At 61.9% G+C, this 115,343-nt stretch carries 99 protein-coding genes (2 of these 99 running past the window's edge); 65 read left to right on the forward strand and 34 right to left on the reverse strand.

The window, feature by feature from the left end:
- The 4 genes from KJB29_RS08495 to cobD all read left to right on the forward strand — a co-directional run.
- Positions 1–733, forward strand: the 3' portion of a protein-coding gene (locus tag KJB29_RS08495) for a cobalt-precorrin 5A hydrolase (RefSeq protein WP_215734236.1). It extends 323 nt beyond the left edge of the window; only the last 733 of its 1,056 coding nucleotides appear in the window; its start codon lies off the left edge, out of view; its stop codon occupies positions 731–733.
- 109 nt (positions 734–842) lie between these two features.
- Positions 843–3,197: a cobyric acid synthase gene (locus KJB29_RS08500; protein ID WP_215734237.1), complete on the forward strand. Its 2,355-nt coding sequence runs from the start codon at positions 843–845 to the stop codon at positions 3,195–3,197.
- Entirely contained in the window at positions 3,194–4,150 is a 957-nt protein-coding gene (gene cbiB / locus KJB29_RS08505; protein WP_215734238.1) for an adenosylcobinamide-phosphate synthase CbiB, read from the forward strand. The genes KJB29_RS08500 and cbiB overlap by 4 nt, the downstream gene beginning before the upstream one ends.
- Positions 4,147–5,283, forward strand: coding sequence for a threonine-phosphate decarboxylase CobD (cobD, locus tag KJB29_RS08510; RefSeq protein ID WP_215734239.1), 1,137 nt, complete (start codon positions 4,147–4,149; stop codon positions 5,281–5,283). Before cbiB ends, cobD begins: the two co-directional genes overlap by 4 nt.
- Before the next feature lie 90 nt (positions 5,284–5,373).
- Here the strand turns inward: cobD and KJB29_RS08515 are convergent, their stop codons facing one another.
- Complete coding sequence (locus tag KJB29_RS08515; protein ID WP_215734240.1) at positions 5,374–6,732, reverse strand: J domain-containing protein; 1,359 nt, start codon at positions 6,730–6,732, stop codon at positions 5,374–5,376.
- Positions 6,733–6,766: 34 nt separating this feature from the next.
- Complete coding sequence (locus KJB29_RS08520) at positions 6,767–7,231, reverse strand: PPC domain-containing DNA-binding protein (RefSeq protein WP_215734241.1); 465 nt, start codon at positions 7,229–7,231, stop codon at positions 6,767–6,769.
- A 183-nt stretch (positions 7,232–7,414) separates the two neighbouring features.
- Here KJB29_RS08520 and KJB29_RS08525 point away from each other — a divergent pair, with 183 nt between their 5' ends.
- From KJB29_RS08525 to fsa, 7 genes are all read left to right on the forward strand, one after another.
- Positions 7,415–8,371, forward strand: coding sequence for a metal ABC transporter substrate-binding protein (locus KJB29_RS08525; RefSeq protein WP_215734242.1), 957 nt, complete (start codon positions 7,415–7,417; stop codon positions 8,369–8,371).
- Positions 8,362–9,132: a metal ABC transporter ATP-binding protein gene (locus KJB29_RS08530; RefSeq protein ID WP_215734243.1), complete on the forward strand. Its 771-nt coding sequence runs from the start codon at positions 8,362–8,364 to the stop codon at positions 9,130–9,132. The genes KJB29_RS08525 and KJB29_RS08530 overlap by 10 nt, the downstream gene beginning before the upstream one ends.
- A complete protein-coding gene (locus KJB29_RS08535) occupies positions 9,129–9,947 on the forward strand; it encodes a metal ABC transporter permease (protein ID WP_215734244.1) in 819 nt (272 codons plus the stop codon). The genes KJB29_RS08530 and KJB29_RS08535 overlap by 4 nt, the downstream gene beginning before the upstream one ends.
- Positions 9,948–10,026: 79 nt before the next feature.
- Positions 10,027–10,446, forward strand: a complete 420-nt coding sequence (gene nikR / locus KJB29_RS08540) for a nickel-responsive transcriptional regulator NikR (protein ID WP_004512190.1) — start codon at positions 10,027–10,029, stop codon at positions 10,444–10,446.
- A 74-nt stretch (positions 10,447–10,520) separates the two neighbouring features.
- Positions 10,521–11,009: a 2-amino-4-hydroxy-6-hydroxymethyldihydropteridine diphosphokinase gene (gene folK / locus KJB29_RS08545; protein WP_215734245.1), complete on the forward strand. Its 489-nt coding sequence runs from the start codon at positions 10,521–10,523 to the stop codon at positions 11,007–11,009.
- A 10-nt stretch (positions 11,010–11,019) separates the two neighbouring features.
- On the forward strand, positions 11,020–11,307 hold the full coding sequence (locus KJB29_RS08550; protein ID WP_215734246.1) for a YHS domain-containing protein: 288 nt from the start codon (positions 11,020–11,022) through the stop codon (positions 11,305–11,307).
- The gene (gene fsa / locus KJB29_RS08555; RefSeq protein ID WP_215734247.1) at positions 11,304–11,948 is read left to right on the forward strand and encodes a fructose-6-phosphate aldolase; all 645 of its coding nucleotides are present in this window, start codon (positions 11,304–11,306) and stop codon (positions 11,946–11,948) included. The genes KJB29_RS08550 and fsa overlap by 4 nt, the downstream gene beginning before the upstream one ends.
- Before the next feature lie 192 nt (positions 11,949–12,140).
- Here fsa and KJB29_RS08560 read toward each other — a convergent pair whose 3' ends face one another.
- From KJB29_RS08560 to KJB29_RS08585, 6 genes are all read right to left on the reverse strand, one after another.
- Positions 12,141–13,070, reverse strand: a complete 930-nt coding sequence (locus KJB29_RS08560) for a hypothetical protein (RefSeq protein WP_215734248.1) — start codon at positions 13,068–13,070, stop codon at positions 12,141–12,143.
- Positions 13,071–13,143: 73 nt separating this feature from the next.
- Positions 13,144–13,767, reverse strand: a complete 624-nt coding sequence (locus KJB29_RS08565; protein ID WP_215734249.1) for a GNAT family N-acetyltransferase — start codon at positions 13,765–13,767, stop codon at positions 13,144–13,146.
- 3 nt (positions 13,768–13,770) lie between these two features.
- Positions 13,771–14,310: a porin family protein gene (locus KJB29_RS08570; RefSeq protein WP_215734250.1), complete on the reverse strand. Its 540-nt coding sequence runs from the start codon at positions 14,308–14,310 to the stop codon at positions 13,771–13,773.
- Positions 14,311–14,328: 18 nt separating this feature from the next.
- Complete coding sequence (locus KJB29_RS08575) at positions 14,329–15,429, reverse strand: sensor histidine kinase (RefSeq protein ID WP_215734251.1); 1,101 nt, start codon at positions 15,427–15,429, stop codon at positions 14,329–14,331.
- Between the two features lie 3 nt (positions 15,430–15,432).
- Entirely contained in the window at positions 15,433–15,858 is a 426-nt protein-coding gene (locus tag KJB29_RS08580; RefSeq protein WP_215734252.1) for a response regulator, read from the reverse strand.
- A gap of 5 nt (positions 15,859–15,863) precedes the next feature.
- On the reverse strand, positions 15,864–16,487 hold the full coding sequence (locus tag KJB29_RS08585) for a DedA family protein (RefSeq protein WP_215734253.1): 624 nt from the start codon (positions 16,485–16,487) through the stop codon (positions 15,864–15,866).
- An 86-nt stretch (positions 16,488–16,573) separates the two neighbouring features.
- Here KJB29_RS08585 and KJB29_RS08590 point away from each other — a divergent pair, with 86 nt between their 5' ends.
- From KJB29_RS08590 to KJB29_RS08605, 4 genes are all read left to right on the forward strand, one after another.
- Positions 16,574–18,220 (forward strand): putative manganese-dependent inorganic diphosphatase, encoded by a 1,647-nt coding sequence (locus KJB29_RS08590; protein WP_215734254.1) that lies wholly within the window; start codon positions 16,574–16,576, stop codon positions 18,218–18,220.
- A gap of 4 nt (positions 18,221–18,224) precedes the next feature.
- Positions 18,225–20,042, forward strand: coding sequence for a bifunctional homocysteine S-methyltransferase/methylenetetrahydrofolate reductase (locus KJB29_RS08595; RefSeq protein WP_215734255.1), 1,818 nt, complete (start codon positions 18,225–18,227; stop codon positions 20,040–20,042).
- 33 nt (positions 20,043–20,075) lie between these two features.
- On the forward strand, positions 20,076–20,486 hold the full coding sequence (locus KJB29_RS08600; RefSeq protein WP_215734256.1) for a hypothetical protein: 411 nt from the start codon (positions 20,076–20,078) through the stop codon (positions 20,484–20,486).
- Between the two features lie 92 nt (positions 20,487–20,578).
- The gene (locus KJB29_RS08605; RefSeq protein ID WP_215734257.1) at positions 20,579–20,821 is read left to right on the forward strand and encodes a YtxH domain-containing protein; all 243 of its coding nucleotides are present in this window, start codon (positions 20,579–20,581) and stop codon (positions 20,819–20,821) included.
- 67 nt (positions 20,822–20,888) lie between these two features.
- Here the strand turns inward: KJB29_RS08605 and KJB29_RS08610 are convergent, their stop codons facing one another.
- Entirely contained in the window at positions 20,889–21,182 is a 294-nt protein-coding gene (locus KJB29_RS08610) for a Dabb family protein (protein ID WP_004512203.1), read from the reverse strand.
- Positions 21,183–21,351: 169 nt separating this feature from the next.
- On the opposite strand from KJB29_RS08610, the gene KJB29_RS08615 reads away from it, so the two are divergent.
- Positions 21,352–21,531, forward strand: a complete 180-nt coding sequence (locus KJB29_RS08615; protein ID WP_215734258.1) for a DUF2007 domain-containing protein — start codon at positions 21,352–21,354, stop codon at positions 21,529–21,531.
- A 53-nt stretch (positions 21,532–21,584) separates the two neighbouring features.
- Here KJB29_RS08615 and KJB29_RS08620 read toward each other — a convergent pair whose 3' ends face one another.
- Complete coding sequence (locus KJB29_RS08620; RefSeq protein ID WP_004512205.1) at positions 21,585–22,241, reverse strand: YiaD family glycine zipper/OmpA-like lipoprotein; 657 nt, start codon at positions 22,239–22,241, stop codon at positions 21,585–21,587.
- Positions 22,242–22,435: 194 nt separating this feature from the next.
- Entirely contained in the window at positions 22,436–22,696 is a 261-nt protein-coding gene (locus KJB29_RS08625; RefSeq protein ID WP_215734259.1) for a hypothetical protein, read from the reverse strand.
- Between the two features lie 265 nt (positions 22,697–22,961).
- Between KJB29_RS08625 and KJB29_RS08630 the strand changes: the two genes are divergently transcribed.
- The 4 genes from KJB29_RS08630 to modC all read left to right on the forward strand — a co-directional run bounded on the left by KJB29_RS08630 (position 22,962) and on the right by modC (position 26,141).
- Positions 22,962–23,387: a TOBE domain-containing protein gene (locus KJB29_RS08630; protein ID WP_215734260.1), complete on the forward strand. Its 426-nt coding sequence runs from the start codon at positions 22,962–22,964 to the stop codon at positions 23,385–23,387.
- A gap of 250 nt (positions 23,388–23,637) precedes the next feature.
- Positions 23,638–24,393 (forward strand): molybdate ABC transporter substrate-binding protein, encoded by a 756-nt coding sequence (gene modA, locus KJB29_RS08635; protein WP_215734261.1) that lies wholly within the window; start codon positions 23,638–23,640, stop codon positions 24,391–24,393.
- 7 nt (positions 24,394–24,400) lie between these two features.
- Positions 24,401–25,084, forward strand: coding sequence for a molybdate ABC transporter permease subunit (modB, locus tag KJB29_RS08640; RefSeq protein WP_215734262.1), 684 nt, complete (start codon positions 24,401–24,403; stop codon positions 25,082–25,084).
- 1 nt (position 25,085) lies between these two features.
- Positions 25,086–26,141 (forward strand): molybdenum ABC transporter ATP-binding protein, encoded by a 1,056-nt coding sequence (gene modC / locus KJB29_RS08645; RefSeq protein ID WP_215734263.1) that lies wholly within the window; start codon positions 25,086–25,088, stop codon positions 26,139–26,141.
- A gap of 9 nt (positions 26,142–26,150) precedes the next feature.
- Here modC and KJB29_RS08650 read toward each other — a convergent pair whose 3' ends face one another.
- From KJB29_RS08650 to KJB29_RS08730, 17 genes are all read right to left on the reverse strand, one after another.
- Entirely contained in the window at positions 26,151–26,819 is a 669-nt protein-coding gene (locus tag KJB29_RS08650; RefSeq protein ID WP_215734264.1) for a cation efflux transmembrane domain-containing protein, read from the reverse strand.
- Positions 26,820–26,849: 30 nt separating this feature from the next.
- Entirely contained in the window at positions 26,850–27,536 is a 687-nt protein-coding gene (locus KJB29_RS08655) for a cytochrome c biogenesis CcdA family protein (protein ID WP_215734265.1), read from the reverse strand.
- Positions 27,533–27,910 (reverse strand): thioredoxin family protein, encoded by a 378-nt coding sequence (locus KJB29_RS08660; protein WP_215734266.1) that lies wholly within the window; start codon positions 27,908–27,910, stop codon positions 27,533–27,535. The genes KJB29_RS08655 and KJB29_RS08660 overlap by 4 nt, the downstream gene beginning before the upstream one ends.
- A complete protein-coding gene (locus tag KJB29_RS08665; protein WP_215734267.1) occupies positions 27,910–28,137 on the reverse strand; it encodes a thioredoxin family protein in 228 nt (75 codons plus the stop codon). Before KJB29_RS08665 ends, KJB29_RS08660 begins: the two co-directional genes overlap by 1 nt.
- A gap of 24 nt (positions 28,138–28,161) precedes the next feature.
- Entirely contained in the window at positions 28,162–29,109 is a 948-nt protein-coding gene (locus tag KJB29_RS08670; protein WP_215734268.1) for a permease, read from the reverse strand.
- Positions 29,110–29,166: 57 nt separating this feature from the next.
- Entirely contained in the window at positions 29,167–29,550 is a 384-nt protein-coding gene (locus KJB29_RS08675) for a DUF2703 domain-containing protein (RefSeq protein ID WP_215734269.1), read from the reverse strand.
- A gap of 305 nt (positions 29,551–29,855) precedes the next feature.
- A complete protein-coding gene (gene arsB / locus KJB29_RS08680) occupies positions 29,856–30,908 on the reverse strand; it encodes an ACR3 family arsenite efflux transporter (RefSeq protein WP_215734270.1) in 1,053 nt (350 codons plus the stop codon).
- Positions 30,901–31,323: an arsenate reductase ArsC gene (locus KJB29_RS08685; RefSeq protein ID WP_215734271.1), complete on the reverse strand. Its 423-nt coding sequence runs from the start codon at positions 31,321–31,323 to the stop codon at positions 30,901–30,903. The genes arsB and KJB29_RS08685 overlap by 8 nt, the downstream gene beginning before the upstream one ends.
- Before the next feature lie 54 nt (positions 31,324–31,377).
- Positions 31,378–31,719, reverse strand: a complete 342-nt coding sequence (locus tag KJB29_RS08690; protein ID WP_215734272.1) for an ArsR/SmtB family transcription factor — start codon at positions 31,717–31,719, stop codon at positions 31,378–31,380.
- A 51-nt stretch (positions 31,720–31,770) separates the two neighbouring features.
- A complete protein-coding gene (locus KJB29_RS08695; protein WP_215734273.1) occupies positions 31,771–33,078 on the reverse strand; it encodes an ABC transporter ATP-binding protein in 1,308 nt (435 codons plus the stop codon).
- Positions 33,079–33,087: 9 nt separating this feature from the next.
- Positions 33,088–34,827, reverse strand: a complete 1,740-nt coding sequence (locus KJB29_RS08700; RefSeq protein ID WP_215734274.1) for an ABC transporter permease — start codon at positions 34,825–34,827, stop codon at positions 33,088–33,090.
- 75 nt (positions 34,828–34,902) lie between these two features.
- Complete coding sequence (locus KJB29_RS08705; RefSeq protein WP_004512221.1) at positions 34,903–35,673, reverse strand: phosphatase PAP2 family protein; 771 nt, start codon at positions 35,671–35,673, stop codon at positions 34,903–34,905.
- A gap of 2 nt (positions 35,674–35,675) precedes the next feature.
- Positions 35,676–37,577, reverse strand: coding sequence for an LTA synthase family protein (locus tag KJB29_RS08710; protein WP_215734275.1), 1,902 nt, complete (start codon positions 37,575–37,577; stop codon positions 35,676–35,678).
- 102 nt (positions 37,578–37,679) lie between these two features.
- A complete protein-coding gene (locus KJB29_RS08715) occupies positions 37,680–39,113 on the reverse strand; it encodes a heavy metal sensor histidine kinase (RefSeq protein WP_011365675.1) in 1,434 nt (477 codons plus the stop codon).
- On the reverse strand, positions 39,094–39,765 hold the full coding sequence (locus tag KJB29_RS08720; RefSeq protein WP_004512224.1) for a heavy metal response regulator transcription factor: 672 nt from the start codon (positions 39,763–39,765) through the stop codon (positions 39,094–39,096). The genes KJB29_RS08715 and KJB29_RS08720 overlap by 20 nt, the downstream gene beginning before the upstream one ends.
- Before the next feature lie 133 nt (positions 39,766–39,898).
- Entirely contained in the window at positions 39,899–41,533 is a 1,635-nt protein-coding gene (locus KJB29_RS08725) for a methyl-accepting chemotaxis protein (protein WP_004512225.1), read from the reverse strand.
- A 140-nt stretch (positions 41,534–41,673) separates the two neighbouring features.
- The gene (locus tag KJB29_RS08730) at positions 41,674–42,630 is read right to left on the reverse strand and encodes a LysR family transcriptional regulator (RefSeq protein WP_004512226.1); all 957 of its coding nucleotides are present in this window, start codon (positions 42,628–42,630) and stop codon (positions 41,674–41,676) included.
- 259 nt (positions 42,631–42,889) lie between these two features.
- On the opposite strand from KJB29_RS08730, the gene extH reads away from it, so the two are divergent.
- The 10 genes from extH to extS all read left to right on the forward strand — a co-directional run bounded on the left by extH (position 42,890) and on the right by extS (position 52,675).
- Positions 42,890–44,200, forward strand: coding sequence for a selenite/tellurite reduction operon rhodanese-like protein ExtH (extH, locus tag KJB29_RS08735; protein ID WP_215734276.1), 1,311 nt, complete (start codon positions 42,890–42,892; stop codon positions 44,198–44,200).
- A gap of 63 nt (positions 44,201–44,263) precedes the next feature.
- Entirely contained in the window at positions 44,264–45,472 is a 1,209-nt protein-coding gene (gene extI / locus KJB29_RS08740) for a selenite/tellurite reduction operon porin ExtI (RefSeq protein ID WP_215734322.1), read from the forward strand.
- 38 nt (positions 45,473–45,510) lie between these two features.
- Positions 45,511–45,825: a selenite/tellurite reduction operon protein ExtJ gene (gene extJ, locus KJB29_RS08745; RefSeq protein WP_215734277.1), complete on the forward strand. Its 315-nt coding sequence runs from the start codon at positions 45,511–45,513 to the stop codon at positions 45,823–45,825.
- Positions 45,826–45,938: 113 nt separating this feature from the next.
- Complete coding sequence (extKL, locus tag KJB29_RS08750) at positions 45,939–47,291, forward strand: multiheme c-type cytochrome (seleno)protein ExtKL (protein ID WP_248595823.1); 1,353 nt, start codon at positions 45,939–45,941, stop codon at positions 47,289–47,291.
- A 93-nt stretch (positions 47,292–47,384) separates the two neighbouring features.
- On the forward strand, positions 47,385–49,280 hold the full coding sequence (gene extM / locus KJB29_RS08760; RefSeq protein WP_246560980.1) for a selenite/tellurite reduction operon c-type cytochrome ExtM: 1,896 nt from the start codon (positions 47,385–47,387) through the stop codon (positions 49,278–49,280).
- Positions 49,216–50,472, forward strand: coding sequence for a selenite/tellurite reduction operon b-type cytochrome iron-sulfur cluster-binding subunit ExtO (gene extO, locus KJB29_RS08765; RefSeq protein WP_215734279.1), 1,257 nt, complete (start codon positions 49,216–49,218; stop codon positions 50,470–50,472). The genes extM and extO overlap by 65 nt, the downstream gene beginning before the upstream one ends.
- The gene (locus tag KJB29_RS08770) at positions 50,427–50,822 is read left to right on the forward strand and encodes a QcrA and Rieske domain-containing protein (protein WP_215734280.1); all 396 of its coding nucleotides are present in this window, start codon (positions 50,427–50,429) and stop codon (positions 50,820–50,822) included. The genes extO and KJB29_RS08770 overlap by 46 nt, the downstream gene beginning before the upstream one ends.
- Positions 50,819–51,439, forward strand: coding sequence for a cytochrome b N-terminal domain-containing protein (locus KJB29_RS08775; RefSeq protein ID WP_215734281.1), 621 nt, complete (start codon positions 50,819–50,821; stop codon positions 51,437–51,439). Before KJB29_RS08770 ends, KJB29_RS08775 begins: the two co-directional genes overlap by 4 nt.
- A 7-nt stretch (positions 51,440–51,446) precedes the next feature.
- Positions 51,447–51,908: a selenite/tellurite reduction operon b-type cytochrome membrane protein ExtQ gene (extQ, locus tag KJB29_RS08780; protein ID WP_215734282.1), complete on the forward strand. Its 462-nt coding sequence runs from the start codon at positions 51,447–51,449 to the stop codon at positions 51,906–51,908.
- Positions 51,884–52,675, forward strand: coding sequence for a selenite/tellurite reduction operon c-type cytochrome lipoprotein ExtS (extS, locus tag KJB29_RS08785; protein ID WP_215734283.1), 792 nt, complete (start codon positions 51,884–51,886; stop codon positions 52,673–52,675). The genes extQ and extS overlap by 25 nt, the downstream gene beginning before the upstream one ends.
- Here extS and KJB29_RS08790 read toward each other — a convergent pair.
- From KJB29_RS08790 to KJB29_RS08810, 5 genes are all read right to left on the reverse strand, one after another.
- Positions 52,672–53,262 (reverse strand): putative metallopeptidase, encoded by a 591-nt coding sequence (locus KJB29_RS08790; protein WP_215734284.1) that lies wholly within the window; start codon positions 53,260–53,262, stop codon positions 52,672–52,674. The genes extS and KJB29_RS08790 overlap by 4 nt on opposite strands.
- Positions 53,263–53,274: 12 nt before the next feature.
- Positions 53,275–53,565, reverse strand: a complete 291-nt coding sequence (locus KJB29_RS08795) for a cytochrome C (protein WP_215734285.1) — start codon at positions 53,563–53,565, stop codon at positions 53,275–53,277.
- A 147-nt stretch (positions 53,566–53,712) separates the two neighbouring features.
- Positions 53,713–54,507, reverse strand: coding sequence for an acyl-CoA dehydratase activase (locus tag KJB29_RS08800; protein WP_215734286.1), 795 nt, complete (start codon positions 54,505–54,507; stop codon positions 53,713–53,715).
- 6 nt (positions 54,508–54,513) lie between these two features.
- On the reverse strand, positions 54,514–55,491 hold the full coding sequence (locus KJB29_RS08805; protein WP_215734287.1) for a 2-hydroxyacyl-CoA dehydratase: 978 nt from the start codon (positions 55,489–55,491) through the stop codon (positions 54,514–54,516).
- 4 nt (positions 55,492–55,495) lie between these two features.
- Positions 55,496–55,837, reverse strand: coding sequence for a hypothetical protein (locus KJB29_RS08810; RefSeq protein WP_215734288.1), 342 nt, complete (start codon positions 55,835–55,837; stop codon positions 55,496–55,498).
- 208 nt (positions 55,838–56,045) lie between these two features.
- Between KJB29_RS08810 and murI the strand changes: the two genes are divergently transcribed.
- From murI to KJB29_RS08975, 33 genes are all read left to right on the forward strand, one after another.
- Positions 56,046–56,858, forward strand: coding sequence for a glutamate racemase (gene murI / locus KJB29_RS08815; RefSeq protein WP_215734289.1), 813 nt, complete (start codon positions 56,046–56,048; stop codon positions 56,856–56,858).
- 5 nt (positions 56,859–56,863) lie between these two features.
- Positions 56,864–57,451 (forward strand): GerMN domain-containing protein, encoded by a 588-nt coding sequence (locus KJB29_RS08820; protein ID WP_215734290.1) that lies wholly within the window; start codon positions 56,864–56,866, stop codon positions 57,449–57,451.
- Positions 57,448–59,868, forward strand: a complete 2,421-nt coding sequence (locus KJB29_RS08825; protein ID WP_215734291.1) for a homocysteine S-methyltransferase family protein — start codon at positions 57,448–57,450, stop codon at positions 59,866–59,868. The genes KJB29_RS08820 and KJB29_RS08825 overlap by 4 nt, the downstream gene beginning before the upstream one ends.
- Positions 59,869–59,962: 94 nt before the next feature.
- Complete coding sequence (locus KJB29_RS08830) at positions 59,963–60,379, forward strand: RomY N-terminal domain-containing regulatory protein (protein ID WP_215734292.1); 417 nt, start codon at positions 59,963–59,965, stop codon at positions 60,377–60,379.
- Between the two features lie 10 nt (positions 60,380–60,389).
- Positions 60,390–61,238 carry a transketolase gene (locus tag KJB29_RS08835; RefSeq protein ID WP_215734293.1) on the forward strand — a complete coding sequence of 283 codons (849 nt, stop codon included), beginning with the start codon at positions 60,390–60,392 and terminating at the stop codon, positions 61,236–61,238.
- A 202-nt stretch (positions 61,239–61,440) separates the two neighbouring features.
- On the forward strand, positions 61,441–62,385 hold the full coding sequence (locus KJB29_RS08840) for a transketolase family protein (protein WP_215734294.1): 945 nt from the start codon (positions 61,441–61,443) through the stop codon (positions 62,383–62,385).
- 7 nt (positions 62,386–62,392) lie between these two features.
- Positions 62,393–62,968, forward strand: a complete 576-nt coding sequence (locus KJB29_RS08845; protein ID WP_215734324.1) for a type II secretion system protein — start codon at positions 62,393–62,395, stop codon at positions 62,966–62,968.
- Between the two features lie 107 nt (positions 62,969–63,075).
- Positions 63,076–64,575, forward strand: coding sequence for a two-component system sensor histidine kinase NtrB (locus KJB29_RS08850; protein WP_215734295.1), 1,500 nt, complete (start codon positions 63,076–63,078; stop codon positions 64,573–64,575).
- 108 nt (positions 64,576–64,683) lie between these two features.
- A complete protein-coding gene (locus tag KJB29_RS08855; protein WP_215734296.1) occupies positions 64,684–66,057 on the forward strand; it encodes a sigma-54-dependent transcriptional regulator in 1,374 nt (457 codons plus the stop codon).
- A gap of 360 nt (positions 66,058–66,417) precedes the next feature.
- Complete coding sequence (locus KJB29_RS08860) at positions 66,418–69,117, forward strand: Ig-like domain-containing protein (protein ID WP_215734297.1); 2,700 nt, start codon at positions 66,418–66,420, stop codon at positions 69,115–69,117.
- A 65-nt stretch (positions 69,118–69,182) separates the two neighbouring features.
- Positions 69,183–70,025 (forward strand): cytochrome C, encoded by an 843-nt coding sequence (locus KJB29_RS08865; protein WP_215734298.1) that lies wholly within the window; start codon positions 69,183–69,185, stop codon positions 70,023–70,025.
- Between the two features lie 29 nt (positions 70,026–70,054).
- On the forward strand, positions 70,055–73,165 hold the full coding sequence (locus tag KJB29_RS08870; RefSeq protein ID WP_215734299.1) for a CxxxxCH/CxxCH domain c-type cytochrome: 3,111 nt from the start codon (positions 70,055–70,057) through the stop codon (positions 73,163–73,165).
- A gap of 247 nt (positions 73,166–73,412) precedes the next feature.
- Positions 73,413–75,911, forward strand: coding sequence for a right-handed parallel beta-helix repeat-containing protein (locus KJB29_RS08875; protein ID WP_215734300.1), 2,499 nt, complete (start codon positions 73,413–73,415; stop codon positions 75,909–75,911).
- Positions 75,908–76,597, forward strand: coding sequence for a collagen binding domain-containing protein (locus tag KJB29_RS08880; protein WP_215734301.1), 690 nt, complete (start codon positions 75,908–75,910; stop codon positions 76,595–76,597). The genes KJB29_RS08875 and KJB29_RS08880 overlap by 4 nt, the downstream gene beginning before the upstream one ends.
- A 59-nt stretch (positions 76,598–76,656) precedes the next feature.
- Positions 76,657–77,217 carry a type 2 periplasmic-binding domain-containing protein gene (locus KJB29_RS08885; RefSeq protein ID WP_215734302.1) on the forward strand — a complete coding sequence of 187 codons (561 nt, stop codon included), beginning with the start codon at positions 76,657–76,659 and terminating at the stop codon, positions 77,215–77,217.
- A 13-nt stretch (positions 77,218–77,230) separates the two neighbouring features.
- Entirely contained in the window at positions 77,231–78,169 is a 939-nt protein-coding gene (locus KJB29_RS08890) for a cytochrome c biogenesis protein ResB (RefSeq protein WP_215734303.1), read from the forward strand.
- Positions 78,170–78,188: 19 nt separating this feature from the next.
- Positions 78,189–80,090, forward strand: coding sequence for a permease (locus KJB29_RS08895; RefSeq protein WP_215734304.1), 1,902 nt, complete (start codon positions 78,189–78,191; stop codon positions 80,088–80,090).
- A gap of 63 nt (positions 80,091–80,153) precedes the next feature.
- Complete coding sequence (locus KJB29_RS08900; RefSeq protein WP_214186315.1) at positions 80,154–80,474, forward strand: cupin domain-containing protein; 321 nt, start codon at positions 80,154–80,156, stop codon at positions 80,472–80,474.
- A 123-nt stretch (positions 80,475–80,597) separates the two neighbouring features.
- The gene (locus tag KJB29_RS08905; protein WP_215734305.1) at positions 80,598–80,912 is read left to right on the forward strand and encodes a GeoRSP system PqqD family peptide chaperone; all 315 of its coding nucleotides are present in this window, start codon (positions 80,598–80,600) and stop codon (positions 80,910–80,912) included.
- On the forward strand, positions 80,902–81,900 hold the full coding sequence (locus KJB29_RS08910) for a GeoRSP system radical SAM/SPASM protein (protein ID WP_215734306.1): 999 nt from the start codon (positions 80,902–80,904) through the stop codon (positions 81,898–81,900). Before KJB29_RS08905 ends, KJB29_RS08910 begins: the two co-directional genes overlap by 11 nt.
- 33 nt (positions 81,901–81,933) lie before the next feature.
- Positions 81,934–82,803 (forward strand): GeoRSP system SPASM domain protein, encoded by an 870-nt coding sequence (locus KJB29_RS08915; RefSeq protein WP_215734307.1) that lies wholly within the window; start codon positions 81,934–81,936, stop codon positions 82,801–82,803.
- Positions 82,804–82,840: 37 nt separating this feature from the next.
- A complete protein-coding gene (locus KJB29_RS08920; RefSeq protein WP_215734308.1) occupies positions 82,841–83,746 on the forward strand; it encodes a phosphate/phosphite/phosphonate ABC transporter substrate-binding protein in 906 nt (301 codons plus the stop codon).
- 166 nt (positions 83,747–83,912) lie between these two features.
- Positions 83,913–84,452, forward strand: a complete 540-nt coding sequence (locus tag KJB29_RS08925) for a hypothetical protein (protein WP_215734309.1) — start codon at positions 83,913–83,915, stop codon at positions 84,450–84,452.
- Positions 84,452–85,513: a YedE family putative selenium transporter gene (gene yedE, locus KJB29_RS08930; protein WP_215734325.1), complete on the forward strand. Its 1,062-nt coding sequence runs from the start codon at positions 84,452–84,454 to the stop codon at positions 85,511–85,513. The genes KJB29_RS08925 and yedE overlap by 1 nt, the downstream gene beginning before the upstream one ends.
- Positions 85,514–85,772: 259 nt before the next feature.
- Positions 85,773–91,319, forward strand: a complete 5,547-nt coding sequence (locus KJB29_RS08935) for a CxxxxCH/CxxCH domain c-type cytochrome (RefSeq protein WP_215734310.1) — start codon at positions 85,773–85,775, stop codon at positions 91,317–91,319.
- Positions 91,320–91,349: 30 nt separating this feature from the next.
- The gene (locus KJB29_RS08940; protein WP_215734311.1) at positions 91,350–92,672 is read left to right on the forward strand and encodes a cytochrome c biogenesis ResB family protein; all 1,323 of its coding nucleotides are present in this window, start codon (positions 91,350–91,352) and stop codon (positions 92,670–92,672) included.
- Positions 92,673–92,704: 32 nt separating this feature from the next.
- Positions 92,705–93,541, forward strand: a complete 837-nt coding sequence (locus tag KJB29_RS08945; RefSeq protein WP_215734312.1) for a cytochrome c biogenesis protein — start codon at positions 92,705–92,707, stop codon at positions 93,539–93,541.
- Complete coding sequence (locus KJB29_RS08950) at positions 93,538–94,053, forward strand: hypothetical protein (RefSeq protein ID WP_215734313.1); 516 nt, start codon at positions 93,538–93,540, stop codon at positions 94,051–94,053. The genes KJB29_RS08945 and KJB29_RS08950 overlap by 4 nt, the downstream gene beginning before the upstream one ends.
- Before the next feature lie 529 nt (positions 94,054–94,582).
- Positions 94,583–97,972: a CxxxxCH/CxxCH domain c-type cytochrome gene (locus tag KJB29_RS08955; protein WP_215734314.1), complete on the forward strand. Its 3,390-nt coding sequence runs from the start codon at positions 94,583–94,585 to the stop codon at positions 97,970–97,972.
- Between the two features lie 67 nt (positions 97,973–98,039).
- Complete coding sequence (locus KJB29_RS08960) at positions 98,040–101,903, forward strand: autotransporter outer membrane beta-barrel domain-containing protein (RefSeq protein ID WP_246560983.1); 3,864 nt, start codon at positions 98,040–98,042, stop codon at positions 101,901–101,903.
- Between the two features lie 34 nt (positions 101,904–101,937).
- Positions 101,938–102,726 (forward strand): NosD domain-containing protein, encoded by a 789-nt coding sequence (locus KJB29_RS08965; protein WP_215734315.1) that lies wholly within the window; start codon positions 101,938–101,940, stop codon positions 102,724–102,726.
- An 81-nt stretch (positions 102,727–102,807) separates the two neighbouring features.
- Positions 102,808–104,142, forward strand: a complete 1,335-nt coding sequence (locus tag KJB29_RS08970; protein WP_215734316.1) for a cytochrome c biogenesis ResB family protein — start codon at positions 102,808–102,810, stop codon at positions 104,140–104,142.
- Positions 104,142–104,951, forward strand: coding sequence for a cytochrome c biogenesis protein (locus KJB29_RS08975; RefSeq protein WP_215734317.1), 810 nt, complete (start codon positions 104,142–104,144; stop codon positions 104,949–104,951). The genes KJB29_RS08970 and KJB29_RS08975 overlap by 1 nt, the downstream gene beginning before the upstream one ends.
- Positions 104,952–104,983: 32 nt before the next feature.
- On the opposite strand, the gene KJB29_RS08980 is transcribed toward KJB29_RS08975, so the two are convergent.
- Positions 104,984–105,205 carry a hypothetical protein gene (locus KJB29_RS08980; protein WP_215734318.1) on the reverse strand — a complete coding sequence of 74 codons (222 nt, stop codon included), beginning with the start codon at positions 105,203–105,205 and terminating at the stop codon, positions 104,984–104,986.
- A 232-nt stretch (positions 105,206–105,437) separates the two neighbouring features.
- On the opposite strand from KJB29_RS08980, the gene KJB29_RS08985 reads away from it, so the two are divergent.
- Positions 105,438–108,047 (forward strand): CxxxxCH/CxxCH domain c-type cytochrome, encoded by a 2,610-nt coding sequence (locus KJB29_RS08985; protein ID WP_215734319.1) that lies wholly within the window; start codon positions 105,438–105,440, stop codon positions 108,045–108,047.
- 97 nt (positions 108,048–108,144) lie between these two features.
- Positions 108,145–115,343: the 5' portion of a CxxxxCH/CxxCH domain c-type cytochrome gene (locus tag KJB29_RS08990; RefSeq protein ID WP_004512279.1), read on the forward strand. Its footprint extends 1,453 nt past the window's final position; only the first 7,199 of its 8,652 coding nucleotides appear in the window; the start codon lies at positions 108,145–108,147; the stop codon falls past the right edge of the window.

Genomic DNA, 115,343 nt, shown 5'->3' on the forward strand with positions numbered 1-115,343 from the left:
GGGGGCCAACGAGCTCGCCTGCCGCTGTGCTTTCGTGACCGGCGCCCGGGAGGTGATTACCACCGCCACCGACGCCAACAATCTCCCTTCCTTTGATATGCTGGCCAAGGAGGAGGGGTGGGCCATCGACGACCTCTGCCGGGTAAAGACCCTGAACGCGCTCATTCTTGAGGGGGAGGAGATCGCCGTGGTGGACCCCACCGACCGGGTGCGGACCGCCTTCCACGGCACGGCGCGACTCACCTTCCACGATACCTTTGTGGAGGCCCTCCAGAGCGGCGCCAAGGGTTTTGTCTTCGTCACCAACCGACGGCTCCCCCCCCAGGCCCAGGCGGACAGCCTCCTCATCCTGCGCCCCCGCAACCTGGCCCTCGGCATCGGCTGCAACAGCGGCACCGGGGCCGAGGAAATAGCAGCGGTGGTGGACGCCCAGATGAAGCGCCTCTTCCTCTCCCTGAAGAGCGTCGCTTGCATCGGGAGCGCCGTGGCCAAACAGGAGGAGGCAGGGCTTCTGGCCTTTGCCCGGGAGCACGGCCTCCCCCTTCGTTTTTTCGAGAGCGGGGAGCTGAACGGTGTTGCCGTGCCGTCACCCCCTTCGGCCCATGCCCTGGAGGCCATTGGCGCCACCGGCGTTGCCGAACCGGCCGCAGTGCTGGCATCCAGCGGCGGGCGGCTCCTGCTGAAAAAGATCAAGAGCGGCAACGTGACGCTCGCCATCGCTGAAATACCGTAAGCTATCAAGAATCCAGAATTCAGAAGCCAGAATTCAGAAGAAAAGCACGGTCTTTTCATGATGGCTACTTCTGTATTCTGACTCCTGACTCCTTCATTTGAGGTTAACCATGTCCAAGCTCTACGTCGTCGGCATCGGTCCCGGCGACCTCGACCATATGACCTTCCAGGCCAACGAGGCCCTTGACGCCGCCGATGCGGTGGTGGGGTACAAGACCTACCTGGACCTGATCGCCCCTCTCATCGCCGGCAAGGAGATTGTCTCCTCCGGCATGATGAAGGAGGTGGAGCGCTGCCGCGAAGCCTTGGACCTGGCCGCCTCGGGGAAGACGGTGGCCCTGGTCTCCAGCGGCGACGCCGGCATCTACGGCATGGCGGGGCTCGCCCTGGAGCTGGCGGCGGAGTTGGTCGCCCCCCCCGAGATCGTGGTGGTTCCCGGCGTTTCGGCCGTGCAGGCGGCTGCAGCGGTCCTCGGCGCTCCCCTTATGCATGATTTCACCGTCATCTCCCTCTCGGATCTCCTGACCCCGTGGGACCTCATCGAACGGCGGCTTGTGGCCGCCGCTACGGCCGATTTCGTCGTAGCCCTCTACAACCCCCGGAGCAAGGGGCGGGTGCAGCAGATCGAGGAGGCCCGGCAGATCCTCCTGTCTGCCCGGCCGGCCGATACCCCGGTGGGGATCGTCCGCAACGCCTTGCGGGAGGGGGAGGAGCGGATCGTCACCACCCTCGGAAGGATGCTCGACCACCCCATCGATATGTTCTCCCTGGTCATCGTGGGGAACTCTGCCACTTTCGTCGACCCGGCGGGGCGGATGGTGACGCCGCGCGGCTATAAGGCAGGGACCAGGGACCAGGGACCGGGGACCGGGGAAAAACAAAAAAACTCAGCAGATGAGCATATTGCGGATTCCCCGTCTCGGGTTTTGAATTCCCGGTCCCCGGTCCCCGGTCCCCGGTCCCTGATGGTGGTCGGTACGGCCTCCGATGTGGGCAAATCGGTCCTCACGGCCGGCATCTGCCGCATCCTCAAGAACCGGGGCCTTCGGGTGGCCCCTTTCAAGTCCCAGAACATGGCCCTCAACTCGGCGGTCACCCCCGAGGGAGGGGAGATCGGCCGGGCCCAGGCGGTACAGGCGGCGGCCTGCGGTATCCCTCCCCATACCGACATGAACCCGATCCTTCTGAAACCTTCCTCCGATACGGGAAGTCAGGTCATCGTCGCGGGTGAGGTGGTGGGGAACATGTCGGTGCGGGAGTACCACGCCTATAAACCCATGGCTTTCGAGCGGGTACGGGAAAGTTTTGACCGCCTCTCCTCGGCCCACGATGTCGTGGTCATCGAGGGGGCCGGAAGCATCGCCGAGATCAACCTGAAAGCCCACGACATCGCCAACCTGAAGGTGGCCGAGATGGCCGGATGCCGGGCTATCCTCGTGGCCGACATCGACCGGGGCGGGGTCTTCGCCCAGATTATTGGGACCCTGGAGCTTCTGGAGCCGGCCGAGCGGGAGCGGATAGCCGGCATCGTCATCAACAAGTTCCGGGGAGATGCCTCGCTTCTCACGCCGGGAATCAAGTTCGTGGAGAAGCGGACCGGCGTGCCGGTTCTGGGGGTGGTCCCCTGCTTCAGCGGTTTCCGCATCCCCGAGGAGGACAGCGTCGCCCTGGAAAAACGGGGATCGGGGACCGGGGACCGGGGGCCGGGGGAAAAGATCAAAATCGGGGTGGTGAAGCTGCCGCGGATCTCCAACTACACCGACTTCGACGCCTTGGAAGCGGAACCCGACGTGCGTCTTACCTACGTGGAAGGGGCGGACCAGCTCCGGGGGCTCGATCTCCTCATTATCCCCGGGAGCAAGGCGACCACCACCGACCTCTACTTCCTCATGGAGCGGGGGCTCTTCGAGGCGATCCGGGCCTTCCAGGGGCCCATCGTGGGCATCTGCGGCGGCTACCAGATGCTGGGAAAGCGGGTCTCCGACCCCCACGCCGTGGAGTCGAGGATCCGGGAGGCCGAAGGGCTGGGTCTTCTGGACGTGGTGACGGTGATGCTGGAAAAGAAGACCACCCACCAGGCCCGGGCGGAGCTGCTGCCGGCAGGGTACCAGGTGGCTCCCCGCTGCCGGGGGGAACTGGAGGGGTACGAAATTCACATGGGGGAAACGATCCTCGGCCCCAGCGTCCGCCCCTTTGCCCGGGCCACGGAGCGGTCGGGGCGCATGGTGGAGGTGCTGGACGGCGCAGTCTCCTGCGACGGCCGGGTCTTCGGCACCTACCTCCACGGCATTTTCGACAACGCCGGCTTCCGGTCCGCCTTCCTCAATAAACTCCGGCGGGCCAAGGGGCTTGTTGAGCGCCCCGCGGCGGAAGCGCAGGACGACCCCTTTGATCTCCTGGCGGCCCACCTGGAGAAGCACCTGGACATGGAGCGGCTCCTGGCCGTCTGCGGGCTTGCCCGGTGACCGAGGCCGGCGCGGTCGTTTTGGCTGCGGTCCTGCTCGATCTTCTGTTTGGTGACCCCCGCTGGTTCCCCCATCCGGTGGTGGCCATCGGTAAGCTGATCGCGGCCCTGGAAAAGTTCCTGCGGCGGTTCGTGACCAACGAGCGTGCCGGCGGGGTGCTTCTCCTCCTGCTGACCGTTGGCATCTCCGCCGGCGTCGCCTGGGGGGCGGTGCGGGGAGCTTCTCTCGTCCACCCGCTCGCTGGAGTCGTTGTGTCGGCTCTCCTCGGGTGGACCTGTCTGGCGGCCCGGTCCCTCCACGGGGAATCGAAGCGGGTGGCCGACGCCCTGGTACGGGGCGACCTGCCGGAGGCCCGGCGGTATCTCTCCTTTATCGTGGGACGGGACACTGCTGGACTTTCCGAGCCGGAGGTCTGGCGCGGCGCCGTGGAGACCGTGGCTGAGAACACTTCCGACGGAGTCATCGCCCCGCTCCTCTTCCTCATGGTTGGCGGGACGCCCCTGGCCCTGGCCTACAAGGCGGTCAACACCCTCGATTCCATGGTGGGGTACAAAAACGAGCGATACCTTCTCTTCGGCTGGGCCTCGGCCCGGTGCGACGATCTGGCCAACCTGATCCCGGCCAGGCTCACGGGGCTCCTCATGTCCCTCGTTGCCCCCCTCGTGGGGCTGTTGGGCATCAATGCCTGGCGGATGATGCTTCGGGACGGCCGCAACCACTCATCCCCCAATAGCGGCATCCCCGAGGCGGCCGCCGCCGGCGCCCTCGGCGTGCAACTGGGGGGGACCAACATCTATTTCGGCAAGCCGGTGGCGAAGCCCACCATCGGCGATCCCCTCAACCCCCTCGACGCCACGGCCTGGCAGGGTGCCGTGCGGCTCATGTACGGCGCCGAGGGGCTCCTTCTGCTGGCCTGGGGAGCCTTTGCGCTGCGAGGTATCATTACTCCATGAAAGAAACCTTCGACCACGGCGGCACGATCTTCTCTGTTGCCCGTCAATTGGGCGTTTCCCCCGATGAGATCCTCGACTTCTCGGCGAGCATCAACCCCCTCGGCCCCCCGGAGGAGGCACGCGGAGCGGTGACGGCCGCCTTTGACCGGCTCGTCCACTACCCCGACAGCGGGGCCACGGAACTGCGGGATGCCCTGGCCCGCCGCCACCATCTTCTTCCCGATAATATCTGCGTTGCCAATGGCTCCACGGAACTGATTTATCTGGTTCCCCGGCTCGTCGGCGGCAGACGCGGCCTCATCGTCGCCCCCCCCTTCTCCGAGTATGCCAAGGGGCTCTCCCGGGCCGGCTGGGAGATCGACTATCTGGACCTCTCCCCCGCCGATTGCTTTACCCTTCACCTGGAGGCTCTCGACCAGCGTCTGGCGAAGGGGTGCGATCTCCTCTTTCTCGCCAATCCCGGCAATCCGACAGGGGTGCTTATCCCCCGCGAGGTCATCGTTGAGGTCGTCAGCCTCTGCCGCCGCCACGGTACCTTCCTCGTTCTCGATGAGGCGTTCATCGACTTTTGCGAGGAGGAGTCGTCCACGGACCTGGTGGTCGCAGGGGAAGGGGCTGTGGTACTCCGCTCCATGACCAAGTTCTACGCCATTCCGGGGCTCCGACTCGGCTACGCCATGGGGAGCGAGGAGGTAATCGCCCGGCTCTCCGCTCTGCGGGAGCCCTGGAGCGTCAACACCCTGGCCCAGGCCGCCGGCCTCGCCTGTCTGGCTGACGGGGAGTACCCGGCCCGGACCCGCGCCCTCGTGGAGACGGAGCGGGAGTGGCTTTCCGCCGGCATCGCCAGACTGCCGGGGCTTGCGGTCTATCCTTCCGCCGCCAACTACCTCCTGGTGCGGATTGACGCCGGACCCACGGCCCCGGAGCTGGCCACGCGGCTTCTCGCCGAGCGGGTTCTCATCCGGGACTGCTCCTCCTTCCGGGGGCTTTCGGAGCGGTTCTTCCGGGTTGCCGTGCGGGGGACAGAGGAGAATAGAAGGCTTCTGGAATTGTTGGGGAGGGTTTTTGCTGTGGATATCACTCGAAAACACAGAGCAACTGAGCAACTGAGAAAAATCTTTGAGAATGAATAACCTGGAGCAATAGTTACAGTACCCTGTGGGCTTGACGAGTTGCTTTCTCTGTTGCTCTGTTGCTCTGTGTTATTAAGCGAGAGGGGAGTCTTAGCCCCGCTTGCCGCTCTGGAGGATCACCACCCGGCAGCCGGGGAGCGCCAGCCGCAGGCGGTCGAGCCCCCCGTCGGTGACCGGGGCGTTGCTGATCGTGAGGGAGCGGAGCCGCGGCAGGTATCTGAGGGAGGTGAGCCCGGCGTCGGTGACCAGGGTGTCGTAGAGGTAGATTCGTTCGAGGTTTTTCAACTCCAGGAGATGGACTATCCCCTCGCTGGTTATTCCTTCGCCCGACAGGTAGAGTTCTCTTATACCCGTGAGCCGCAGGATGTGGGTCAGGTCTTCGTCGGCGATGCCGTAGAGGAAGCAGGCCTGGAGGTCGTCGGCCTGGAGGGTGCCGAGGAGGTCCAGGTCGGCCACGGCCCCTTCCCGCACATCGAGCCGCAGTCCCTTTCCCGCCGGCACGGCCACGGCGCCGAGTGCTTCGCCGAGGCGCTTCCAGTCGAGGAAGCTCCCCGAATTCCGTTCGCGAACGAAGAGGGCTCCGAGGGGACGGTCGGCGGGAAACCGGACGGTGCGGAAGGTGCCCGCCGGCGGTGACGGTGGTGTTTGAGCGGCCTGGGGGGCATCATCGGCATGGCGTCCGCGGCCCAACTCGTTGAGGGTTCTGCAGGAGGCGAGAATCTCGGCGTCAAGCCTCGACGCCATCTCGGCGATGATGTCGTGCCCCCGCCACCGGGCGTCCTGTACACGCTGGATCAGGCGGTAGAGATCGGTGTTCCGGAGCCGGGCCATCTCCAGCTCCACTCCCCTGATCCGCTCCACCACCCGGCCGATGCGCCGGATGACCAGGGCAAGCTCGCCGGCGGTGCCGACGGCCACGGCCGCTTCGGGGGAGAGTTGCCACTCTTCCAGGATTGCCTGGAGGGTGACCCGGTCCTCTTCGGCGTAGGCCCGGTTTGCCTCGGCCATGAGCTTCTGGCGGCGCCTGCGGTCCTCGTCGGACTCGGCGAAGTCGGGGTGGATCGCTTTGGCCACCCGGCGGTAGACGTTGCGGATTCCCTCGTTTTTCACCGTTGGCGCGATGCCCGGTTTTACCCGGGGGATATCCTCAAGTTCCGGTTCGTCATCCTGAAAACCGTAGTGCCGCCGCTCGTCTCCATCCCCCGTTCGGCTTCTGGCGGCGGCCCCAGAGCGGACCCTAGCAAGCTCCTGCCGCAGCTGGTCCAGTTCCCGGATCCGGTCTGCCATCTGCACGGAGTAGAGCTTCTCGAACTCCCGGATCTCCTCCCGAAGATCCTCCAGGTCGTGTTCGAGCCGTGCCAGACGCCGCTCCAGGGCGTGAAACTCCCGCCGCTTGCGTTCAAGCTCCTGCTCATCCGCAGTTGGTGTCCGTTTGTATCCTGATTTCATGAAAACCTGGAACGTTGAGAATGATGGTGCGGTGTTACGGGTTGAGAAGCGCCCGCTCAAGCTCGGGGGAGAGCCCCTTCTGTCCCGAGGCCGGGTACTGCTCCCGCTCCCAGAGGAAGAGGCCGGTGGTCTCGTCGAAGACGCGGACGGGCGCACTCCCCGGCAGCGGCATGATGGCGTACTCGGCGGCGAAGATGGTGCATCCCTCCAGGGCATGGCCGCCGAAAACCTTCCCCTCTTCGTCGGAAAGGGAGAGATGGAGGTGGACGAAGGGCCTGCCGTCCCGCAGCGATATGTTCCCCAGGCCGGAAATGATCTCCAGGGGTTTGGCGAAGGGGAGCTCCCGGTAGCTCTTGCTCCACTGGTCGTAAAAGCCGAGTTTTGCCCCCTGGAGGGCGCCGATCACCTGGATGGCGCCGGCCCGGATACCGTTGGCGCCGGCCGCCTCGATGAGGGCGCCGATCAGGTCCGCCTGGTGGGGGAGCTTGCCCATGAACATCGCCGTACCTCCGTCGTGTTCCGCCGGGGTGGCGGATTTCGGCCACTGTAGCCCATCTGCCCATGGGAGTCAACGGAGGGATTCCCCCTTGACAAGCACCGGACGGGGGGTATTTTAGAGCGGCAACCACCGCTTGTTATTCCTGCTTCGGCTGCCCCGTTTGCGGGCGAAAAAAGAGGGTTCATGAGACGCATTGCATTCATGGTTTTGGTGCTGGTCCTGGCGGCGCTCGCTTCCGGGTGCCGGAAAACGGAGGAAAAGGGTGCCGGCGGGATCGGCAAGCCGCGGATCGTCGCCACCATCTTCCCGGTCTACGAATTTGCCCGCGCCGTGGCAGGGGACAAGGCCGAGGTGACACTCCTCCTCCCTCCCGGCATGGAGCCCCACAGTTTCGAGCCCCAGCCGGGCGACATCGTGCGGGTAAGCAAGGCCGATCTCTTTATCTACACGAACCGGTACATGGAGCCGTGGGCCGGCGAGATCGTCAAGGGGGCCGGCGGCAGGAAGCTCACCGTGGTCGATGCGAGCCGGGGGGCAAAATTCCTCAAGGCAGGCGAGGGGAATAATCACGACGACCATGGCCACGGAGGGCACAGCCATGGCGGCGAGCGGATGGACCCCCACCTCTGGCTCGATTTCACCAACGCCCAGCTCATGGTGGACAACATCGCCGCAGCCCTTGCCGCAGCGGATCCGGCGAACCGGTCCGTCTACCTTGCCAATGCCGCCGCCTACCGCGCCAGGCTGGCCGACCTGGACGAACGGTACCGCAAGGGGCTCGCTTCGTGCGCCACGCGAACCATCCTCCATGGCGGGCACTACGCCTTCGGCTACCTGGCCAACCGCTACGGCCTCCGCTACCTGTCGGCCTATGCCGTTTCCGCCGACGCCGAGCCGACCCCGGCGAAGCTGGCGCAACTCGTGAATCAGGTGCGGGCCGAGGGACTGAAGTACATCTTCACCGAGGAGCTTCTCGATCCCCGCACCGCAGAGACCATCGCCCGGGAGACCGGCGCCTCCATCCTCATGCTCCACGGCGCCCATACCGTCTCGAAGGCCGATCTGGACAGGGGAGTCACCTTTATGGAGCTCATGGAGAAGAATCTGAAGAATCTGCGGGAGGGGCTCCAATGCCGGTAGGGGTGGTCACGGTCCAGGGGCTCTCCCATGCCTACCAGGGGGTCGACGCCCTGCTCGACGTATCGTTTGCCGTGGAAAAGGGGAGCTACGTGGGGATTGTCGGTCCCAACGGCTCGGGGAAGAGCACCCTTGTCCGCTGCATTCTGGGGCTTGCCCGCCCCGACCGGGGGCGCGTCGACCTCTTCGGAACCCCCCTCGCTTCCTTCGATCAGTGGCAGCGGGTCGGCTACCTCCCCCAGGGGCTCCAGCATTTCAATCCCCATTTTCCGGCCACCGTCGCCGAGGTGGTGGCGCTGGGACTCCTGGCCAACCGGAGCTTCCCCCGCCGCGTTCACCGGGAGGACGCCGGGGCCGTTGATCGGGCACTGGAGCTCATGGGTATCGGCGGCATCCGCAACCGGCTCATCGGCGAACTTTCCGGCGGCCTGCGGCAGCGGGTGCTCCTGGCCCGGGCCATGGTGAACGGGCCGGAACTCCTTGTCCTGGACGAACCCACCACGGCCCTGGATCCGGAGACCCGGGAAGTTTTCTACCGCACCATTCAGGAGCTGAACCGGGAGCGGAAAACCACCGTCATCCTCGTGACCCACGACAGCGGCACCATCGGCCGCTACGCGTCGAGTCTCCTCTACCTGGACAAGCGGCTCGTCTTCTACGGGGGTTTCGACGACTTCTGCGGTTCGCCGGAAATGGGCGACTTTTTCGGCTCCCACTCCCAGCACCTGATCTGCCATCGGCATCAAGACGGAGCACCCCGGTGACGTTCCTCGACATCTTTCAGTACGGCTTTCTCCTTCGGGCCCTTGCAGCCGGTTCCCTCATCGCGGCCCTCTGCGCAGTACTCGGGGTATTCCTCGTCCTGCGGCGCCTCTCACTCATCGGCGACGGCCTGGCCCATGTCACCTTCGGGAGCGTGGCGCTGGCCCTGTTCCTCCGTTTCCAGTCGGTCTATGCCACCGTCGCCGCCATCCCGGCCGTGCTCCTGGCGGCCCTGGGGATCCTGAGGCTGGCCGAGCGGGCGCGGATCTACGGCGACGCCGCCATCGGCATCGTCTCGTCCCTGGGGGTCGCCACCGGCATCCTGCTGGCGAGCATGGCCGGTGGCTTCAATGTGGACCTCTTCAGCTACCTCTTCGGCAACATCCTCTCCATCAGCCCCTTCGAACTGGGGCAGACGGCGGTCCTTTTCGTCATCGTCTGCCTCACGGTGCTCCTCTGCTATCACGACCTCTTCGCCATCGCCTTTGACGAGGAACTGGCCCGCACCTCGGGAATCCGGGTCGATCGGATCAACGCGGTGCTTGTTCTCCTTACGGCGCTCACTGTGGTCCTGGCCATGAAGGTGGTGGGGATCATGCTCATCTCGGCGCTTCTCATCCTCCCGGCGGTCACGTCGCTGCAGGTGGCCCGGGGGTTCCGGACCGCCATTGTCCTCGCCGTGGTTCTCGGGGTCCTGTCGGTGGTGGCCGGGATCGTCATCTCGTTCCTGGCGAACCTCCCTGCCGGCGCCACTATCATCCTGGTGAACTTCACCCTGTTCCTCATCTCCTTCGGGCTACGAAAGCTGCGGAAGTAGCGCGCAAAAAAAGATTCCTCTCCCTGGCAAAGTAGTCTATCATCCAGCCGTTTCGAGATCAGCCGCAGGAGAAGAGACCATGGGCGAAACCGTCAGATTCGGCATCTCCATCGACGACAAACTGTTGGAGAGTTTCGACCGCCTCATCGAGCAGAAGGGGTACATGAACCGCTCCGAGGCGGTCCGCGACCTGATCCGCGCGGCGCTGGTGGAGCTCAAGTGGGAGGGGGGCGAGGAGGAGACCGTCGGCACCGTGACCCTCGTCTACAACCACCACGTCCGGGACCTCTCCGACAAGCTCACCGAGCAGCAGCATTCCCACCACAACGAGATCGTCTCGGCCCTCCACGTCCATCTGGATGCCCACAACTGTCTTGAGGTCCTCGTGGTGCGAGGCAAGGCCCGGGAGGTGAAGAAGATCGCCGACGAGCTGATTGGCGTGAAGGGGGTCAAACACGGCAAGCTCGTCATGACCACCACGGGGGAGGAACTGCACTGAAAGGCCGGGACCGGGGTCCGGGAAAAGCGGTCAGGGGCGTTGAAAAATAGGGCGCGTTGTGCTCTAATCTACCGGTGAAATCGAACGTTTTCATAGCCCTCGGCTCGAACCAGGGGGATCGGGAGTTGAACCTTCTCCGGGCCGTGGCCGAGATCGGCAGGCTGGAGCAGACCCGCATCACGGCCCTTTCCGGCTTTTACGACACCGACCCCGTCGGGCCAGTGGACCAGCCCAACTTCCTCAACGCTGTCCTGAGGCTCGAAACGGCCCTCTCGCCCCGCCGGTTGCTCGCGGAACTCCAGCGGATCGAAACCGACGTGTTCCGGAGGGTGCGGGACGTCCCGTGGGGACCGCGCTCCATGGACCTGGACATCCTCCTCTACGGCGATCTCATCCTTGACGAAGAGGGGCTCGTCATCCCCCATCCCCGGCTCCACGAGCGGCGCTTCGTGCTGGTTCCCCTGGCGGAGATCGCCCCCCACCAGCTTCATCCCCGGCTCGGAAAAAGGGTGGACGAGCTGCTTCGTTTGCTCCCTCCCGGAGAGCGGGTGACCAGGATTTAGGAGTTTGCCGATGCGGCTGATTATCATGCTCATCCTGTTTTATGTGGGCTTCAGGATCGTGCAGGGTTTTTTGAACAAGAAGCAGGAAGAGAAGCCGACGATACCTGACCCGGAGAAGGAGGAGACCTTCCAGGACCCGGTCTGCGGCGTCTACGTCACCGAGGACGACGCCGTCATCGGCCGCCACGAGGGGAAAAGAATCCATTTCTGCTCCATGGCCTGCCTGGAGAAGTACCAGGCCGGCCTTGAGCATGCAGGCACCACCCATAACCAATCAAACCCGGAGGAACGAAAATGAAGTTTTTCATCGACACCGCAGACGTGAACGAAATCCGCGAGGCCCACGAGCTGGGGCTCGTGGACGGCGTCACCACCAACCCTTCGCTCATCGCCAAATCGGGACGCAAGTTCGAGGAGGTCATCAAGGAGATCACCGGCATCGTTGACGGCCCCATCTCCGCCGAGGTGGTCTCCCTGGACCATGACGGCATGATTCGCGAGGCCGAGGAGCTGGCCGCGATCCACAAGAACATCGTCATCAAGCTCCCCATGACCCCGGAAGGGCTCAAGGCCTGCACCACCCTCACGAAGAAAGGGATCAAGACCAACGTCACCCTCATCTTTACCGCCATGCAGGCCCTTCTGGCCGCCAAGGCCGGCGCCACCTACGTCTCCCCCTTTGTGGGGCGCCTCGACGACATCTCCCAGGACGGCATGGGGATCATCGACGACATCAAGACCATCTTCGACAACTACGGCTACACGGCAGAAATCATCGTGGCCAGCGTCCGGAACCCGATCCACGTCCTGAACGCCGCCCTCATCGGCGCTGACATCGCCACCATCCCCTTCTCGGTTATGCTTCAACTGGCCAAGCACCCCCTCACCGACGCCGGCATCGAGCGGTTCCTGAAGGACTGGGAGAAGGTGCCGAAGTAGCTTGCTCTTTGTTTCATAATTGTATGTTCAAAAGCCCCGTGTATCGAATGATATCCGGGGCTTTTGGCTTGAAAAATGGCTGTGTCTGCAAAGGAAAGCGGTTCGACTCTGATCCGAGGAATAATTTTGCCAACTCTGCGATGATTCTAGCGCTGACAGAGGTTCATAACTCTCGATATCGCGTTTGTGAAATCATTTACCCGACGAAAACCGCTTTACAAAATCAGCGGTTATATTTCGGAGTAGGCTGAAATATATCGCGTCCTGTTCGCTGGCAGGCCGACCGCTGATCATATACGTTTCTACTTCCTTGCTTCGTTTCTCGGACGATTTTTCTTTGTCATCGTCATCGCGGCTTTCCACTTCTTCTTGGTTGCAATCCTGCCCGTGGCATTTCATCAAGAAACTGGCAAAAACGCTTTTTGATGCGTCTTCCTGGTTGCTCCACCGATAAAACCATATGGTTTGACCCGTTTCGCTATCAATGGCGCTGATGTCTAGCATTGCGCCAAGTTTAGTCGCCGATAAAAGTTGCTTGAGTTCCTTTGAGCCAATTTCCTCTTTGATCTCTTTGATTTGACCTTCTTCCAGCTTCAGCGGCTTGAGCATGTCACCATATTCGTTTGACTCGTAGAAATTTCGCTCGAGTCGTGCATCGCGGTCAGGAGATAACTTCACACGCTCCAGGGAGTTGACTTGGAAGAGAAGCTGCGCTCCAAGCTTTTTCGCAACTTCCGTTGCAGTTGCATTAGTGTTTACAGCGATGGCCTGGTTCAACATGTTCCATGAGTACACAGTGAAGCCCTGACGAACGAGCGCTCTTTCAATTTCCGCCATTTCGACGCCGCAACGTGTCTTGACAACCTCTCCTTTTCCCTCCGCGGAACCAGTTGTGGCCGCTGCCGACTTGTCCGCACAAGACGAAGGCGCATTCAGGGCAACAGACTGTATTTGGGAAATCATCTTGTAATAACGGGGCGTAGCTGTGACATCTGGTGCATTCTCCTTCATTGTCTCAACTGCGCTGCTCTGAACAAGAACATACTGGGCGGGGCTGCATCCGGCAAGTACCAAACCAACGGTTGCAAGTGTTGCAAACAATGCCGATAAACTTCTGTTCATCTGTAAGCCCCCCCTTGTAATATTTTAAAGGTAATATTATTAAATGTCTCTATAAAATATTGTTTGATCTGCGTCAAGGGGTAAATGCGGAGGGTGGGACAAAAAGCTCCTTCATCCAGAACACCATCGTATTGTCGGTGACCTCCCCCTCAAGGTCGGGCCAGGGGAGGGTAACCCGGAGTTCCGGATATCGGGTGAACCCGGCCCTGGTCAGGTAGCCGTCGATGGGATGGTAGTCGTCCGGTCGCGGGGGGTGGTCTTCGGGCCGCTCGATGGTGGCACAGGCCAGGTGACGATACCTCCCCAATGAGTGGATATGTTCCTCGAACTCCTTCAGAAGCCGTGAGCCAAGCCCCTGCCCTCGGTAGCCCGGCAGGAAAAGCACTTCGCCAAGGTAGTAGATGGTGTCCAGGGAGAAGGGGCTGTCGGCGAATGGTGCCGTGAAGGTCGCCGGTTCCCCGCGTAATGGCACGCCGGTGCCGGCGCCGATGATGGCGTCACCGTCCCGGGCCACGAACACACAGGCATCCGGCGTGTCGGCGTAGGCCCGCAGATACTTCGTTTCGATTTCCCGGGAGCCCTTGTAGAGGTAGGGATACTCCCCGAATATCGTGATCCGGAGCCGGGCGATTTCCGAAAGGTGCGGTATGACAGCCGGTCCGGTGCATAGTTCCAGTTTGTATTTCCCCCAGTCCATTCGCTATCCCTCCCCGCCATTCCTGAACTGCTGCCTCGTCACCGTCCCCCAGTAGGGGTCGCTGTAGACGTCTTCCCGGTACGCGCCCCCCGTGTAGCTGCCGATGGCCCGGCGCCAGAACGCCTTGGCATTGTCGGCGCCGGCGATCTGGTTCACTTCCCAGGTCCCCCGGAACTGGTACTCGGCCTCCACCCTCTGCGTTCCGATGCGACCCTCGTTCTTGTAGGCATCTAGGCTGTTGACGAAATCGTAGTAGTAGTTGATGGGGTGATTCATGCGGATATCGAAGAGGTTGACCGTCGCATGGCTGCGGGCGTCGAACCGGTGGCTTGCCTCCAGTTCCAGCACGTCGGCCGTTGCGGTCTTAAGTTTGTTGCCGGTCTTCAGGACTGCCGACGTCTGCTCGATGGTCGGTGCCCGGAAGGCTCGGTTGTAGATGGCCTTGAGCTTTTCCTCGGTATGGGCGCTGGGACCCGCGGCCAGGGACAGGGCGCAGAGGAGGAGACACGAGCAGGGTATGCGGAAAAAGTGAGGGAAAACCATGGATGCCGGTGAATTGCCTCAGACCACGAGGGTCTTGGGGAATGCCACGTGAAAGGTTGTCCCTGTTCCTTCCAGGGATTCGAACCAGATGCGGCCCCGGTAGCGCTTGAGGAGCGCCCTCGCCAGGGGCATGCCGACGCCGTCGCCGGGGATGTCCAGGTCGGTGGCGCGCCTGAAGAACATGAACACCTTGTGCCTGTTGTATTCGGCAATGCCGATGCCGTTGTCGCGTATCGAGAAGATCACTTCCCGGTCATTTTCACCGGCTTTGATCGTTATGGCCCCGGGACGGGAGGGGTCGAGATACTTGACGGCATTGTCGAGGATGTTGCTGAATATCCGCTCGGTCACGGTGGGATCGATCATCAGGGAGGGAAACACCGCTTCCATGGAGATCTGGCAGTTCTTCTGCCCGATCCGGTGGCGCATGGCGGTGAGGACGCTCCAGATGAGGCTGGCCATGTCCACGCGCTGGTCGCTCAACGGTATCCCTTCCAGCTTGGAGAAGACAACCAGCAGATTGACCAGGCGTTCGACCCGCTTCGCGCTTGATTCCACAAAGCCGATGGCTTCGAGCATTTCCTCGCGATACTGGGTGAACAGCGCCTCGGATTCCGGGGAGAGATCCGGCGCCTTGCCGATCTGCCTCATGAAATTTTCGGTAAGGCCTCGCAGTTCGCCGGTGAAACCCTTGATGCTCACCACGGGCGAGCGGAGATCGTGGGAGACGCTGGAGACGAACGTCTGCAGTTCTCGTTCGGAGACCTCCAGGCGGGATTCTGCGGCGGCAAGGGTCTGCGCCACCTCCGGTATCTCCCTGCATTCGATAAGTTTCACGATGTAGCGGTAGGTGGCGAGGTTCTGGCTGAACACGGGGGAAACGACAGCAAGCAGGGACAGTCGGGCCCCGGAAGCCTTTCTCAGCTCCACCCCGCTGAAGGTCTCCATGCCGGCAATGCCGGGGGCTCCGCCTGCGCAAAGGACGACTTCATGGAACAAGCGGCCGGTGACCGCTTCCGCTCGGTAGCCGGAAAGGAGGGTGAACGCATCGTTTGCCTCGATGATCTTTCCGTCGGCCGCCACCACAAGGGTGGGGTGTGTGCTCCCGCTGCCGGACATCCCCTAGGGAAGCCTCATCATCGTGAGGGTCGCGGCGAGGAAGTCGATCGTCACTTGAAAGGCCGTGTAGTCCATGGGCTTGACCAGATAGAGGTTGGCCCCCTCTTGGTAACATCTGCGTATCTCGTCGGGGTGGTCCGTCGTGGTGAAGACGATGACCGGGACCGCGGCAGTGGCCTCATTTCCTTTGAGGCGCCGCAAGACCTCAAAACCGTCAATGCCGGGCATGTTGATGTCGAGGACAACGAGATGCCGGCGAAGATCTTCCGGGTGGGTCCCCTCGAAGTATTCCAGGGCCTTGCGCCCCGTATCGAAGGGGAGAATCTCCACATCGGAGCTCTTCATGAGGTTCTTGGTGATGAGCCTCGTATGCCCCGGTTCATCCTCGATCAGGATGAGCTTCGTCTTGATGGCGCCCTGCTGTGTCATGGCAGTTATCTCTCCCCTGTTGCGTCAGCGCTCAGGCTTTTCCGCCGGTGCCGCCGCACGTAGACCACCACCAGCACGACGCTGAAGATGATGACCCCGATCAGCGCCTGGTGGGAGTACTTTATGATGAGTTCCCGATTTTCGCCGATGACGTAGCCGATCCAGGTGAGGATCGTCACCCAGAAGAATGCCCCTGCGGCGGTGTAGAAGGCGAATTTCCCGTGATGCATTCCGGCAAGCCCTGCCGGGAGCGAGATCAGGTGCCGGATCACCGGGAGGAGCCGACCGATGAAGGTTGAAATCTCGCCGTGCTTGTGGAAGAATGTTTCAACTTTCGCGAACTTCTCTTCGGTGATCCAGACATACTTTCCGTATTTCAGAAGCAGGGGACGCCCCAGCCAGTGGGCGGCAAAGTAGTTGACGTAGGCACCCACGAGGCTCCCCACTGTCCCCAGGAGGATGGCTGCCCAGATGTTCATCTCCCCCTGCTGGGCCAGGTATCCGGCAGGCGGCATCACCAGCTCGCTCGGTATGGGGATGACGGAGCTTTCCATGGCCATGAGGATGAAGATTCCGGGGTAGCCCATGGCGCCGATGGTGGCCAGGAGCCAGTCGATGATCTGTTGCATGGGAAAATGTCCTTCCGTGGGGTTAGGTAAAGCACATTTTTATAGCACAGTTCGGGTCATTGAGGCCAGAAAAAGCAGGAGAATCAATGGATAAGCAGATTTACGTGGTTGGGCACCGGAACCCCGACACCGACTCCGTCGCTTCGGCTCTGGCCTACGCGGCGCTCAAGAACCACCAGGGGCAGATGAACGTGACCGCCGCCATGGCCGGCGAGCCGAACCCCCAGACCCGCTACATTCTGGAACGGCTCGGGATCGAGGCGCCGATCTACCTGGCCGACGTCCATCCCAAGGTCTGCCACGTCATCAACCGCCAGCCGGTGACGGCCGTCAGCAGTACCCCCCTGCGGGATGCTCTGGGGATCTTTCACAAGCACGGCATCAGGGTATTGCCGGTGGTTGACGAGGGTGGCGCACCCCTGGGGCTCGCGTCGCTCCTCAAACTCTCCGAGAAGTACCTGGTGGCCGGCACCGACCGAAAGCGGGGGGTCGACGCCTCGCTCCGCACCCTGGCCTCCTGCCTGGACGGCACCTTCCTGACCGGCACCCCGACCGACGAGGTGGAGCACCTCCATCTCTTCATCGGCGCCATGCTGGAGGAGTCGTTTTCGAGCCACATCGAAGGGTATGACCCTGCATCGCTCCTCATCATGACCGGCGACCGCCGCAGCATCCAGCAGGCGGCCATCGAGCGGGGGGGGCGGCTCCTGGTGGTAACCGGCGGCTTTCCGTTGGCCGATGGCCTCTTGGAGCAGGCGCGGGAGCAGGGGGTGACGGTCGTCTCCACCCCCCACGATACCGCCACCGCCGCCGGTCTGGCCCGCCTCTCAACGCCTCTCTCCCACTTTGTGGAGGCGAAGTTCGAGCAGATCGGGGTGGCCGAGCCCCTGGAGCACCTGCGCCTCAAGCTTCTCCACTCGGGGGAGCCGGCGGTGATCGCCGTGGAGGAGGATGGCACCATCGCCGGCGTCGCCACCAAGTCGTCGCTCCTGGCGCAGATTCCCTACTCCCTCATCCTCGTGGATCACAACGAGCTGGCCCAGTCGGTCCCCGGGGCCGAAGTGGTGGAGATTCTGGAGGTGATCGACCATCACAAGCTGGGGAACCCCCCCACGAATCAGCCGATTACCTTCATGGCGGCACCGGTGGGGAGCACCTGCACCGTGGTGGCCTCCCTCTACCGGGAGCGGGGGATTGAGCCCGACCAGAAGGTGGCGGCGCTCCTTCTGGCCGGGGTCCTCTCCGACACGGTCATCCTCAAGTCCCCCACAACCACCAGCCGGGACCGGGAAATCGTCCGGTGGCTCGAAGAGCGGGCCGGCCTCGATCACGTGGCATTCGGCAAGGACATCTTCTCCGCCTGCGGCGGCTTCTCGGCCCATGGCACCCCGGAGAAGGCGATCCGAGCCGATTTCAAGCATTTCACCGCCGGCGACACCCTCTTTGGCGTGGGGCAGGTGGAGGTGGTGGGGTTCGACGAGTTCTTCGACCTGAAGGAGACCCTCCGGGAGACCCTGAGGAAGGTGAAGGAGGCGGACCGGCTCCACCTGGCAGGCTTCATGGTGACTGACATCTACAGCGAGACGACGCTTTTCCTGGCCGAAGGGAAGAATGAATTGGCCCACATCATGGGGTACCCCCAGGTGGAGCCCCACCTCTACGAGCTGAAGGGGGTCATGTCCCGCAAGAAGCAGATGGTGCCGCATCTCTTGAAAGTACTGGGGAAGCTCTAGAACGATGAATTTTCTCGAACGTCTGAACAGCGAAGTCCTCGTGGGGGACGGTGCCATCGGCACCATGCTCTATGCCAAGGGGGTCTCCCTCGACGCCAACGTGGAGCACCTGAACCTGGTGCGGCCCGAGTTGGTCCTGGAGCTCCACCGGGAGTACCTGGCCGCCGGGGCGAAGGTTATTGAAACCAACACTTTTGGCGCCAACTGGACGAAACTCTCGGCCATCGGCCTCGACAAGCGGGAGCGGGAGATCATCCTGCGGGGTGCCCGGCTGGCCCGGGAGGCCGCCGAGGGGAGCGATGCCTTCGTGGCCGGCTCCATGGGACCCCTGGTGAGGGTGAAGGGGGACGAGCGGGAGCTTTCCCCGGCCGAGACCACGGAGATCTTCCGCCGCCAGGCCCTGGCCCTGGCCGAGGGTGGGGTCGATCTCCTCATCCTGGAGACCTTCACCGACCTGGGACAGATTCTCTGTGCCTTGACGGCGGCCCGGGAGACGGGGCTTCCGGTCGTGGCGAACATGGCGTTTCTGGAGAACGGCCGCCTTGCCGGTGGGGCCGACGTGGAACGGGCGGCGCGGGAGCTGACCGACGCGGGCGCGGACGTGGTTGGGGCCAACTGCGGCGCCGGCCCCCTGGAGGTTCTCGGCACCATCCGGCGCATGGCCCGGGCAACCCGGCTTCCCATCGCGGCGTACCCCAACAGTGGCTTCCCCGAATACGTGAATGGGCGTCACGTCTACCGCACCACACCCGACTACTTTGCCGAGCGGGCCGCCGAGATGGTGGGAGCCGGGGCGGGGCTCGTGGGGGGATGCTGCGGCACCACGCCGGAGCATATCCGGCGCCTTGCCGAGAGGCTGGCAGGGCTGCGCCCCGCGGTCCGGAGCGTGGCTGCCCCTGTTGTGCCGGCAGAGGAACAGCGGGAGGCGGTTGCCGAAGTTGGAGGGTTCCTGGCCCGCTGGGGGAAGGAGCCGGTGGTCACCGTAGAGCTGGACCCCCCCAAGGGATTCGACTGCGGGAAGATTATCGAGGGGAGCCGGGCCCTGAAGGCCGCCGGGGCCGATGCCATCAATATCGCCGAAAACCCCCTGGCCCGCATCCGGATGGGGAACATCGCCCTGGGGCATCTCATCCAGCAAGAGGTGGGGATCGAGGTCATCGTCCACGTTACCTGCCGGGACCGCAACCTCCTGGGGCTCCAGTCGGACCTCATGGGGGCAAGCCTCCTCGGTATCCGGAGCATCCTCGCCGTCACCGGGGACCCGGCCCGGATCGGGGAGCAGGCCGGGGCCTCCTCGGTCTTCGACCTGAACTCCTTCACCCTCATCAAGCTCCTGGCCGACCTGAACACGGGGGTGAACGCCCTCGGCAACCCCCTTGGCCGGGGGGCCGGGTTTGCCATCGGCTGTGCCTTCAACCCCAACAGCCAGCGGATGGAGGTCCAGGCGGAACGCCTCGCCAAGAAGGTTGCCAACGGGGCCCGCTTCGTCCAGACCCAGCCTCTCTACGATCTGGTACGCCTCGACGAGATGCTGGAACGGACGGCCCATCTGGGGGTACCGGTGCTGCCGGGAATCCTTCCGCTGGTCAGTGAGCGCAACTGCGAGTTCCTCCACAACGAGGTGCCGGGGATCGTGATTCCCGAGGATATCCGGGCCCGGATGCGGGGGAAAGAGAAGGACGAGGGAGTCCGGGAAGGGCTCGCCATCGCCCGGGAGTTTATCGACGCCGTCCGGGGCCGGGTCGGCGGCTTCTATCTCATGCCCCCTTTCGGTCGTTACGAGATCGCCGTTGAACTGGTGCGGCACATCAAGGGGAAATAACGGTTTCCCTTGTTGTCATCACAGGAGGTGCCCATGCGTATCCAGCGAGTTGCATCGTTTTTCCTACTGCTTTTTTTTCTTGCCGGCTGTCGCAACACCTATCTGGTGGCGCAGCGGTTCGAAGACAGCTCCCGGGAATACGACCGGCTGGTGCGCTGGCAGGAGCATGAAAATGCCTGCATGAGTTTCGCGGTTTCCACTGTCGCCGATGAATGCCTCGCCCGGGCCAAGGCGGCCAAGGGGGTCTCCATGGCCGATTACCGGGTGAAGAGGGTGGATATGGATCCGGAGAAGGGGACGGCGACGGTGAGGGTGGAGATCGACTACTACATTCTTCCGTCCACCCGGCTCAAGACCCTGGAGGACGTCCAGCAGTGGCGCTACGAGGAGGTCGGCGGAAAGGAGCGCTGGCGCATCGTGACGCCGCTTCCCGAGTTCAAGTGATTCGTATCATCGCGGTGTTTCAATGTGGGCAATAATGTGGTAAACAGTAGGGACTACCAGGCGTAATGCCAGACACCAAAGGAGCGCACCGTATGTCAGACAAAAACACCGAAACCGCTGCTATCTTGGCCTTCTTCGCCGGCGCGGCCCTTGCGGCCGGTGCCGCTCTCCTCCTTACTCCCAAGACCGGCCGTGAAGTCAGGGAAAAGCTCGGCGATGTCACCGAGGATGCGGTTGGGAAAATCCGCTCGGCAGTCCGCGAGGCGAAGTATAAGGTCGCCCCCAAGGCCAAGGACGAGCCCGGAGGTATCGAAGGCGGCAGCTGCTGGATCTAGGAAACAACAACGCCCCGCTCCACCAAAGGAGACGGGGCGTTTTCGTATGCGGTTCCGAGGTGGACTTTCAGGCAGACTCGTAGTCGACTGCTACCACCGATGACGATACCGCTTTCATGTGGGGGATCACCTCGCCGGCATGGTAGGGGTGGACCTGGTAGGCCTGGAGGTCTTCCATCGAGTCGAACTTGGTCACGAGGGCCAGATCATAGGATCGCTCGGACCTGATCACGTCAACCCCCACTTCCAGGTGGCGAAGAAGGGGGATTTCCCCCCTCATGCTCTCCAGCTTTTCCCTCGTTGCGGTCACGTTGGCCGGCGTGGGATCGTGGAGCTTGAAAAAGACTATGTGGGTTACCATCGATTCATCCCTCCCTTGAGTAGTAGTTCCTGACGCTGTCCTGTCGTGTATTTCCTCTCTGCTGCCGGCCGCAACCATATCACATGAGTGCTCCCATTGCCACCGCGGGCGTGTGGTTACGATTTTTCATGGTAGAGTTGTAGCTAACTCAGGCAAAGGAGGTGCCGTCATGGTGAAGTTCTACGATCCGAAGGATCGGGCCGATCAGGCCCGTGTCGAGGCTATCCTTAGAGGAAAGGGGATCGAGTACTTTCTGCTGCCCGAGCCTCAGGAGGGAATCGGGCCCCAGCAGATTCACGTGGCCGAGGAGGATCTCCCCTTCGCGGAGGCCCTGCTGCGGAAGGGATGAAAAAACGGCCCGTCGTTGCCGGCGGGCCGCAGGTATCCCGTGTGTGCAGCCGATTACTGCTGCTGGGGGACGATGGTGATCTCTACCCGGCGGTTCATGCTGCGCCCTGCCTCGGTGCTGTTGTCGGCAATGGGCTTGCTCTTGCCGAAACCGATGGCGTTCATGCGGGCCGGGGCCACGCCGCGGGCTGCCAGGGCGTTCTTGACGGCAGTGGCCCGGCGCTCCGAGAGCGTCTGGTTGAGGGCGTCGCTTCCCGTGCTGTCGGTGTGGCCGGCGATGGTGATGGTCGTTGCGGGATACTGGGTGAGGACCTGGGCCACCCGGGTGATTTCATCGTTTGCTCCCGGCTGGAGGACGGCCGAATTGATGGGGAAGAGGATGTCCGATTTGAAGGTGACGGCAAGGACGTTCTGGTCACGCTGGATGCTTGCTCCCTCTACATTGGCAACGGCCTGCCGCATGGCTTGTTCCTGCTTGTCCATGTAGTTGCCGATGGCTCCGCCGGTGAGGCCGCCGGCCAACGCGCCCGCCGCCGCGCCGATGAGGGTTGATTCCGTGTTGCGTCCGATTGCCTGGCCGAGCCCCGCGCCGACCGCCGCGCCGACACCAGTCCCTAAGGCGGCTCCCGTCTGGGTCCGGGTCATGGGTTGAGCGCAACCGGTTAGGGCTGCCATGGCGATGGTGAGAGCGCAGAGTGCTGTCCGTTTCATAATTCCTCCCTGGTGGATAAAGATACTGTTGCTCATTAACGAGGCAGTATAGCATATCAGCCGGGGGAGACAACCACGAAGGGGACGGGTCTGTATGGACTTGCGGAATGTGCGGGGCCGAATAAGGCGTCCGGGTGGATAGGGCGCGCCCCCTTCCCGGCAGGAGACGAGGGGGCGCTGCGCCCTGGTTCTCGCTATGCTGCGCTCTTTCCGGGAGCGACGGCTGTCTCTTCGGGCCGTCGCACCTCTTCCTCCTCGATGATGGAGGCAAAACGGATGATCCCCGGGACCAGCTTGAGCGTGATGATGAGCGAGGCGAATCCGAGGAGGCCGCCGGCGAGAAGGCCGTACTCCCCGGTTTCGGGCGCGGCAACCGGCAGGGCGTAGGATGCCACACTCAGGATGACGAGAAGGACGATCAGCAGAACGGCAAAACCAAATCCAAGAGTTTTCATGACTGCCTCCTTTTCGCTGCCGGGTTTTTGTTGGTCAGGGCTAATCATAGCACCGCGAATAGCGTATACAATATGCCTATTTTTTCCATACGCCACTTTTTCCGGGGAGGTAACTGACTGTATATTGGGCAGCTGTTTTGCGAGCGAACGAGGCGGCCCGGCCAAGGGGGAGCTTGCTTTACATGCCGGGTTTCGGCGCTATTCTTGGTAGGTGGGAGGTGGTTCCCGGTGGTAGCCGCCTCAACTAAATACAGGGAGGTTAGTCATGAAACTGAGTGCACGAAACGTACTTCTCGGAACGGTCAGCGGCATTACCAAGGGGGCGGTGAACGCCGAGGTTTCTCTGACCCTCAAGGCGGGGACCCCGGTTACCGCGGTCGTCACCAACACCAGCGTCGATAACCTGGGGCTCGCCGTCGGCAAGGAGGCCCATGTCATCGTCAAGGCCAGCTCGATCATTGTCGGCACTGATCTCCACGACGCCAAGGTAAGCGCCCGCAACATCATGTGCGGCACGGTGGTGAAAGTGATCGAAGGGCCGGTCAGCACCGAGGTGGACGTGGAGATTGGCGGAGGGAGCACCCTCAGCGCGGTCATCACCCATGAAAGCGCCAGAAACCTCGGCATCAAGGAGGGGGGGCATGCATGCGCCCTCTTCAAGGCTTCGAGCGTTATCCTTGGGGTCAGCTGACACCCCGCGGGGGAAACGCGCCCGGCCCGTGCCTGAAAAGTGGGCGTTTCCCCCTTGTTTGCCCGTCGTTGTGTCACTGGTGCGATGACGATTCGGCCCCTTGAGGATCAATTTTGCAGTACCTGTCCGGAATGACTTTTGGTATGCTGCGCAATGCCGGTCGGCATCACTCTTGCGAGGGGAGGGTGCGCAGCCGGACTCCGGAGTCGGTTTCCCTGTTCCGGGAAAAAAGGTCCCCGAGGAGAATGCTATGAAGAACATGATCATGAATGCCATCACCCTTGCTTTCTGTTGTATCCTGTTTGCGGCACCGGCTGCGTTAGCCGGCGAGTTGAACCTCTCGGCGGCGGCAAGTCTTAAGGATGCCATCAACGAGCTTTCCGCTGTGTTCGTGCAAAAGCATCCCGAGGTGAAGATCGCGAGGAATTACGGCGGATCCGGCGTCCTGGCCAAGCAGATCGAGCAGGGTGCACCGGCCGACCTCTTCATCTCCGCCAACCCGGAGTGGCTGGACTACCTCAGGGAGCGGAAACTTGTGGAGCCCACCACCATCGGCACTTTCGCCTACAACACACTGGTCTTTGCCGGTGCGGCGAAGCAGCAGACGGCGGGGATGAACGATCTGCCGAAGCTGCGGAAGATCGCCGTCGGGAGCCCCCGGAGCGTGCCGGCGGGCGAGTACGCCCTGGAGGCCATGCGGAAGGCGGGTATTGAGAAGGAGCTGGCCGGAAAGCTCGTCATGGCCAAGGATGTGCGGGAGGCCATGAAGTACGCCGAACTGGGAGAGGTTGACGGCGCCTTCGTCTATCGGACCGATGCGCTGCTGCTCGGGAAGCAGGCGAAGATACTCTTTGTTGTTCCCGAGGGGCTCCACGGCCGGGTCACCTACCCCCTGGCCCTCACCGTGGCCGGAGCGAAGAAGAAGGAAGCCCGTGGGTTTCTCCGCTTCCTCCAGTCGGTGGAGGCGAAAAGAGTTCTTATCAGGTATGGCTTTGCGGTGAAATAATCCGCCCATGGTCTCCTTAACTCCCGCAGACATCGATGCCATCCGGCTCTCGGCCAAAGTCGCCCTTGCGGCGACAATCATGTCGCTCCCCTTCGGCATTGCCGTTGCCTACGCGATGAGCTACTGCTCCTTCCGGGGGAAGACCTTCGTGGAGGTGCTTCTCAATCTCCCCCTGACGCTCCCGCCGGTGGTGATCGGCTATCTGCTCCTCCTCCTGCTCGGAAAGAAGGGGTGGGTGGGAGGGATGCTCGACGCCGCGGGAATACGGATCATCTTCACCTGGTACGCCGCGGTCATCGCCTCGGCGGTGGTGGGGTTTCCGCTCCTGGTCCGCTCCATCCGGATCGCCATGGACTCCATCGACGGGCGCCTCATCCAGGCGTCGCGCACCCTGGGCGCCCGCTGGAGCGACACCCTTGCCACCGTCATTCTCCCCCTTTCGCTGCGGGGGATCGTGGCCGGCTCGTCCCTCATGTTCGGCCGCAGCCTCGGCGAGTTCGGCGCCACCATCATTGTTGCCGGCAACATCCCCGGCATTACCCAGACCATCCCCCTGGCGGTTTACGACTATGTGAGCGCCCCTGGCGGCGAGGGGGCTGCCCTGGCCCTCTGTCTCGTTTCGGCGGGGCTCTCCCTGCTGGTCCTCTTTTTCCATGAATACCTGGCGCGCCGCATGGCGAGGAGGGACTGAGATGGAATTGCGGGTGAGGGGCACCAAGACCTTCGGGGCGTTCCATCTGGCGGCTGATTTCACTGTCGAGGGGAACCGCATCGGCATCTTCGGCGAGTCAGGGAGCGGCAAGTCGACCCTGGTGAACATGCTTGCGGGGCTCGAACGCCCCGACAGCGGCGAGATCCTCCTGGACGGGGAGCCCCTCTTCGCCGCCGACCGCCGCATCAACGTGCCGCCGGAGCGGCGACGGGTGGCCCTCGTCTTTCAACATCCCCACCTCTTCCCTCACCTCTCGGTCAGGGGAAACCTCCTCTATGGCTGGAAGCGGTGCGCCATGGCGAACCGCCAGGTGGGGCTCGACGACATCGTCGACGTGCTGAAGATCGGCCGCCTCCTGGACCGGGGAGTGACCAACCTTTCCGGCGGGGAGAAACAGCGGGTAGCCCTTGGCCGGGCGCTCCTCTCCAACCCCCGGCTCCTCCTCATGGACGAGCCCCTGTCGGCCCTGGACGACACCCTCCGCTTCCAGATCATCCCGTACCTGCGGGGGGCCTGCGAAGCCCTCGCCATCCCGTACCTCTTCATCTCCCATTCCCTGGTGGAGATGCGGCTCATGGCCGAGCGGGTCATCGTCTTCAGCCAGGGATGCCAGGTGGCCGACACCACGCCGGACGCCCTGGCCCGCAACCGCATGGGGGACAGCCCCGTGGGGTACATCAATCTCCTGCGGCTCACCGACCCCTGCGACAATGACGGCCTCATCTCCTACGCCTGGGGAGGGACCCGGCTCTTTCTCACCGCCCCACCGGGGGAGGGAGAACTTCTCTTCGAGCTCTCCTCAAAGGACATGATCCTTTGCAAGAAGCACCCCGAGGCCATCAGCGCCCGGAATCTCTTCCACTGCACGGTAATCGGGATTTTCGAGGCGGGGCGGAAAGCGGGGGTGGAGCTCCAGTGCGGCACCGGGCGGCTGGTGGCCGAGGTGGCCGCCGAGGCGGCCCGGGAGTTGGAACTTACCGTGGGGAGCGAGGTCTTCGCCGCCGTGAAGGCGTCGGCCTTCCGGCGGTTGGGGTAGGGGCGACGGTTACGATTTCTCCGCCGCGCCGCAGGCGCAGGAACAGGAGCACGCCATGCCGTCGGCCTTGCCGAAGGCCTCACGCCCCTCCCGGAAGGCGAGCCAGGCAATGGCCAGGGAGCCGAGGGAATCGAGATACCCGATGCCGGTCAGCTCATAGCCGGCGCTGGCCGCCAGAAGAACCACCGACAGCAGCAGACAGGCCCGGGAGCAGGCGGCGTCGGCCAGGATGGCCGGCGAGTTGAGGGCCTTCCCCACCTTCATCTTGTGGCGGATGAGGAGCCACATGAACGAGATGGATACCAGCGACACCACGATCCCCCAGACGGTGGTCTCCGGGCGGTGGCCGCTGTAGATGCTGAGACCCGCCGTGACCACGAGCCCCGCCGCAAGCAGGTAAAAGGCTCCCCCCGTGATCCGCAGTGCCCGCCGTTCGAAGGAGTCCCGCTTCTCCTCCTCCCCCCGCCGGAGCCGCCGCACCATGTGCCAGATACCCACCCCCGAGATCACCTCCACGAAGGAGTCGAGCCCGAACCCGAAGAGGGAGAGGGTTTCGTCCGCCGCGCCGAACCAGACCGACACAATCCCTTCAATGATATTGTAGCTGATGGTAATGAGGGCCAGGATGGCCGCCTTTCGATAGAGCTCCTGAAGCCGAAGAAATTTGTCACAGAGCATACTAGATAGGTCTCCTTTGAGTATTAAGGCTCAGAACGCCCGCCAGATGAACCAGGCCCCGGCCAGTGCGATGATGAAACCGCTCACCCGTTTTCCCCAGAGGGAGATGTCGGCTACCCCCCGTGAGGCGGCGAAGGCCTCCACGAAGCCGGTGAAGGTGCCGGCGGCAAGCATGAGGAGGCAATGGCCGAGGGCGTAGGTGAAGAGGAGGAACGTCCCGTACAGGACATTCCCCTTCAGGGCTGCGAAGGAAAGGATGGCGACGAGGACCGGCGTGGCGCAGGGGGATGAGGCGACCCCGAAGAAGAGACCGAGGAGGAGCGCACCCACGAGCCCGCCCCGCTTCGGCCTGAATTGGGGCAATGCCGGCAGCCGCAGCTCGTAGAGCCCCAGCATCTGGAGCCCCATGGCCACCGCCACGGCGCCCACGGCCACGTACCACCATCCCCCCACGGTGCCGAACATGGTCCCCAGGAGCGCCGCGGCAGCGCCGAAGATAGTGAAGGTAAGCGACAGACCGATGATGAAGGAGAGGGAGTAGAGAAAGGCCTTCTTCCGGCTTTCTCCCGCATGCCCCCCCACGAATCCCACCACCAGCGGAATGGTGGCCAGGACGCAGGGGGAGGCAGACGAGAGGACTCCTCCCATAAAGACCGCGCCGAAGGCCAGAAGCGGCTGCGTCGCGACAATCTGCTCGATATTGTCGAGGAGGCTCATCGCACGCCCAGGGCATTCAGTTCCTTGACGATATCAGTCTTGTCCATGAAGCCCATGTGGCGCTTCACTTCCTTCCCCTGGGCGTCGAAGAATATCTGGGTCGGGATCATCTGCACCCGGAACCGCTTCGGTGCGGCCTGGTTTTCATTGACGTCGATGAACAGAATAGATGCTTTGCCCCGATATTCCGTTGCCAGTGATTCGAGGATCGGCGCCATCTTCTTGCAGGGTATGCAGTATCTCGCTCCCAGGTCGATGACCGCCGGTTTGCCCGAGGCAAGAACCTGGTTGATGACGGTATCGCTGGCCGAGGGAAGCTCCGCCCGCGCGACGGTTGCGGTGAGGAGCAGGAAAAGGACAGCAAGAAAGCGCATCACAGCATCCCCCTGATCTCGTCCGGCGAGGCCACCTTGCCGGAAAACTTCACTACCCCGTCGACCACCAGCGCGGGAGTGCTCATCACCCCGTACTTCATGATCTTCTGGATTTCTTCGACTTTGATGACCTCAGCCTCCTTGCCGCTCATCTCCACGGCCTTCTTCGCGTTCTCGTAGAGGGTTTTGCATTTGGCGCAGCCAGTGCCGAGCACTTCGATCTTCATTAGCGTTTCTCCTTTCGTTGTGGATTAAAGAATCGCGTTGAACAGATATCCCACAATGACGATGGCCACGGCAACGGTGCCGAAAAAAACCGCCAGGAGCCGGTTCTTGAGGACGTTTTTCAGAATGATGGCCTCGGGGAGCGACAGGGCCGTCACCGCCATCATGAAGGCGAGCACCGTCCCCATGGCCATCCCCTTGGCGGTCAGGGCCTGAACGATGGGGATCACCCCGGCGGCGTTGCTGTAGAGCGGTACCCCGAGGGCCACGGCCACCGGCACCGCAAAGGGATTGTCCCTGCCGGCCCAGCGGGCCAGAAAATCCTGAGGGACGTAGCCGTGGATGAAACCGCCGATGCCGATGCCGACGACCACGTAAAGCCAGATTTTCTTTAGGAGTCCGATGGTGTATTCACGGGCATAGTCAAACCGTTCGGACCAGCTCTGTTCGGTAATCTCGGCATTTCCCACCTGCATCTCCCACACGTAATCCTGGACGTGCTTCTCCATCTTCAGCCGCCCGATGACGATACCGGCCACGATCGCCACCAGGAGTCCCGTGCCGATGTAAAGCAGCGCGATTTTCCACCCGAACATCCCCCAGAGCATGATGAGGGCCACCTCGTTTACCATGGGCGAGGAGATAAGAAACGAGAAAGTGACCCCAAGGGGAACCCCTGACTCCACGAAGCCGATGAAGAGCGGCACCGCCGAACAGGAGCAGAAGGGGGTCACGATCCCCAGGAGCGCCGCCATAATGTTCCCCACGTATTCCCGCTCATGGGAGAGGATGCGCTTGGTCCGCTCCGGGGGGAACCAGGAGCGGATGATGGCGACGACGAAGATGATGACCGTGAGGAGGAAAAAGATCTTGAGGGTGTCGTAGATGAAGAAGTTGAGGGCTTCCCCCAGACGGCTTCCGGGGGAGAGGCCGAAGAGATAGAAGACAAGGTAGTCGGCGAACGGTTTGAACATTACGGGCTCCATGAATGCAAGACGAGACGGTCATGCATTCAGGTGAGAAGTTTATCCTTATCGCAATCCGAGGGCTTTGTAAGCGGCCGCGCGGATCAGGTCGGCCGGGATTTCCTCATGGGTTTTCCCCTCGAATTCAATGGTCCTGCAGGATGTTTCGGCGCCGGTGAGGCAGGAGCAGGACTGACAGGTATTCTCCGAGGCCTGTGCTTCGGCGAGAAGTTCCTCCAGGGGAATCCCGTTGAGAAGGATCAGGTTCGATTCGGAAATCCGTTCCTCGGTCAGTCTCGTCTCGGTGAAGACAATCCTCACTCCTTGGGGTGAAAGTTCATCGCGGAGCCCCGCAATGACTCCTTCAAGGCTCTGCCCGGTTGCCGAGCAGCGAATGCAGGTTGCCCCTTCCTTGTCATAATGCCGCCATTCAATGGTTAGATCCTTCATGGCCTGGCTCCTGTCGGGTTCTCTCATTCTTTGAACCCATCAAGTATTTCACCGATCTTCCGGGAAAATTTTTCACCCTTGTGAATCTGAACCTGCCGCACCTTCTCTGCAATCTTGATGGCGTTGCAGATCTCGCCGGGGGTTGCGCCGGCCTCACGGGCCGCCTTGAGATGGTACTCCAGTCAATCGTCGCAGCCCGAGCCTATGGATGCGCCGATGGCGACGAGTTCCAGGGTTTTGCGGTCGATGATTGGCTTACGCTTTTTTTCCGTTTCGATGCGGCATTCGTTCATGTTTTCCCTCCTTTATGCTTGAGCTGGAAACCAGCGGCGCTGGAACCAGAACGCTACGTTCACCAGTCCGATCATCACCGGCACTTCCACCAGCGGCCCGATGACCGCCGCGAAGGCCGCGCCCGAATTGAGGCCGAAGACCGCCACCGCCACGGCGATGGCCAGTTCGAAGTTGTTGCTGGCCGCCGTGAAGGCCAGGGTCGTGGTCTTCGTGTAGTCGGCCCCGAGCCGCTTACCCATCCAGAAGGAGATGAGGAACATGACGATGAAGTAGATGAAGAGCGGGATGGCGATCCGTACCACGTCCAGGGGGAGTTGGACGATCAAATTCCCCTTGAGGCTAAACATCACCACGATGGTGAACAGCAGCGCCACAAGGGTGATGGGGCCGATGCGGGGCACCACCTCCCGGTGGTAGCGCTCCTTCCCCATGATCTTCACGCCCACGAGCCGCGTCAGCGCCCCGGCGATGCACGGGATACCCAGGTAGATGAAAACGCTCTCGGCGATCTGACGGATGCTCACCTCCACAAGGCTCCCCGAAAGGCCAAAGAGGGGCGGCAGCACCGTGATGAAGAACCAGGCGTAGACGCTGTAGAAAAGGACCTGGAAGATGCTGTTGAAAGCCACAAGCCCGGCGGCGTACTCGGTGTTCCCCTTGGCCAACTCGTTCCAGACGATGACCATGGCGATGCAGCGGGCCAGGCCGATCATGATGAGCCCCACCATGTACTCCGGCTTGTCGGGGAGGAAGGCAATGGCGAGGACGAACATGAGCGCCGGCCCGATGAGCCAGTTCTGGGCGAGGGAGAGGCCGAGGATTTTCTTGTTCCTGAAGACTTCGGGCATCTCCTCGTACTTCACCTTGGCAAAGGGGGGATACATCATGAGGATGAGGCCGGCGGCGATGGGGATGTTCGTTGTCCCCACCTGGAAACGGTTGATGAACTGCTCCACGCCGGGGACGAAATATCCAATGCCGACGCCGAGGGCCATGGCGGCGAAGATCCAGAGGGTGAGCCAGCGGTCGAGGAAGGATAGGTTGCGGGATACATGCTCACTCATGGGTTCCTCCGCTCAGGTGGGCAGTCAGCTCCTGTCGCATCTCATCCCGGACCCGACGAAATTCGGCCATGATTTCCTCTTCGGTGCCAGTGGCCCGTGAAGGGTCGTCGAACCCCACGTGCTCACGCTGGACTCCGCCGACAAAATAGGGGCATTTCTCGGTGGCATCGCCGCAGAGGGTGATGACCCGGTCAAAGGTCTGCCCGTCGAATTCAGCGAGATTCTTGGAACGCTGATTGGAGATATCGATCCCCAGTTCAGCCATGACCCTGATTGCCCGCGGATTGACGGCGGTTGCCTCCGTGCCGGCGGAGAAGGCCTCCCATTGTCCGCCGAGAAAATGGTTTGCCAGCCCCTCGGCCATCTGGGAGCGGTTGGCGTTGTGGGTGCAGAGGAAGAGGACGCGATGTTTCATAGAAACTCCTGTGAGGTGTGTATCCGGATACGCGGATGAGGCGAAACAAAAAAATCAGGCGCAGCGATTCCCCTGGCCAAAGCCGGCGAGGCGTTCGCGGTCGGCAATGGCAACCGGTTCCGTGGCAAGGTACCGTGCCAGGAAAGCCTGGAGTTCGCCGCGCGAGGGTATGTCTGAGGGGGCAAGGGAGTAGTAGACCCAAACCCCTTCCCTGCGGTCATCCACCCAGCCGGCGTTCTTGAGTTGGGCTAAGTGCCGCGACACCGTGGACTGGGGGAGCTCCAGGGCCGCCATGAGATCGCAGACGCAGAGCTTCTCCTCCGCCAGGAGGAGCGCCAGGATCCGGAGGCGGGTTTCGTCGGCAAGGGATTTGAAAAGACGGGCTGCCTGCTTCATGGGAAAAATATATCCGGATAAACGGATGGAGTCAAGGGATGAATTCAGGGATTATCCTTCCGACTCGACGGGGTTCTCTAGGCTCAGGACGCCGGCGCTCTCGTCGTAGGCGAAGATCTCGGCGTTGCGCCCCCATTCGATGACGACCCTCAGGACCCGCTGGGCCTCGTCCTCGCTCAGGTAGTCCTCCAGTTCCCGGAGAAAGCGCTCTTCCGGGGCGCGGTTGCCGGGGCGCTCGTCGAGGACCCGGCGGATGTGGGCCGCCAGCGACACCCGGCGCACCAGGTGCTCGGCAAAGATCTCCTTCTGCCGGAGGATGTCGGCCTCGGCAAAGCTCCTTCCCGAGGGGGTGAGTTCCACGTCGCCCGCCTCCACCCGGGCGAAGCCGAGGATCTCCAGTGCCTCCAGGAGCGGGAAGAGGTGGTCGACGCTGAGCCCCTGGTCGTCGGCGATTTCGGGGAGGTCGGCTCTGCCCCGGTAGGGCTCCCGGGCCAGGGCATCGATAAGGCCCGTGAGGCGGGAGACGGAAGCATCGGGGAGACGGTGGCCGATGGGGACCCCTTCGGGGCGCACGCCCCCGCGGGGCTTTTCGGTCATGAGGGCGTAGACGTCGTCCACGAGCTTGCGGAAAGCAGGGGCTTCCCGGTCGCGGGGGTGGGGAAGGGGGACCGGCACTTCGGCGACAATCCGGCCGGGGGAGCTGCCGAGGATGACGATCCGGTTGGCCAGGAGGACCGATTCCTCGATGTTGTGGGAGACGAGGATGATCCCCCGGGTCGGTATCCGCCGCTCGATCCAGAGCTCGATCAGGTCGGTGCGCAGGGTCTCGGCGGTGAGGACGTCCAGGGCCGAGAAGGGCTCGTCCATGAGGAGGAGGTCCGGCTCCACCACCAGGGCCCGGGCAAAGCCGACCCGCTGGCGCATCCCGCCGGAGAGTTCCTTGGGAAAGGCGGACTCGAAGCCGTCGAGGCCGATCAGGTCGATGGCCTCCAGGGCGCGGCGGCGCCTTTCCGCAGCCGGCACCCGCCGGGCGAGGAGGCCCAGTTCCACGTTTTCGAGGACCGTGAGCCACGGCATGAGGGCGAAGGTCTGGAAGACCATGGCCACCCCCTCCACCGGGCCGGTGACCGGATTTCCCCCGTAGCTGACAGTGCCGCCGCCCGGGGGGACGAGCCCGGAGATGATGCGGAGAAGGGTCGATTTCCCTGAACCCGAACGGCCCAGAAGCGCAACGATTTCACCCTCACCCACGGTGAGGGCCACGCCATCGAGGACGAGGTGCTCATCCCCCTCGGTCTTGCGGTACGATTTCCTGATGTTGTCGAGCCGGAGCAGTTCGGCAGACGCTGACGTTGTCATGGGCGATTCCTAGTCAAGGCGATACCTGGTCTGGGCCAGAAGATAGAGCCTGCGCCAGAAGAGGCGGTTCAGGCAGACGACGAAGATGCTCATTACCCCGATGCCGAGAACGATGTGGGGGTAGTCCCCCCGCTCGGTCCAGCGGGCAATGGCCGAACCGAGGCCGGTGGCAGTGAGGGTGGTGGGGCCCCAGCTCACCATCTCGGCAACGATGCTCGCGTTCCAGGTTCCCCCCGATGCGGTCACAAGCCCCGTCACGAGGGAGGGAAAGATGCCGGGGAGGAGGAGCCGCCGCCAGAGCTCCCACCCCGACAGCCCCAGGTTTGTCGCCGCTTCCCGCAGGTCGTTGGGGATGGCGGAGGCCCCGGCAATGACGTTGAAGAGGATGTACCACTGGGTGCCGAGGATCATGAGGGGGGCGGTCCAGATTTCGGGATTGAGCCGGAAGCGGACGATGAGGACCACCACTACCGGGAAGAAGAGGTTTGCTGGGAACGCGGCCAGGAACTGGGCAACCGGCTGGATGCGTGTCGCCCACCGGGGATTGAGGCCTATCCTGACCCCCACGGGGACCCAGAGAAGCGACGCCAGGGCGAGGAGGACCGTCACCCGTGCCAGGGTAGCCAGACCCAGCCCGAAGACGGAGAGCACCTCGCGGAGGGGGATGACGCTCACGAAGGTTGCCAGCTTCCAGAGGCCGTAGAGCGCCGCCAGGGCGAAGATCGCGTTCCAGGCGAGATCGATGGTCCTCTGTATTTCCGGCCGGATGGAGCGTCCCGACTGGCGCCGGATGCGGCGGGGCCGGGGAAAATGCTCTGCAAGCTGTGCTGGCAGCGTGCCAACCAGACGAAGAAGCCGACCCATGAGCCGCGTCCGGGTGAAGATGGTGAGAAGCCACGATTCCGGGGGAGCGCCCGATTCGGTGAGCTCCACCCGGAATTTTTCGGCCCATGCCACGAGGGGGCGGAAGAAGAGCTGGTCGTAAAGGAAGATGACCAGGGCCATGGTCGCCAGGGCCCATCCTATGGCGCCCAGGTCCTGCCGGTGGATGGCGAGCGCCATGTAGGAGCCGATGCCGGGGAGGGTCACGGAGGTCTTCCCCACGGTGATCGCCTCGGAGGCCACCACGAAAAACCACCCCCCCGAGACCGACATCATAATGTTCCAGATGAGGGGGGGGACGCCGAAGGGAGCCTCAACCCGCCAGAACCGCTTCCAGGGGGAGAGACCGAAGATGGTGGCCGCTTCGCCCAGGTCCTTGGGGACGGTTTTCAGCGACTGGTAAAAGCTGAAGGCCATGTTCCATGCCTGGGAGGTGAAAATGGCAAAGATGGAAGCGGCCTCGACCCCCAGGAGGCTCCCCGGGAACAGGGAGATGAAGCCGGTTACGGTCACGGAGAGGAAGCCGAGGATCGGCACCGACTGGAGGATGTCGAGGGCCGGCACGAGGATCGGGCCGAGTCGGCGGCTTTTGGCCGCCAGGGTTGCGTAGGTGAGGGTGAAGGCGAGGGAGAGACCGAGGGCCGCCCCCATCCTGATTACGGTCCGCAGCGCGTAGTAGGGGAGGTGCCACGGATCGGGGGAGAGGGAGGGGACCGTCTTCCCCGGCACATAGGGGAGGGCCATTTCCCGGCTTCCCCAGGCGAGGAGCGCGATGATGCCCATGACAAGAAAGAATGCCGCCAGATCCCAGGCATTGGGCGTCGTGAGCTTTCCGCGGAAGTTGTCGTCGGTGGTGTGGGGCTGCACGGGTTACCTTTCCTTGTCACGGGGAGGATTTCCTTATCAGGTGTTGGATGCTGCAGAGTGGTGAATGTCGTGTCGTTATGCCGTCTCTCCCGTGTGAGTGGCGGGAGCAAACCGTGATCCATCGGCGGCCCCACCGCTTTCCGATGGGGCGAGGTGGGGCCTGAAAATCCAGTAGAGCCCCAGGGCCGAGAACCAGCAGATGGCCGCGGACCAGACCATGTGCGAGAAAAAGTGGGCTCCCCGTGCCATCTGGGCGTAGCCGTAAATGGTGCCGAGTGCGAATCCCGTTGCGAGGCCTGCCCGGGCGATCTTGGCGCGGCGATCCCGCAGGGCGAAGTATATGGCCATGAGGGAAAAACCTCCGGCGGCGTGTACCGCCGGAAAGCAATGCCCGTTGTTGGCGCCGGGGGGATTTCCCTCGAAGAGCCGGGTGTAGGGGACCGGCCCGCCGTAGCGTTCCACGGACCAGGGACAGTGGCGGCCGGATAAACCCCTGCCGACGGCAACGAGGCAAATGCCGATGCCTATGGCCATGGCCAGGTAGAGGGCGGCCCACCGGAAGGGGCGCAACCGGACAACCTGGAACGACAGGACCCAGGCGATGAAGGAAAGCGATGTGACCGCGGCGATCAGGTCACGCCCCCGCTCGTGGATGAGCCATTGGGCCCACCACGAGTACCGGGCCGGCCAGGTGCCGGCAGTGAAATCGTAGAAGCGGTCAGCCAGGACCAGGTCCACGTGGGTAATCTCGCAGGCCGTGGCCGCGAAAACGAAGAGGAGAAGCGGCACGATCCCGTGACTGAGCCAGAAGGGAGCATCAAGGGGCGCGGTCGTACGTGTCTTCATGGTCAGGGGAGCCTGTTGAGCCGATTCTTGTAAATATAGTTCGCCCCCTGGTACCAGGCAAGGGCTTTTTGGAGGGACTGTTCATCCATGGGGAGCGGCTGGGTGTCGCCGCTGCGGCGGTCGAACCGGGCCAGGGTTGCCCCTTTCTGGGGGCTGAGGATCAGGAGCCGGTCACCCTCGATGTAGCCCAGCTTCTGGTAGGTGGAGATGAAGGCCCGTTCGGGCTGCGTGTCGGCCTTGAGGATGTCGCGCCCCAGGAAGTCGGTGGTGTAGCTCATGTTGAGGAGTCCGAGCACCGTGGGGGCCACGTCGATCTGGCCCATCATCCGATCCACCTTTCCCGGCGTCACGTTGTGGGGGGAGTAGACAAGGAGCGGGATCTCGTACTTCTTCACCGGCAGTTCGGTCTTGCCGGCGCTGCCGGCGCAGTGGTCGGCAATGAAGACGAAGACGGTATCCTTGAACCAAGGCTCCTTCCGGGCTTCTTCGATGAACTTCCCGATGGCGTAGTCGGCGTATTTCACCCCTCCGTCACGGCCGGTCTTGGAGGGAATGTCGATTTTCCCGTCCGGATAGGTGAAGGGACGGTGGTTGGAGGTGGTCATAAGCATGTTGAAGAAAGGGCGCCCCGCCTCAAATGACTTCCGCGACTCCTTGATGGTCTTGCGGTAGAGGTCTTCGTCGCAGACTCCCCAGACGTTGGCGAAGGTTATCTCGTCCTTGGCAAAGCTGTTGCGGTCGACAATGTCGAAGCCGTTGCCGGAGAAAAAGGCGTTCATGTTGTCAAAGTAGCCATATCCCGCGTAGATGTAGCGGGTGTCGTACCCCTTCTCCTTCATGATTTCACCCCAGGACCGAAAGCCGCCGTTATTGGGGCGCTTCACGATGGAGGTGCCCGGAAGCGGCGGTATCGAGAGGTTGAGGGCCTCCAGCCCCCGGACCGTCCTGGTGCCGCTGGCGTAGAGGTGGGTGAAGAGCAGGGAATCCCTGGAGAGACGGTCGATGTTCGGCGAGAGTCCCTTGGTGTTGCCGAATATTCCGAGGTACTCGGCACTCAGGCTCTCCTCCACCACCACGATGACGTTGAGCCGCTTTTCCTCTCCTTCGCCGGTGATCTGCCGGGTCATGCGGGGCGCCGGGGTGGTGAAGTGGTTGTTGCGCTCCTCCACCAAGCCGCGGAGCCGGGCCAGTACCTGCCGGTCGTCCCGGGTCACGTAGAACTGTCTGAAGTCGAGCTCGTTGTTGCGGAAGGCCGCGAAGAGGCCATAGAGGCCGTTGCCGGCCAGTTCGTTGGCGTAGCTGTTGGGGGAAATCTCCGTGCCGGAAATGTTCACGAGGAGAAGGGCTGCCAGGGGGGCGGCAAGGAGCGTGGCGCCCAGACGACGGTGGCGGCCGGCAAAGGTCGTGGCGGCGGCCCGGTCGATGGCGGAGCGGAGCAGGAATACCGCAACCAGGGAAATAGCAAAGATTCCGCCGAGAATCGGCGCCAGGGGGTACGACTCGCGGATGTTGCCGATGACCTCATGGGTGTAGATCAGGTAATCCACGGCAATGAAGTTGAAGCGGGTCGAGAACTCCTCGAAGAAGAAGTACTCGGCCACGGCGCCGAAGATGAGGGCGTAGAGGATGATGAAGATGGCGGTGCGGACCACCCAGCGGTGCCCGCTGCTTCCCGCGAGCCGCCGGGGGGCGAGGATCAGGTAGAGGGCCGCCGGGATGAGGAGATAGGCGAGGGCCGCCGCGTCGAAAATGAACCCTGTTCCGTAGGCCTTTGCCACCAGGGGGAGGGTGAGCCCGGACCCCTTGGGGACCATGGTGAGGAGAACGGTACGGGTTATGATGGAGATGGCGAGAAAGATGAGTGAGAAGAGGGTGATGATGCCAAAGGTACGGCGCTTGGTCATGGGGGCTCCGCTGACAGGAGATAGCACTTCAGCGGAAAATTTTACCAGAGACAACCTGACCGGACCATGACGGGAAGATGACAATTTCGTCATCTTCAAAAGTTACAATGGTGACGGAGCTGCGGGAAAGTGGAGCGTCACGGCGGTTCCCCGCCCCGGTTCGCTGGAGACCGAAACGCTTCCCCCGTGGAGGTCCATGATGGAGCGGACGATGGCGAGGCCGAGGCCGGTCCCCTGGGCATTGAGGGCGCGGGCCTCGCTGCTGCGGTAGAAGCGGTCGAAGACCCGGAGGAGATCGTCCGGCGCGATGCCGATGCCGGTGTCGGTAACGGTGAGATGGGCGGCGCCGTCGTTGTCCCGGGTGAAGGAGACGGTGATCGCCCCTCCCGTGGGGGTGTAGCGGATGGCGTTGGAGAGCAGGTTGCCGACGGCCCGCTGGAAGAGGAGCGGGTCAGCATGTATCTCACCCCGGCCGGAGCAGGAAATGGTTATCTCCTTCTCTTCCGCCAGGGTGCCGTAGAAGTCCAGGAGCAGTTCCAGTTCGCCGCGCATGTCCAGGGGGATCGGCTCGATCCGTTGCTCGGCCCTGGCCAGGAAGAGGATGTTGTCGATCAGGCGCGAGAGGCGCTCGTACTCCTCAAGGCTCGACTCGATGACCCGCCGGTACTCTTCGGCGGAGCGGGCCCGGGAGATAGCCACCTCGGCCTCGCCCCGAAGGATGTTGATGGGGGTGCGGATTTCGTGGGCCAGGTTGGCGGAGGATGCTTCGAGCCGGTCGAAAGACGTTTCAAGGCGGTCGAGCATGCCGTCGAAGGCGGCGGCGAAACGGGCCAGTTCCCGGGGCCATACCCGGGCACCGAGGCGTTCATCAAGGGTCGTCACATCGATGCGTCCGGCCGCACCGGTAATCTCTGCCAGGGGGCGGAGGCCCCGGCGCACCACCACGGCACTGAGAGCGGCCGAAAGGCAAATGCCGGCCAGAAACACAAAAGCCATCTTCTGCTTGTATCCCTGAAGGATATCCTCGTCGTCGGTCACGTCGAGGGCCACCTGGATAAAGCGGGATGAAAGCCCCTTCTCCGACATTCCCCAGGCGGAGTTCAGCAGATAGATCCGCCCGTCTTGCACGTGGAGCTTTTTGCCTTGGCCGATGGCGCGGGAATCCCGGGCTGGCGGGGGGAACTGGCGGGCAGGAACAATGCGGTCCATTCCCCGTGTCTCCATGACCACATTTCCCTGCCGCCCCATGATTCGAACCAGGTAACGGGTGTCCTGCCGCAGGGCCCCTTCCCAGTTGACTTCCTGATCAAGGTGGGCGGAGTCGTCGGGGTAGCGGGCAATGATCGCCTCGATCACCCGTATTTTCTCGATGATGAAGTTGTTGTCCTCGAACTCCAGGTCGCTTGCCAGGGCGAGAAACTGGAAGACGATGACAAAGAGGAGAACACACGTGGTGGCCAGGGTGGAGAGGATGGTGAGCCGTGCGGTGAGGGAGAGAGCCCCCGGGTGGGTCACTTCACGCTCCGTCGAGGACATAGCCTGCTCCGCGGACGGTACTTATCAGCTTTCGCTCGAAGGGGTCGTCGACCTTGCGCCGCAGGCGGCGGATTGCCACGTCGACGATATTGGTGTCGCTGTCGAAGTTTATGCCCCAGACCTGGTCGGCGATGAGGGCTCGGGAGAGGACCTCCCCCTTGCGGCGGAGCAGGAGCGACAGGAGGAGAAACTCCTTGGTGGTGAGGTCGAGGGGGGTCCCTCCCCGCCAGGCCTTGTGGCCCACCAGGTCCATTTCCAGATCGTCGACCCGCAGGCGTTCCGGCTGCCGTGCCGGTCCCCGGCGGAGGATGTTGCGGGCCCGGGCCAGCAGTTCCGAAAAGGCGAAGGGTTTCACCAGGTAGTCGTCGGCCCCCAGCTCCAGCCCTCGCACCCGGTCCTGGACCGCGTCCCGGGCCGACAGGTAGATGACCGGCACCTCGCTCCCCCCGCGCCGCAGCTCTTCCAGCACCGACCAGCCATCCCGGCCGGGGAGCATGATGTCGAGGATGACGAGGTCGTAGGCCTCGGTACGGGCCAGGTGGAGACCATCCTCGCCGTTTTGGGCCGTGTCCGCCGAAAAGCCGTTCTCAGTGAATCCTTTCTGAAGATACGCGGCGGCCTTTTTCTCGTCTTCTATGATCAGGATGCGCATGGAAACTCCGGAGCCCAAGGGTAACGCTGAGAATTGTAGCGCGGCCCCCCTCGGGACTGCAACCCTTTCCCTTGGGGAGAAAATGAAAAAGGCCGCCCGAAGGCGGCCTCCCATAATCGGTAGCCGGCGATTTTCACGATGCCAGGTGGAACTGGCCGATGAGATGCTGAAGCTCGGAGGAGAGATCGGAAAGCTGTCTGGCAGCGGCTGCGGTTTCCTGGGCTCCCCGGGCCGTACCCTGAACCACATCGGTAATCTGTTGGATGTTGCCGCTGATTTCGGTTGTGGTGGCGGTCTGCTGCTCGGCGGCCGTGGCAATCTGGTTGACCTGCATAGTGACGGCCTCTACCGTATCGAGGATTTCTACAAGCGCCTTGCCGGACTGCGCCGCTTCGGCAGTGCCGAGCTCAACCTCCTTCACCCCTTGCTCCATGAATGAGACGGCATCCCTTGTCTCCTGTTGAATGGCTTTTATCATCGCGCCGATTTCCTTGGTCGCCTTGGTGGTCCGCTCTGCCAGTGCCCGGACCTCGTCGGCCACTACGGCGAAACCGCGGCCCTGCTCGCCGGCTCGGGCGGCCTCGATGGCGGCGTTCAGCGCCAGGAGATTCGTCTGGTCTGCGATATCCTCGATGGTGCCGATAATCTCACCAATCTGGTCGCTTCGGGTGCCGAGGTTTTCCACCGTCTTTGCCGTTTCCTTTACCCGTTCGGCAATGTGGTGCATCTCCCCGACAGTCTGCTTGATCACTTCAGATCCTTTGCCCGCCGTTTCGCTTGCCCGGCGTGCTTCGTCGGCTGCGGCCGAACAACTGGCGGCAATTTCCGTCGATGTGGCCGCCATCTCCTCGCTGGCTGTGGCCACAGTGCCGGTCTGGGCGGCAACTTCCTCCGCCCCCGTTGCCATTTGCTCGGCATTGGCAGTTAACTGACCGGCTGCTGCCGCCACCTGTGCCGCGTTATCGGCAACGCCGGTAATGAGGCTGTTGAGACGGTCGGACATGGTGTTGACTGCTTCGGCTAGCTGACCGGTTTCGTCTTTCTGTTTCATCTCAAGATGGTGGGCTAGATCCCCCTGGGCGATGGCCTGGGCGAATTCGACCACTTTCCGAAGGGGGACGGTGAACTGGCGCGCCATGAACAGGCCGAAAACGACAGCAGCGACCATGCCGGCAACGGCGAGTATTCCCATCTGTATGGTGGCACTGTGGGCCGTGGCACTATTCAGTCCGTTGCGGCGTTCCGCCAGTGCGATTTTCATGTCGAATATCTTTTTTATTGCATCGTCGATCTTGCGCTCATAGGCAAGCCCCTCGCTCCGCATGACATCCAGGGCAGTTTCGCGATCGCCGGCAAGGGCTGCCGCGATGATTTCATCGCGCACCGGGCCGTACTCTTTGATGAGGGTGCGGAGCGTGGCGAACTGTTTTTTCCCCTCTTCGGTTTCAAGTGTCGCATCCACCTCCGTCAACTGTTTGTCGATATCCTGGTAAAGCTTCGCGATGGCATTGGCGTTGGCCTGGGCACGCTGGGTACTGTCGTCGAGTATCATTCCGCGCACGTTCACCCGTGCTTTCTGAAAAGCGATGCCCACCTGTCCGAACACCCCGAGGGGTTTAGTGTTGTAGGTGAACATCTCATCGGCTTCATTCGCCAGCGTATTGACTTTCGAGGTCCCGATGAAGCCGACAATGCCGGCGATGAAGGCAACCAGAACAAAACTCGATACCAGTTTAACGCTGAGACGGGCATCCTTTAACAGATTCATGACGAACGCTCCTTGCCGTGAAGTTGTTGAGAATGGCGGTCCGCCCGTAAGGCCGGCCGCGGTACAGAACTCTCTTCATCCTGTTTATCGGCAGAAGCAGAAGATGACTTTAGAATTTTCCTGAAAAAAATTTTATCTAGCTAGAGGGATTCGGGAAACCCTTCAGGCGGGAATGGAGCTTCTGTGTGAAAGATTGATGGGCACGGCATGCCAAAGGCAATGTAAATGGTGTTGATGAACGACAGGAGAAGGGGGGATGGGGCCCGCCGACCGAGGATGATGGTTCTGGGGTAGAAATGGTCGAAATCGGCAATCCTGTGGGCCATGAGGGTATGGCGACAGAGTTCGTCTACCACTAGACCGATGGGGACAAAGCTGATTCCCTTGCCGGCAAGCACTTCGCGCATGATGAACTGCAAGTCGTCGAAATAGATGATGTTGGCGAACTCGGTGATCGAATGGCCGGTCAATGCCAGGTTTTTGTCCAGGAAGCGCCTGGCGCAACCCTGCTCGTTCTTCAGGTAGAGGCGCTTGTCGAACAGTTGCTCGATGGATGGGGCAGGTGAGTCGATCCCGAGGGACGGAGCGCTTAAAAAAATCATCTCGTCGTCGGGGAGCGGGTAGCCTCTGTGGCCGGCCATGTTCAGGTCATCGCAGTGTTCGATAATGGCCAAGTCGAAGCGCCCGTTTTCGATTCCTTCGAGAGCCTGCTCAGGCATGTTAAAGACGAAATTCAGGTCAGCGGATTCGGCGTTGTCGGCCATGAACGCGGAAACGATGGAAGGGAGTCGTCCGATGCCGAATGCAGGGGTACAGCAGAGGGAAATGCGCTGCTTCGGCTCATTGACATTGAGTTTGTCAACGATTTGGCTTTCCAGATCGACGATCTGCTGGGCCTTGGCGAGCACAAACTGACCGGCCTCGGTGGGCCTGACGGCGTTGCCCGAGCGTATCAGCAGTGGCTTGCCGATGTGATCCTCCAACTGCTTGAGCCGGCGCGAAACCGCGGACTGGGTGACGCAGAGCACTGCGGCGGCCTTGGAAATATTGCCGATGGCCGCAACCTTGAGCAGTGTCTTGAAGAGCGTTATGTCCATTGCCCCCCCCGGTGCTTGTTATGCCTGAAACGCATGGCTGTCATGAAAATTAATCAGAGAAACTATAGCAGTAAAATTGGGTCGAAACAATAAGTTAGAAAATCATGAATTAAATCAGGCGTTTTTAGTTGTGGCTATTTCCGCATGGTTTTGGTGGCATTAGGATTGCTTATGTTAAAGCATCTTATACGAAGATGCATTATTGCTGGCCGGGAATTGGAAGCCCGGTGAACCATCATTACTGAGTGAAGGAGGTAGTATGGCGAAACAGGCATGGAGGAAGGGACGCATCATTCTGAGCGGCATGCTCGGCGTGGTTGCGCTGGCTATGCTGACGTTGTGGGGCTGCGGCGGGGGGGGGAGCAGTTATGACACTCCCAGTACTAACGTCGTCAAGACTAAAACCGATAATGCTCTCATTAATGCCGCAAAGCTTAAGGAGTGGGCTGATGCTGGTTTGGTCAACAAGGCAGGCGCCTACGAGAGGGTTGTCATTATTGAGGTTACCTCTGATGCCTCTCAATATGCCCAGGGGCATATACCCGGCGCGGTGAGCGTGAATCTTGCCGACTTGACGGCAACTCGCCTTGAAGGCCCCGGCTATTTCGGAGCCATGGTTGCAACCGGTGAACAAGTGGATGCACTGATTCAGAAGGCCGGCATTGACCAGTACACAACTATCGTCTTTACAACTTCCGACAAAGAGATGAATGCCAATACCCTCTGGAACCTGACCAGAGGCTATACCACCTTCCGCTATTGGGGCTTCCCCAAGGAGCGGCTCAAAGTGCTGGATGGTGGTAACAAGGCATGGATGGCGGCTGGTTATGACTGGACACCGGCAGCGCCGAGCATTCCAAAGACTACGTATAGTGTCACTCCGAACGGGGTAAACAGGGTACAGGCAGACCTGAGGGCATCCTTGTCAGAGATGATAGCTGCCGTCACTGCCGGTGAAAAAGACTTTATAGATGGCCGTGGATCCCTTGCCGCCGGTACAACCGACCTGCTGGATACGTCGAAGTACGTGGTGTTTGAGGGCCGAATCAAGGGGACTAACTCACGATTCTTTCCCTATACCAACTTGGTTGACGCAAACAAACTATTCAAATCCATCACTGATGTACAAACTCTTTTAAATATTAAATCCGATACAGCCTATACCCTTTGCCGTGCCGGTAACATTGCTTCAGTGCTTTTCTTTGCCATCGACGGTTATGCCTACTATGACGGGTCGAAGAAGGCAGTGTGGTACGACGGTTCTTGGGGACAGTGGGGCCTGATGTCTTCGAATGCTGCCATAGGCGGTATGCTGAGAAGTACTACTAGTGTGTGGGATACCACAGCATTGACATCCCCGTACACTCAAAACTTTAACAATACGGTTACTATTACGGGAGGAACTAAAACACTTGCGCTTACCGATATAATCTCCTATTCCGGGCGGCTTTTGCCTGATGAACCACCGATTACCGCCAATCAGCTCGAAGATGCCGACAAAGCGTACCGCAGTCCGAGTATAACTGCCGGTTCACAGGGGCCTACGGCAAATGCTGGGGGCGGTTGCTAGTGTGAATTCCATGACACCCCCGCCCATCGGGCGGGGGGAGCTACCATGAAAAGGAGCGAATGCATGATGAATATGCGCAAAATATCCACCATTTCTGGCGTCGCCCTCGGGACGGCCCTCCTTGCCGGCACGGCGTTTGCCGGCCCTCGCATCACCTTCGGCCCCGAGGACCAGGGCGCCCTCCAAATCGACTACAAGGGCCAGTTCCAGATGTCGGTCCGCAATAATGGCTCCGGTTCCGATGGCGACAGCACCACCACCAACTTCAACTTCCGCCGCAACCGTCTCGCCTTCATGGGGAAGTACGGCGACATGGTGAGCCTCTATGTCCAGACCGAGTTCACCGAGGACCCCAACGTTGACACCCTGGGAGTTCATGACAACAGCAGCAAGACCGAGTTCCAGATGCTCGACGCGGTGATGCGGTTCAAGTTCAACGATGCACTCCGGGTTAACGTGGGTAAGTTCAAATACGGCTTCTCCCGTGAGAACCTGGAGGCATGCGAGATGCCTCTGACCCTTGACCGCTCCCTCTTTATCCGTGCCCCTTTCGTATCCACCCGCGACATGGGGGTGGGCGTCTGGGGGAACTTCCTGGATGACAAAATCCAGTACCGGGCCGACGTGATGGAAGGGCGCAAGGCCGGCGACACCAACAACCCCGATTCCAGTTTCCGTTACACGGTCCGCGCCCATGTGTCGTTGCTGGATCCTGAGTCTGACTACGGCTACAAGGGGACCTACATGGGTAAAAAACAGGTTCTCACCTTTGGTGCCGCCTACCAGTACGAACCGGACGTGGTGTACGGCGATACCGTGACCAAGACAGGCAAGAAGGACTACAATGCCTGGACCGTCGATGGTTTCTTCGAGTATCCGGTGGAAGGGGTCGGCACTATGACCCTGTCGGCCGCCTATGCCGACTATAGCCTGGACGATGCCTACAAGGTGTCGAGGAACGTTGATAGCAACGCCATTGGCCTCAACGGCGAGAAGAACGGCTGGTACGTAAAGGCCGGCTACATGCTTCCCAACCTGCCGCTCCAGTTTTTCGGCCGCTACGAGAAGTGGACCTTTGCCAAACTTAATGGAATGTTCGATCAGGATGTCGACTGGTATGGTGGCGGGGTCAACTACTACATCTGGGGCCAGAACCTGAAGCTTACGGCTGAGCTCAGCCGGACCGCCTTTGATAAGGAAGGTCTCGGAGATGACGGCACCAAGAGTGAAAATTTCACCACCTTCGTAACACAGCTCCAGCTTCTCTTCTAGGACGGAGCGCAACCAAATTCACGCAGGAGGAAAAGAGAATGAAAAAGATCATGATGTCCATCGCAGCAGCCCTTGTGGCGGTTTCAATGGCGACCGTTGCCTTCGCCTCCGGTTCCTTTTCCGGCAAGGTCACCAAGGTTGACGGCGCCAAGGTAACCGTCAAGGCCGACAAGATTCCCGCCTGGGTCAAGAAGGGTGGGAGCGTTTCCGCCATGGGCGGCTCTCCCAAGGTTCTCGATGTGAAGGGGCATGAAGTAACTCTTCGCTTCGGCAAGGCCAAGGCCGACAAGGTCAAAGTGGACTCTTCCCTGACCGTCACCGAAGCTTCCGGAGACGAGCTCCAGGGGTGCTAGGCTTCTGATACCGTGCCTCCCCGCTCCGGGCGGGGAGGTTTTTTGATTATGAATAAATCAAATTATTCAAATTGTTAATGCCTAATGATTGGTCCCGGGTAAAGGAGAGGTGAATGATGCTCAAACCTGTATGGCTGAAGCTATCGGTGGCCGCGGTTGCCTTCTGTGCCGCTACGCCGGTCTTTGCCGAAAAGGCCGGTATCGGCTGGCAGGGGACGATCTCCGCCAAGGCCGGCAAGGCAAAGACCATGGCAGAACTGGCCAAGATGTACGATTCAAGTTCCTGTATTGAATGTCACCAGGAGACCCACAACGATTGGAACAAATCGATCCATGCCCGCTCCATCTTCGGCACGAGCCGGACCGCGGCAACCCTCAAGACGGCGGTGGTCAACGGCCTGATGGAGTGGCCCTATTCGGGGGTTAAGAAACCGGAGGATGTGAAGGTTGAGCACCTGATGGGGTGCGCAAAGTGTCACCTCCCCCAGTTGGCTGATGCCGAGGATTCGGTGGCCAAGGAAATCATCGCCACTGTCGACAACTGGCAGGATGCCCTCAAGAAAAAGGATACGGTGAAAGCGGCCGCCGAAGCCGACAAGCTCAAAAGCCTGAACATCAGCTGTCTCGTTTGCCACAACCGCAACGCCATCACCCACAAATGGACCGACGGCTATCCCCAGGCGGGGGTCGTGTACGGCTCCAAGGATGGCGATCACCCGTCGGACGCCTTCCCGAAAATGAAGGCCAGCCCGATCATGAGCGAGTCGATTCAGTGCGGGCAGTGCCACGGCCTCGGTCCCAACATGGAACTGGACAACCCGACCCAGTGCTGCACCAGTTACGGCAGCTACCTCTGGGCATACACGGCCGAGGGGGGGAGCGAGACCTGCCAGGACTGCCACATGAAGAAGAGCAAGCTTGGCCACAACATGCAGAGCTACCGCGATCCGGGCATGGCCAAGGCAGCGGTGGAGTTCAAGGCCGAGGCGCGGGCGTTCCACTGGCGTGACGGCGCCACGATCAAGCCCAAGGCGGTGGTGAAGGTGGAGATGGTGAACCGTGCCGGCCACTCCATCCCCGATGGCTGACCGACCCCCAACCGACTGGTTCTGTCGGTAATAGCAAAAACAAAAGATGGCCAGGAAGTGTTCAACCAGGAGAAGATCTACATGCCGGTTCCCCAGCAGCTTGGCCGAGGTGACCGGATGGGGCGCGGCCCCTATGAGAAGAGTGGAATCATTGAAGATACCGGCCTCCCGCCGGGCAAGGCGGTCCACGAGCGATTCGACATTTTCTTCCCGGTTGATGAAGTGGAAGAGAACGGCAAGTGGGTGACGAAGCCCACTGCCAGCGAGTTGGACCTCGAAGTGAAGCTCTGGTATCTCCCCTTCGGCACCATGAATGCCGATCCCTTCCTGTGGCATGAGTTCACCAAAAAGGTGAGCATCAGCACCACCGGGAAATAGCAGCACCACGCTTGACCTCCTTCTCTGTTATGGGCCGGCAGGGCCACCTGCCGGCTTTTTTTTCACGGGTCATTGCGCTATGATAGGCGCCAGATGACGTTTCTTTCCTTTCTGATAAATTCTCTGCCCCTGCTTCGGCGTTTGGCGACGTTCGCGCTGCTTCCGCTCGCCCTGCTGCTTTCAGGCTGCAATGGGAGTGGGGGAGAAAACGGTTCGTGCCTCATGTGCCACCGGGGGATCGAGCATGCTTCGCCGGCCCATCCCCGCTGCGTCTCTTGCCACGGGGGGGATGAGCGGGGCCGGGACAAGGAGTCGGCCCACCGGGGGATGTTCGCCCCCCGTAACCCCTCGGACCCCCGTTCCTGGGAGCATAGCTGCGGGGCCTGCCACCCCTGGCAGCTTGCCCGGGTCAAGGGAAGCCTCATGCAGACCAATACCGGGATGATCAAGAATATCCAGCTCACCTGGGAGGGGGAGGACGGCAGGCTCTACGGGAGCCGCCGGGAGCAGGTTTATGCCCCCGACGGGAAGGATCGGCAGCTGGCTGGGGTGGCCGAGCTGGACAATATCTCCGGGGAGCTCTACCGCAAGTTCTGCTCCCTCTGCCATGTCGGCATTGAAAACAGCTACGCCTACGATGTGGGGCATTCGGCGGGGTGCGCCGCCTGCCACTTTCCCTGGAACGATACCGGTACCTACGCCGGCGGCGACCCGACCATGAAGGGGCGGGGGCCGGCCTCGGCTTCCCATCGGATGACCGGGCTTCCGGGCAACGATGTCTGCTTTCGGTGCCACAACCGGAGCGGCCGTATCGCCCTGTCGTACATGGGGCTCAATGACGGCAACACCGCCCAGGTGCCGACGCGAAACGGGTTTCCCGGCCCGCTTCTCACCAGCGGGAGCCGGAGCATCACCCGCATCACGCCGGACATCCACTATGCCATGGGGATGGACTGCATCGACTGCCATACATCCCGCGACATCATGGGTGACGGCTACGCCTACGAGAACCTCTACCACCAGGTGGAGATCCGCTGCGAGGATTGCCACGGCAGCGGCACCGAGCTTCCCAGATGGCGGGAAATCGTCCGGGAGAACGAAGCCCCGGTGCGCGAGTCGCGGCAGTACCGGCGGCAGATGCGCCCCGGCATGCGGATGATCGTCACCGGCAAGGGCCGCCCCTACTCGAACGTTTTTTACGAAAACGGGCGGGTACGGCTTGTGGGCAAGCGGAGCGGCCGCCTCTATACCAGCAAGGTGATTACCGGCACCCCGGCCCATACCGTTGCCGGCCACGGCAGGCTGGAGTGCTACAGCTGCCATTCCCGCGCGGTGGTCCAGTGTTACGGCTGCCATACCAACTACGACAAGTCCAGGACCGGCCGCGATTTTGTAAAGGATATGGATACCCTGGGGCTCTTTACCGAGTCCGAGGACTACCGGATGCTCTACCCCTTCCCCCTGGCCCTCAACCAGCGGGGTAAAATATCGCCGGTCACCCCCGGCTGCCAGACCTTCGTGACCGTAACCGAGATGGACGGGCGCGTGTCCAAAGAGGGGTATGTCACCACCTTCAAGGGTAAGCAGCAGCTTCGCTTTGCCCCCTTTTACTCCCACAACACCGGCGTGAAGGCCATCGGCTGCGGCGAGTGCCACGCAAACCCCGCCTTCCTTGGTTTCGGCCAGCATGTGGCCGCGGGGAGGAGTATCGCCGCCACCATGCTCTGCCCAAAAAACGAGGAGAAGCCCCTGGATGGCTTCCAGACCATGGAGGAGGGGAGGGTGCGGGCCTTCTCCGCCGTTACCCGGGAAAATTCCCGCCCCCTTAACGAGGCGGAGGTGATGAAAGTGTGGCGGGCGAACCTCTGCATCGTCTGCCACACCCGCCCCGACGACCCCATTTACCGCAAGGAGCTCGAATATCGTGCCCTGGATGATGCACTTCATCGCCGTATTCTGGCTGGCGGCGGCACTCGCGTCGCCCGCTGAGGGCGCCGAGAACTGCCGGGCCTGCCATCGGGATGCTATCTCCGGCCCCCATGCGGCCATCGGATGCACCCCCTGCCATGGGGACGACCGTTCCACGGTGGGGAATCCGGCCACCGCGGTTGACCGGGCCGCCCGTTGCGTCGCCTGCCACCGGGGGTTCGACCGGCTGTTCGATCACGCCATGATAACCCGGGCGGCGGAGCGGCAGTTTGTGGCCAGAACCGTGGGGCGGTTCGACGGAGGTTTCTGGGGCGGCAATTGCACCGGCTGTCATGTGCGTGGGTGTCTCGACTGCCACGGCGGCAAGGGTCACGCCATGTCCCGCCCCCGCGACGGTGCCTGCCTTGAATGCCACCGGGGATACTTCGTGGGGAGCGACTACCACGGCCGTGCCCCCCGTGAGGACGCCTTCCGCTTCCAGCGGGGCCCCTTTGCAGGAGGGGAGCAGTTTCTTCCCATGCTCCCCGATGTCCATGCCGAGGCCGGCATCGGCTGCGGCGATTGCCACGACATGGCGAGCCTGGCCGCAGGCCGGCGGAGCGGCAAGGGATGCCGCGACTGCCACGAACCCGACCAGCGGATAGTGGAGCACCGCATCCCTGCCCACCGGGAGCGGCTCGAATGTTACGCCTGCCACTCGGCCTGGGCGCCCCAGGAATACGGCACCTTCTGGCTCCGCTTCATCGACAGCCCACGCCGTAAGGCGCGGTTCACGGCCATCCCCCATCAGGATGAGTGGGTGAAGAGCGCCTATCTCAAGCGGCAGGATGCCCCTCCCCTGGGGCTGAACCGTGCGGGTAAGGTGAGCCCCATCCGGCCGCAGTTCATCCTCTATTTCTCCGATATCCGCAGCGAACGTGCGGTGGGGGAGGAGAACCGGCTCCTGGCCGCGGAATGGAAGGCGTTCTTCCCCCACACGGTCCGGCGGGGCACCGTCATGTGCGACGGCTGCCACGACAATCCGCGCCGCTTCCTCTTGGAGGGGGAAAAGGAGCGGATATACCGGCTGAAGGATGACGGCTTGTCCCTGGAATCTTTCTGGCGCCGGGAGGGACAGCGGGCGGTGAACGGGAGTTTCATGGACCCTGAACGGGTCAGGAAGATGGCCGTGAGGACACCGGCGTACACGAAGGGATATATCGAGAAATGGCAGCGGTTGACCGGGGACGCCGGCACTTCATCGCGGCGCTGATTGCGTTCATCGCTTCTTTGGCGGCGGCATGGCGGTTTCTTGTCCCCAAGAGGAGGGAATCCGGGGAGCGCTTCGTCATTGACATGGCGGCCATTCCGCCACGGGGCGCCCTCGTCTATCGCGAGCGCCGACTGGCGGTGATGCGGGATGGAGGTGAGATTTACGCCCTGAATCTGACCTGTACCCATCTCGGCTGTACCGTGACCGTAACCCCGGGGGAGATTGTCTGCCCCTGCCACGGCAGCCGCTTCGACCTCAAGGGCAACGTTCTGAAAGGGCCGGCCGACCGGCCCCTGGCCCGCCACCGGCTTGAAATCCGTGGTGGACGGGTGGAGATTTATCCGGGATGATCAAGGAATTTGCCAAACATCTCTTTCCGCGGGTGGTGCTGCGGGAGAACCTGCGGTTCACCTACACCTTCTGCCTGGGGGGGCTCGCCTTCACGGCGCTCATCGCCCTGGCCGTGTCCGGGGTGCTGCTCCTGTTCTATTACCAGCCGACACCCGCCTGGGCCTTTGACTCCATCCTCTTCCTGGAATCGACGGTTGTTGGCGGGAAGTACCTGCGGGGGCTCCACCGGCTTGCCTCCCATGGGCTTTTGGTCCTGCTGTTCCTCCATGTCCTTCGGGTGGTGCTTTCCGGCGCCTACCGGCCGCCGCGGGAGCTAACCTGGGTGGTGGGTGTGGGGCTTCTGGCGCTGTCGGTGTTCGAGGCGTACACCGGCTATCTCCTCCCCATGGACCAGTTGGCCTTCTGGGCGACCCGGACCGGCATGGAGCTTCTGGCCACCCTGCCGGGAGGTCCATGGCTGAAGGCCGTCCTCGTCCCAGACGGAGTGGGGGAACCCCTGTCGTTGCTGCGCTTTTACGCGCTCCATGTGGTAGTCGTCCCCGTGGCGGTGCTGGCCCTGTCGTTTCTCCACTTCTACCGAGTGCGCAAGACAAAGGGGATACTGCCGTATCTGTGAGGGCTCAATGGCTGAAAGGATGGAAGTGAAAAACGACTTGCGGCGGGGACCGCGCGGCAGTGGCGAATACGTCAGGAGTTCCCCCCACTTTTTTCGCCTCGTCAAGCGGGCTTTCTGGGGGGGGCTGGTGGCCCTGGCGTTGCTGTCCCTGGTTGTCCCGGCGCCGCTTCTGGACCCCGCGAATCCGGGCGCGCCGCCGAATCCCGCCAAATCGGCCTGGTTTCTCCTCTGGACCCAGGAGGTGGTAAGCCACGGCAACGGCTTTGCCTGGATCATCGTGGGGCTCTCCCTCTGGTTCCTGGCCCTGCCGTGGCTCGGTATGCACCGCCCCGAGCGCGCCGTCTGGTTTGGTGAGGGGAACCGCGCCGCTGCCTGGACCACCATCGCCGTCTTTGCGGCCATCTTGTCAATGACGGTCCTGGCCATGTTCTTCAGGGGGGAAAATTGGTCGCTCGTCTCCCCCTTCTGATCCTGCTCTGCCTGGTGCTTGCCGCCTGCGTGGGGAAAGCGCCGGGCGAGGGGTGCCTCTCCTGCCACCCGTCCCATTACGCCGAGCGGGGGAGTTGTGTCTCCTGCCACCGGGGGAACGGGAAGAGTGTCCGCAAGGCCATTGCCCACCATCGGCTCATTCCGGCGGAACTTGCCTATTTTACGGTTCCGGGAAGCCGCCGGGTGGAGGAGGGGAAGCGTTTGGCCGAGCGGTTCGGCTGCCGCCGCTGCCACAATTTGGGCGGCAAGGGAACGCGGCTTGCCGCCGATCTGGACCGTCTGGCCGGTGACGACCCGGTGCGGCTCTTCGGTGCCATCAAACGGCCGGTCCTCTTCATGCCCGACTTTCATTTCGACGATCGGCAAACGGCCGGCCTGGTCAATGCCGTCATGGCTTTGGCCGCGAAAGCTCCGCGGCCCGTAAGTGGCGGGCTTCCGGTTGTAGTTCACTTCGCCTCCCCCCAGCAGGGGGAGGGAAACATCTTCGAGAAAAAATGCGGTGGCTGCCATCGGCTGCTGACGGCCCGCGAGGGAGCGCTGGGTAACGGCGACGTCGCTCCCAACCTCTCTGGTCTATTTACCCCCTTCTACCCGACTCCCTTTAAACCAGGCGAGCCCTGGACCGCCGAACGGCTCGGACTCTGGCTCGACAATCCCAGGGCCGTGCGGCCGGACACCCCGATGCCGCCGGTGCGCCTTTCTCCCCCTGAAAAAAAACAACTGGCAGAGATGCTGAAAATCGATTAGCACCGTTCCGTTTTTATCAACGGGATGCGGAACCTTCTCCCCACGATGGTGTGGTGGCGGTTGCGGAGTTCCGTCATGGTGCCGTCGAGAAAGGCCGGGAGAGCCTGCTCCCCGTGCTCTGCCAAGTAGGCATCCACGAGGGTTCCCATGAATGCGTTGAATTTTCGCGTGGAACTGCCGTGGGCGAAGTTGCGGCCCGGAAAGCGGCGGATGTCGCCGTCGAAGACGGGGGAGATGTGGAAGAGTTCGTGGAAGATGGTGATGAGTTTTTCCCTGGGGGATAGGTCGAAAAAGCGGGGAACCAGGAAGTAGATTACATAGAGGATTTCATTGCCCCGGTGGGTCACTGACGGCATGGTGCTCCGGTAGGTGTGGCGGCCCCGCTGCCGTTCGATGCTCTTCGCCCCTCCGTGGAACCGGAGGGGGTGGATCTTGGCGTATGTTCCCCGGATGCCTCCGCCCCGTGTTGAAGTGATGCAGATCAGGAGCCGGGACGGATCGATGTGGCACATCTCCGGAACGTGACCCGCGATGTGGACCACGAGCCGCTCCAGTTCACAGGTGAGATTAAGGACGGTCCCCCCCATGGCGCAGACAGATTACTTCGACTTGAATTTGTGGCAGAACAGGCAGCGCATGGGGCCGTCGGCCGGTTTCACCGGGTGTTCCTTGGGGAAGTGGATGCCGCCGGGGCCCTCAAAGTGGCACGACGGGCACTGCGCGTCCAGATCGATCTTGGTGGCGCCGCTGTTGAATGCATCATAGAACCGCTTGTGGGCATCATCATAGGGGACTTTCTTGGTCTTTACCTCGCCGGATATGGCCCAGAACCCGCCAAACACGGCGATGATCAGAATGATGAAAAACCAGTCTTTCTTTGCCAGCTTCATAAAACCTCCGAAAGGCCGGGACCAGGGGCCGGGGACCGGGGACCAGGAAAACCATGCTGGTCCTGTTGCCGTCTCGGTCACGTTGCCGTGGTTCCGTGATTGTCTTTTCTTTTGCTTTTACCGGTCCCTGGTCCCCGGTCCCGGCTTTTATTGCCGGTCCCTGGTCCCTGGCCCCGGATCCCCGATTCTTGCGCAGCCGATGGCTCCGTTGTGTTGAGGATGTTCCGGTACGATCACCGTGAGCCCCGTTTTTTCTTCCAGCAGTCTGACAACCCCTCTGTTTTGGGCTACCCCTCCGGTCAGGACGATGGTCTCCGATGCGAAACGCTTGAGCATCGGCATGACCCGCGTGACGAGGGTCTGGTTCACCCCGGCGCAGAGCCGTTCCACCGGGTGTCCCCTGAGGATCTGGCCGATGAGCTCCGACTCCCCGAAGATGCCGCAGGTGGCGTCTAGTTTTACCGGGTCTTCCCAGTGGGAGGAGAGCTCATCGAGGGAAAGCTCAAGGATTGCCGCCATGTTTTCCAGGTAGCGGCCGCTGGAGGCGGCGCACTTGTCGTTCATGACAAAGTCGGCCAGCTTCCCCCCTCGCACGAGTGCCACCTTGGTGTCCTGCCCCCCCATGTCCAGGAGGGTGAAGTCCCGAAGCCCCGTCTGGAGCAGTGCCCCGGCCACGTGGGCCCTTATTTCCGAGATAACCTTCGCTCCCTTGAGGGAGAGCGTGTTGCGGCCGTAGCCGGTGACCACCACCGCGGCCCCGGCCAGTTCATCGGCGGTGAAAATGCCGCTTGCCGCCAGGTCCAGTTCCAGCTCATCCCCGGCGAGGCGGCCGTAGCGCTTGTAGAAGGTGACGGTGTCGTGGTCCGCCAGTCGCACGATCCGCTCCCCGTCCAGGAGGGCGAACTTGGCTTTTCTGCTTCCCAAATCTATGCCGATCTGCATGGTGCTTTACCCTGCCAGCATTTCGAGGAATCCCTCGATCCGGATTTTGGTGCGGGCGTCCAGGGGGGTCGGCTTGTCCCCCTCCAGGGTCAGGATGGGGAGAGGCACCTTCTGGCGCACGATCATGTCCTCGATCTGCCGGAAGCAGAAGGACTGGACGTAGTGGATGACCGCATCCACCTTGCGCCGCTCCAGTTCCAGAAGGATATCGGAGAGGCGGTGGAAGATGTCATAGGGATAGGTGTAAGCATGGTACTGTTCAACCATGTCCTGCGTGTCGTAGGGCATGGCGAACTGGCGCTGGGTTTCGTTGAACACCACCCGTGCCCCCAGGCTCTCCGTGAACTGGTAAAGGTCGTCGAAGATGGGGGGGACGCCGATATAGGCAAGCCGCAGCTTGTCGTTGAAGGGGTTGCGTGTCCGCGCCTCGACAATAAATGCGTCCACATCGGCCTCGAAGCGGTCCGGGTCGCTGTTCATATCCGACGTGCAGACTTGATAGTAGTGGTTTTCCGCGCCGGTCACCCGGTTCTCCTCCCAGGTGAGACGGTCGATTTCCCTGACTTTTCGCCGGATGCGCCCCAGCCGCTCCCGGGAGAGGTTGACCGCGTCCCATCCCACGCCGAAATGGCGCATGAGCTTCTCGATTTCGAACCGGATGCTCTCGGGCTGCCGGTCATGGGGATAGGCAAAGGGGACCGTCTCCACTCCCTTGAGCGAGAGCACTTCCATGAGCGCCCTGGTGTTGCTGCAATCCCCCTCGGTTACCGCTATCAGTTCTTTTATCCCATTCTCGAGGATCGCCGCGTACATCCCCTTAATCCAGCTGCAGGTGCTGCGTGGGAAGCCGTCCACCTCCGCATTCTCGATGAGCTGATGGCTCCGTGGGCTGGTGATGAAGACGTTGTTCAGGTCCACGGGGACCTTTTCCGCCGCAAGGATCACTTCCAGCGGGATAGTGGTGGTAAAGCCGACACGGTGCACGGGGCTACTCCGACTTGATGAAGAGGAAATAGATGAGGAAGCCGCCGATTACGAGGCCGCCAAAGGCAAAGGGGAGGGTGGAGCTGAGGGATAGTTCATCCCCTCCGCCGGTGGGGAGGGTGAAGCGGATCAGGAGTGCAATGGAGACTACGGCGAAGAGGAACGCCAGGACAGCCTTGGAGCGCTTGATGACGGCATAGAAGACCAGAATCGCGAAGATGCCGATAATCCATGGGTTCTCCATGGCCCCCTTGAGGGTGAGGTTCTTCACGAAGGTGATGATGTTCTGGGTCTCGAAGGGGGTGAGGGCTTCCTGCCCCTTGTTGAGCATTTCCTGTTTGTCCATGGGGGCTCCCGATGGTGTGGGGTTGCTGCGGCGTTCCTGTCTATATAGCAGATTTTGCTTGGAAAATGAAGCGTTCAGCTGTTGGTTCCCCGGGGGGCAAATACCTTGACATTTTGTCGACGGCTCACCTACTATATATATTTTTTATTATTCCAACAACCGAAAGCACCGGCCGTTCGGGTCGGACCGGATGCGCGGAGAAGAAACCTTGCCCTGGAAAGCCATCGGCATCTTTGACTCGGGGGTCGGCGGCCTCACCGTCCTCAAGGAGATCATAAAGGCCCTCCCCCAGGAGGACACCATCTATTTCGGTGACACGGCCCGGGTTCCCTACGGGACCAAGTCCCCGGAAACCGTCACCCGCTACAGCCTCGAAATCGCTTCGTTCCTCGTGCACCGCGACATCAAACTCCTGGTGGTGGCCTGCAACACCGCCTCGGCCTGCGCCCTGGAAGCCCTGCAGCAGACCCTTTCAATCCCCGTGGTCGGCGTAATCGAGCCTGGGGCCCGCCGGGCCGCCGCCGTCACCCGCAGCGGCAAAGTGGGGGTGATCGGCACCGAGGGGACCATCCGGAGCAGCGCCTATGCCAAGGCCATCAAGCGGATTAACTCCGAGGTGGAGGTGGTGACCCGGGCCTGCCCCCTCTTCGTTCCCCTGGCCGAGGAGGGGTGGACCGACAACGAGGTGGCGCACCTGACCGCTCTCACCTACCTGTCGGGGCTGCGGGAGGCGGGGGTCGACACCCTGGTCCTCGGCTGCACCCACTATCCCCTTCTCAAGCGGGTCATCGGCGAGACCATCGGCGAGGAGGTGAAGTTGGTGGACTCTGCCGAGGAAACGGCCCGCACCGTGGCGGAAATCCTCCGGGGGGGGGAACTTCTGCGTCCCACCTCCGAGCAGGGAAACCACCACTACTTCGTGTCCGATGTGCCGGCGGGGTTCATCCGGGTCGGTAACCGGTTCCTCGGGGGGAAACTGGGCGACGTCTATCAGGTGAGCCTCGAGGCGGAAAAGGAATAGGAGCCATGAAGAGAACCAAGCCCCACAGCCGGGAGCAACTCGTGCTCGCCGCCTTCCTCATCGCCGCCATTGTGTTCGGCCTCTTGTTTTTCGGCAAGTACCAGGCGAGCCGCGAGCTTCCCACGACCAAGCCGGAGCCGAAACCGGTGGGCACCGTCCAGGTGACCCTCTTCTTTGCCACTCCCGACGCTGAGGGGCTCGGTCGCGAGGGGCGCCAGATGGCGGCCTGCGAATCCCTTCCCGAGTGTGTCGAGTCTCTCGTGGACGAGGTGGCCAATGGCCCCGTGGGGGACCTCCATCCGACCCTCCCCCCCAATGCCGTGGTGCATGATGTGCGGATCGAGGGGGAGACGGCCGTGGTGGATTTCGGCGACGATCTCCTGAAAGGGCTTCCCGGCGGGAGTTCCGCCGAGATGGCCGCAGTCTACTCGGTTGTCAATACCATCTGCCTCAACTACCCCCAGATCAAGGGGGTTAAGTTTCTCGTCGAGGGCGCAGAGGTTGAGACCCTTACGGGACACCTGGACCTGCGCCTTCCCATCCCCCCCGATTTCTCCCTGGAAAAAAATAACAAAAAGGTGGCGACGCCATGAAAACACCCTTTCTGCAGGCGATCAAAGAACGGGTCCTGGTCCTTGACGGGGCCATGGGGACCATGCTCCAGGAGCGGGGGCTGCGCCCCGGCCAGTCCCCCGAAGAGCTGAACCTCTCCATGCCCGACGTGGTGGCCGGCGTCCACCGGGAATACCTGGAGGCCGGGGCCGACATCATCGTCACCAACACCTTCGGCGGCACCCGCCCCAAGCTGGAGCACTACGGCCTGGAGGAGAAGGTCCGCGAGATCAACGCCCGCGCCGTGGAGATCGCCAGGGAGGTCTGCGGCGACCGGGCCTACGTGGCCGCCTCCATGGGACCCACGGGGCTCTTCGTGGAGCCGGTGGGGGAGACGACCTTCGACACCATGGCCGCCTTCTTCCGGGAACAGGCCGCGGCCCTCATCGAAGCCGGCGCCGACCTCATCACCCTGGAGACCTTCCTGGACATCAAGGAGATCCGGGCCGCGGTCATCGCCATCCGGGAAATCTCTTCCACGATCCCCATCATCGCCCAGCTCACCTTTGATAATGAGGGGCGCACCGTCCTCGGCACCCCCCCCGAGGCGGCGGCCGTGACCCTGGCGGCGGCCGGGGCCGACATCGTCGGCTCCAACTGCGGTCTCGGTCCCGATGGCATCTGCGCCGTCCTGGGAGCCATGCGTGGGGTGACCCGGCTTCCCCTCATTTCCCAGGCCAACGCGGGGCTGCCGAAGCTGGTGGACGGCAAGACCGTCTTCCCCGGCACCCCCGACGACATGACCGCCTTCCACGACCGGATGCTGGAGCTGAACGTCCGGGTCATCGGCGGTTGCTGCGGCACAACCCCGGCCCACATCCGGGCCATCAAGGAGGCCCTGGGGGGGCGCGACCTGTCGTGGCGCGACTGCGGCCCCCCGGCCGGGGTCACGTTCCTGGCGAGCCGCACCTCGGTCGTCGCCCTCGGCGGGGGCCTTCCCGCGGTCATCATCGGCGAGCGGATCAACCCCACCGGCAAGAAGGCCTTTGCCCAGGAGTTGCGGGAGGGGAAGATTACCACCATCCGCCGCGAGGCCATGGAACAGACGGCTGCCGGCGCCCACCTTCTCGACGTGAACGTGGGGACCCCGGGGATCGACGAGCCTGCCGCCATGGAGCGGGCGGTCTTCTGTGTTACCGGAAGCGTCGCCGTGCCGCTGGTCCTCGATTCTTCCGATCCGGCGGCCCTGGAACGGGGACTCAAGGCGGCCGACGGCAAGGTTCTCGTCAACTCCGTGAACGGCGAGGCGAAGAGCATCGAGCGGGTCCTCCCCCTGGTGAAGAAGTACGGCGCCGCCGTCATCGGCCTGGCCCTGGACGAGACCGGTATCCCCGAGACCGCCGAGGGGCGCCTGGCCGTGGCGGAACGGATCGTGGCCGCTGCGGAAGGGCGCGGCATCTCCCGCAACGACGTGGTGATCGATTGCCTGACCCTCACCGTGAGCGCTGAGCAGAAGCGGGCCATGGAAACCCTGCGGGCGGTGCGCCTCGTGAAGGAGACCCTTGGCTGCCCCACGGTCCTCGGCGTCAGCAATATTTCCTTCGGCCTTCCCCGCCGTCCCCTCATCTCGTCGGCCTTCTTCGCCATGGCCTTGGCCGCGGGGCTCGACGCCGCCATCGTTAACCCGAAGGAGGAGGAGATGATGGCGGCCTGGCGTTCGGCCATGGTCCTCCTGAACCGGGACCCCAGCGCTGCCGCGTACATCGCTGCCTACGCCGGGACGGCCGCCGCTGCCCCTGAACCGGCAGCGTCCGGCGAGGCCCTCGACATTCGGGAGCGCTTGAAGCGTGCCGTCATCACCGGCGACAGGGAGAATATCGTTGCGTTGGTTGAGGAGGCGCTTGGCCAGGGGCTCGAACCGCTCCAGGTGAGCAACGAAGGGCTCCTCCCCGGCCTGGAGGAGGTGGGGCGGCGCTTCGAGAAGAACCTCGTCTTCCTTCCCCAGGTGATGCAGTCGGCCGACACGATGCAGGCCGCCTTCGGCCGCCTTAAGGAGGTCATGCAGGGTTCTCCCGCCGCCAGCCGGGGGAAGATCCTCATGGCCACCGTCGAGGGGGACATCCACGATATCGGCAAGAATATCGTCTGCACGCTCCTGGAGAACCACGGTTTCGAGGTGATCGATCTGGGGAAGAACGTCCCTGCCGACCGGATCGTGGGAAAGGCCCGGGAATTGGGCGTCGATGCCGTGGGGCTCTCGGCCCTCATGACCACCACCATGACCGAGATGGAGAATGTGATTGCGCGGCTGAAGGAGGCCGGCATCCGGACGTTCACCATGGTGGGGGGGGCGGTGGTGACCCAGGAATACGCCGACGAGATTGGCGCCGATCTCTACGCCCGGGACGCCATGGAGGCGGTGGCGCGGATCAAGGCGCTGCTGGAGAAGCAGGCGTAACTGGCCGACTCGGCTGGGTATTTTCAGCCCTTGCAACCGTGGGGCTATCCGTGATAGTTTTAACCGGTTACGTCATTTGACGGACAGGTGCCCCATGGTCGTCGGATTCAATCACAACGTCATGTACAAGGGAGAGGTCTTCCACGTCCAGACCGAGGACAGCGGGATCGCCAATCCCCACATCGTTACCCTCATCTATCGGGAGGGGACGATTATCGCCGCCCGCAAGACGAGCTATGCCGACATCATCAAGGTGGATAACCTGGAGCGGGTAGTCGAAGAGCTCATGAAGGAGCAGCACAAGGGGATGCTCCGGCGGCTCAAGAACGGCGAATTCGACGCCCGGGCCTTCCCTTCGATTACCCCTCCGGCCGCGCAGCCCGCGCCGAAGCCCGCCGCCGTTCCCCAGGCCGCTCCTCCCGTCCCTCCCAAGCAACCAGTCAGACCACAGGAAAAACCGTCCAGTCTCGACGAGGTCATCCTTGACTTCCTCATGACGGACGACAAATAGACTATCAATCATGGAAAGGAACATCGTGGACAGCGAAAAGATTGCCCAACTCCAGGAGAAAGCCCGGCAACTCCGGGTCGACATCGTCAAGACCCTCCACAAGTCCCAGTCGGGTCACACGGGAGGCTCCCTCTCGGCCATCGATATGGTTACGGCCCTCTACTTCCAGGTGATGAAGCACAATCCGGCCGACCCGGCCTGGCCCGGGCGGGACCGTTTCGTCCTCTGCAAGGGGCACGCGGCCCCGGCCCTCTACGTGGCCCTGGCCGAGGCGGGGTACTTCCCCAAGGAGGACCTCATGACGCTGCGGCGCCTGGGCTCCCATCTCCAGGGGCATCCCGACAGCAAGCAGACCCCCGGTGTCGAGGTCTGCACCGGCTCCCTGGGGCAGGGGCTTTCCATGGCCAACGGCATGGCCCTGGGGCTTCGTCTTGACGGAAGCCCGAGCCGCGTTTACGCCTTGCTTGGTGACGGTGAGCTCCAGGAGGGGCAAGTCTGGGAGGCTGCCATGGCTGCCGGCCACTACAAGCTCGACAATCTCTGCGCCCTGGTGGACGTGAACCGTCTCCAGATCGACGGCGAAGTGGCCAAGGTCATGGCCGTGGAGCCGGTCACCGACAAGTTCCGGGCCTTTGGCTGGAACGTGATCGACATTGACGGCCACGACATGGGGGCCATCGTGACCGCCCTGGGGGAGGCCGCCGAGGCCAAGGGGAAGCCGACCGTAATCGTTGCCCGTACCGTCAAGGGGAAAGGGGTTTCGTTCTTTGAGAACAAGGCTTCCTACCACGGCGTTGCCCCCAGTGACGAGGAGCTTCCCAAGGCACTGGAGTGCCTGGGCGAACAGTGCTACCTGTAGGTAGGGCTGCGGCTTTCACACCGGCTCGCCGCCGTCCTCGTCGCTCCTTTGTGCGGCGTAGCGCTGCTACGCCTCCGCAGTCTCTCCTGCGGGTGCGACGATCCGGCGCAAAATCCGCAGCCCAGGGGACATGCGATGGGCGCAATGAACGGGCGTAATTGAATTGCGCCTCTACCAAACGAACAGAAAGGACATTAACTATATGAGCACCATGATCGCCACCCGCGACGCCTACGGGCAGACCCTGGCGGAGTTGGGGGAGGAAAACAGCAGCATCGTCGTCCTGGACGCCGACCTTTCCGGCTCCACCAAAACCTCCACCTTTGCCAAGAAGTTCCCCGAGCGTTTCTTTAACATGGGGATCGCCGAGGCCAACATGGTCGGCACAGCTGCCGGCCTTGCCGCCGCCGGGAAGATTCCCTTCGTCTCCACCTTCGCCATCTTTGCCGTGGGCCGGGCCTGGGAGCAGGTCCGCCAGTCGGCTGCCTATCCCAAGGCAAATGTGAAGATCGTCGCCACCCACGGTGGGGTCACCGTGGGCGAGGACGGGGGCTCCCATCAGTCGGTGGAGGACATCGCCATCATGCGGGCCGTCCCCAACATGACCGTTATCGTGCCGGCAGATGGCCCCGAGACCGCCAAGGCGATCCGGGCCGCCGCCGCGTATAAAGGGCCGGTCTACGTGCGGCTTGGCCGCAACAAGGTGCCGACCGTCACCGCGGCCGATGCCCCCTTCGAGATCGGTAAAGGTGTTCAGTTGGCCGACGGCACGGACCTCACCTTTGTCACCACCGGCCTCATGACCGCCCAGGCCCTGGCCGCCGCCGAGACCCTGAAAGGCGAGGGGATTTCCGCCCGCGTGGTGCATCTGGCAACCGTAAAACCCCTGGATGGGGATATCCTCCTGAAGGCCGCCCGGGAGACCGGCGCCATCGTCACCGCCGAAGAGCACTCCATTGTCGGAGGGCTGGGAGGCGCCGTGGCCGAGTTCCTGGCGGAAAACTCCCCCGTTCCCCTGAAGCGGGTGGGGGTCAACGACCGCTTCGGCACCTCCGGCAAGGCAGAGGAACTCCTCAAGTACTTCGGCCTCATGCCGATAGATCTTGTGGAGGCTGCGCGGGGGGTTGTCGCCCGTAAGGGGAAGTGAGGTGGCGATGGAGCTCCCTCGCTCCTCCCTGCTGACGTCCTCCGCCGGTTTCACCTACATCGCCGCCCTCATGGTCATCGTCATTATGGGGATCATGCTCGGCATCACCGGGCAGACCTGGCGGACAAAGATGAAGCGGGAACGGGAGACGGAACTCCTCTTCCGGGGAGTGCAGTATCAGCGCGCCATCCGGCGCTGGCACCAGTACGACGTGACGGAGGGGAAGCCGCTCAAGACGACGACGCAGGCCGCCCGCCCCCTCAATGATCTGAAAGATCTCCTGAAGGATCCCGGCTCCCTGTCCAAGGAGCGCTATCTGCGCCGGCTCTTCACCGATCCGTTTACGGACAAGGAGTTCGAGGTGGTCCGCAATCCGCAGAAGGGGATCATCGGCGTTCGTGTAACCGAAGAGGATGAACCCTTTAAGCAGGGGAACTTTGACAAGGAACTGGAAGGGCTCGATCAGAAAAAAAAGTACAACGAATGGGTCTTTGGCCTTCCCGAAGCCGTGACCCCAACAGCCGGCAAGGTCACGCAGGGTTCACCCGCCAGTGCCGGCGCAGGCACTTCGTCGGTGCCGTGATCCGTCATGGCATCGCCCTTCTGGTGGAGCGGCATGCAGTGGATTGACATCAGCGCAGCGCGGTTGCCCCTGCAAGGATTCCCCGGCTCCGCCACCTCGGAGGTAGGTTGATCTTCAAAAGCCTGACAACGAGAGTTATCGTAACCCTGGTCGGCCTCCTTTCCGTGGGAATCGGCACCTTTACCTACTTCAACCTCAAACGGGAAAAAGACCAGCTCGTCAAGGCAACCCGCGAGAATGCCTACCTCCTTCTCGACACTATCGAGCGCAGCATCTACAAGTCCATGAGCGTTGGTGACACCCAGGATGTGCAGGTCATGCTGCAGATGGTGGGTCATAGCCACAGCAAACTCATCGGCGTCAGGATATTTCATCCCCAGGGGATCGTCCTCAAGTCGTCCCGGCCCGAGGAGGTGGGGATGCCGGTGCCCGAGGGGGATTACCAACTCTTTATCAACAACCGCAAGGAAGGTGTCTACTCCAGCGACGCCTTCGGTGAGGTCCTCGGGGTTATCAAGCCGATCTACAACGATGTGCTGTGCCAACGGTGCCACGGCACCAAAAAGCGGCTTATCGGGGTTCTCAACGTCAACTACTCCCAGGTCGAGACCAACCGCCGGATTCTCGAGGCAACGCGGCTTTCCCTCGTCTCCACCGGTGCGGTCATTCTCTTCTGCGCGGCAGCCATCTCCCTCGTCATCGTCCGATTCGTCCGGCAACCTTTGAACAACCTCATCGACAGCATGGCGCGGGTGGAGGAGGGAGACCTCTCCGTCCGCATAACCCCTGTGGCCGAGGACGAGATCGGCCGGCTCATCGTGAGTTTCGACTCCATGGTCGGCAAGCTCGACAAGGCGAAGAGGGAACTGGAAGAGTACCACTTCCAGCAGATGGAACGGGCCGATCGTCTGGCCTCGGTGGGGGAAATGGCCGCGGGGATCGCTCACGAAATCAAGAACCCCCTGGCCGGCATCTCGGCGGCCATGACCATCATCCGTCAGGATTTTTCCGACGAAGATCCCCGCAAGGAGATCATCGGAGAAGTGGTCGAGCAGGTGAGCCGGCTCGACAAGACTGTGAACGATCTCCTGTTCTTCGGCAAGCCGACCCCCCCCGAACCGACCTATGCCGACGTGAACGCGATCCTGCGGAAAACCCTCCTCTTCGCCCTGCAGCACAAGGGGGGAAAGAATATCGCCAAGAGCCTGGATCTTGCCGACGGTCTTCCGGAAATCTTCGTGGACCCGAAGCAGGTGCAGCAGGTTTTCCTGAATCTGATCCTTAACGCCATCCAGGCCATGCAGGCCGACGGGGGGACCCTCACCGTGGGGAGTTCCCAGGTGGACCTTGACGGCAAGAGGTGGGTGCGCACCACCATTGCCGACACTGGCCCCGGCATCCCGGAGCCGATCATCGGCAAAATCTTTACCCCCTTCTTCACCACCAAGGCACAAGGGACGGGGCTTGGGCTCGCCATCTGCCACAAGCTCATCACCCAGCATGGCGGTACCCTTTCCGTGACCAGCGAAGACGGCAAAGGAACGGTGTTCACCATCGATCTGCCGGTGGCGGCATACGAAGAGGGTGCGCCGGAAGAAGAGGCATAGTGGCCGGAGTCGGCCAGGTTTTATTCTGGATTCTGGCTCCTGTATTCTGTATTCTTTTTTCATTCGGTAATTTTCAGATATCCGCTTGGTTACGATAAAGGAGCAGATGTGAGAAAGACGAAAATTCTGGTTGTCGACGACGAGCACCTTATCCGCTGGTCCCTGGAGCAGAATCTGAAAAAACAGGGATACGAGGTGGTTTCGGCCGGCAACGGCGAGGATGCCCTGCGGCTCGCCCGGGATGAGCAGCCGGACCTGGTGCTGCTCGATATCCAGCTCCCCGGCATCAGTGGCCTGGATGTCCTGGAGAAGATCAAGGAGCACGACGAGGAGATCATCGTGATCATGGTCACGGCCCACGGAGCGCTGGAGACGGCGGTTCACGCCATGCGGCTCGGGGCCTTCGACTATATCAACAAACCCTTTAACCTGGACGAGATGGCCATTGTCATCCGCAAGGCCCTGGAAACCTCCGATCTCCGGCGGGAGGTCCAGCGGCTGCGGGGAGAGCAGGCGAAGAAGTTCGGTACGCCCGATATCATCGGAGCGAGCCGCCACATGAAGAACGTCCTCGACATGATGGAGAAGGTGGCCAAGAGCGACGCCTCCACGGTCCTCGTCCAGGGGGAATCGGGGACCGGCAAGGAACTGGTCGCCAAGTGGATCCACTATAAATCCGCCCGGGCCGAACGCCCCTTTGTCGCCATAAACTGTGCGGCAGTCCCGGCGACCCTCCTCGAAAGCGAGCTCTTCGGCCATGAAAAAGGGGCCTTCACCGACGCCAAGGCGATGAAAAAGGGACTTTTCGAGCTGGCCGACGGCGGCACGGTCTTTCTCGACGAGATCGGCGACATGGAGTTGGGGATGCAGGCGAAGCTCCTCCGCTTCCTGGAGGAACGGACCTTCCGCCGCATCGGCGGCACCAAGTCGTTTTCCGTCGATGTCCGGATCATCTCCGCCACCAACCGCGACCTCATCAAGGCGATCGAGGAAAAGAGCTTCCGCAACGATCTCTACTATCGCCTCCAGGTGATCCCCATCTATCTCCCCCCCCTGCGGGAGCGGCGGGAAGATATCCTCACTCTGACCAATTATTTTATTGAGCAGTTCAACGTCGAGTTCAACAAGCATGTCACCGGCATCTCCAAAATGGCGGAAAAGCTGCTGCTCGACTACACCTGGCCCGGCAATATCCGCGAACTGAAGAACGTCATCGAGCGCGCCATCATCCTCGGCAATGACGAGACGCTCCTCCTTGAGCACCTGCCGCTGGAGATCGTCGCCAAGGCCTCCTCCCAGTCCGCGGGGCTCACCACCTTCAAGCTCCCCCCCGAGGGGATAGACATTGAAGAGGTGGAAAAGGAGCTTATCCGCCAGGCCCTGGAGATCTCGGACTGGAACCAGTCCAAGGCGGCCAGGAAGCTTAATCTCGGCATTGACGCCTTCCGTTACCGGATGAAGAAATTCGGGTATCTGAAGTAGAAGTAACCTTCCCCTTTACCGCAGCTTTGTCATTTGACGGAGCCCCGGCACCTTTCCGAAGTTGTCGGGAACCTCATTCCTTCCATTTTCCCGCGAAATTTTCTTCCCTGTAGTCAAAAAAACGTCTCCGGACAAAACCCCCATTGGTGCGAAGTGGCGGAAAGTGGACCACGGTACAGGATTAGGGGGCTTTGTGCGAGAAACGACAGGGGTGTCTTCGTTGAGCAGGTGTGTCAAATGCTTGATTCGCCGAGCGTTTGGCACCGTTATTGCTCCTTCGAGTACAGGAGCGCCAGGTGCGAATCGACAGAGAGTCCCGATTCGACCGGCTATCCGCACTATGAAAGCGGAGGCATTGCCATGTTACACAGATCGCCTAAACGAATGGCGGCCATTGCCCTCTTCCTGGCGTGTCTGGTTATTTCGCTGACAACGGTGACATTTGCCGCCCCAGCGCCAACCATTCAGATACAGAACCCAATGGTTGAGGGAATTCGCTCTCCACTGCGGATTGCATCGGATTCACTGGGTGGTGTGTATGTCTCCGATTCCCTTGCAAAAGGGGTTCTTAAATACGACGCAGTTGGCCATTTGGCGCAAATTGTCAAGACTGCCGCACCTCCCCAGGGGGTTGCCGTCGCCTCCGGCGGAACACTCCTCGTGGGGCAGGGAACCTACGTTTCAATGTATAGCGCCGCCGGCCAGGAGATTGGGAAACTCGGCTCCGGCGAGGGGCAGTTCAAAATGGCCGATGGCATCACGGTGGACGACGACGGCTCCATTTATGTGGTCGACTGCCTCGATAACAGTGTGCAAATCTTCAACGCCGTCGGCAACTTCGTGAAAAAATTCGGATCATTCGGCACCACGCCGGGCAAGTTCTCCACCCCCAGCGGCATTGCTTTCGAAAAGGTTTCCCGGCAGGTGGCAGTTGTTGACACGCGAACCGGCCGAATCCAGTTTTTTGACAAAACCGGTGCCTATGTACGGACGATAGGGAGTTTCGGCACGAACCCCCTCCGCTTCACTGCCCCCCAAGGTATCTCCTTCGAGTATTCCAGCGGCTCGACGCCGGTCCTCAAACGCATGTACGTGGTCGATACCTTCCAGAGCACCGTGCAGGCCATCGACCCGGCGGCAACGCCGGTATTCCTTTCCTACATCGGTACCTACGGGAGCGGCAACGGCAAGCTGATGGTCCCCTCCGACGTCCTCTTCGATCAGGCCACCGGCCGGCTCCTGGTGGTGAACGGCTTCGGCAACGTGTCCGTGTACGGCGTCGATGGCGGTGGCGTTTCCGTTGCCGTTGACCTCATTCCGCCGGCCCTCACCATAAACCCGGTCGTCTCCCCCTTCATGTCCCCGACCCTCGATCTTTCGGGCACCGTAGAAGCGGGCGCCAGGCTGACCATTGCAACCGGCGGAACCACGACGGTCGGCGCCATCTCGTTCCCGACCCCCACCACCTGGCAGACGACGTTGAGCGGTTTTGCCCCCGGTGGCACGACCATTACGGTGACTGCCCGCGACGCGGCAAACAACGCCACTAACCAGTCCGTAACGGTGAGTTATCTGCAGTCGGGCCCCATGCTGACCATGGAACCCCTCCCCACCTTTACCGCCGATACGTTCCAGCAACTGTCCGGCCTGGTTGATCCGGGTTCGGTGGTTACCGTGACCAACGCCACAACGGGTGCCAGCGCCAAGGCCCTGGTATTCGGCAATACCTGGAGCTATCGGTTGCCCCTCGCTGCCGGCGCCAACAGCATCGCCGTCAAGGCGGAGAAGTCCATGAGCGCCGCCACGACGGTGAGTGCCACGACAACCCTTGACGCAATCCCGCCGGCTCTTGCGGTCTCGGCCCTGGCCGACGGCAGCTACACGAGCGGGCAGGTCCAGAACATCCAGGTGATGGTGACCGATGCCAACCTCGACGTTGTCACCCTCAACGGCCAGCAGATTGTCCCGGTGAACGGCTCTTACAGCACCGCCGTTACCCTCAAGCCGGGCCCCAACGTCATCATGGCGGCTGCTGTTGACCTGGCCGGGAACGTGACAACCGACATCCGGACCATTATCTATGACGGAACCAGGCCGGTGGTCTCCTTCACCACTCCTGCCGAGGGGACCTATGTCACCTCCGACCATGTTTCCGTGAACGGAACCGTCGATGAGAAAGCCGTCGTCACGGTTGCCGGCTTGCCGGCCCGCATGGACGGCACCTCCTGGAGTGCAGACGTTCCCCTCGTCCCGGGAATGAATACCATCGACGTGGTTGCCGTTGACCTGGCCGGAAACGTCGGTTCCGTCAAGCGGACGGTCACCTACGACACCGAAGCCCCGGCCCTGGTGGTCAGCGCCCCGAGCCAGGACGTTGTCACCAACCGGCCGACCTTTGGCTTTGCCGGCAACGTTACCGATCCGAGCCCCGTGACCCTCACCGCCGAGGTTGATGGCACGCCCGTTGCTGTGACCGTGACCGACGGGTCCTTCACCCTTGCGGTAACCTTTGCCAACGAGGGGAGCCATGCCGTCACCTTTACCGCCACCGACGCAGCCGGCAACGCGAGTCGCGTGACGCGGACCGTAATCTATGACGGCACCGCGCCGGCCCTTACCCTTGACCCGGTCAATACTCCCTATCCGTCGGTGCTGACCGGCACGGTGGAAGCGGGTGCGGCGGTCACCGTGGAGGACCGCAACGGTTCCGCCGGCACGGTTACGGTCAGTGGCGAAAAGTGGAACGCAGCGCTGGAAGTGGGGGGCTACGATGCCGCTTCCCTGGTCGTGCGCGCCACCGACGTTGCGGGCAACAGCACGGTCCGCAGTCTCGTGGTCAACGTACCCGACGGCGACCTGAACGGCGACGGCGCGGTAACGGTCCACGACGTGATTCTGGCGCTCAGAATCTTCACCCGGCAAATGGTGCCGACGGCCAACCAGTTGGCCCACGGCGACATCGGCCCGCTCTATCAAGGGAAGGCGAAGCCCAACGGCGTCATCGACCTTGTGGACGCAATACTGATCATGAGAAAGGCCCTCGGCATGCCGAGCTGGTAGAACCCCTCGGGGTGGATGCAGGACGCAGCGCGGCGTAAGGGATTACACGCAACGAGGTTTTCAAGATGAAGAAACGATTTCTGGCAACAACGGTACTGACGGCCATCATGGCCTGGGGAGCGATTGTGAACGCGGGACCTGGCAAGATAAAAAATACGGTTCACAATATGTCGAGCGTTGCGCCATCCGGATTTGTAGGGACGAGGCACTGGTACAGCACCGACACTGACGAGATCTGTGTTTTCTGCCACACGCCCCACAACGCCAAGCCGGCCCAACCCTTGTGGAACAAGGTGAATCCTACCCAGGCTTTCAATATGTACACCTCGTCAACCACTCTGACATCGGTGGCCAAGAAGGTAACAGCGCCGAGCCCCGAATCACTGCTGTGCCTGAGCTGTCATGACGGCCGCACGGCTATCAACGTTCTCCACAACAGCTCTGCCGGCATTGATGCCGGCGGTGGGGACAAAAAGCTGATGATTGGGGGGGTATATGATGATCCCACGGCCCCGGCGGGGGTTACCGGCATGCCGATGAATATAGACACTTTTACGATACCCAATACCTATAGGGCCAACCTCGGTAAGACTGCAGCTGACAGGTACGCCGGCACCAATCTCATGGACGACCATCCCATCTCCTTCTCCTATACCGCCGCCTATAACGAGAAGGTGGGCAGCGGATCAAGCGCCATTAATCCGATTGCCACTCCCTTGTCAAAGGGGTTGCGGTTTTTCGGTTCCAACAACCGCATGGAGTGTTCCACCTGCCACGATCCCCATGTGGATTACGGCATGGATTTCGATGGCAATCCGACCTATAGCGGCGGCAATACTGCATTAAGACCATTTCTCGTACGCGATAATACCGGCAGCGCCATGTGCCTGGCCTGCCACAACAAATAGGACGTGTCTGCCTTGCTCAGGAGCCCGCCATGTATGGAATGATAATGAAAGCCTCTGTAGTGATACTGCTGGCGATAATGGTCCCGGTTTCAGCGAGTGCCATCGATTTTCCCCATGAGACGGGTTCTGGCAAGGGGTATACCTGCTATTCCTGTCATACCGGCCACAGTACCCTCGGCACCACCAGTACCGATGCGCAGAATAACATATGCGTGACTTGCCACAAGGCGGGCGACCCCTATGGCCAGAAAAAGAAATTCACGATGTCGGATTTCGCCAACCCTTTCCGTACCTATACGAGCAGTCGACCAGCCATACTTTACCAGACATCCCACAACTGGGTTGGAAAGGACAATGTTCCTGCCGCAGGCGCCCTTCCTCCTGTCGATGTGCGCCTGAGCAAGTCGTTCCTGGTGGGGACCATTGCCTGCGCCCGCTGTCACAGTATCCACAACTTATATTCGTCAGTTCAGAACACACGTCCCTTTCTGAGAACCCTCAATACGAACGACTCCATGTGCCTCGACTGCCACCGCCCCCGCAGCACCACTGACCATACCCTGGGTACCCACCCGGTCACCATGAACTACGCTGACAAGGCCGCGGCACGACCCGATGAGTTCTACGCCACGCCCCAGAACAGCAATCCGGCCAACCCCACGTCGGCCATGAAGATGTCCCGCAACGGCGCGGTGGTCTGCACCACCTGCCACGGGGTCCACTATGCCGACTCCAACAGCCGGACCTTCGACAACGCCTCCAGCGCCCGGATGGGGCTCCTCTCCACCTCCCGCGGATTCCTGCTCCGGACCGATCTGAAGGGGGCCACGGTCACCGACCGGAACATCTGCACCAACTGTCACAAGTCCGCCAACGATTCGGCCAACACCAACGCCAGGGTCAAGAACCATAACGGCACCAAGAATCAAAACGTGCAGTGCGCCGACTGCCACGGCGGCCACGTGGACGCGGCCGACGGCACGACCCCCAACGTCTTCCTCATCAACCGCTTCATGAACATCTCGACCCAGTACGGCGCGGTCCGTAACGCCAAGGTCCTGTACCAGTACACCTCGGCCGCCCGGAAGAACTACAACAAGGATTCCTTCGGCGTCTGCGTGGCCTGCCACCCGACGCTCCCCCCCACCATCAGCACCCACCAGACAAGCACCAATGCCGCGGACTGCAGCTCGTGCCATACCCACTCCCAGGGGTTCTCGGCCAACTGCACCCAGTGTCACGGCTTCCCGCCCCAGGCCAACGTGGCGTCCGGTCCGTCGGGTTATGCGAAGGATGGTGTCCGCGACTACAGCACCTCGGGGGTCTCCAAGGACGAGTCGGCAACTCCGCACATCAGCCATGCCGGCGGCGGCTCCTACTACAGTTTCGCCTGCGACGACTGCCACAAGGGATTCAGCCACAACACCGGCACATTCCAGGACGTCTACAAGAACCCGGCGGGCACGAAGGCCGCCGCCAACGGCGCCAACCCCGCCTATAACGGCACGGGGAGCGGCACCTGTTCAACCACCTACTGCCACTCCAATGGCAATGGCGTCTACACTTCGCCCACCTGGGCCAACGGCAAGAACACCATTATGGGGCTCGCGCCGGCGGCCCGCTGCGGCAGCTGCCACAGCGCCACTCCCGTCACCGGCGCCCATAACCGTCACATCGCCGGCGGCGCCAGCGGCAAGAGCTACGGCTGCGCGAACTGCCACGCCGCGACGGTGAGCGACAACACGACGCTCCTGGCCGCTGCCCGGGCCAACGGCGGCGCCCACGTGAACGGAGTGAAGGACAAGCAGTTCTCCGGGGCCATTGGAGGTCAAGCCCTCTCGGGGACTGACTGCTCCACGGTCTACTGCCACTCCAACGGCAAAGGTGCCGCGCCGGTCGTCGCCCCTGTTTGGGGCAACCCTGCGTCGGGCCAGTGCGGCGCATGCCACAAGGCAACCGGTGCGACTCCCATGGACACCTACGGCCACCTGGCTCACCTTACCGCAGTCTATGGGCCGAACTTCGGGACAGCGGTCTCCGCCTGTCAAAAATGCCATACCTACACCGACGAACTGGCGGCTACCCACGTGAACGGGACCGTCGATGTGGGGGCAACCACCTGCACCACCAACTGCCACAAGCAGAGCGCTGCCTGGACCGGCGGCCGCGTAACCTGCGAGAGTTGCCACACCACCCCGCTATCGGTCATCAACGGTTTGACCGCGCCGTCAAAACCGAATTTTACCTCCTCCGGCCACGGCCAGGCGGGTGTCAACTACGACGCAAGCCGCCAGTGCGTCAACTGCCACGACAACACCAGTGCCCATATCTCCACAGCACTCGGCACCTACAAGCGGATCGCCGTGAACGACAACACCCTCTGCTCCGGCTGCCACAACGACTCGGTCAAGGTGCCGACCGTAACCAAGCGCAATATGCCGACCCACGCCACGGCCAAGGGTACCTACACCATGGACTGCAAGGTCTGCCACGACGTCCACGGCACCGGTAACCGGGGGATGGTCCGCACCAAAATCACCTTCGGTACCCTCACCTCCACCATAACCTATGCCACCACCGCCGATCTCGTGCAGCTCGTCCCGCCCTACCGCGGCGTCTGCCAGACCTGCCACACCGCCACGAGCCACTACAAGCGCGGCGTCGACGAGGGGGCGAACCACCCCACAACGAACTGCCTCAACTGCCACTCCCACAAGAACGCATATGCCTTCAAGCCGAGGGCCTGCAACGAGTGCCACGGCTATCCGCCGGCACCCAAGGGCTTCGTGGCGACCCAGGCGACGTACTCCACGGCCAAGCTCGAGAACTACTCGGGCGGTGGCGGCGCCCACGTGAAGCTGGGGCACCTCATGGCGAACCTCAGGCCGACCCAGGGCTTCACCCCGTGCCTCGCCTGCCACAATGGCGGACCGGCGGCCCACACGGGCGACGACACCATCTGGACAAGCGGCACCACCCAGTCGAAGAAGGCGCCGGTGACAGTGAAGATCGACCCGACCTACAAGTTCAACGCCACCAAGGGTCAGTGGTACTCGCAAGTGGCGCCCGATACCACCGGCAGTTGCTGGAACGTCAGCTGCCACTTCCAGCCGACACCGCGCTGGTCCAACGACAAGTAGCAATCGAGAGGGGAGAGGCTGAAAGGCTTCTCCCCTCTGACGTTGCGGCGAATCGATTGAGAAGCGGCACAGTGTGTGCTATATGACAGGGAACAAGGCGTAATGGAGGAAATCATGAAGAAAAAGAGCTATGTGCGTCCGAAAATCGTCGGGAGTGCGGCGGTTCACCCCTGCTGACATCCGGAACGATCCGCCGCAAGAGAGGTGCCGATTTACCGTTCGGCACCTCTCTTGCTTTTGGGAAACCATGACCATCTCATTGTCCCGGACTGCTTTCGTCTGCACGGTGCCGATACTCGCGCTGCTGGTGCTGCTGGCGCCCCGGAGCGCGTCTGCCGGCGTCATCACGGCCGATACGGTCTGGGCGGGGAGCGTCACGCTGACCGAAGACGTGCTCGTCCCCGAGGGAGTGACCCTTACCGTCCGCCCCGGCACCTCCATAACGGTTGTTGCGGCGGAAAGCACCAAGACCGATCCTGAATACCTCTCTCCCCTTAATGAAATAACCGTGCGAGGCACCCTGACAGTGGAGGGGACGGAAAAGGCGCCGGTCCGGTTTTCCGGCGCGGAAAAAAAGAAGGGGAGCTGGGCCGGGATTCTCGTCGATGGCGGCACGGCCGCGATCCGAGGGTGTCGTATTTCTGACGCGGACACCGGCGTTTCGGTGACGGACGGAACGCTCCGGCTGACCGGATCGGCGCTGTTGGAGAACCGGTACGGTCTCGTGGTGCAGGGGACAACGGCCCGGGTTGCCGTGGCCGACTCGCGGATCACTGGCAACGATTACGGTATCTTCACCCTCCAGGGTGCCCGGGTGGCAACCAGCGCCACGGAGGTGGCTCGCAACGGGAAGAAGGATACCTACGCGGCAACCTTCCGTGGGCAAATCCCTCCGAAGGCGCAGCCAGTCAACGATGGCGCACCGGTGGGGCGTCGCTACCGCGACATGGTCATCTTGGGGGAGACCGTCTGGCAGGGGCGGATCGAGATCGACGGAACGGTGCGGGTCCCCGAGGGGAGCAGGCTGGTCATCCTGCCGGGAACCATCGTCGAGTTCACCCGGCGGGACACCAACGGCGACGGCATCGGCGAGAACGGCATCATGATCCAGGGGCGTCTTGTGGCCAAGGGGACGGCCGAGCGCCCCATCACCTTCCGCTCGGCCGCGAAGGGGCGACGGATGGGGGATTGGGACGCTGTCAATATTATGAACAGCTCAACGGGTCAGAACCTCATCGAGTACTGCCGGATCGAGGATGCGTACCGGGGCCTCCATTTCCACTTCTCCACCGTGGCGATCCACAACACCACCCTCACCGGCAATTACCGGGGCATCCAGTTCCAGGAATCGGTGGTGGTGATGCGGGGCAACACCCTCTGCGGCAACCGGAGTGGCGTCCAGGGGCGGGACTCCGAGGTGGAGCTGACGGACAACCTTATCTGCACAAACCAGGTGGGGGGAAATTTTTTCCGGACCACCCTCACGGCCCAGGGGAACAGGATCGTCGCCAATGGGAGAGAAGGACTCCGCGTGCGGGAGGGAGCCGCCACCCTCCGGGAAAACCACATCGACGGCAACCGCTTCGGCCTCCTGGTGGCCGACCTCTACCACGGCGAAGTGAGCCGCAACGGCATCACCAACAACACCGAAACCGGCATTTCCCTCAAGAACGTCGACACCATCGACATCGTAGGCAACGTGGTGGCGGGCAACGGATTGAACGGCTTCAATATCCAGGACTGCGGCGCGCTCATCACCGGGAACCTGGTCACCGGCAACGGCGAGCGGGGGATGGGAATCCAGTCCTTTGCCGGGCGCATCACCGGCAACGACTTCGGCGGGAACGGCCTCTACGCCATCGACCTGGACGGGAAGGACGACGTGGCCGCCCCGGGCAACTGGTGGGGGGGGGACGATCCGGCGCGGGTCGTTTTCGACCGGCACGACGACCCGGCGCTGGGGCTCGTCCACTATGATACGGCCAGTGCCTCGCCCATCCCCTTTGTCTGGCCCCTGCCGTTTGTGGCCACCGATGCGGTCTGGCGCGGCGTCATCACCGTTGCCGCGCCCACAACGGTCCTCCCCGGCGCAGTCCTGACCGTGGCCCCGGGGACGACGGTACGGTTTGCCGGCGGCACGGGGCTCGAAGTCAAGGGCAAGCTAATTGCAGCGGGAAAGCGGGATAGCAGGATCGTCTTCACCTCCGTGGAACGCAAGGGCGCCTCGGACTGGAACGAGATTCTGCTGGAATATGCCACCGGCAGCGTCATTGCCCACTGTCTCGTCGAGTACGCCACCTGGGGCATTCACAGCCACTTTACCGATCTCTCCGTGACGGATAGCGTCATTGCGCACAATTACGGCGGCATGCGCTTCAGGAGCGGCCCGGTGCAGATCCGCCGCTCCCTCTTCCGGGACAACACTATCGGCATCAGGTCGTACATCGGCAACGCCCTCATCGCGGACAACCTGATCACGGGGAACGAGACGGGGATCTTCGTTCGGGAAAAGGGGGGCGGGCTGACGGTGACGGGAAACAGCATCTCCGGCAACAGTGGCTATAACATGCGGATCGGCGATTTCAACGACGAGGACGTGAATGCCCGGGGGAACTGGTGGGGCGAGGGAGACCCCGGCGAGACGATCTTCGACGGCCGGCAGGAGCCGGGGATCGGGATGGTTCTCTTTGAGCCGCACCTGACGAAACCGCCCGCCGTTGGTCCCGGAAGCGGAGAAACGCCATGAGGGGACTATTCTGGCTGGCGGCGGCATGGCTGCTGCTCTTCTGTGCCGTGCCCGATGGCGCCCGGGCGGCGCTCCTCCGGGGGCGGGTGGCGGATATCGACGGCAAGCCCCTGGCGGGGGCAAAGCTCTTTGTCTACGACTCGGCCAACGTCCGGCGGCCGGCAACCTTCATTTCTCCCCCCTCGGCGGCGGACGGAACCGTCGTCGTCACGGTGCCGCCCGGAACCTACTGGGTAGTGGCGCGGCTCAAAAAGGACGACTCCTACGGTCCGCTCATGCCGGGCGAAAAACACTCGGGTGAGCCCGTTGTCGTGGATCTGACCGCTGAAGCCGAGGCCGCCCAGGAGTTCACCGTGGCCGACATCCGCGACCTGGGGCGCAAGCACCGGGCCATCGCCACGGAGTCAGTGAGGCTTTCGGGTCGGGTGCTGGATGGTGAGGGAAAGCCGGTGGCCAATGCCTATGTGTTTGCTTCGGCCACCAAAGACGGCGGCCGGATTCCCGACTATCTATCGGCATGGACCGGTGCCGACGGCGGCTACACCCTCATGATCCCCGCCGGACGGACGTACTATGTTGGCAGCGCCACGCGTTTCCCGATGTCAGCATGGCACCCTTCGACGGAGGTTGTTCCCGCTGCCGGGAAAACGGAGGTTGCGCTGGATGTGGGGTTGGCGCTAGACTGAATGCACTGCAACCAGTTGAAACGACTGGGTTGCACTCAACACGGTAGACAGGGTGACGTATGAAAAGGCTTTTCTGCTGCATCGTGGCGGTTTCGATTCTCGCTGTTGCTCAACTCTCCGGGGCCTGTGTCGGGCGAACGCTCCACATCGGCGTTTCCAATACCGCCAACGAGCGGCTGCTGGGGGAGATGATCTCCATCCTCATAACCGAGCGGACCGGGACGTCGGTGAAGGTTCAGGTCTACCGGGACAGCAGGGATCTGTACGGCGCCGTGAAGAAAGGGGAGGTGAACCTCCTGGTGGAAACCCCGGACCGTGCCCTGGAGGTGCTGGGAAAACAGAAGGAGGCAAACGGCGGGAATTCCCGTGACCTGATCAAGAGCGGCTACCGTTCCACGTTCAATCTTGCCTGGCTCGAACCCTTCGGCGGTTCGCCCCAGTATGCTCCCGTCCTCACGGTCGAGACCCTGAGCAACTACCCGGCCCTCCCGAAACTGTTGGCAAAGCTTTCGGGCGCCCTGAACAACGACGCCTATGCCCGGCTGCTCAAGTCGTCGGATGCCGGCGGCAAGTCCCGCAAGGCGGTGAGGGATTTCCTCAAGGCGAAGAAGCTGATCTAATTCATCCGCGCCCGTGACACAGCCCGATCTCCTTAAACGGACGGTTCGCTTCCTCGCCTCGACGGAACTGGCCGTTATCCTGTTCCTGGCAACAGCCCTCCTGGCCATCCCCGGCACCTTCACCGACAGCAGGGCACTCTACGTCCATCCGGTTTTCCTCTGCCTACTGGGGGGGCTGGCCCTGAACCTCGTCCTCTGCACGGTGCGCCGGTTCCGGTCCATTTCGGCGCCGGTGCTGATCCTCCACCTGGGGGTGCTGGTGGTCTGCGGCGGCGTCATGGCCCGGGCGTTCGGCTACGTGGCCACCGTCAATATCTACGAGGGGACCACGGTGGACACGGTCTACCGGTGGGACCTGAAACAGGATGTTCCCCTGGGCGCCGCGCTGACCATCAAGCGGATCAACCGGGAGTATTACCCGATCCCGGTCAAGGTGGGAGTACTCAGGGGGACGGTGAAGGATTCCCTCCACACCCTGAAGACCGGCGACAGCTTCGCGGCGGGACCCTACCGCGTAACGGCGGACTCGCTCCAGTTCCCCGCGGAAGTTCTCACGCTCTCCGTCTTTCAGGACGGAAAGCTGATCGGCACCTGCGACACCGGGGGGATGAGGGCGCTCCCGGCGAACTTCCCCTACGATTTCAGACTAGTGGCGTTCCAGAATCCGGTCATGAAGCGCCTCTGGGTCGATCTGGCCCTCACGCGCGATTCCGCTCCCGCGGTATCGGGAACGGCCGAGGTCAACGACCCCTTTATCTGGAACGGGCTCTATTTCTACAATACCCAAGTGGATGTGGATAAGGTGGGCACGCCTTTTGCTGGGATCCAGGTGGTGAGGGATCCCGGAAGACCCTGTGTTTTCGCCGGGTTCGCCATCATGGGGTTCGGGGCGATTCTGTCATGCGCCCGGCGGTTGAGGAAGGAACAACGGAAAAAGACGGTTTCGGAATAGTCGGCATGGATGGGACTGCATGGCTGTAAACATCTTCGGATCAAAACCAAAGGAGGCGTGCGAGGTCCACGGACACCATTCGGGGTCGGGGAACCGGATGCTCGTCGCCATGATTCTCATCTCCCTCTCCCTGGTGGTGTGGCACGTCTGGGCCACCGGCACGGGGGGGCACCCGGCAGCCTCCGGGGCCGCGCCGATCCCCTTTCCCGTGCGGCTCGGCAGCGAGCTCCGGGATCTGCTTTTCAGCGATCACGGCGTCCTGGCCGAACTCCGGGACGTGTTCCCCTACTTCCTCGTCGGCATCCTCATCGCCGGATATCTCCGCACCTTCAAGATCGCCGTCAAGCTCCAGGCCAAACTGCGGAAGTACGGCGTCCTGAGCGTCTTTATCGCCTCCTTCGTGGGGATCATCACCCCCCTGTGCGCCTGCGGCACCGTGACCACCGCCATCAGCCTCCTGGTGGCGGGGATTCCCCTGGCGCCGGTCATGGCCCTCATGGTGACCTCGCCGCTGCTGAGCCCCTCCACCTATCTCCTCACCCTGAACGATCTCGGCCCCGAGTGGACCGCCATCAGGACCATCTCCGCCCTCTCCATGGGGATCTTCGCTGGTCTCGTCACCCACTTCCTCAGCAATCGGCCCGGGTTCCGGAAGAACGAGATTTTCATCGAGGGGGCCCTGGTGAGGGGGGATTTCCACGACGAGGACTATCCCGACGAGCGGCTCCGGTGCAACTGCCGGCGCCAGTTCGGCAACCGGATCGCCGTCAGGACCGGCAATAAGTTCCTCATCTTCCTGGCCAAGTCCGTGGAAATGCTCTGGGTGGTGGGGAAGTACGTCATCGTCGGTGTCGTCATCGGGGCCGTGGTCGAACGGTACATGCCCCAGGAGTGGGTCTACCGCTTCTTCGGCCAGGGGGACCCCCTCGGCATCCTCTGGGTGACCCTGGCATCGGTGCCCATGTTTCTCCACCAGATCAGCGCCTCCAGCATCATCCACCACATCAAAGGCTCCCTGGGGGGTACCCTCGACGCCGGCGCGGCCCTGGCGTTCATGATCGGCGGGCCGGTCACCGCCGTGCCCACCATGGTGCTCTTCTGGAGCTTCTTCCGGAAGCGGGTCTTCTTCCTCTACATGTTCGTCTGCCTCTCGGGAACGCTCCTCATCGCCTACGCGTTCCAGACTCTCGTCTTCACGCCCGGCGTCGATATCGGGAATCCCCTGCTGAAGGGGGTCGCTTCGCTGTCGGGGGGGGAGGCCGCCGTCATTGCGAAGCGGGATGCCAACGTGCGGATGGTTCTGGACCCGGGAGGCAAGGGGGGTGTCGCCACCTACAGCAACGCGGTTGACGGCCGGGGACCCGTGGTGTTCGACGGGGTACGGGGGCGTTTCACCGCTTCCCTGGCCAACCGGTATGACAATCGGGCCTACATCGGCAACATCGCCGACTGGCTCGGGGAGAACTCCCTCACCGCCGCCTCCGCCAAAATTCTCGTCTACAGCCTCGGCAATGGTGCCGGCGATGCCGCATCGCTCCTGGGAGAGAAGACCCTGGCCGAGCTGGGTGCCAGGGGATTCACCGTCAAGGCTGTCGGAAGGCGTGAGGTGCCGCGGATTACCGAGGGGGTGCTGGCAGGCTGCGGCCAGGTGTGGCTCTTCTTCGGCGACGACCACGCCGACGGGTTGAACGATGCCGAAGTGAAGCTCCTTGCGGACTTTAATGCCAACGGGGGGGGCGCCTTGATTGTGCCCGGCGTGGCGAACACCCGCGGGGCCAACCTCCTTGCGTCCCGCTACGGGGTGACCTTTTCCGGCGTTGCCGACAACGGTCCGGAGGTACGGGTCTCCGCCGCGTCAACGGTTCTCAACCGGACCGCCGAGTGGCTCGGCTCCGTTCTGAAACTGGTAAATAAGGCCTGACACGGGTGCCGCCGGCGCCCTTCACGTATCCGGGATGAGATCACCATATTCAGGAGGAATGGCATGAAATCACAGGTTCTTGACGTCCAGAAGCTCAAGAAGTTCACCGACGAGAAACGCCACCAGGAGACCATCTGGTCCGATGACCACGCCCGGGTGAGCCTCATCTGCATGAAGCCGGGCCAGGAGATTATCACCCACACCCACCATGGCAGCCACATCTGGATGGTCATGGAAGGGACCGGCGAGTTCCTCTCCGGCAAGCAGGTCCAGACCATCACCACGGGGCAGATCGTCATCGTTCCCGCCTTCGAGGACCACGGAATCCGGAACGGCTCCCCGGAGAACCTCGTCATCGCCTCCATAACGGGGCAGGGGGATTGACCTTACCCCCTCACCCCTTCCCCTCTCCCCTGAGGAGAGGGGAAAAACCTGGAACCCTCGCCCTGTGGGAGAGGGTGGCCGAAGGCCGGGTGAGGGGAGGCGTGCGAGAAAGAGGTAAGCAACGTGAAGACGATTCATCGCAACCCCAACGTCATGTGGCGCGAAGAGGCCGACGCCCTGGCCCAGGTCCGGGAGGCCCTGGAGCGGGGGGACGAGGCGGAGGAGACCGGGACTTCGGTCCTCTTCTCCGGCGGGACCATGCTCTCCCTTAACTTTTTGGGGACCGAGATCTGGAAGCTCTGCGACGGCCGGACCCTGGACGGCATTGTGGCGGAGCTCCTGCCGCAGTTCGAGGTGGATGAGGCGGTGCTCCGGGAGGATGCCCAGGCCTTCCTGGACGAGTTGGCCGCCAAGGGGTTCATAGCCTATGCAGAATGAGATTGTCCTTGAGGCCCCCCTCACTATCAACTGGGCCATAAACAACAGCTGCAACTTCGCCTGCCGCCACTGCTACAGCCGTGGGGACACCCACGAGGAGCTCCCCCGGGAGATCCTTCTCGCCTGTCTGGAAAAAGTGGCGCAGGCCGGGGTCTTCTCCGTCAATTTCGGCGGGGGGGAGCCGCTCCTCCATCCCGGCCTCCTGGAGATCGCCCGCCACGCCAGCGGCCTGGGGCTGCGGATATCCATGAACAGCAATGGCTGGCTCCTCGACCGGGATATGGCCAGGGCGCTCCGGGACGCCGGGTTCACCAAGGTGGGGATCAGCATCGACAGCCACCTTCCCGAGGTCCACGACCGGTTCCGCGGCGTTGCCGGGAGCCACGGTCGGGCCGTGGCTGCCCTGGGGCACCTGGCGGAGGCCAGCATCACCACCTCCATCTCCACAGTCATCTGCCGGATCAACCATACCGCCATCGACGACCTGGTGGCCTTCGCCCGGGAGCAGGGGGCAGGGCAGCTCAACTTCCACAACTTCAAGTGCTCGGGGCTCGGTCTTTCCCACAAGGACGAACTGGATCTGACGCCGGAGGAGTGGCAGGAGTTCTACCGGGGTGCCTTGGCCGCCAAGGACCGGGAAAAGGGGCTCGACATCTCCCTGGATGACCCGATCATTGCCCTCCTGGGGGCCCGTGACACCGGAAGCCTCGTCAAGGGGAGCGTCTGCGGCAAGCTCTCCCTCAACATCAAGGCCAACGGCGACATGACCCCCTGCGGCTTCATTCCCATTGTCATCGGCAACATCGTCCGGGACGACCTGAAGCAGGTCTGGCGCGATTCGCCGGTGCTGGAGAAGATGCGCAACAAGACGGCGACGGGCAAGTGTGCCGGCTGCAGCAAGTACGAGGACTGCCTCGGCGGCTGCTCCGCCCGGGCCCTGGCCCTTACCGGCGACCTGAACAGCCCCGACCCCCACTGCTGGGCGTAAATTCCGCTCCCCCTGTCGAATCAAGGATGATTCATGGAACTGGCATCCCCCATAACCATCTACTGGGATCTCCCCCCCGACGCCCATGAGCCGTCCCGGCTCATGGGCGTCGCCGCCGACATCGTCCCCTGCCGGCCCCTCATGGTATGGATCACCTGCACCGCGCCGACCCTGCCCGACGGGTTCGGAGCGGTGCTGGAGCGGTTCCGGGAGGGCTCCATTTCCGTTATCATCACGATTGCCCTTTCAACCCGGGACGAGTCTGTCCGGGCCCTTGCAGGACAGGGGCTGGTCCGGGAGTTCCTGCTTGCCGTTGACCATGCCGGTCAGCTCGATACCGGGGGATGGAAGGGAATCGCGCCCGTGGGGATATCCTTCGCGGTGACCTCGCGGAACTGGCGCGAACTCCCCGACCTGGTGCACCACTGCCCGGGCTATGGCATCACCCGCCTCGTGCTTCCCATGCAGCGTCTCTACGGAGACGAGTCTCCGTTCTTCCTCACCCTCCGGGAACAACGGGAGCTGGCGGATGCCCTGGATTCAGCGGGGGGAGCCTCGGGTCTCACTATCACCATTCACGATCCGTTCATCTGGCGGGCCTTCAATCCCGGCGTCCCCTTCCCCCAGGGGGGGTGCCAGGCGGCAAACACCATGATCGCCATCGCCCCCGACGGCGGGGTCTATCCGTGCCCTTCCTTGCCGGTGCGCCTCGGCACTGTGGGGGAGGCGTCCCTGAAGGAGATCATCGCATCCATGGCAAAGAAGGATGTGCGGCAGAGGCTCCTGGAGCATCCCGGCGCCTGCATGGCGTGCGGGGATGTGGCGGAGTGCCGGGGGGGATGCCGCGGAAGGGCATACGTCGTGCATCAATCGCTGGAGGGGGAAGACCCCGCATGCTGGTAAGGTATTGCCGGCCACTCACCGTCACAGGAAGCCATAGATGATACGTTCAACCTTCAGGCGTTTTCTGCTGTTGTTCCTCCCCCTGCTCCTCCTTGCCGGTTGCAAGGGCGAAGGGAGCCGCCCCGTGGTGAAGATCGGCTATATGCTCTGCAACAACGAGCAGGAAACCATGTCCCGCTTCCTCCCCCTGACCCGCTACCTTTCCGACAAGTGCGGCGTCGATTTCGTGGCGGTGCCAGTGGATACCCACGATTTCGAGAAACGGTTCAAGGCCGGGGAGTTCACCTTCACCCACTCCAACTCCCTCATCTACGTCATCCTCCACGAGAACGAGGGGGTTCAACTGCTGGCCTCGGAGAAACGGGGGAAATTCGGCGCCCGCAGTGCCGGCGCCCTCATCGCCCGCAAGGGGAGCGGCATCGAAAAGCTCGCCGACATCCGGGGGAAGCGCCTCGCCTTCGGCCCCATGCTGGCCCCCACCGGGTATCTGGCCGAGTACGACCTGATGCTCTCCGCCGGCATCAACCCGGAGCACGACCTGGGGACCTACTCAATCCCTCCCGGCTCCTACAAGCATGAGAAGCTCATCTACGGCGTCCTCTACGGCCAGTACGACGTGGCTGCCGCCCCTATCCTCGATCTGGAAACCATGACCCGGGAGGGGAAGATCGCTGCCGACGATTTCGTCATCCTCGCCCAGAGCAAACCGGTTCCCTACTGCACCTTCGGCGTGGCCAAGGGGGCCGACCCGGCCCTGGTGAAGAAGGTAAAGGAGGCGCTCCTGGCCCTGAAACCCGCCGACACCGCCGAGGTGGAGGGCGAGCGGCTCAAGGTGCTGAAGGCTGCCTGGATCGACGGCTACGAGGAACTGCTCGACAGCGACTACGACCCGATCCGCGAAATGGCGAAACGGGTGAATATGCCACCGTACCAGAAGTACTGACATGCAAAGGCTTCTTGAATAACACAGAGCAACTGAGCAACTGAGAAATTAGTTTACTGCCCTATTCTGTCGTACTTATTGCTATTTTTTGAAAAAGTTAAGGATACTCTCTTCTTAGCTTTTCCTCTGTTGCTCAGTTGCTCTGTGTTAAAAAGGTTTTTTCCCGATGTTCAACGACACCTTCGACAAAATAACCTGGGTGCTCCTGGCGCTCGTCATCGTGGCCCTGGCGGCCATCCTGGCCGTGAACCACGGTACGGGGGATGGCAAGGCCACGGGCCTCGGCAAGGCGGCGGAGCGGGAGATGGCCTACCGGGCCCGTGTCGAGCTGATCGGCAAGCTCTACGGCCCGGTGGAGGATCTGCGCAAGGCGGGGAAAAACCAGGAGGCGCTCCTGAAGCTGGATGAGCTGATTAGGAGCTATCCCGGCGAGGCCCACGGCTACATCCTTCAGGGGGAGATCCTCCGGGAGATGGGTGCCTTGGACGAGGCGGTGGCCTCCTTTGAGGAAGGGGTGAAGCTCAACGGCGACTACGTGGATGCCAGGAGCCCTCTGTCGCGTCGCGTCGCCATCCAAAGTCTCGTGGACGAGGGGCTCAGGAGCATCGGCGGCCGGGCCGCGGCCAATCCGGGCAACCGGAGCCTGGCGGCCTCGCTCGCCAAGGTCAACTACCTCAAGAGCAGGCTGGCCGGGGGGTGCGAGTGATGCTGCGGGACCGGCATTTCTGGATGGTGGTGGCGGCAGGGCTTCTCCTCGGGGGGCTCGGGGCGCTCCTGGCGGTCTGGGGGAACCCGGAGAACTCGGGGATCTGCGTCTCCTGCTTCATCGAGAACAGCGCTGGCGCCCTGGGGATGCACGATAACCCCCGCATGCAGTACCTGCGCCCCGAACTGATCGGCTTCGTCCTCGGCGCCATGGCCAGCGCGCTCCTCTTTCGCGAGTTCCGTTCCCGGGGCGGGAGCGCCCCCCTGCCGCGGCTCTTTGCCGGTATTTTCCTCATGGTGGGGTGCGCCGTCTTCATCGGTTGCCCCATCAAGCTCTTTCTCCGGCTGACCGCCGGGGACCTCACCGCCGTTGCCGGGGTCGCGGGGCTGGTGGCCGGCGTCTGGGGGGGGCTCCGGGGGCTTGCCAACGGGGTTGAACCGGGCCAGACGAGCCGGGGCCAGGGGCACGGTGGTCCGCTGATACCGGCCTTTTTCATCCTTCTCCTCGTCTTTCTCCTCATCCGTCCCGCCTTCATCCTCTTCTCCACCCAGGGGAGCGCCGCCCAGCATGCACCCGTACCCCTTGCCCTGGGGGCCGGCGTCGTGCTCGGCGCTTTGGCCCAGCGGAGCCGCTTCTGCATCACCGGCAGCATCCGGGACGTCTTCCTCATGGGGAAGCGGACCCCCGCCCTCTGGGGGGTGCTCGCCTTCCTGGCCGCGGCGGTCGCCGCCAACCTTGCCACGGGAAGGTTCAATCCCGGTCTCCACGGCCAGCCCGGCGCCCATCTGGAACACCTCTGGAGCTTCCTCGGCATGGGGCTCACGGGGTGGATCTCCGTCCTCATCGGCGGCTGCCCGTTCCGCCAGCTCATCAAGGCCGGCGAAGGGGATGCCGATGCCGGTCTCGTGGTGGTGGGGATGTTCATCGGCGGCGCCCTGGTGCAGTCGTGGGGGATCGCCGCCACGGCGGCCGGGGTTTCCCTGACCGGGAAGGTGGCGATTCTTGCCGGCTTCGCATCGGTACTCGCCGCCTCCCTCCTCTTTCGTAGCCGGAGTATCTGAGCGGAAGTCAACGTTTCGCCAAAAGGCGACAATCGTCGCGCATGTTCCCTTTTTTGACACCCATAACTCACGGTATTCCTTTCAGGATCGATACGTTAACCGGCTCCTGTAGGGAGGAATATTCTTGCTGCATTTTGGGGTACATGGAATAGAAATTGCTAATCTTATAGTTACCAAGAAATTTCCGCAGGTCGTGGCGACGTTCAGAGGCAGGGAGGCCGAAAGCGGGCAAATTCGTGCGTGGTGCTGGAGGCATGATATGAAGCCGATACTAGTGGCAACGGCCGCCATGATTTCCGTGATGCTTCTGACGGTAACCGGTGCCGGTGCCGCCATGCAGTGTTATGACTGTCACGGGACAAGCGCAACAATGGATTATCGTCCCGTCGATGCCTCCTACCGCAATATCTCCACCGGCGGCTTCAAGGGGAATCACCAGACCCACATGGGAAGCGGAGCCTCTTCCACTGACTGTGCCGTCTGCCACGGCGGTGGGGCAACATCCTATCTGAACAGTCACCGCAGTGGCAATGTCGATATCGCCGCCAACATCAACAATTCTCCCGCTACCGGAACTTACAGCCGTGGCACCTCCTTCGCCCAGAGCACCACGCCGACCCTCGGCACCTGCTCAAGCGTCAATTGCCATTTTGAAGCCGCCACCCCCACCTGGGGAGCCGACCCCTCCCTGACCACCTGCAGCACGTGCCACGGTGCAGCGCCGGCCGACGGGAGCCATCCCGCCACCTCGGGAAGCGGCAAGAAGCACGGCGACTACTACGGCCTCACCACCAGCTCCTGCGTCAAGTGCCATCCCGACCACACCGCTGAAGCCAAGCCCTTCGCCCATGCCACGAGCGCCGGCAACCGCGCCCTGATCGTCGCCTTCAATGCGGCACCCAACAACGGTTTCGGCCGCTACACCGGCAATACGAATTACCCCAATTACCTGCCGAGCCAGAGCCCATCCCGCAACGGCACCTGCAAGAACCTCTACTGCCACAGCAACGGCAGCCGGGGCTTTGCCCCCTACACGAGCAACAACGCCGCCACTTGGGGTGGTTCCCTTACCTGCAAAGGGTGCCACAAGGGAAGCATGGCAACCAACGGCGATCCCATGGTAACAGGCAGCCATCTCAGCCACGTTTTCGGTACATCGGGGTTCGGCGCCATTCTTGCCTGTACCAAGTGCCATGCTGCGACTGCCGGCAACGGCATGGCCATCATTGATACCTCCAAGCATGTCGACAAGCTGGTGACAATCGCCTTTAACAACACCTCTTCGGCCGCCAGCGGTAGCTACAACGGAACCCTTGCCTCCCCCGCTTCACCCATGACGAAGGCACCGGGCAGCAGTTATGCCACCTGCAGCACCGTGTACTGCCACTCATCGGGTCAGGGTGACGGAGGAACCTGGCCGCCGACGTACACCACGCCGAAGTGGGGTGATTATGCATCCGGGCAGTGCGGCACCTGCCATGGCATTAACACGAAGCACGGCATTGGCGCAGGTTTTAATATCGGCACGCCGACGCCGCTCACCAGCGGGAGCCACACCAAACATCTGAGCTACACCATGGGAATCACCGCCGCGGAGAAGTGCGCCGAGTGCCACGTCTACACCAGGACCGGCTTCTCGCCCGGAGCCTGCGGCTCCGCGAGCTGTCACGACGGGACCCTGGCCCAGAAACACCCCAATTATGCCGTCAATGTGGGCATCCCCGACTATTACGGCGCCACGGCCACCTACAACGCCGCAAGCCTGACCCCCGGCACCGGCTACAGCTCCTGCTCCAACGTCTATTGCCACAGTAACGGACTTACGACCGCTCCCACCTATTACGCCCCCACCTGGGGGACCGTAGCTGATGGCGCCTGCGGCACCTGCCACGGCGTCACCGCCGCCGCGCCTCCGGCCTCCGTCCCCCACGTGAAGCACATGGGGATCGCCAACCAGTACCGCTTCGCCTGCGCCGAGTGCCACAGCGGCAAGGTTCAGGTGACCGCCAACTCAACGGTCGCCCCGACCTTCACCAACCTGACGAGCCACGTGAACAAGTCGCGGGATGTGAAATTCGATCCGACCAACCCCTTCGGCACATACTCCACGGCGAGCCTGAGCTGCCGCAACCTGTACTGCCATTCCACCGGCAACACCGGCGTTGCATCGGGCAATTTGCCCGGCGTCTACGGCGGCAAGGTCTATGCGCGTGTCACATGGTCCGGAAGCGTCACCTGCACCTCATGCCACGGCCGCTCCACCGCCAACGGCATGCCCGACTATGCCAATGCCGGCACGCCCGGCTCCGATACGGTCAACAGCCACTCGAAACACGTCACGAGCAGCAACATCCAGTGCGTCGAGTGCCATGAAAAGACCACGAAGAACAACACCTCCATCCGGGCGATCACGCCCAGCTACCACGTCAACGCCACGAGCCACGATGTCTTCTTCAACCTGAGCGGTCTGAGTCCGAGCGGCACCTATGACAGTGCCCTGAAGAAATGCTCCAGTACGTATTGCCACGGGGCCGGAGCTTCAGTTGCCTGGGGCGGAACCACCTACTGCAACTCCTGCCACAGCGCAAATGACGGCGCGTCCGGCGGTGGCGGCATCAATAACTGGAGTGCCGGAGTAAGTGCACACACACTGCATGTGGAAGACACAACCACACTACCGTCAAAATACACCAACTACTCAACCGGCAACCTGGGGAGTGCCGCCGCCTACCGTTTTGCCTGCGCCTCGTGCCACAATCCGGCCTCAACCATCCACCTGAGCGGCTACGCCAGCGGCAGCTACCGGGCCCAGGTCTTCTTCGGCTACACTGCGCCGGGCAAAAAGCCTGCGTATACCTACACCGGTACGGCAGGAACGGCCGACAACGGCTTTGGCTGGTCCAGCGGCAACACCGTCTGCAACCAGACGTACTGCCACTCAAACGGCGTAGGGGGCACCGGCGCCGCCGTTTCATGGGCCACCACCGCCAACACGGCCGGGGTGGGGAGATGCCAGAAATGCCACGGCAATGCCACCTATACCGCCGATTATCGTGGCGGGGCTCCCCTGTACGCTTCCGGTTCCATCAGCTACCGGGGCGCGTCCAAGGGGAACGCCCACCAGCTCCATATCGATGCGGGGTCGGGCGCAGCCGCGGCGAGCGATCCCCAGTGTCTGCACTGCCATGCCGGCACGACAACCACCAATACGAGCATAACCAACAAGGTCAACCACATAGACAAAGGGTATGACGTGACCGCCGGCGGCACCTTTGCCGATGGTGACAATATCGGCGGCGCGGCAATATCGGTGACGACCAGCTACACCTACAACGCCTCGGGGAGCAGTTGCTCCAACGTCTCCTGCCACCCCACCGGCCTCTCCGGTGCCAAGTCCACCGACGTCGTATCCTGGAACGACAAGCAGACCTGCGACGACTGCCATAAGGTCAACCTCAATAACAACACCGGCTACCACCATGCCATGCGCAACTACTCCGGTTCGAGCGCCTCCTATCCCAAGGCAATACCGGGCGCCACTGCCGGCGCCAACGACGTGAACCGCCGCTGCACCATGTGCCACGTGGACCATGGCACCTTCAGCCCGAACCTCAACGCTTCGAACACCACCTACGGCAGTGCCGGCAACCTGCGGATGTCGATCTACTCCTCCGTTACCGCCACCAAGGGGTACAGCAACAGGGACTTCTTCAAGACCGGCTCCGGCGGCATCTGCGTCAGCTGCCACAACAGCGAGCTCTTCAAGGACACCGGCAACGTCCGGGTGAAGAGCGAGGCCAATTCCACGAAAACAGCCGCCATTGTGCTCAACAACTACACCGGCTCGGCCCACGAGTATGCCATAAGTTCGGTGATGAAACGCGACAGCAAGGTCTTCTACTCCGACTGCACCAAGTGCCATAACGGCCGCCGGAACGAGGTCGCCGTCTTCTCCGGTATGACCACCGCTGTCCACGATAGGGATGTGAGAAGGATCTACGCCAGCCTCGGCACGAACCAGACAGACGGCATCGATGCGCTCTTCTGCTACCGCTGCCACAGCAACGCAACGGATGCCATAGGCGGGACCAAAAAGCCGACAGCAAACAAGGACTATTACGCTACTGCCGCCATGACCGCAGCTTCCCAGGACATCTGGACGGTCTTCAGCGGAGTCGGTTCCACTACCTACACGACCACGGCATCATCCACCCTGTACCTGCGGGACACGGGGGCAATAAACGCCGTTCCACCGGCAACCGAGCCAACAGCCTACCAATACAGTTCCGGGACCTATGCCACCAATACCTTCACCCAGGAGGATATGGCGCCCACATCCGGTACAATCAATGCGACGACGGTCATTTCGACAGGTAATACGGCAGCCCGCTATGATCGGGGCATCCAGTTCATATCGCCACAGATTGACAATACGGTAACGATTGCATCCGGTTCCACCTTTACCCTGACGATCAGGGAATACCGTTCGTTCGGCACCACCTCGGACTACACCCGGTTTACCGTTTACAAATGGGATGGGGCAACGGCGACGCCGTTGAACGCGAACGCAGCGCCGAACAACTTTGTCCAGGACACGGTTGCCATTCCTACCACGGCAACCAACAACGCACTTGCATTCACCACCAATTCAGCGGTGACGCTCAATCCGGGGGATGCCCTGATCTGCGAGGTTGAGTTCTACCATAGCTCGGGAACAACTGCCTTGAACGTGACCTATGCCTACGGTAACTATGGGACGGATGCCGCGGCTCTCGCGCTCCCCGCCGGCACCTACAACTGGCGAACCACTGCAACCACATCAAGATTTGGGCACGGTGTCGAAAATGCCGCCTACGCCGGCAAGCACAAGCCATCGCCCACGGACGAGACGTTCACCTACCTGAGCGCCAACAAGCATATTTCCTGCAACGACTGCCACGACCCCCACGAGGCGCGATCCGGAAATCATACGGCCGGCGGTACGACGCTGCCCAAGGTGTTGAAGGGGGCGACCGGCGTAACCACACCCGCTTGGCCGGCGCTATGGACGGCACCCGCACAATCGGCCTATGGCACCGCGCCTGTGAACGCGACAGCGGAATGGCAGATCTGCTTCAAGTGCCATTCAGGCGCCAACAGTAATGTGACAACCTGGGGCGGGTCGGGTTCGAAAGCCTTCACCGACCTCGGGCTTGAGTTTAACCCCAACAACGAGTCGTATCATCCCGTAATCCAGGCCCTTCCTTCCACCGGCAACCGGCGGCTCGCCTCAGGCGCACTGACCGGAGGCTGGACACCCGGCAGTGTTATGACCTGTTCCGACTGCCACGCCACGGATTCCGCTTCTTCTAAGGGGCCGCACGGTTCCACGGTGAAATGGATGCTGAACCCGAATACAACCGGCACGAAGTACTACAACTGGCCCTATACCTCTGCCGCCAATAACGGGACAAACGGCACCACCGGTTTTGTGATGGGGACCGGCTCAACAACCGTGCCCACCAATAACTTCTGTTTCAGTTGTCATGTGTGGTCTGCCGGCGGTGCGGCACATACTCAAAGAACAGGCGATCATGCTGTCGCATGTGTCCAGTGCCACATTAGAGTCCCCCATGGCGGCAAGGTGCTGCGGCTGCTTACGGGACCGAATGCGCCCCTCCGCTACTATCCGGACGGCCAGAGCAATGCTTTGAATGTCGGCATCAACGGTGGTGTCAGACCATCCTCCGGAACCATTACCGAGTCCGGCTGCACTACCGCCGGGGTCTGCGGTACCCAGCATTCAGGGGCCGGTCAGAAATGGTGAAGGTCTAGGTTTGCGACGTACCTCAAGGCAATGAAACGGTTCCTGCTCTCACGTACTACCATCCTCGCTCTTTTTGCGCTGATCCTCGGCGTGATAGTGCTGTCCTATTTTGTTCCGCAACACATGGGAGTGCCTCCCCTTGCTCTCCGCACGTGGCGGGAGTCCCATGGGCCGCTGCTTGCGGCGGTCGATTTCCTGGGACTGCACCACATGTTCACGACCCCGTGGTTTGCCACCCTTCTTGCGTTTTTTCTGGCTTCCCTTTCCCTGTCAACGTATCAGCAGTACCTCCTGGCAAAGGAGCGGACTTTTCGGGTAGGGTCTCTCCCCGACGAAGGTTGGATTCCCCTGCCGGGAACAGCGGTGGAATCGACCGCTGTTTTGCGAAGATTCGGGTATTTGCCGCTTGCCGATCAGGGAGAAGTGTCCAGGCATGTCAAACACCCCTGGGGGTATTGGGGCAACTTTCTGCTGCACGTCGGTATTGTGCTCGTGGTGGCCTCGTCGCTGGTTATCCTGGTAACCCAGCATCGTGGGCTTCTCAATCTTGAGAGGGGCGAAACCGTCTATCCCGGTTCGCCATGGGCCCTTGAGGAGAATGGTCTGTTTGCCGGAAAGTTTGTGCTGCCGGCAGCCGTTCGGCTTGAGTCGCACGATCCGGTATTCTGGGATAACGGCGAAGTCAAGCTGATCGAGTCTACCGTTGCCTTTCAGTATCCCGGACGGCCGGAGGAGCGGGCCACGCTCGGGATCAATCAGCCGGCATGGCTCGGCGGGATCAAGATCTACCAGAGCCATAGGTTCGGCAGTGATTTTTACGCGGAGTTTACCGGCAGTGACGGCAGGAAAGTCGTGCTCATCCTCCCCCTGCAAATCCCACCACGACTCGATCAGGCAGGCTATGGCGATTTTCAGTTCAACGAGATGCCGTTTCAGATCAAGGCAAAATATTATGCGGATGCCGCAAGAAGAGATATGACGAGCGGCAATCCGCTGCTCGTCCTTCGTTTGTACGATCGCACCGAACTGCTGGGAGAACTGCCGCTGCGACTTGGCGAAAGCGGCGTGCTCGGGAGTTATCGTGTCCAATTGCTCAAGGCCGTGCCGTGGAATGGGTTGATATTTGTCTCGATGAGCGGAATGCCCGGCGTGTTTCTGGGTTTCTTTGTTATTGTGAGTGGCTGTTTCCTCAACTATTTCGCCGTGCCGCGGGAGGCATGGCTGAGGAAGGGATCGCAAGCAGCGGTTTTCTGGAGGGCGGCACGCTTTCATGAATTTTATCGTGACGAACATGATGAGCTTGTCGCGGCCCTCGGCGCAGTGCACGAACCGCCCGAATCCCGGCGGGTATAGGCCGGTGAGCCTGAAAGAAGGGAAAGATTCTCATGTTCAATGTCAATGATCCGGTAACCATAGATGTTTCAGTGCACTGGGTTGCGGTAATTGTGTATGTGCTGGCCACAATCGCTAATGTTTGGGGAGTGATATTCACGAAAGAAAAAGCTGTGCGATTGAGCTATTCCCTGGCATACCTGGGACTTGCCGTTCACGGGGTGGTACTGCTTTACCGGTGGGTCGCCACCGGCCACGGGCCGTACATGGCCCGTTATGAGATTCTCTCTTCCAATGCCTGGGTGCTTTTGGTGCTGTTTCTTGTCCTGACGAAGGTTTATCCAAAAATCAAGGTGGCGAGCATCGTTGTTTTTCCCGCGACGTTTCTTCTCATCGCCCTCGGCCTCTTCTTCAGCCCCGAAATGACCAGGATGCCTCCCAGCATGCGGAGTATCTGGCTTGTTCTGCATGTCTTGTTTTACAAGATTTCAGTGGCGACCATTCTTGTCGCGTTAGCATTTTCCCTGATTCTGATCCTGAAAACCAGAACCTCCCACAAGTGGTTGGAGCGGCTTCCATCCCTTGATGTTGTTGATATCTACGCCTACCGTTTTGCCGGATTCAGCTTTGTGTTCTGGGCCATCGCAATGCTTGCCGGTTCCATATGGGCCTATCAGCTATGGGGGAGATTCTGGGGGTGGGATCCCGTGGAAACCTGGTCACTCATCACGTGGGGGGCATTCGGGATGTATCTTCACCTGCGCAGGTTCTTCGGCTGGAAAGGTGAGCGGGCCGCATACTTTTACATACTCTGTACGTTTGTATCGATCGTGGCGCTCTATTTTACGCCCTTGCTGGAGACATCCATCCATTCGGAGTATTTCAAGTGATACGGAAAATTCTTGTGCTTTCGCTGCTGCTTCTCTTGTTTGCCGGCTGTGGCCGGGACAATGCTGATATGCTGCAGATCAAGAAGACCATTACCCGCTATAACCAGCTCCTTGCCGACGGATACAAGAGCCTGAACATGAACTCCCTTCAGGAGGTCGCAACCCCGGAACTGGCTACCAAGGCCTATTATCACATGTCTGCCATTGGCGAGGGGAAACTCCGGATGGAATCGGCTCTGAAGGAGCTCACATTCAATAAAATTGAATTGCGCCAGAAAGATGAAGCCGTCGTGGAAACCCGTGAAGTATGGGATTTCAGACATGTGGAGATGAAAACCGGCAAGTCGTATTACGAGGAAAAGGATTTTGTCTACGAGATGGGGTATACCCTGAAGAAACACGCAGAAAAATGGACCATAACCCACATAACGACCATTTCAGGGAAGACCGGAACAACGACCGTGCCGTGGCCGGAAATCAAGAGGAACAAAGACATGACTCCCGTGAAGTGAGAGGGCCTCTCCCTGAGTTGAACACCTAGTTCGGTGGTTTCATGCCGTATCCCCTTCGTTCTCCCCGGCTTCCCCAGCAGTTTCAGCTGTTAATTCCCTTCATGCTCTGACGGTACCCTGGACAAGAGGGCCGGGGTCTCCCCGGCGCATGTCCCTGTTTCATGGATTCAAACAGTAATCGGCAGTCGGGCTCGGTCAAATGACGTAGTTTTTGTTCCCTTGTCCGTTATTTTGACATGATTGAGCGGGTTCTGTGTCGAAAGGCCGACGCGCTGCCGGTTCCCTTACGGCAGGCTTGGGCGGACAAGTTTCCCGCGAATGTGCGATCCGGGGGAGGAAGAGCGTCGATATGATTCTACGGCGATTCGGTGTGGTTAATGTGTTCTGTTAAAGTTTATTAGGGAGCAGTTTTTGCATTCATTAAAAACCGGTCGATGCATCATCTCGTGCCGCTTGCTGAGAGGAATCGCCATCTCGTGGCAGGAAAGACGAAACAATGACATGCATCTGGAGTCGGTGGAGGCATGATATGAAGTCGATGATAGCGGCAACAGCCGCTGTGCTTTCCGTGGTGTTTCTGGCGGTAACGGGTGCCAGTGCCTCCATTCAGTGCTATGACTGCCATGGCACAACTGCAACTGCGGACATCCGCCCCAACGATACCGCATACCGCAATATCACTACCGGTGCCTTCAAGGGGAGCCACCAGACCCACATGGCACCGGGCGCGACGGTCACAAGCTGCACCCCCTGCCACGGGGGGAGGGTCACGAGCTACACCACGAGCCACCGCGAGGGCTTCATCAACCTCACGAGCAACGTCAACGGTTCACCGGCCACAGGGGTTTACAGCCGCGGCACCCTCTTTGCGCAGAGCTCGGATCCAACCCTCGGGACCTGTTCCAACGTCAACTGCCACTTCGAGACGGTTTCCCCCACCTGGGCCTTAACCCCGCTCTCAGCCCCGGCCGACTGCAACAAATGCCACGGCGCAGCGCCGGCTGACGGGAGCCATCCCGCCACATCGGGAAGCGGCAAAAAACATGGCGACTACTACGGCCTCACCACCAGCTCCTGCGCAAGGTGCCATCCCAACCACACCGCAGAGACGAAGCCCTTCGCCCATGCCACCAGCGCCGGCAACCGCGGACTCCTCGTGCAATTCACGGCGGCGCCCAACAACGGCGCCGGGGTATACGGCGGCAACGTCAACTACCCCAACTATTTGCCGAGCCAGAGCCCGCCCCGCAACGGCAGCTGCCGTGGGCTCTACTGCCACAGCAACGGCAGCCGGGGCTTTGCCCCCTACACGAGCAACACCACCGCCGCCTGGGGTGGAAGCCTCACCTGCAAGGGATGCCACAAGGCGGATATCGCTTCCGGCGACGCCATCACGAGCGGGAGCCACCAGGGACACGTAAACGGCCAGGGCATGGGCTACACCCAGTTCAAGTGTGTCAAATGCCATGCCGCCACCGTCAACAGCAGCATGACGATAGTCAACACCGCCAACCATGCTGACAAGCAGGTGACGGTTGCCTTCAACAACACTTCATCCGCCGCTGCCGGCTCCTATAACGGCCAGCTTGCCAAACCGGCCACTCCGTCCACCAAGGCACCCGGATCGGCCGTGGGACAGTGCTCCAACGTCTACTGCCATTCAACCGGCCAGCACAGCGACGGCACCCCCCTTCTCAGCGCCGACTACCAGACCCCCACCTGGGGGAGCTATGCCAGCGGCCAGTGCGGCACCTGCCACGGCATACAGACCAAGCATGATGCCGGCGGCTTCGGTTACGGCACGCCGACACCCATGGCGAGCGGCAGCCACACCAGGCATCTCTCCTTCCAACTGGGAACCGGCAACGTTACCGCTGAACAGAAGTGCGCGGCGTGCCATTCCTACACGCTCACCGGCTACACTCCGTCCGCGTGCAATTCGGCGTCCTGTCACACCAGCATGGCTCAAAAGCACGCCAACTATGAGATCAACGTCGGCATCCCCACTTATTACGGGGCTGCGGCCACGTATAACGCCGCGTCCCTCACCCCCGGCACCGGCTACAGTTCCTGCTCCAATGTCTATTGCCACTCCGACGGCAAGGCGACTCCCACAAGCTACGCCACCCCCACCTGGGGGAACGCCGCCAGCGGGGCCTGCGGCACCTGCCACGGCGTCACTGCCGCTGCTCCTCCGGCCTCCAGCCCACACGCGAAACACGTGGGGAGCGCCTCTCCCTACCGCTTTGCCTGCGCCGAATGCCACAACGGCAAGGTTCAGGTGACCGCCAACTCAACGGTCGCCCCCACGTTCACCAACCTCACGAGCCACGTGAACAATGCGCGGGACGTGAAGTTCGACCCCACCAACCCCTTCGGCACCTACTCATCGGCCGTCACCACCTGCCGCAACCTCTACTGCCACTCCACGGGGAACACCAGCGTCGCGGCGGGGAACCTCCCCGGTGTTTACGGCGGGAGCGTTTACGTCCGGCAGGGGTGGAGCGGGACGGTCACCTGCACCTCGTGCCACGGCCGCTCCACCGCCAACGGGATGCCGGACTACACCAACGCCGGGAGCCCGGGTTCGGCCACCGCCAACAGCCACCCGAAGCACGTCACCAGCAGCACCATCGCCTGTAACGAGTGCCACGAGAAGACCACCAAGAACAACACGAGCATCCGCCCGACTACGCCGAGCTACCACGTTGCGGGCACCCCCAGCGTCTTCTTCAACCTCTCCGGCGCCAACAAGAACGGGACGTACAACGGCACCGTAGGGCAGAAGACCTGCACCAACATCTACTGTCACAGTAACGGGTCCGGGACCTACCAGTCTCCCGCCCCGCAGTGGGGCAACAGCTACAACTGCGGCTCCTGCCATCCCATCGCCAGTCTCAGTGCCACCCACGCCAAACATATCGATGTAACGGTGACGCCGACCTTCTACACCTTTACGGCCAACCGCTCATCGGGCGACGATACGACCGGCAAGTACTACTTCGGCTGCTCCAACTGCCATCCCCTGGACGCCGTCAATCACGCCAACGGCAGCATCACCCTGGATTTGCGCCCTGCCGTCAGCGGTGTGAGCACGCTCCGTTCCAAAAACAGTGCCGCCATAACCGCCTTCGGCGTCGCCGGAACAGCCAACAGCGGCACGATCGGCACCAGTAAATCCTCGGTCAAGTGCCTGAATATCTACTGCCACAGTAACGGCTATGCAGCGAACCCCGTCTACGCCACAACACCGGACTGGTACGGCGGGAGCTTCACCGACCGGTGCGCCAGCTGCCACGGCAACTCCCCCAACAGCACCATCGCCGGCTCGCCCGCCCACTACAACACCAACTTTGTCGGCACGGGGGTCAGTAACGGCCATGTGGTGGGGATACATTCCGACGACATCTTTACCGGAACAAGCGGTCTCGCCACCGCCGGAACCGGCGCCACCAACAGCCACGGCAACAGCTCATACTCGACCACTATCAACTGCAACGTCTGCCACAACCTGACGGTCACCAGCGCACGGAACGATTCGAACGTAGTCTGCAAGACTTGCCACTACAGCGGCAATACCGTCGGCGCCCTCGTCGGCAACAGCGCCGCCATCGCCAACAAGGCTCTCCATGTGAGCGGGCAGGTGAATGTCTCCTTCGCGGCAGTCGCCATTAAATCGAAAGCCGAGGTTCGGGTCGACAGTGCAGTCGTACAACCATACAAAACCACCTGGAACCGGGTCGGGACCTACAAGAGCTCCGGCTCGTACGATCAGGCCGCCAATGGGCTCAACACGGCCTCAATGTGGAACGGGGCCACCAAGACCTGTTCGAACATCGCCTGTCACAACGGGCAGCCTGTCACCTGGACTTCCACCGGTGGCGCCACCGGTTGCCAGAGTTGCCACCCGGCTTTGTAGTTGACGCATAAAACGAATGAATGATAATTATTTTCGACTGTTGAAGCAGATACAAGGGAGTCGACAGATGCATGCACTCAAGCCATGGGGTAGTAACCGCAATGGGTGGTGGGGAAAAGTAATTCTCGTTGTCGCACTCCTGTTGGGCGCGGGTTTTGTTCTGTTCCATCATGGGGGGAGGCTGTCTCTTGCCGCTACGGCGGGTCCCAATGCTGTTGCGACCGGTGCATCTTCGACCTGGACGGGTGCGACGAACATTTACACACAGAACAGCACCTACGCGACCTACGCCGGAACCTCCAGCACGGCGTATCTGCTCGGGACCAATTATGGTTTTGCCATCCCGACCGGTTCGACCATTAATGGTATCACTGTCGACATCTGGGGATATGGTAACAATGCGACCGCAACGAACCGCCAGATAAAGGTTTCGCTCACGAAAACCGGAAATTCCACGGTGGCCGGGACGACAAAGACTGCAGTCCAATTGGGAACAGCCAATGCCCAAGTGACCCAGGGGGGCGCCGCCGACCTCTGGGGAACCACCTGGACCGCCGCTGATGTCAATAGTGCGAACTTCGGCGTCATCATCGCCGACAACGACACCAGTAACGGCGGGGGGACCGCGACCCTCTACATTGACTACGTGCGGGTCACCGTCACCTACACCCCGCCGACGACCCTCGGCAACGGTGCCACCGGAACGAACGCCACCGTATGCCCCGGCGATGCCTTGCAGAAGCTCGACGGCTTCTCTTTCACGACCGCCACCGGCACCGACAGCATTTCCGCCCTCACCGTCACGACCACCAACGGCACCGCCATCGCCAGCATGTCGATCTGGGACGAGGCGGGGACTACCCAGTATTTCAGCACCATGAACAATCCGGGAACCAACACCTGGAGTTTCAGCGGCGGTACGCCGATCCCCGTTGACACGACCGTCAAGAACTACAAGGTTCTGGTAACGTACAAGGATCACCCCACCGCTCCGGCGGGTTCAACCGCCACCACGGCCGCCGTCACCGCCTTCACCCCTTCGACCGGGGTGGCGGCCGGCACGGATACGGCGGACACGACACTCACCCTCGACAATGTCCCCGGCACTGCCGCCGTGTGGGGGACAAACACCGGCGGCGTCGCATCGGTGACCCTCAACTGGACCCTCGGCGCTGCAGGAGAAAGCGTGGTAATAGTCCGGTATGGGGCGAACACCGACACCACCATGCCCGTTGATGGCACTTCCTATACCGTGGGCTCTTCGTTCGGGACCGGCGGGACGGTAGCCTACGCCGGATCGGGTGTCACCGCCACTGACACCGTCCAGGCCGGGACGTATTACTACCGCATCTTCGAATACGATGGCTGCTTCAACTATGCGGCCACCGCTCCGTGGTCCACCGCCGTCACGGCCACACCGCAGAACAAGACGGTCGCCGGCTCCGCCTCCGCCATGTGGGCATCCCCCACCAGCATTTCGGTCATGGTCGGCTATACGAATGACGACAACAGCAACAACAACATCACCATCGAGTACAGCAGCGTTTCCGCGTCCACCGGTTTCGTCACGGCGGTGACCACGCCGACCCACCCGGTCGTCCCCTACCAGTACACCATAGCCGGCCTAACCACCGGCAACACCTATTGGGTCAGGGTCACCTGGAACGACGTGGATGGTGTGCTCGGCACGAGCCCCACGGTGCTTCCCTCCATCGTCCTCACCCAGTACAGTCCGCTCCTGCACAACAGTGCCATCCTCGGATCGAACAAATGGCCGAGCGGTTGGGGGGTGACCGGCGGCAAGTACGGCGCCTTTTCCTGCACCACCTGCCACACCATGAAGTCGGCCAACATCAAGCGGGTCCGGACTTCCATAACCGCTCCCTTCGGCAACTGGAGCTCCTCCGGGACCCCGAGCGTCTCCGTCAGCTTCACGAACCTCACGAGCATGGGGCATGACGACGACAACCACACCACCTCCAACAGGGTGTGCGAGGTCTGCCACAACAGGAACAAATACCACAATTTCAATACCGCCAAGAACACCGGCGGGAAGAGCCACAACAACGGACTCGACTGTGTCGGCTGCCATTCCCACAACCAGGCGTTCAAGGGGGAGGAATCCAGGGGGGGCAAGCCCTGCACCAACTGCCATAACAGCGGCAAGTTCGCCTCTTCCCTGAAGGGTACGAACGGGTACCACCACTATCTGCAGAGCACCGACAGCATCACGTACGGCACCATGGCGCAGCCCGCCCTGACGGGTGGGGCCACCGACACCAACCGCAACTGCCTCATGTGCCACGTGGACCACGACATCTTCCGCCCCGACATCAACCTGAACGCCGGCAGCGGCCGGGCCAAGAACCTGCGCGCCGACATATCGACGACCCCGACCGCCGCCAACACGGCCAGCTATGCCAACACCGACTTCATCCCCGACGTCACGAAGAACGGCGGCATCTGCATCTCCTGCCACCGGACCGCGCAGACGAACCTTGGCTACACCCAGCCGGACGGCTCCCAGAGAAAGCCGGCGATTCCCTATCCTGATACCGTTCAGAATCAGATCTTCGTCTACATGAGCTCGGCCCACAACTACACGGTAAGCTCCACCTTCTCCGGAACCGGCACCAACTCATTCGTCGCCAACTGCTCGAAGTGCCACAACGACACCCTGAACCCGAAATCCGGTTACAACGCCCAGGGAACCTCGCGGATCAAGTTCGGCAACCATACAACCTCCATCCCCCAGATGCTGACCACCTTCGGCGCTCCGGTGACCTCGTCCCAGAAGGCCGATTACTGCTTCAAGTGCCACGGCAACGTGGCCCCCTTCAGCACGACGACCCCGAACATCAACGTGTATCTGTCAACGCCGCGATACGACTGGTACAGCACGTCGCTCATGACCGCCCGGACCAAGAACCTGGCCGCCGACTTCAACGACGCGGCCCTGACCCACAAACACCAGGTCCAGCTTGCCGCCTATGCCGACAAGCACCACGCCGGAGAAACCAGGGCCGAGCTCTCCGCCAACAAGCACGTCACCTGCGATGACTGCCACAACCACCACGGCTCGAAAAAAGGGCTCCATATCCAGGCCGGCCCCCGCAACCTCTCGCCTGCCCTGAAGGGGGCCATGGGGGTCACCCCCCCCACCTGGACCGCGTGGTCCACGGCCCGGGCCGCCGGTACGACGGTAACCTGGCCGGATGCCCTGGTCCCTGCCTCTGAGGAGTGGCAGATCTGCTTCAAGTGCCACAGCAGCTACAACACCAACCAGGCCGGGTGGGTCGGCACCAATTACGGCGGCGCCGATATGGCGATCCAGCTGAACCCCACCTACAAGTCGGGCCATGCCATCATCGGCAACTCCCGAGTGCCGGCGGATTCGCCGTCCAACTTCGCCGCCGGGACCCCCTGGAACAAGAACAGCATCATGACCTGCACCGATTGCCACGTGAACAGCAACACCGGCGCGAACGATCCCAAGGGGGGGCATGCTTCCGCCAACCCCTACATGCTCCGGGGGAACTACCAGCCGACCCTGGCCGCGACGGTCGACATGGCCAACCATGGTCCTGCCGAGATGTGCGGGCTCTGCCACAATCCGCTGTCGTACGGCATTTCTTCCACGGACCCCACCGGCACTCAGGGTTCCAGCGGGTTCAGTTCCGGCACCAACAACCTGCACTTGGAGCACGCTTTCCGGCAGGGGATCAGCGGGTATAAGTGCTCCATGTGCCATGCGGCCAACATTCACGGTTCTCCCCGGCAGGCCATGTTCGTCCTTAAAACGGACCCGGCGCCGTACATGGTCGGCTCGGATCATGTGGGCAGCTTTACCCGCAAGGCGAACAAGACCTACAACGGCTCCGAATGCAAGGGGGGGATCGGAGCCTGCTCTGCAGGCATTCATACCCCCTGATGCATCCGATGCCATATCGAAGAGGTCGGACCTGATGAAGAAGACACTCTGCTCTATCGCACTCTTGTCGCACTGTTTTGTCACGATGCCTGCGGTTGCGTCAGCGGCCTGTACCGCCATCGACAAGGTTCCTTTTACGGTTCAGAAGAAGGGGGACTACTGCCTCTCAAGAGACGTTTCGCTGCACGACGGCGTGGTCGGGATTCTCGTGGAAGCCGATCACGTTGTCATCGATTTGGGGGGACACCGGCTTCAGGGGAACGGTGGCGAGGGGAGCTACGGCATCCGTTCAGACAAGGGGGTTACGGTCCGCAATGGGACGGTCTCCGGCTTCCATGTGGGGGTCGCCGGCGGTGCCGGATCGGTGGTCGAGAATCTCCGGGTGGAACAGAGCACCAGGACGGGAATCTTGGTGAACGGCGCCGGGAGCGTTGTCCGCAACAACATCGTAACCGATGCGTGCGCTGCTTTCGAGGCCTATGGCATCGTGGCGATGGGGGGTAAGAACCGTATCCTCGACAACAAGGTCACGGAGATGAAGGGGGCTTCCGGCGGGCGGGGATTCGGGATTCGGGTCTATGCCGCTGGCGGGAACGTCATCGAAGGGAACCATATCGGCAACGCTTCCTTCGTCCCCAACACGTTCGGGATCATTGTCTCCGGGGCGGGGTCACGGGAAAACGCCCTTACTGCCAACAGCATAACCAACGTGGAAAACGGCATCGTCTATGACCGCGGCGGAAGCGGCACCCACCGTGGTAACCGCACCACCGGTGTCCCCAACCGCTACATCGGGGGCACCGACGGAGGTGGGAACGAGTAGGCACATTGGCTTATCGGCAGGACCGCAACCCGGTGAGGGTAACCTCTCCGGGTTTTCCCGTCGAAAGGAAACCCTGGTTCAATGACGGGTAACGATTTCATGCAACGCCTGGCTTCGCGGCGTGTTTCCCTGACGCTTATCCTGATGCTCCTCTGCATATGCGTCATCGGCGCATTGGTCCCCCAGAAGTCGACCCTTGAGCCGGAGAGCTATGCCGCATGGGTCGCAGCCGGAGGGGTCCACAATCTCTGGCTGAAGCTCGGATTTACCCACATTTTTTCAACCTGGTATTTTCTCGCGGTCATGATCCTCTTCTTCGCCAGCACCCTCGCTGCGACGATAATGCGCGCCCGGGGCCTGCTGAGACGGGAGAAGCCGGAGCCGAGCGCCGCAGCCATGGTGGGGGAGCCCTTTTCGACAACGGTTTCCGGCGTACCGCTGGAAAAGTTGAAATTGCGGGTTTCGGGCTTTTCCTGGCACGAAGGGCTCTGTGCCGACGGCAGATACCTTGCCGGCACACGCTTCGGGATCGCACGGTGGTCCGTCGTGTCGCTCCACCTGTCGTTGCTGTTGCTCATCCTCGGCGTTCTCGCGAGCCACGCCACCTATTTTCGCGGCTATATGAAGCTGGGAGTGGGGCAGAGTGAACAACTTGACGAATCGGGCTTTTTCCAGCAGGACAGGGGGATGTTTGCCCCGGCTCTCCCGCAAGGGCTCAAGATCACGCTTCTTTCCTTCGACAACCGGTATCGGGAAGCGGGTTATCTCCCCGACATTGCGGCGGATTTTCTGCTGGAAGGCGCAGTCGGCGGCCCCCTCAGGACGAGGCTCCTTCGCTCCGGGACAGTATCCTACGGTGGGCTCGACCTCTATCTCTCCGTCCGTCGTGGCTTCGGGGTCATCCTCCACACGGTGCGCCGGGACGGGGGGCGGGCATCGGGCTACGTTAATTTCAACTTTCCCGAGGGGGGGAAAACTCCCCGGGTCCAGGCCGAAATACCCGGTTCCGATGCGCAGGTTGACGTGGAGTTCCTCTCCCGCAATCGCAGGTACGACGACCTGGCCGGGATTGCAACACCGGCAATCCGGATGAGGTTCATGCGAAACGGAGGCGTCGTTGCCGAGCGACTCCTTCGTCCCGGTGAGGGAACGGTAGTGGAAGGGATCAGCTATACGTTCGGGAAGATAGACTACTGGTGCGACATCGCCGCCACGCGTGATCCCGGCATTTATCTCCTTTACGCCGGCTTTGCCGCCGCCGCCCTGACCCTGGTCCTTTTTGCGTTCTTTCCGACCGCGGAAATCCGGCTTCTGGAGGCAGGGGGGACGGACTCCGTTCATGTCGCTGTCCGGTGCGAGCGGTTCAGGTCGGTGGCCGAGCGGATCCTCGAACAAATCACGGAGGAAAGAACCTAATGGACGTCATCTTTTTCTGGATAGCGACAACACTTTATGCCCTGTCGTCGGTGCTGTACCTGATCCACTTCATCTTCGACAAAAAGTGGGGCGAGAAGGGGGCAGCGGCGTTGGCGGCAGGGGGGATCGTGCCCCACGTGGCTGCCGTCGCCATGCGCTGGGTGCAGGCCGGACACGGTCCCTACATCACCCGTTACGAGGTTTTTTCATCCGATGCGCTCATCGCGGTTGCAGTCTTTCTCGCGGCCGGCCTTTTGTACCGGAAGATCAGGGTCGCGGGGGCGATCGTCATGAGCGGAGCCTTTCTGATGATGGGATACGGTGCCCTGTCGGTGGATACCAAGGCTGCGGCGCCGATCACCTTCAAGAGTTGGTGGCTGGTCATCCACATCCTGTTCGGCAAGGTTATCACCGGAGCCATGCTGATTGCGGGGGCGCTTGCCGTCTTCTATCTCTTGAAGAGCAAACGGCCCGAACGCTGGCCAAGACTTCCTGACGTGGCCTCGCTCGACGACCTCTCGTACCGCTTTCTGTCACTGGGCTTCTGCGCTCTGGGGCTGATGATCGTCGCCGGTTCCATCTGGGCGAACAGCGCATGGGGGCGATACTGGGGGTGGGATCCCATCGAAACGTGGTCTCTCATCTCCTGGATAACCGTCGGCGCCATACTCCACCTGCGTCGTCTCCACGGGTGGCGTGGCAGAAGGATGGCCTGGCTCACCATTGCGGCACTTCTTCTCGCCATATTCACCGCCTTCCTTATCACCATTGTCAGCCCCGGCATTCACAGCAGTTACATGGTCAAATAGTGTATTCACCCAGCGTTGGCACGTGGGAAGCTTTACAATGTGCCATCCGATCGTCGGTTGTAAGGGGCGCGGAAAGGTGTGCCACGGCCGTTCGGCAGATGTTCTAAGTTCATAATAGTTGAGTATATTCTTTCTTCTCCCCCGTCCTCTCCACCGTCAATAACAATTTCTGTTCCTCCCTTATTTAAATATGAAAAATTTATTATATTAATGTTGTTAAATAGTTGCGCATTGGCGCCGCTTTTTCCTGACATTGGTACCGCTCTTGCTGCCAGGTAATTGGACGTTACCGCTCCGTCGCTTTATGTGTAGGGCGCTGGAGGTATAACCGTAAGCATTCAAGCGTGTTAACCTGTGATGGGCTGTAAACGGATTCCAGCCTTTGAGGCCGAATTAACAGTGGTTTGACAGGCTGGTGTCATAATTTTCCTTTTTTTGAACGTCTGGACGTTGTTGTGCTCATCATGATTTGACGTGGGGGAAGTCATGGGTACGGAGAATAGAACGAAACGAACCTCTGGTGCAGTACCAGTGCTGGTTGCCTTTGCGGCTTCGATGGCGCTGGTTCTCTTCGTTTTGTGCGGTACGACCCCTGTCCACGCCGGAACCATCACCAGCTGTTCCGGCTGTCACGGCATGCCGCCGGCGGACGCCGCCTTCCGCAACATCTCCACCGGCGGTTTTGCCGGCAATCACGGCACCCATCTCAGCTCTCCCGCCAGTGCCGGCGACTGTACCAGGTGCCACAATAATTCCGGGTATCTCAACAGCCACCGGGACGGCAAAATTCAGATGGCACCCAATATCAATACCTCGCCGGCTTCCGGCGGCGGCCTGTACAAGGTATCCGGATCGGCAGTCACCTTCAGGAACCAGACGTCCATTCCGGTCCCCGGGTCATGCAGCAATGTCAACTGCCACTTCGAGGCGGCAACTCCCCTGTGGGGCTCCACGGCGTTCACCTCTCCGGCCGACTGCAATAAATGTCACGGCGCCCCGCCAAACGGCGGAACATCGGGCGCGGCCGGCAGCCACTCCCGGCACGACCAGTACTATGCCGGCGCCGCCAACTGCCAGAAATGCCATTCTAACAATACGACCTTCCAGCATGCCACCAGCGCGGGGCATCGCAATCTGAACATCAGCTTCTCCGCCGCCCCCAACAATGGCAGCGGCGCCTATTCCGGCCCCCTCAACGATTACCTGCCGAGCCAGACCAATGGGTTCGGCACCTGCACCAGCCTCTACTGCCACAGTAACGGCCAGAAAAGCATGGGCAACTTCTCCACCGTCACCGTCCCGACCTGGGGAACCCCCCTGCCGGCCAACTGCACGGGGTGCCACAGGTCCAACAACGCCTCCGGCAACGCCATGGCCACCGGCAGCCATAAACGGCACGTGGGTACTGATTCGCAAGGTTATTCAAATAATATAGCTTGTGCAAAGTGCCATGCCGCCACGGTCAACGGCACCATGGCCATTGCGGACACCACCGCCCACGTCAACGCCAAGGTCAACATCAAATTCAACAGCCTCACCACTGCCGTCAACGGCACCTATGGGGGCCAGGCGACCCCCTTTGCCAAGGACCCCGGCACCGCCTACGGGCAGTGCAACAATGTCTACTGCCATTCAAACGTCCAGAACGACGGGGGGGTCGGCATAACCTACCGGCAGCCCACGTGGGGTAATGCGGCAAGCGGCACCTGCGGCACCTGTCACGGCGGCGGCAACCACTTTATGGAGGCTGATATTGCGACCGGCAGCCATACCAAGCATCTGTCATCGACAGCGACTCCCTATACCATGGCGACACGCTGCATAGTCTGTCACAACGTCGGCGGATTGCCGTTCAACGGCAGCTGCAACAATTCGTGCCATAGCGGACTATCGCGGCACACCGACGGGAAGATAGACCTTGCGTTCCCGTCCAATTTCGGCGCTACGGCGGTCTACAATGGCAACCCGAGGCCGGGCAACGGCTACAGCACCTGCTCCAATGTCAACTGTCACTACAGCACTACCACCCCGGCCTGGGGAACATCGACACCCATCAACTGCCTCGGCTGCCACACCCTTGCCGTGCTGCTGGCAAGCGGCGCCCATGCCAAGCATATCAGCGCCACCGCCTCGCCGACCATGTACAACTACACCGCCAACCGCTCCACGGCGACGGAATACGACTTCGGCTGCTCCAACTGTCATCCGGTCACCGCAACGGGCAATCACTACAACAGCGTTATTGATGTGACCCTCAAGAAGGATGAGGCCGGTGTGGGCTCCCTGCGCGCCAAGAACAGCGCAACAGCGGTCGGCATCAACGTCGCCAACAGCGGCATCACCGGCACGACCAAAGTCAGCATCAGGTGCTCGATGGCCTACTGCCACAGTAACGGCAACGCCGCAGGCCTGGTCTACGCCACCACGCCGGACTGGTACGGCGGCAGCTTCACCGGCGACCGCTGCGCCAACTGCCACGGCAACGCCCCCAACACCACCATTGCCGGTTCCAAGTCCCACTACAACAACCGCTTCCTCGGCTACACCAGCAACCCGGGGGGCCACCAGATTGCAATCCATGCCATGGGGATCTACAGCAGTCCGAGCGGCCTGGCCAAGGCGGGCACCGGCAGTGACAGCAGCCACGGCAATGCCGCCACATCAACAACCATCGGCTGTAACATCTGCCATTACCTGACGGTCACCGCCGACCGCAACGATGACAACTTCGTCTGCAAGACCTGCCACTATGCCGGCAACAGCGTGGGGGCCCTGGCCGGAAACCCAGCTGTCATTGCCGACAGGTCGAAGCACGTCAACGGCACGGTTGATGTGGCGTTCAAGCCGGTTGCCGTGCTATCCAAGGCGCAGATGCGGTCGATCTACTTCACATCATACAGCGGCACCTTCAAGCGCAACGGCGGGTACAAGACCTCCGGCGCGTACGACTCCGCCAAGGCAGCGCTCAACACGGCAACCATGTGGGACGGCGGCAGCAAGACCTGCTCCAATGTCGCCTGCCATAACAGCCAGAGCGTGAAATGGACCGATAATGACGGCGCGACAACGTGTGTCAATTGCCATAACGCCATGTAACCGGTAAGGTATGCGCTTCGTACAGGGGGGAGGTGTTTTTGCCCCTGTACGTCGTAACAAAGTAACGGACTTTCCAGCACTGAACGAGGGAACTTATATGGGAACGACAATCGCCAGGCAGATCAGGAGCATGGGGCTGCGGACTAAAATCGGCATCATTGTGATGCTGGTCGTGGGCTGTTTCCTGTATCAGATCATGTTCAAGCCGATGATTGGCGATACAGCCACCCAGACCTATTATTTCACCACTGATTCCACATCGGTGAACCTCGGCGCCGATGGCAGCACCAGCACCGCGGCGTCGCTCGGCGGCAAAATATCCATGAAGGTCGGTGTCTATGCCTTCTCCCGCAGTGTCAGCGCCGCGTCCAATACCTCCGAACAGAGGATGATCAGCGCCTATGGGCCGGTCTATGCCGCCAAGCAGACCATTAACGCGCCTGCCGTCACGATCGGCGTGAGGGACCGCAACGGCACCGCAAATGCCATTTACTGGAAGGCCTACGTCTACGCCTATAACCCGGCGGTGGCCCCCGGCACCGGCAACCCCACGGCTACCGGTGCCGCCAATAACGCGAGATTGCTCTGGACATCGGACGAGATGGAGGCCCATCCCTCGGTGCAGACGCCGCTGGACATGACCTTCACCAATCCTGCACTGCAGACCATAGATGCCGGACAGCGGATCAAGGTGGTCATCACCGCCCGCCTGGCAAGTACCGCCTCGTCGGCCCGCCTCTTCTGGGGGGGCGGAAGCAACTATTCGTTCTTTACCGTCACCGAAGCCCCCTATGTGGCTGATTCGGTTACCGTCTCAAACCTGGCCGATTACTATGCCGGCGGTCTCACCTCCGTCACCCAGGGGGACACCAATGTTCCCATGCTTAGATTCGACCTGTACACCAACGTGGCCGGGGGGGTCAACTGGTCGGGCGGGCTTCTGGATAAGATCGGCACCAATACCAGCGTCCTCAACCCCCTTCTGCCGGTGGACGAACCGGGAGACGTCTCCTTTTCGATCTACCGGGATGCCGATAATGACGGCGTCTTCGAACCCACCGACACCCTGATCGGCGGACCATACAATTTCAGCCAGTTGACCAAACAGGGGTATTCGTTGCCGACTCCGGAAGCACTTACCGCCACGCCCCGGCGCTATTTCATCACTTACACCATTCGCAAGAACGCGACCTATAACACCACTGTCGGCGCCCGCATTGTGGATGGCAGTTATTTCACCGTCGACGCCGCGGCGACGAACGGCGTGCGAAATGTGACCAGCACGTCGTCCTCAACGCCCCTCATCCAGTATGGGGGCACCCCGGTCGTCAAGAACTACGCGGCGGACTGGGATGCCGGCACGTCACTGACGAACATCGCCGAAACCGGCGGGCCGGGCTCCACAACCTCCACCTGTATTACCAGAACCACGGCAGGGTCGGCATTCCCGCTGGTCGGCCTGCTCAACTACCCCAACCACTCTTGTGCCAGTGTGGCGGGGCAGAACTACAGCAACACCAGCGGCAGCACCCAGCCGGATTTCGTCAGGCTCTATTTCAGCGGGGACGGCTACCACTCCGATATGCTGTCCATCAAGGGGCGCAGTTTTACCTACCGGCTCTATACCCCGTCAGGCGGCGGCACGGTCACCCTGCAGATGTTCTACGTCACCAGCGGGGGCGTGCGGGTTAATGCCCCGATTGCATCGACCTACAAATCCACCGGTACTCTCAGCCAGACCATTACCACCTCCCTGTCCGGTCAGGATTTTTCCAATGTCCCCCTTGGCGCCCGCCTCGGCATCCAGATCGGCGTCACCGCCAATGCGCAGATCGGCCTCGGCGGCGCGGTCGGCGCCCAACTGCAGGTGGAGGAAACGGCGGCCCTGAATGAAAACGTCGATGTGGGCGACGGTTTCCCCAGTGTCAATGCCAACGTCTATGCGGGCGACACCAGCAAGGTGATCGATTCGTTCACCTTGAGCGCTTCCAAGGCAAAGACCGTCTCTTCGATTTCGATCAAGGGCAACCCCCTGTTCAACAGCACAAATATCAAAAATGTCTGGATTTATCAGGACAACTCGACCGGCGGCATGCTTGGGGCCCTTGACGGCACCGACACCCTGATCGGGTCCACCTCCGTAATCACCGGCAACGTCGCGACGGTTTCGGTCGGCAGCCTGGCCATCGACAACAAGACCAAGCGATTCCTGGTGGTCGTCGATATCGGCGACACCCCCAACACCAACGTAATCCTGAACGCTCTGGTCAGTGACCTGGCGGTTGTCACTTCCGGCACCATCGGCGAGAACAGCGACAGTTCGTCGGCGAATCTGACGATCCTGCCGACCACGACGGTGAGCGGCGGCACTGCCGAGCCTCCCGGCGTGATCGTTCCTTCCGGCGCCGGCGCCACCAAGCTGGATGCGTTCAATCTTGCCACCAACGGCGGGGTCAACGACACGTTCTCCAGCGTCACGGTCACGCTTTCGACGACCAGCACCCTGCCCGCGGGCAAGGTCATCTCCGACTACGTTGCGCGGCTTGATATCATCAAGGCTGACGGCACTTCCTTCGGGCACCTGACTTCTCCCACCCAGGTCAATAACTGGCAGGTCACGACCACCGGCCTGGCCGCCACCACCACGCCCACCGATTATTACGTGGCCGTTACTCCCAAGGCGGGCCAGGGGATTACCTACGACGTCAAGGCCCAGGTTGTCTCGGTGGTCCACTCCAGGACGACCAACCGGCTGCTGCTGAGCGACCCGTCCAGCGCAACGGTCATCATGGACCAGCAGCCGCCGACCGACCCGACCCTGACTGTCGCCACCGGCACCTATCACAATGATATTGACCGCGCCGAGATCAACCTGAACTGGACCACCGCGACCGATACCAGCGGGAGCGCGGTCAGCTACGTTGTCGTGCGTGGCCTGGGGAATGCGCCGCCGCCACGCAATTGCACGGTGGACAACGTAAAGACCTTCCCGGTTTACTCCGGCACGGGCACATCACTTATCGACAAAAACCTGGATGAAGGCATTTCGTACGGCTACCGCGCCTGTGCGGTGGACTCGGTCAACAACGTCAGCGTGGGAACCGCCGGCAGCGCCATCGCCAGTATCAAGAACAGATGTACGGAGCTTCCCTCACTTGAGATCAATCCCAATGCCTCATACATCAAGGCCGGCAATACGCTGGGCCTGGATGTCGCCATCACCAGCAACGACACGGGCGTCTGTGCGGCAACCACCTACACGCTCTCGATAGTGGGCACCGACATCGACGACAGCAACTACACCGTCTCCACATTCAGCGGCAACAACTTCATAATCCCGACCATGGGGTCGCAGTATACGAAGCTGAACATTACCGCGAAGCCCGGCGCGGTTCAGGGGGCGGTCAAGACCTTCCAGGTGAAGGTCGCCAAGAGCTCCGGCGGAGAAACCCTGCACGCGGACCCGGTCTATGTCACGGTCAACAAATATGGCACCATGATGCACAGCAGTCTGCAACTGGGCACCACCAAGTACGGTATCTGGGGGAAGAATTACGACTGCGCCACCTGCCATTCCCCCACCGCCACCAATATCAAGCAGGTCAAAAACAGCATCGCCACCCCGACCGGTAACCGGCCGGTCGTGTTCAATATTCTCTCCACCGCTTCCAGTGCCAATGTGGCTGGTGTTTTCGGCAATGACCACAGAAGCGGGACAGCCACCACCAATGTGTGCGAAGTCTGCCACCACAATGCGCGTTTCCACCAGTACAGCTCGTCGAAGGTGACCTGGAAGGACCATAACAACAACGAAGACTGCATGAAGTGCCACTCGCACAAGCTCGGTTTCAAGACGGTGGCGCAGGCGGGGTCGTGTACCGACTGCCACGGCTATCCCCCCACCATCAAGGAGCAGCTGGTGGTGCCGACGACCAACGTGCTCTCCTCGTATGCAACCAATGCCGGCTCCCATGGCAAGCACAACGACCGCGGCCTCAAGTGCCAGGCCTGCCACAGCAACGGCAACCACCTGGTCACCGCCGTACCGGACAAAAACATCAATATGGGGTTCAAGGTCAACGGGACCAGCTTCCCCGGTTGGTTCGGCCAATACACCACCGGCATAATGCGTTCGCTGACGCCCCGTAACGGCTATACCTTTGCGACCGCCCCGGGCACGACGGTGCAGCAGGCACCCGGCACCATAATCAACTGCAATGTCTACTGCCACGGCTGGGACGGCAATGGCGGCTACAATACCGATCCGGCCTGGACCGGCATCAGCCAGGTCGGCTGCGGCTCATGCCATGCCGCCACCAACGACCAGCCCCCCACCTCCGGCAGCCACCACAAGCATGCCAGCAATGAACCCGGTTTCGGCAACGGCATTGCCTGCAGCAAGTGCCACGGTTTCCGCAATTACTCCACCAGCTCGGCCCACATCAACGGCAATGTGGAATGGGATCTCTCCACGCTGCCTCCCGGAACCTTCGGGCTGGCCCTTTACAGGGGCGTGGACAAGGGGAACACCGGCGCTCCGGCCCCCACGCCGCCGGGCAGTTACGGTTCCTGCTCCAACCTTTACTGCCACAGCAATGTCCAGAGCAACAACGGCACCGGTCCCCCGACGTCCTATTCCACCCCGACCTGGGGGGGGACGACCACCTGCAACAGTTGTCACCAGGCGCAGCCGAATGTGACCGGCGGGCATCCGCAGCATGCCGGCGCCGGCGTGACGGGCTTTGATTGCCGCATCTGCCATGGAAACGGCGGTGACGCCAACCCGCTCAACCATGCCAACGACTACATAAACTTCCAGTTCGGCGGCCTTGCCGAGAACACGCACTATTCCTACAGCTCGGCCAAGGTGCCCGGCTCCGCCTCCTATGGCACCTGCTACAACGGCAACTGCCACGGCTTGCGCCGTCCCAAGACCGGCCCGACCGCGCTGACCTGGGGCCCGGCCAATGACGCTATCCCGCTTTGCGACAAGTGCCACACTACGGATCCATCCCTCAAAAATGGCTTCTACAGCACCATGGGCCCCAACGGGACCACCTCGAACACGGACCCGTACGTTGGCGCCCACTTCCAGCATATCACCTCGATGCCGTTCAAGCTGTCGTCCCAGTACGATTGCTCCGAATGCCACAACAAGCCGACCGGCCCCTACACTCCCGGCCATATCGACTCGCAGCTGCCGGCCGAGCTGACTTTCGGCGCAACCGCATCGAGCGGCGCGGTCCTGACCGGTTACACCAGCGCCCAGCACCAGCCCGGCTACAACTACGGTGCCCACCAGTGCAGCAATATCTGGTGCCACGGCTCCGGCATGGACTCCGTCGAGGGGACCGGCCTCTACGGTTCCGCCGTGAGCGACGGAGCCACCCCCAATGCCAGCCGGATCGCCTCGCCGGTCTGGAATGCACCGTTCCTGAACGGTACCACCGCCGACTGCAACAAGTGTCACGCATCACCGCCGCCGGCACCGCTCCCCGGATACAATCACTGGGACGATGACAACAGCCGCCCCTACCAGGCCAACCAGTGCATCAATTGCCACAAGCATGTCAATGCGGCCGGCAACGGCTTCACCAAGCCGGAAATCCACGCCAACGGCGTTGTCGACAGCTGTCTGACCTGTCACGGCCTCCCGCCGACCGACAACAGCATGACCAACCCGCCGATTAATGCCCTGAGTGCCGGCATGACCGGCGCGCACCAGGGGCATTTCCTGAACCCGAATATCGGCAAGCGCTGCACTTTCTGCCACTACAACAATTCCGGCGACATGCCCAGCTACAAGCTGGAGATCGGTTTCAACGCCTTTGGCGGCAAGGTCCGCCGCGGAACGTTCTACGGCTACTCCACCCTGACCAACAGCTATTCCCAGCCGATTGTCTACTTCGCGACCATCACCAGCACCACCGTGCGGCGGACCACGAACACGGCCAAGCTCAATACCTGTGAGAACGTGTACTGCCACGGTGGCGGCTCGGGCGCGGCCCTGCCACCATTGGGGGGCGGCAGCAACACCAAGCCGGACTGGGAGCTGGGCTATACCGAGGCCACCTGCGGCAGCTGCCACGGCGTGACCGGCGAAACCTACCGGACCAGGGGGTCCCATGGCGCCCATGTGGGCACGCTCTTTGGCGAGCCGAAACTGGCCTGCTCCAACTGCCACGGCGTCAAGGAGAACAACTACCACGTGAACGGCCAAGTGGAGTGGGAGTTCTACACCTCCGCCAAGCGGATGAACCAGATTGCGGTCAACGACAGCTTTAAAGACAGCCTCGGCAATGTTGTCGTTCCCGGCTACAAAGCCGCCGGCGCCTCGTCCTTTGCGGCCAAAGGCGGCACCGGCAACCTGGCGCCCAGCGCCGCGTACGGCACCTGCCAGGTCTACTGCCACAGCGACGTTTACGATCACCAATTCAAGGCGATCACCTGGGGTAGCGGCGCCACCACCTGCAACTCCTGCCACCGGGACCAGACCTCGGCCGGCAGGTACACCGGCGCGCACCAGAAACATACCGCCAGTTCGGCCAACGGAGGCTACGGCATCGACTGCGTCATGTGCCACTACGGTTCCGGCGCCGGCAACCCGCTCCATGTGAACGGCACGGTTGACATCATCTTCAACTCGTCAGTGGTCGGTCCCAATGGCGTGTATGCACCCGGCGCCACCGAAGGGACCGGTACCTGCAAGAATATCCTCTGCCACGTTTCCGACGCAACCACCGGTCCGGCCTGGAACGGCGGATCTGCCAGCGGCAGCTATGCCACTGGCACCAACAAGCCGACCTGCATCGGCTGCCACAGCGGCGAGGTCGGCGGCCGCACCGCGGTTATCCCGCAGTTTGCCGGCGCGTCGCACCACGTCCAGGGTGTAACCATGAGCGCCACCTACTGCTACCCGTGCCATATGGAGGCAAACGCCGACGGCACCGCCAATGCCACCTACCATGACCGGACCACCGGCAAGTCGGTTGATCTGGTGCTCTATGGCAACGGCACGCGCGGCACGGTCTTCACCAGGTACACGGCCGCGGGAAGCGCTACCCGCAAGCGGACGGAATACGCCAAGATCAACAACGTCTGCATCGGCTGCCACAGCACCAAGAACAATGCCACAACGCCCTTCAGCGCCAGCGGCGATACCAGGACACCCAAGACCTATGCCTGGGACAACAGCAGCATCTTCAACCGGTACAGTTCCACCGCCACCACGCTGTGGGGCAAGGTCACCGGCAACGACACGGTGAAGAAGGGGCTTAACAAGGCCTTCTCCGCCCA

This window comes from Geobacter grbiciae, assembly GCF_018531165.1.
GTDB lineage: Bacteria > Desulfobacterota > Desulfuromonadia > Geobacterales > Geobacteraceae > Geobacter > Geobacter metallireducens.

Coding starts and splice junctions, on each gene's coding strand:
- extM (WP_246560980.1), top strand. CDS start 47,385: ATGACGTTTCTTTCCTTTCTGATAAATTCTCTGCCCCTGCTTCGGCGT.
- KJB29_RS08685 (WP_215734271.1), bottom strand. CDS start 31,323: ATGAAACATCGCGTCCTCTTCCTCTGCACCCACAACGCCAACCGCTCC.
- KJB29_RS08965 (WP_215734315.1), top strand. CDS start 101,938: ATGAAGAAGACACTCTGCTCTATCGCACTCTTGTCGCACTGTTTTGTC.
- KJB29_RS08975 (WP_215734317.1), top strand. CDS start 104,142: ATGGACGTCATCTTTTTCTGGATAGCGACAACACTTTATGCCCTGTCG.
- KJB29_RS08730 (WP_004512226.1), bottom strand. CDS start 42,630: ATGGACATAACGCTCTTCAAGACACTGCTCAAGGTTGCGGCCATCGGC.
- modA (WP_215734261.1), top strand. CDS start 23,638: ATGAAGAACATGATCATGAATGCCATCACCCTTGCTTTCTGTTGTATC.
- KJB29_RS08870 (WP_215734299.1), top strand. CDS start 70,055: ATGTATGGAATGATAATGAAAGCCTCTGTAGTGATACTGCTGGCGATA.
- KJB29_RS08630 (WP_215734260.1), top strand. CDS start 22,962: ATGAAACTGAGTGCACGAAACGTACTTCTCGGAACGGTCAGCGGCATT.
- KJB29_RS08695 (WP_215734273.1), bottom strand. CDS start 33,078: ATGACAACGTCAGCGTCTGCCGAACTGCTCCGGCTCGACAACATCAGG.
- KJB29_RS08985 (WP_215734319.1), top strand. CDS start 105,438: ATGGGTACGGAGAATAGAACGAAACGAACCTCTGGTGCAGTACCAGTG.
- KJB29_RS08775 (WP_215734281.1), top strand. CDS start 50,819: ATGATCAAGGAATTTGCCAAACATCTCTTTCCGCGGGTGGTGCTGCGG.
- KJB29_RS08900 (WP_214186315.1), top strand. CDS start 80,154: ATGAAATCACAGGTTCTTGACGTCCAGAAGCTCAAGAAGTTCACCGAC.
- modC (WP_215734263.1), top strand. CDS start 25,086: ATGGAATTGCGGGTGAGGGGCACCAAGACCTTCGGGGCGTTCCATCTG.
- yedE (WP_215734325.1), top strand. CDS start 84,452: ATGCTGCGGGACCGGCATTTCTGGATGGTGGTGGCGGCAGGGCTTCTC.
- modB (WP_215734262.1), top strand. CDS start 24,401: ATGGTCTCCTTAACTCCCGCAGACATCGATGCCATCCGGCTCTCGGCC.
- KJB29_RS08795 (WP_215734285.1), bottom strand. CDS start 53,565: ATGAAGCTGGCAAAGAAAGACTGGTTTTTCATCATTCTGATCATCGCC.
- KJB29_RS08955 (WP_215734314.1), top strand. CDS start 94,583: ATGAAGTCGATGATAGCGGCAACAGCCGCTGTGCTTTCCGTGGTGTTT.
- KJB29_RS08575 (WP_215734251.1), bottom strand. CDS start 15,429: ATGTCCGGCAGCGGGAGCACACACCCCACCCTTGTGGTGGCGGCCGAC.
- KJB29_RS08500 (WP_215734237.1), top strand. CDS start 843: ATGTCCAAGCTCTACGTCGTCGGCATCGGTCCCGGCGACCTCGACCAT.
- KJB29_RS08560 (WP_215734248.1), bottom strand. CDS start 13,070: ATGAACAGAAGTTTATCGGCATTGTTTGCAACACTTGCAACCGTTGGT.
- KJB29_RS08615 (WP_215734258.1), top strand. CDS start 21,352: ATGGTGAAGTTCTACGATCCGAAGGATCGGGCCGATCAGGCCCGTGTC.
- KJB29_RS08565 (WP_215734249.1), bottom strand. CDS start 13,767: ATGGACTGGGGGAAATACAAACTGGAACTATGCACCGGACCGGCTGTC.
- KJB29_RS08840 (WP_215734294.1), top strand. CDS start 61,441: ATGAGCACCATGATCGCCACCCGCGACGCCTACGGGCAGACCCTGGCG.
- KJB29_RS08725 (WP_004512225.1), bottom strand. CDS start 41,533: ATGAATCTGTTAAAGGATGCCCGTCTCAGCGTTAAACTGGTATCGAGT.
- KJB29_RS08920 (WP_215734308.1), top strand. CDS start 82,841: ATGATACGTTCAACCTTCAGGCGTTTTCTGCTGTTGTTCCTCCCCCTG.
- KJB29_RS08845 (WP_215734324.1), top strand. CDS start 62,393: ATGGAGCTCCCTCGCTCCTCCCTGCTGACGTCCTCCGCCGGTTTCACC.
- KJB29_RS08525 (WP_215734242.1), top strand. CDS start 7,415: ATGAGACGCATTGCATTCATGGTTTTGGTGCTGGTCCTGGCGGCGCTC.
- KJB29_RS08530 (WP_215734243.1), top strand. CDS start 8,362: ATGCCGGTAGGGGTGGTCACGGTCCAGGGGCTCTCCCATGCCTACCAG.
- KJB29_RS08970 (WP_215734316.1), top strand. CDS start 102,808: ATGACGGGTAACGATTTCATGCAACGCCTGGCTTCGCGGCGTGTTTCC.
- cobD (WP_215734239.1), top strand. CDS start 4,147: ATGAAAGAAACCTTCGACCACGGCGGCACGATCTTCTCTGTTGCCCGT.
- arsB (WP_215734270.1), bottom strand. CDS start 30,908: ATGAGTGAGCATGTATCCCGCAACCTATCCTTCCTCGACCGCTGGCTC.
- KJB29_RS08810 (WP_215734288.1), bottom strand. CDS start 55,837: ATGGACAAACAGGAAATGCTCAACAAGGGGCAGGAAGCCCTCACCCCC.
- extI (WP_215734322.1), top strand. CDS start 44,264: ATGATGAATATGCGCAAAATATCCACCATTTCTGGCGTCGCCCTCGGG.
- KJB29_RS08550 (WP_215734246.1), top strand. CDS start 11,020: ATGCGGCTGATTATCATGCTCATCCTGTTTTATGTGGGCTTCAGGATC.
- KJB29_RS08940 (WP_215734311.1), top strand. CDS start 91,350: ATGAAACGGTTCCTGCTCTCACGTACTACCATCCTCGCTCTTTTTGCG.
- KJB29_RS08915 (WP_215734307.1), top strand. CDS start 81,934: ATGGAACTGGCATCCCCCATAACCATCTACTGGGATCTCCCCCCCGAC.
- KJB29_RS08865 (WP_215734298.1), top strand. CDS start 69,183: ATGAAGAAACGATTTCTGGCAACAACGGTACTGACGGCCATCATGGCC.
- KJB29_RS08610 (WP_004512203.1), bottom strand. CDS start 21,182: ATGGTAACCCACATAGTCTTTTTCAAGCTCCACGATCCCACGCCGGCC.
- KJB29_RS08980 (WP_215734318.1), bottom strand. CDS start 105,205: ATGTCAGGAAAAAGCGGCGCCAATGCGCAACTATTTAACAACATTAAT.
- KJB29_RS08835 (WP_215734293.1), top strand. CDS start 60,390: ATGGAAAGGAACATCGTGGACAGCGAAAAGATTGCCCAACTCCAGGAG.
- KJB29_RS08770 (WP_215734280.1), top strand. CDS start 50,427: ATGGCAGCGGTTGACCGGGGACGCCGGCACTTCATCGCGGCGCTGATT.
- KJB29_RS08675 (WP_215734269.1), bottom strand. CDS start 29,550: ATGAAGGATCTAACCATTGAATGGCGGCATTATGACAAGGAAGGGGCA.
- KJB29_RS08945 (WP_215734312.1), top strand. CDS start 92,705: ATGTTCAATGTCAATGATCCGGTAACCATAGATGTTTCAGTGCACTGG.
- KJB29_RS08710 (WP_215734275.1), bottom strand. CDS start 37,577: ATGACCAAGCGCCGTACCTTTGGCATCATCACCCTCTTCTCACTCATC.
- KJB29_RS08885 (WP_215734302.1), top strand. CDS start 76,657: ATGAAAAGGCTTTTCTGCTGCATCGTGGCGGTTTCGATTCTCGCTGTT.
- KJB29_RS08910 (WP_215734306.1), top strand. CDS start 80,902: ATGCAGAATGAGATTGTCCTTGAGGCCCCCCTCACTATCAACTGGGCC.
- KJB29_RS08690 (WP_215734272.1), bottom strand. CDS start 31,719: ATGAAGCAGGCAGCCCGTCTTTTCAAATCCCTTGCCGACGAAACCCGC.
- KJB29_RS08520 (WP_215734241.1), bottom strand. CDS start 7,231: ATGTTCATGGGCAAGCTCCCCCACCAGGCGGACCTGATCGGCGCCCTC.
- fsa (WP_215734247.1), top strand. CDS start 11,304: ATGAAGTTTTTCATCGACACCGCAGACGTGAACGAAATCCGCGAGGCC.
- KJB29_RS08895 (WP_215734304.1), top strand. CDS start 78,189: ATGGCTGTAAACATCTTCGGATCAAAACCAAAGGAGGCGTGCGAGGTC.
- KJB29_RS08570 (WP_215734250.1), bottom strand. CDS start 14,310: ATGGTTTTCCCTCACTTTTTCCGCATACCCTGCTCGTGTCTCCTCCTC.
- KJB29_RS08715 (WP_011365675.1), bottom strand. CDS start 39,113: ATGTCCTCGACGGAGCGTGAAGTGACCCACCCGGGGGCTCTCTCCCTC.
- KJB29_RS08605 (WP_215734257.1), top strand. CDS start 20,579: ATGTCAGACAAAAACACCGAAACCGCTGCTATCTTGGCCTTCTTCGCC.
- KJB29_RS08595 (WP_215734255.1), top strand. CDS start 18,225: ATGAATTTTCTCGAACGTCTGAACAGCGAAGTCCTCGTGGGGGACGGT.
- KJB29_RS08660 (WP_215734266.1), bottom strand. CDS start 27,910: ATGCGCTTTCTTGCTGTCCTTTTCCTGCTCCTCACCGCAACCGTCGCG.
- KJB29_RS08625 (WP_215734259.1), bottom strand. CDS start 22,696: ATGAAAACTCTTGGATTTGGTTTTGCCGTTCTGCTGATCGTCCTTCTC.
- KJB29_RS08650 (WP_215734264.1), bottom strand. CDS start 26,819: ATGCTCTGTGACAAATTTCTTCGGCTTCAGGAGCTCTATCGAAAGGCG.
- KJB29_RS08800 (WP_215734286.1), bottom strand. CDS start 54,507: ATGCAGATCGGCATAGATTTGGGAAGCAGAAAAGCCAAGTTCGCCCTC.
- KJB29_RS08665 (WP_215734267.1), bottom strand. CDS start 28,137: ATGAAGATCGAAGTGCTCGGCACTGGCTGCGCCAAATGCAAAACCCTC.
- KJB29_RS08705 (WP_004512221.1), bottom strand. CDS start 35,673: ATGAAGACACGTACGACCGCGCCCCTTGATGCTCCCTTCTGGCTCAGT.
- KJB29_RS08960 (WP_246560983.1), top strand. CDS start 98,040: ATGCATGCACTCAAGCCATGGGGTAGTAACCGCAATGGGTGGTGGGGA.
- extJ (WP_215734277.1), top strand. CDS start 45,511: ATGAAAAAGATCATGATGTCCATCGCAGCAGCCCTTGTGGCGGTTTCA.
- KJB29_RS08860 (WP_215734297.1), top strand. CDS start 66,418: ATGTTACACAGATCGCCTAAACGAATGGCGGCCATTGCCCTCTTCCTG.
- KJB29_RS08935 (WP_215734310.1), top strand. CDS start 85,773: ATGAAGCCGATACTAGTGGCAACGGCCGCCATGATTTCCGTGATGCTT.
- KJB29_RS08585 (WP_215734253.1), bottom strand. CDS start 16,487: ATGCAACAGATCATCGACTGGCTCCTGGCCACCATCGGCGCCATGGGC.
- KJB29_RS08580 (WP_215734252.1), bottom strand. CDS start 15,858: ATGACACAGCAGGGCGCCATCAAGACGAAGCTCATCCTGATCGAGGAT.
- KJB29_RS08820 (WP_215734290.1), top strand. CDS start 56,864: ATGAAGAGAACCAAGCCCCACAGCCGGGAGCAACTCGTGCTCGCCGCC.
- KJB29_RS08875 (WP_215734300.1), top strand. CDS start 73,413: ATGACCATCTCATTGTCCCGGACTGCTTTCGTCTGCACGGTGCCGATA.
- KJB29_RS08655 (WP_215734265.1), bottom strand. CDS start 27,536: ATGAGCCTCCTCGACAATATCGAGCAGATTGTCGCGACGCAGCCGCTT.
- KJB29_RS08825 (WP_215734291.1), top strand. CDS start 57,448: ATGAAAACACCCTTTCTGCAGGCGATCAAAGAACGGGTCCTGGTCCTT.
- KJB29_RS08925 (WP_215734309.1), top strand. CDS start 83,913: ATGTTCAACGACACCTTCGACAAAATAACCTGGGTGCTCCTGGCGCTC.
- KJB29_RS08620 (WP_004512205.1), bottom strand. CDS start 22,241: ATGAAACGGACAGCACTCTGCGCTCTCACCATCGCCATGGCAGCCCTA.
- nikR (WP_004512190.1), top strand. CDS start 10,027: ATGGGCGAAACCGTCAGATTCGGCATCTCCATCGACGACAAACTGTTG.
- KJB29_RS08790 (WP_215734284.1), bottom strand. CDS start 53,262: ATGGGGGGGACCGTCCTTAATCTCACCTGTGAACTGGAGCGGCTCGTG.
- KJB29_RS08600 (WP_215734256.1), top strand. CDS start 20,076: ATGCGTATCCAGCGAGTTGCATCGTTTTTCCTACTGCTTTTTTTTCTT.
- KJB29_RS08515 (WP_215734240.1), bottom strand. CDS start 6,732: ATGAAATCAGGATACAAACGGACACCAACTGCGGATGAGCAGGAGCTT.
- KJB29_RS08590 (WP_215734254.1), top strand. CDS start 16,574: ATGGATAAGCAGATTTACGTGGTTGGGCACCGGAACCCCGACACCGAC.
- KJB29_RS08880 (WP_215734301.1), top strand. CDS start 75,908: ATGAGGGGACTATTCTGGCTGGCGGCGGCATGGCTGCTGCTCTTCTGT.
- KJB29_RS08720 (WP_004512224.1), bottom strand. CDS start 39,765: ATGCGCATCCTGATCATAGAAGACGAGAAAAAGGCCGCCGCGTATCTT.
- extQ (WP_215734282.1), top strand. CDS start 51,447: ATGGCTGAAAGGATGGAAGTGAAAAACGACTTGCGGCGGGGACCGCGC.
- KJB29_RS08670 (WP_215734268.1), bottom strand. CDS start 29,109: ATGTTCAAACCGTTCGCCGACTACCTTGTCTTCTATCTCTTCGGCCTC.
- extH (WP_215734276.1), top strand. CDS start 42,890: ATGGCGAAACAGGCATGGAGGAAGGGACGCATCATTCTGAGCGGCATG.
- KJB29_RS08830 (WP_215734292.1), top strand. CDS start 59,963: ATGGTCGTCGGATTCAATCACAACGTCATGTACAAGGGAGAGGTCTTC.